The sequence below is a fragment of the Streptomyces sp. NPDC006923 genome (genome assembly GCF_040635655.1).
GTDB lineage: Bacteria > Actinomycetota > Actinomycetes > Streptomycetales > Streptomycetaceae > Streptomyces.
In genome coordinates, this window is record NZ_JBEYIF010000011.1 from 166,347 (window position 1) to 278,663 (window position 112,317).

Annotated in this window: 92 protein-coding genes and 1 riboswitch (1 of these 93 cut by a window edge); of the genes, 40 read left to right on the forward strand and 52 right to left on the reverse strand. The window is 71.9% G+C overall.

Features of this window, described 5'->3' with window-relative positions; translation table 11 throughout:
- Window positions 1–1,145, reverse strand: the 5' portion of a protein-coding gene (locus ABZ707_RS22805) for an acylneuraminate cytidylyltransferase (protein ID WP_360177895.1). 73 nt of this gene lie to the left of the window's left edge; only the first 1,145 of its 1,218 coding nucleotides appear in the window; it begins with the start codon at window positions 1,143–1,145; its stop codon lies off the left edge, out of view.
- 29 nt (window positions 1,146–1,174) lie between these two features.
- Window positions 1,175–2,494, reverse strand: coding sequence for a DUF6716 putative glycosyltransferase (locus ABZ707_RS22810; protein WP_360177898.1), 1,320 nt, complete (start codon window positions 2,492–2,494; stop codon window positions 1,175–1,177).
- Between the two features lie 187 nt (window positions 2,495–2,681).
- On the opposite strand from ABZ707_RS22810, the gene ABZ707_RS22815 reads away from it, so the two are divergent.
- Complete coding sequence (locus ABZ707_RS22815) at window positions 2,682–3,662, forward strand: glycosyltransferase family 2 protein (RefSeq protein ID WP_360178176.1); 981 nt, start codon at window positions 2,682–2,684, stop codon at window positions 3,660–3,662.
- Entirely contained in the window at window positions 3,662–5,020 is a 1,359-nt protein-coding gene (locus ABZ707_RS22820) for a polysialyltransferase family glycosyltransferase (RefSeq protein WP_360177901.1), read from the forward strand. The genes ABZ707_RS22815 and ABZ707_RS22820 overlap by 1 nt, the downstream gene beginning before the upstream one ends.
- 119 nt (window positions 5,021–5,139) lie before the next feature.
- On the opposite strand, the gene ABZ707_RS22825 is transcribed toward ABZ707_RS22820, so the two are convergent.
- The 5 genes from ABZ707_RS22825 to ABZ707_RS22845 form a co-directional block, all read right to left on the reverse strand.
- Window positions 5,140–7,395, reverse strand: a complete 2,256-nt coding sequence (locus ABZ707_RS22825) for a polysaccharide pyruvyl transferase family protein (protein WP_360177904.1) — start codon at window positions 7,393–7,395, stop codon at window positions 5,140–5,142.
- Complete coding sequence (locus tag ABZ707_RS22830; RefSeq protein WP_360177907.1) at window positions 7,392–8,879, reverse strand: hypothetical protein; 1,488 nt, start codon at window positions 8,877–8,879, stop codon at window positions 7,392–7,394. Before ABZ707_RS22830 ends, ABZ707_RS22825 begins: the two co-directional genes overlap by 4 nt.
- Window positions 8,880–9,100: 221 nt before the next feature.
- Window positions 9,101–10,111 carry a pyridoxal-phosphate dependent enzyme gene (locus ABZ707_RS22835; protein WP_360177910.1) on the reverse strand — a complete coding sequence of 337 codons (1,011 nt, stop codon included), beginning with the start codon at window positions 10,109–10,111 and terminating at the stop codon, window positions 9,101–9,103.
- 13 nt (window positions 10,112–10,124) lie between these two features.
- Window positions 10,125–10,781 carry a leucine efflux protein LeuE gene (gene leuE / locus ABZ707_RS22840; protein ID WP_360177913.1) on the reverse strand — a complete coding sequence of 219 codons (657 nt, stop codon included), beginning with the start codon at window positions 10,779–10,781 and terminating at the stop codon, window positions 10,125–10,127.
- Between the two features lie 61 nt (window positions 10,782–10,842).
- A complete protein-coding gene (locus ABZ707_RS22845) occupies window positions 10,843–12,447 on the reverse strand; it encodes a methylmalonyl-CoA mutase family protein (protein WP_360178179.1) in 1,605 nt (534 codons plus the stop codon).
- A 311-nt stretch (window positions 12,448–12,758) separates the two neighbouring features.
- On the opposite strand from ABZ707_RS22845, the gene ABZ707_RS22850 reads away from it, so the two are divergent.
- Both ABZ707_RS22850 and ABZ707_RS22855 read left to right on the forward strand, forming a co-directional pair.
- Complete coding sequence (locus ABZ707_RS22850) at window positions 12,759–13,652, forward strand: class I SAM-dependent methyltransferase (protein WP_360177916.1); 894 nt, start codon at window positions 12,759–12,761, stop codon at window positions 13,650–13,652.
- 223 nt (window positions 13,653–13,875) lie between these two features.
- Window positions 13,876–14,898 (forward strand): L,D-transpeptidase family protein, encoded by a 1,023-nt coding sequence (locus ABZ707_RS22855; RefSeq protein ID WP_360177919.1) that lies wholly within the window; start codon window positions 13,876–13,878, stop codon window positions 14,896–14,898.
- Window positions 14,899–15,113: 215 nt separating this feature from the next.
- Here ABZ707_RS22855 and ABZ707_RS22860 read toward each other — a convergent pair whose 3' ends face one another.
- Window positions 15,114–16,262 carry a hypothetical protein gene (locus ABZ707_RS22860; RefSeq protein ID WP_360177922.1) on the reverse strand — a complete coding sequence of 383 codons (1,149 nt, stop codon included), beginning with the start codon at window positions 16,260–16,262 and terminating at the stop codon, window positions 15,114–15,116.
- The gene (locus tag ABZ707_RS22865) at window positions 16,262–17,071 is read right to left on the reverse strand and encodes an RNA polymerase sigma factor (protein WP_360177925.1); all 810 of its coding nucleotides are present in this window, start codon (window positions 17,069–17,071) and stop codon (window positions 16,262–16,264) included. The genes ABZ707_RS22860 and ABZ707_RS22865 overlap by 1 nt, the downstream gene beginning before the upstream one ends.
- A gap of 308 nt (window positions 17,072–17,379) precedes the next feature.
- Here ABZ707_RS22865 and ABZ707_RS22870 point away from each other — a divergent pair, with 308 nt between their 5' ends.
- Window positions 17,380–17,958 carry an alpha/beta hydrolase gene (locus tag ABZ707_RS22870; RefSeq protein ID WP_360177928.1) on the forward strand — a complete coding sequence of 193 codons (579 nt, stop codon included), beginning with the start codon at window positions 17,380–17,382 and terminating at the stop codon, window positions 17,956–17,958.
- A 508-nt stretch (window positions 17,959–18,466) separates the two neighbouring features.
- On the opposite strand, the gene ABZ707_RS22875 is transcribed toward ABZ707_RS22870, so the two are convergent.
- Window positions 18,467–19,243, reverse strand: a complete 777-nt coding sequence (locus tag ABZ707_RS22875; protein ID WP_360177931.1) for a helix-turn-helix domain-containing protein — start codon at window positions 19,241–19,243, stop codon at window positions 18,467–18,469.
- A 270-nt stretch (window positions 19,244–19,513) separates the two neighbouring features.
- Between ABZ707_RS22875 and ABZ707_RS22880 the strand changes: the two genes are divergently transcribed.
- Entirely contained in the window at window positions 19,514–19,660 is a 147-nt protein-coding gene (locus ABZ707_RS22880; protein ID WP_319681067.1) for a hypothetical protein, read from the forward strand.
- Window positions 19,661–19,664: 4 nt separating this feature from the next.
- On the forward strand, window positions 19,665–20,894 hold the full coding sequence (locus ABZ707_RS22885) for a cupin domain-containing protein (RefSeq protein ID WP_360177935.1): 1,230 nt from the start codon (window positions 19,665–19,667) through the stop codon (window positions 20,892–20,894).
- A 62-nt stretch (window positions 20,895–20,956) separates the two neighbouring features.
- Here the strand turns inward: ABZ707_RS22885 and ABZ707_RS22890 are convergent, their stop codons facing one another.
- A complete protein-coding gene (locus ABZ707_RS22890; RefSeq protein ID WP_360177938.1) occupies window positions 20,957–22,828 on the reverse strand; it encodes a S9 family peptidase in 1,872 nt (623 codons plus the stop codon).
- Between the two features lie 89 nt (window positions 22,829–22,917).
- On the opposite strand from ABZ707_RS22890, the gene ABZ707_RS22895 reads away from it, so the two are divergent.
- On the forward strand, window positions 22,918–25,065 hold the full coding sequence (locus tag ABZ707_RS22895) for an ABC transporter ATP-binding protein (RefSeq protein WP_360177941.1): 2,148 nt from the start codon (window positions 22,918–22,920) through the stop codon (window positions 25,063–25,065).
- A 38-nt stretch (window positions 25,066–25,103) separates the two neighbouring features.
- Here the strand turns inward: ABZ707_RS22895 and ABZ707_RS22900 are convergent, their stop codons facing one another.
- Together ABZ707_RS22900 and ABZ707_RS22905 are read right to left on the reverse strand one after the other, a co-directional pair.
- A complete protein-coding gene (locus ABZ707_RS22900) occupies window positions 25,104–26,258 on the reverse strand; it encodes a HAMP domain-containing sensor histidine kinase (protein ID WP_360177944.1) in 1,155 nt (384 codons plus the stop codon).
- Window positions 26,259–26,334: 76 nt separating this feature from the next.
- Window positions 26,335–26,988 (reverse strand): response regulator transcription factor, encoded by a 654-nt coding sequence (locus tag ABZ707_RS22905; protein ID WP_360177947.1) that lies wholly within the window; start codon window positions 26,986–26,988, stop codon window positions 26,335–26,337.
- Window positions 26,989–27,257: 269 nt separating this feature from the next.
- Between ABZ707_RS22905 and ABZ707_RS22910 the strand changes: the two genes are divergently transcribed.
- The 4 genes from ABZ707_RS22910 to ABZ707_RS22925 all read left to right on the forward strand — a co-directional run bounded on the left by ABZ707_RS22910 (window position 27,258) and on the right by ABZ707_RS22925 (window position 30,987).
- On the forward strand, window positions 27,258–27,743 hold the full coding sequence (locus tag ABZ707_RS22910; protein WP_360177950.1) for a hypothetical protein: 486 nt from the start codon (window positions 27,258–27,260) through the stop codon (window positions 27,741–27,743).
- Window positions 27,744–27,746: 3 nt separating this feature from the next.
- Window positions 27,747–28,928, forward strand: a complete 1,182-nt coding sequence (locus tag ABZ707_RS22915) for a peptidoglycan-binding protein (RefSeq protein ID WP_360177953.1) — start codon at window positions 27,747–27,749, stop codon at window positions 28,926–28,928.
- Window positions 28,929–29,068: 140 nt separating this feature from the next.
- Window positions 29,069–29,788 carry an ABC transporter ATP-binding protein gene (locus ABZ707_RS22920; protein WP_360178182.1) on the forward strand — a complete coding sequence of 240 codons (720 nt, stop codon included), beginning with the start codon at window positions 29,069–29,071 and terminating at the stop codon, window positions 29,786–29,788.
- Between the two features lie 29 nt (window positions 29,789–29,817).
- A complete protein-coding gene (locus ABZ707_RS22925) occupies window positions 29,818–30,987 on the forward strand; it encodes an ABC transporter permease (protein WP_360178185.1) in 1,170 nt (389 codons plus the stop codon).
- Window positions 30,988–31,089: 102 nt separating this feature from the next.
- Here the strand turns inward: ABZ707_RS22925 and ABZ707_RS22930 are convergent, their stop codons facing one another.
- The 3 genes from ABZ707_RS22930 to ABZ707_RS22940 all read right to left on the reverse strand — a co-directional run bounded on the left by ABZ707_RS22930 (window position 31,090) and on the right by ABZ707_RS22940 (window position 34,556).
- On the reverse strand, window positions 31,090–31,722 hold the full coding sequence (locus tag ABZ707_RS22930; protein ID WP_360177956.1) for a hypothetical protein: 633 nt from the start codon (window positions 31,720–31,722) through the stop codon (window positions 31,090–31,092).
- Window positions 31,723–32,005: 283 nt separating this feature from the next.
- On the reverse strand, window positions 32,006–32,863 hold the full coding sequence (locus ABZ707_RS22935; protein ID WP_360177959.1) for a DUF4328 domain-containing protein: 858 nt from the start codon (window positions 32,861–32,863) through the stop codon (window positions 32,006–32,008).
- 109 nt (window positions 32,864–32,972) lie between these two features.
- On the reverse strand, window positions 32,973–34,556 hold the full coding sequence (locus tag ABZ707_RS22940; protein WP_360177962.1) for a glycoside hydrolase family 20 protein: 1,584 nt from the start codon (window positions 34,554–34,556) through the stop codon (window positions 32,973–32,975).
- Window positions 34,557–34,818: 262 nt separating this feature from the next.
- On the opposite strand from ABZ707_RS22940, the gene ABZ707_RS22945 reads away from it, so the two are divergent.
- From ABZ707_RS22945 to ABZ707_RS22980, 8 genes are all read left to right on the forward strand, one after another.
- Window positions 34,819–35,397: a 2-oxo-4-hydroxy-4-carboxy-5-ureidoimidazoline decarboxylase gene (locus ABZ707_RS22945; protein ID WP_360178188.1), complete on the forward strand. Its 579-nt coding sequence runs from the start codon at window positions 34,819–34,821 to the stop codon at window positions 35,395–35,397.
- A gap of 169 nt (window positions 35,398–35,566) precedes the next feature.
- Window positions 35,567–35,947 carry a succinate dehydrogenase, cytochrome b556 subunit gene (gene sdhC, locus ABZ707_RS22950; RefSeq protein WP_360177965.1) on the forward strand — a complete coding sequence of 127 codons (381 nt, stop codon included), beginning with the start codon at window positions 35,567–35,569 and terminating at the stop codon, window positions 35,945–35,947.
- Between the two features lie 10 nt (window positions 35,948–35,957).
- On the forward strand, window positions 35,958–36,449 hold the full coding sequence (locus tag ABZ707_RS22955; RefSeq protein WP_360177969.1) for a succinate dehydrogenase hydrophobic membrane anchor subunit: 492 nt from the start codon (window positions 35,958–35,960) through the stop codon (window positions 36,447–36,449).
- Between the two features lie 20 nt (window positions 36,450–36,469).
- Window positions 36,470–38,224, forward strand: coding sequence for a succinate dehydrogenase flavoprotein subunit (sdhA, locus tag ABZ707_RS22960; protein ID WP_360177972.1), 1,755 nt, complete (start codon window positions 36,470–36,472; stop codon window positions 38,222–38,224).
- On the forward strand, window positions 38,224–38,982 hold the full coding sequence (locus ABZ707_RS22965) for a succinate dehydrogenase iron-sulfur subunit (RefSeq protein ID WP_360177975.1): 759 nt from the start codon (window positions 38,224–38,226) through the stop codon (window positions 38,980–38,982). The genes sdhA and ABZ707_RS22965 overlap by 1 nt, the downstream gene beginning before the upstream one ends.
- A 244-nt stretch (window positions 38,983–39,226) precedes the next feature.
- A complete protein-coding gene (locus tag ABZ707_RS22970; protein ID WP_360177978.1) occupies window positions 39,227–39,658 on the forward strand; it encodes a hypothetical protein in 432 nt (143 codons plus the stop codon).
- Between the two features lie 6 nt (window positions 39,659–39,664).
- Window positions 39,665–40,066 (forward strand): DCC1-like thiol-disulfide oxidoreductase family protein, encoded by a 402-nt coding sequence (locus ABZ707_RS22975; protein WP_360177981.1) that lies wholly within the window; start codon window positions 39,665–39,667, stop codon window positions 40,064–40,066.
- Window positions 40,067–40,125: 59 nt separating this feature from the next.
- Window positions 40,126–40,830: a TetR family transcriptional regulator gene (locus tag ABZ707_RS22980; protein ID WP_360178191.1), complete on the forward strand. Its 705-nt coding sequence runs from the start codon at window positions 40,126–40,128 to the stop codon at window positions 40,828–40,830.
- A 111-nt stretch (window positions 40,831–40,941) separates the two neighbouring features.
- Here ABZ707_RS22980 and ABZ707_RS22985 read toward each other — a convergent pair whose 3' ends face one another.
- A complete protein-coding gene (locus tag ABZ707_RS22985; protein ID WP_360177984.1) occupies window positions 40,942–42,198 on the reverse strand; it encodes a metallophosphoesterase in 1,257 nt (418 codons plus the stop codon).
- 49 nt (window positions 42,199–42,247) lie between these two features.
- Window positions 42,248–42,496 (reverse strand): hypothetical protein, encoded by a 249-nt coding sequence (locus ABZ707_RS22990; RefSeq protein ID WP_360177987.1) that lies wholly within the window; start codon window positions 42,494–42,496, stop codon window positions 42,248–42,250.
- Window positions 42,497–42,659: 163 nt separating this feature from the next.
- Between ABZ707_RS22990 and ABZ707_RS22995 the strand changes: the two genes are divergently transcribed.
- On the forward strand, window positions 42,660–43,901 hold the full coding sequence (locus tag ABZ707_RS22995) for a D-alanyl-D-alanine carboxypeptidase (RefSeq protein WP_360177990.1): 1,242 nt from the start codon (window positions 42,660–42,662) through the stop codon (window positions 43,899–43,901).
- On the opposite strand, the gene ABZ707_RS23000 is transcribed toward ABZ707_RS22995, so the two are convergent.
- Window positions 43,849–44,778, reverse strand: a complete 930-nt coding sequence (locus ABZ707_RS23000) for a YihY/virulence factor BrkB family protein (RefSeq protein WP_360177993.1) — start codon at window positions 44,776–44,778, stop codon at window positions 43,849–43,851. The two genes, ABZ707_RS22995 and ABZ707_RS23000, sit on opposite strands and share 53 nt — an antisense overlap.
- Window positions 44,779–45,091: 313 nt before the next feature.
- Between ABZ707_RS23000 and ABZ707_RS23005 the strand changes: the two genes are divergently transcribed.
- Window positions 45,092–45,847 carry a decaprenylphospho-beta-D-erythro-pentofuranosid-2-ulose 2-reductase gene (locus ABZ707_RS23005; protein ID WP_360177996.1) on the forward strand — a complete coding sequence of 252 codons (756 nt, stop codon included), beginning with the start codon at window positions 45,092–45,094 and terminating at the stop codon, window positions 45,845–45,847.
- Window positions 45,848–45,905: 58 nt separating this feature from the next.
- On the opposite strand, the gene ABZ707_RS23010 is transcribed toward ABZ707_RS23005, so the two are convergent.
- The 3 genes from ABZ707_RS23010 to glyA form a co-directional block, all read right to left on the reverse strand.
- Complete coding sequence (locus tag ABZ707_RS23010; RefSeq protein ID WP_360177999.1) at window positions 45,906–46,496, reverse strand: 2'-5' RNA ligase family protein; 591 nt, start codon at window positions 46,494–46,496, stop codon at window positions 45,906–45,908.
- A gap of 188 nt (window positions 46,497–46,684) precedes the next feature.
- The gene (trpS, locus tag ABZ707_RS23015; RefSeq protein ID WP_360178002.1) at window positions 46,685–47,698 is read right to left on the reverse strand and encodes a tryptophan--tRNA ligase; all 1,014 of its coding nucleotides are present in this window, start codon (window positions 47,696–47,698) and stop codon (window positions 46,685–46,687) included.
- A gap of 178 nt (window positions 47,699–47,876) precedes the next feature.
- The gene (gene glyA, locus ABZ707_RS23020) at window positions 47,877–49,145 is read right to left on the reverse strand and encodes a serine hydroxymethyltransferase (RefSeq protein WP_360178005.1); all 1,269 of its coding nucleotides are present in this window, start codon (window positions 49,143–49,145) and stop codon (window positions 47,877–47,879) included.
- 36 nt (window positions 49,146–49,181) lie between these two features.
- Window positions 49,182–49,272, reverse strand: a riboswitch (ZMP/ZTP riboswitch).
- Window positions 49,273–49,425: 153 nt separating this feature from the next.
- Between glyA and rocD the strand changes: the two genes are divergently transcribed.
- Entirely contained in the window at window positions 49,426–50,634 is a 1,209-nt protein-coding gene (rocD, locus tag ABZ707_RS23025) for an ornithine--oxo-acid transaminase (protein ID WP_360178008.1), read from the forward strand.
- A gap of 76 nt (window positions 50,635–50,710) precedes the next feature.
- Here rocD and ABZ707_RS23030 read toward each other — a convergent pair whose 3' ends face one another.
- The 4 genes from ABZ707_RS23030 to ABZ707_RS23045 all read right to left on the reverse strand — a co-directional run bounded on the left by ABZ707_RS23030 (window position 50,711) and on the right by ABZ707_RS23045 (window position 54,453).
- Window positions 50,711–51,889, reverse strand: coding sequence for a glutathionylspermidine synthase family protein (locus tag ABZ707_RS23030; protein ID WP_360178012.1), 1,179 nt, complete (start codon window positions 51,887–51,889; stop codon window positions 50,711–50,713).
- Window positions 51,890–51,916: 27 nt separating this feature from the next.
- The gene (locus ABZ707_RS23035) at window positions 51,917–52,189 is read right to left on the reverse strand and encodes a hypothetical protein (RefSeq protein WP_360178194.1); all 273 of its coding nucleotides are present in this window, start codon (window positions 52,187–52,189) and stop codon (window positions 51,917–51,919) included.
- A gap of 199 nt (window positions 52,190–52,388) precedes the next feature.
- Complete coding sequence (locus tag ABZ707_RS23040; protein ID WP_360178015.1) at window positions 52,389–52,781, reverse strand: VOC family protein; 393 nt, start codon at window positions 52,779–52,781, stop codon at window positions 52,389–52,391.
- A 196-nt stretch (window positions 52,782–52,977) separates the two neighbouring features.
- Window positions 52,978–54,453, reverse strand: coding sequence for a PLP-dependent aminotransferase family protein (locus ABZ707_RS23045; protein WP_360178018.1), 1,476 nt, complete (start codon window positions 54,451–54,453; stop codon window positions 52,978–52,980).
- Window positions 54,454–54,500: 47 nt separating this feature from the next.
- Here ABZ707_RS23045 and ABZ707_RS23050 point away from each other — a divergent pair, with 47 nt between their 5' ends.
- Together ABZ707_RS23050 and ABZ707_RS23055 are read left to right on the forward strand one after the other, a co-directional pair.
- A complete protein-coding gene (locus ABZ707_RS23050) occupies window positions 54,501–55,052 on the forward strand; it encodes a carboxymuconolactone decarboxylase family protein (protein ID WP_360178021.1) in 552 nt (183 codons plus the stop codon).
- Between the two features lie 30 nt (window positions 55,053–55,082).
- Window positions 55,083–55,796, forward strand: a complete 714-nt coding sequence (locus ABZ707_RS23055) for an isocitrate lyase/phosphoenolpyruvate mutase family protein (RefSeq protein WP_360178024.1) — start codon at window positions 55,083–55,085, stop codon at window positions 55,794–55,796.
- A 212-nt stretch (window positions 55,797–56,008) separates the two neighbouring features.
- Here ABZ707_RS23055 and ABZ707_RS23060 read toward each other — a convergent pair whose 3' ends face one another.
- The 3 genes from ABZ707_RS23060 to ABZ707_RS23070 form a co-directional block, all read right to left on the reverse strand.
- A complete protein-coding gene (locus ABZ707_RS23060; protein WP_360178027.1) occupies window positions 56,009–56,998 on the reverse strand; it encodes a malate dehydrogenase in 990 nt (329 codons plus the stop codon).
- Window positions 56,999–57,233: 235 nt separating this feature from the next.
- A complete protein-coding gene (locus ABZ707_RS23065; RefSeq protein ID WP_360178030.1) occupies window positions 57,234–57,998 on the reverse strand; it encodes a DUF3017 domain-containing protein in 765 nt (254 codons plus the stop codon).
- Between the two features lie 32 nt (window positions 57,999–58,030).
- Window positions 58,031–58,891: a bifunctional methylenetetrahydrofolate dehydrogenase/methenyltetrahydrofolate cyclohydrolase gene (locus ABZ707_RS23070; RefSeq protein WP_360178033.1), complete on the reverse strand. Its 861-nt coding sequence runs from the start codon at window positions 58,889–58,891 to the stop codon at window positions 58,031–58,033.
- A gap of 251 nt (window positions 58,892–59,142) precedes the next feature.
- On the opposite strand from ABZ707_RS23070, the gene ABZ707_RS23075 reads away from it, so the two are divergent.
- Window positions 59,143–59,730: a hypothetical protein gene (locus ABZ707_RS23075; RefSeq protein WP_360178036.1), complete on the forward strand. Its 588-nt coding sequence runs from the start codon at window positions 59,143–59,145 to the stop codon at window positions 59,728–59,730.
- Window positions 59,731–59,883: 153 nt separating this feature from the next.
- Here ABZ707_RS23075 and purH read toward each other — a convergent pair whose 3' ends face one another.
- Together purH and purN are read right to left on the reverse strand one after the other, a co-directional pair.
- Window positions 59,884–61,446 carry a bifunctional phosphoribosylaminoimidazolecarboxamide formyltransferase/IMP cyclohydrolase gene (gene purH, locus ABZ707_RS23080; RefSeq protein WP_360178039.1) on the reverse strand — a complete coding sequence of 521 codons (1,563 nt, stop codon included), beginning with the start codon at window positions 61,444–61,446 and terminating at the stop codon, window positions 59,884–59,886.
- Window positions 61,443–62,102 (reverse strand): phosphoribosylglycinamide formyltransferase, encoded by a 660-nt coding sequence (gene purN / locus ABZ707_RS23085; protein WP_360178042.1) that lies wholly within the window; start codon window positions 62,100–62,102, stop codon window positions 61,443–61,445. Before purN ends, purH begins: the two co-directional genes overlap by 4 nt.
- 316 nt (window positions 62,103–62,418) lie before the next feature.
- Here purN and ABZ707_RS23090 point away from each other — a divergent pair, with 316 nt between their 5' ends.
- Entirely contained in the window at window positions 62,419–63,402 is a 984-nt protein-coding gene (locus ABZ707_RS23090) for a hypothetical protein (protein WP_360178045.1), read from the forward strand.
- Here ABZ707_RS23090 and ABZ707_RS23095 read toward each other — a convergent pair.
- Entirely contained in the window at window positions 63,392–65,158 is a 1,767-nt protein-coding gene (locus ABZ707_RS23095; RefSeq protein ID WP_360178048.1) for a DUF6350 family protein, read from the reverse strand. The genes ABZ707_RS23090 and ABZ707_RS23095 overlap by 11 nt on opposite strands.
- A gap of 117 nt (window positions 65,159–65,275) precedes the next feature.
- Between ABZ707_RS23095 and ABZ707_RS23100 the strand changes: the two genes are divergently transcribed.
- Window positions 65,276–66,706 carry a sigma factor-like helix-turn-helix DNA-binding protein gene (locus ABZ707_RS23100; RefSeq protein ID WP_360178051.1) on the forward strand — a complete coding sequence of 477 codons (1,431 nt, stop codon included), beginning with the start codon at window positions 65,276–65,278 and terminating at the stop codon, window positions 66,704–66,706.
- Between the two features lie 126 nt (window positions 66,707–66,832).
- On the opposite strand, the gene sucD is transcribed toward ABZ707_RS23100, so the two are convergent.
- From sucD to ABZ707_RS23130, 6 genes are all read right to left on the reverse strand, one after another.
- The gene (sucD, locus tag ABZ707_RS23105) at window positions 66,833–67,717 is read right to left on the reverse strand and encodes a succinate--CoA ligase subunit alpha (RefSeq protein ID WP_360178054.1); all 885 of its coding nucleotides are present in this window, start codon (window positions 67,715–67,717) and stop codon (window positions 66,833–66,835) included.
- Window positions 67,718–67,762: 45 nt separating this feature from the next.
- Window positions 67,763–68,938, reverse strand: coding sequence for an ADP-forming succinate--CoA ligase subunit beta (gene sucC / locus ABZ707_RS23110; protein WP_360178057.1), 1,176 nt, complete (start codon window positions 68,936–68,938; stop codon window positions 67,763–67,765).
- A gap of 300 nt (window positions 68,939–69,238) precedes the next feature.
- Window positions 69,239–70,417 carry a VWA domain-containing protein gene (locus ABZ707_RS23115; protein ID WP_360178060.1) on the reverse strand — a complete coding sequence of 393 codons (1,179 nt, stop codon included), beginning with the start codon at window positions 70,415–70,417 and terminating at the stop codon, window positions 69,239–69,241.
- Between the two features lie 4 nt (window positions 70,418–70,421).
- Window positions 70,422–72,758: a DUF5682 family protein gene (locus ABZ707_RS23120; RefSeq protein ID WP_360178197.1), complete on the reverse strand. Its 2,337-nt coding sequence runs from the start codon at window positions 72,756–72,758 to the stop codon at window positions 70,422–70,424.
- Window positions 72,759–72,853: 95 nt separating this feature from the next.
- Window positions 72,854–73,975 (reverse strand): AAA family ATPase, encoded by a 1,122-nt coding sequence (locus ABZ707_RS23125; protein ID WP_360178063.1) that lies wholly within the window; start codon window positions 73,973–73,975, stop codon window positions 72,854–72,856.
- 130 nt (window positions 73,976–74,105) lie between these two features.
- Window positions 74,106–74,561 carry an MmpS family transport accessory protein gene (locus ABZ707_RS23130; protein WP_360178066.1) on the reverse strand — a complete coding sequence of 152 codons (456 nt, stop codon included), beginning with the start codon at window positions 74,559–74,561 and terminating at the stop codon, window positions 74,106–74,108.
- Between the two features lie 128 nt (window positions 74,562–74,689).
- Here ABZ707_RS23130 and ABZ707_RS23135 point away from each other — a divergent pair, with 128 nt between their 5' ends.
- Both ABZ707_RS23135 and ABZ707_RS23140 read left to right on the forward strand, forming a co-directional pair.
- Window positions 74,690–76,030, forward strand: a complete 1,341-nt coding sequence (locus ABZ707_RS23135) for an SWIM zinc finger family protein (RefSeq protein WP_360178069.1) — start codon at window positions 74,690–74,692, stop codon at window positions 76,028–76,030.
- A 26-nt stretch (window positions 76,031–76,056) separates the two neighbouring features.
- Window positions 76,057–77,730, forward strand: a complete 1,674-nt coding sequence (locus tag ABZ707_RS23140) for a DUF5691 domain-containing protein (RefSeq protein ID WP_360178073.1) — start codon at window positions 76,057–76,059, stop codon at window positions 77,728–77,730.
- Between the two features lie 120 nt (window positions 77,731–77,850).
- Here the strand turns inward: ABZ707_RS23140 and ABZ707_RS23145 are convergent, their stop codons facing one another.
- Window positions 77,851–78,264 carry a cobalamin B12-binding domain-containing protein gene (locus tag ABZ707_RS23145; protein WP_360178076.1) on the reverse strand — a complete coding sequence of 138 codons (414 nt, stop codon included), beginning with the start codon at window positions 78,262–78,264 and terminating at the stop codon, window positions 77,851–77,853.
- Window positions 78,265–78,648: 384 nt separating this feature from the next.
- Between ABZ707_RS23145 and ABZ707_RS23150 the strand changes: the two genes are divergently transcribed.
- On the forward strand, window positions 78,649–79,581 hold the full coding sequence (locus ABZ707_RS23150) for an alpha/beta fold hydrolase (RefSeq protein WP_360178079.1): 933 nt from the start codon (window positions 78,649–78,651) through the stop codon (window positions 79,579–79,581).
- 255 nt (window positions 79,582–79,836) lie between these two features.
- Window positions 79,837–81,486: a peptidoglycan DD-metalloendopeptidase family protein gene (locus ABZ707_RS23155; protein ID WP_360178082.1), complete on the forward strand. Its 1,650-nt coding sequence runs from the start codon at window positions 79,837–79,839 to the stop codon at window positions 81,484–81,486.
- 123 nt (window positions 81,487–81,609) lie between these two features.
- On the opposite strand, the gene pcrA is transcribed toward ABZ707_RS23155, so the two are convergent.
- Complete coding sequence (pcrA, locus tag ABZ707_RS23160) at window positions 81,610–84,108, reverse strand: DNA helicase PcrA (RefSeq protein WP_360178085.1); 2,499 nt, start codon at window positions 84,106–84,108, stop codon at window positions 81,610–81,612.
- A 350-nt stretch (window positions 84,109–84,458) separates the two neighbouring features.
- Here pcrA and ABZ707_RS23165 point away from each other — a divergent pair, with 350 nt between their 5' ends.
- On the forward strand, window positions 84,459–85,601 hold the full coding sequence (locus ABZ707_RS23165; RefSeq protein ID WP_360178088.1) for an NlpC/P60 family protein: 1,143 nt from the start codon (window positions 84,459–84,461) through the stop codon (window positions 85,599–85,601).
- 58 nt (window positions 85,602–85,659) lie between these two features.
- Here the strand turns inward: ABZ707_RS23165 and ABZ707_RS23170 are convergent, their stop codons facing one another.
- The gene (locus ABZ707_RS23170; protein WP_360178091.1) at window positions 85,660–86,013 is read right to left on the reverse strand and encodes a hypothetical protein; all 354 of its coding nucleotides are present in this window, start codon (window positions 86,011–86,013) and stop codon (window positions 85,660–85,662) included.
- Between the two features lie 250 nt (window positions 86,014–86,263).
- Here ABZ707_RS23170 and ABZ707_RS23175 point away from each other — a divergent pair, with 250 nt between their 5' ends.
- Together ABZ707_RS23175 and ABZ707_RS23180 are read left to right on the forward strand one after the other, a co-directional pair.
- Entirely contained in the window at window positions 86,264–87,301 is a 1,038-nt protein-coding gene (locus tag ABZ707_RS23175; protein ID WP_360178094.1) for an NlpC/P60 family protein, read from the forward strand.
- A gap of 176 nt (window positions 87,302–87,477) precedes the next feature.
- Window positions 87,478–87,858 (forward strand): hypothetical protein, encoded by a 381-nt coding sequence (locus ABZ707_RS23180; RefSeq protein WP_360178097.1) that lies wholly within the window; start codon window positions 87,478–87,480, stop codon window positions 87,856–87,858.
- A gap of 27 nt (window positions 87,859–87,885) precedes the next feature.
- Here the strand turns inward: ABZ707_RS23180 and ABZ707_RS23185 are convergent, their stop codons facing one another.
- Together ABZ707_RS23185 and ABZ707_RS23190 are read right to left on the reverse strand one after the other, a co-directional pair.
- Window positions 87,886–88,602 (reverse strand): response regulator transcription factor, encoded by a 717-nt coding sequence (locus ABZ707_RS23185; protein WP_360178100.1) that lies wholly within the window; start codon window positions 88,600–88,602, stop codon window positions 87,886–87,888.
- A 111-nt stretch (window positions 88,603–88,713) separates the two neighbouring features.
- Window positions 88,714–90,012: a PspC domain-containing protein gene (locus ABZ707_RS23190; protein WP_360178103.1), complete on the reverse strand. Its 1,299-nt coding sequence runs from the start codon at window positions 90,010–90,012 to the stop codon at window positions 88,714–88,716.
- Window positions 90,013–90,249: 237 nt separating this feature from the next.
- Between ABZ707_RS23190 and ABZ707_RS23195 the strand changes: the two genes are divergently transcribed.
- A complete protein-coding gene (locus ABZ707_RS23195) occupies window positions 90,250–91,578 on the forward strand; it encodes a PspC domain-containing protein (protein WP_360178106.1) in 1,329 nt (442 codons plus the stop codon).
- A gap of 122 nt (window positions 91,579–91,700) precedes the next feature.
- Here the strand turns inward: ABZ707_RS23195 and ABZ707_RS23200 are convergent, their stop codons facing one another.
- Window positions 91,701–92,219 carry a DoxX family protein gene (locus ABZ707_RS23200; RefSeq protein ID WP_360178109.1) on the reverse strand — a complete coding sequence of 173 codons (519 nt, stop codon included), beginning with the start codon at window positions 92,217–92,219 and terminating at the stop codon, window positions 91,701–91,703.
- A gap of 328 nt (window positions 92,220–92,547) precedes the next feature.
- A complete protein-coding gene (locus ABZ707_RS23205; RefSeq protein ID WP_360178112.1) occupies window positions 92,548–93,813 on the reverse strand; it encodes a hypothetical protein in 1,266 nt (421 codons plus the stop codon).
- Between the two features lie 303 nt (window positions 93,814–94,116).
- Between ABZ707_RS23205 and ABZ707_RS23210 the strand changes: the two genes are divergently transcribed.
- Window positions 94,117–94,536, forward strand: a complete 420-nt coding sequence (locus ABZ707_RS23210; protein WP_360178115.1) for a cupin domain-containing protein — start codon at window positions 94,117–94,119, stop codon at window positions 94,534–94,536.
- 124 nt (window positions 94,537–94,660) lie between these two features.
- Here the strand turns inward: ABZ707_RS23210 and guaA are convergent, their stop codons facing one another.
- Complete coding sequence (gene guaA, locus ABZ707_RS23215; RefSeq protein ID WP_360178118.1) at window positions 94,661–96,247, reverse strand: glutamine-hydrolyzing GMP synthase; 1,587 nt, start codon at window positions 96,245–96,247, stop codon at window positions 94,661–94,663.
- Window positions 96,248–96,555: 308 nt separating this feature from the next.
- Between guaA and ABZ707_RS23220 the strand changes: the two genes are divergently transcribed.
- Both ABZ707_RS23220 and ABZ707_RS23225 read left to right on the forward strand, forming a co-directional pair.
- On the forward strand, window positions 96,556–96,873 hold the full coding sequence (locus tag ABZ707_RS23220) for a chorismate mutase (protein WP_360178121.1): 318 nt from the start codon (window positions 96,556–96,558) through the stop codon (window positions 96,871–96,873).
- 509 nt (window positions 96,874–97,382) lie between these two features.
- On the forward strand, window positions 97,383–98,420 hold the full coding sequence (locus tag ABZ707_RS23225) for an LPXTG cell wall anchor domain-containing protein (protein ID WP_360178124.1): 1,038 nt from the start codon (window positions 97,383–97,385) through the stop codon (window positions 98,418–98,420).
- Window positions 98,421–98,510: 90 nt separating this feature from the next.
- Here ABZ707_RS23225 and ABZ707_RS23230 read toward each other — a convergent pair whose 3' ends face one another.
- From ABZ707_RS23230 to ABZ707_RS23255, 6 genes are all read right to left on the reverse strand, one after another.
- Window positions 98,511–100,265 (reverse strand): GMC family oxidoreductase, encoded by a 1,755-nt coding sequence (locus ABZ707_RS23230; protein ID WP_360178200.1) that lies wholly within the window; start codon window positions 100,263–100,265, stop codon window positions 98,511–98,513.
- 167 nt (window positions 100,266–100,432) lie between these two features.
- Entirely contained in the window at window positions 100,433–102,049 is a 1,617-nt protein-coding gene (locus ABZ707_RS23235) for a succinic semialdehyde dehydrogenase (protein ID WP_360178127.1), read from the reverse strand.
- 200 nt (window positions 102,050–102,249) lie between these two features.
- Window positions 102,250–103,902 carry a serine/threonine-protein kinase gene (locus tag ABZ707_RS23240; RefSeq protein WP_360178130.1) on the reverse strand — a complete coding sequence of 551 codons (1,653 nt, stop codon included), beginning with the start codon at window positions 103,900–103,902 and terminating at the stop codon, window positions 102,250–102,252.
- Between the two features lie 16 nt (window positions 103,903–103,918).
- Window positions 103,919–105,664 (reverse strand): protein kinase, encoded by a 1,746-nt coding sequence (locus tag ABZ707_RS23245; protein ID WP_360178133.1) that lies wholly within the window; start codon window positions 105,662–105,664, stop codon window positions 103,919–103,921.
- A gap of 103 nt (window positions 105,665–105,767) precedes the next feature.
- Window positions 105,768–108,713 carry a serine/threonine protein kinase gene (locus ABZ707_RS23250; RefSeq protein WP_360178136.1) on the reverse strand — a complete coding sequence of 982 codons (2,946 nt, stop codon included), beginning with the start codon at window positions 108,711–108,713 and terminating at the stop codon, window positions 105,768–105,770.
- 213 nt (window positions 108,714–108,926) lie between these two features.
- Complete coding sequence (locus tag ABZ707_RS23255; protein WP_360178140.1) at window positions 108,927–110,834, reverse strand: serine/threonine-protein kinase; 1,908 nt, start codon at window positions 110,832–110,834, stop codon at window positions 108,927–108,929.
- Between the two features lie 160 nt (window positions 110,835–110,994).
- On the opposite strand from ABZ707_RS23255, the gene ABZ707_RS23260 reads away from it, so the two are divergent.
- Window positions 110,995–112,200, forward strand: a complete 1,206-nt coding sequence (locus ABZ707_RS23260; RefSeq protein ID WP_360178143.1) for a serine hydrolase domain-containing protein — start codon at window positions 110,995–110,997, stop codon at window positions 112,198–112,200.
- Window positions 112,201–112,317: the final 117 nt, after the last annotated feature.

The window sequence follows — 112,317 nt, forward strand, 5'->3', positions numbered from 1 at the left end:
TCACGGATCGCCCCCTCACCACCGGGGGTCGTGGTGACGGCACGCGCGGCAGCGCGTACGGCGTCATGGGCGCTCGCGACGGCCACCGGCCAGCCGACGAGGCCGAAGCACGGGAGATCGTTGACGTCGTTCCCGACGTAGAGCACCCGCTCGGGCGCGATCCCGTGCTCGTCGCACCATTGCTTCAGTGCGAGGTCCTTGCGGTCGATGCCGTGGAGCACCGGCACCTGGAGTTTGCGGGCGCGGGCGGCGACGACCGGGTTCTGCTCGGTGGAGAGGATGAGCAGCTCCAGGCCGGCGCGGCGCAGCGCGGCGACACCGAGTCCGTCGCCCCGGTGCACGGCGACCATCTCGCGGCCGTCGGAGTCGACGAAGACCTTGTCGTCGGTCTGGGTCCCGTCGAAGTCCAGGACGACCGCGTCGATGTCGTCGTGGACCGGCAGGACGGCCGGGTCGAGCAGCGGCGCGAGCGCGCGGGCGCGGGCCAGGTCGTGCGGGTCGTCTATCTCCAGGACCCGCGCGGGGTCGGTCGGTACGAGCGCGGTCCGGCCGAAGAAGCGGTGGCCGGCCTCGCGGAAGCCCTCGGCGCGCATCGCGTACGCGGCGCCGGTCTCCAGGTACTCCTGGGGCCGGTCCTGGCGGCGGGGCCGGTTCGACTTGTCGTGGTTGACGCCGTAGCCGTCGGGGCCGCCGACGGCCGCGGGGCCGTCCTGGCGCCAGATGAAGCCGTGGGTGGGCGCGACGGTCAGCGCGGTGTCCGCGCCGTCCTCGGCGACCGAGCCGGCGACACCGTCCACGTCCTCGGCGGTGATGAACGGGCTGGTGCACTGCACCAGCAGGACGACGTCCGCGGTCCTGCCGCGCATCGCGCTGTAGGCGTCCATCGCGTGCAGCACGGCGGCCTCGCTGGTCGCGGTGTCGCCCGCGATCGCGGCGGGCCGCAGGACGACCTCGGCGCCGGCCGAGCGGGCGGCGTCCGCGATCGCCGCGTCGTCCGTCGAGACGACGACATCGGTCACCAGGCGGGCGGCCTGGCAGGCGCGCACCGCGCGGACGACCAGCGGGACGCCGCCGACGGCTGCGAGGTTCTTCGCGGGCACGCCCTTGGACCCACCGCGTGCGGGGATCACGGCGAGGACGGTCATGGGTACTCCTTGGTTCGCGGCTCGCCGGTTCACAGCTCGCCCATCCGGCGGATGACGGGGGCCACGCGCTGCACGCCGTGGCGGTAGGCGCCGCGCGCCGCGCCCCGTACGGCCTCGCGCACCACACGGCGGACACCGCCGGTGCCGGTCTCGGGCTGCGGGGTCGACAGCGCGGTGCCGTCGGCCGCCAGGTGGTAGCGGGCCAGGAGCCCCGGCAGGTATCCGGGCGCGGTGGTGGCCGTGTAGTACGGACTGATCGCGGGCAGCTCGGGCTCGTCGAGCAGCCCGGCGACCCGGTCGCGGGCCGTGTCGAAGGCCGAGGCGTACGAGCCGTCGGCGGCGACGCCCTGCTGGTCCGCCCAGACGGCGTCCGGGCGGGGCCGGTAGCCGCTGTCGAGCTGCTCCCAGGAGGCGAGGCAGCCCGAGCCGATGAAGTGGTGGTTGCCGAGCGGCTCGCGCACGCCGAAGTCGGTGAGGATCGCGGTCGGGATGCGCCGGTGCAGGGACTCCAGGGCCGCGGTGGAGGAGACGGTGACCAGCAGATCGGTGCGGTCCAGGACCTCGCCCATGTTTCCGTACACAAGGCTGAAGTTGGGCGGGAGACCGCCGGGCAGCTTCTCGGCGAGCCGCTGGTAGGGGTATTCCTCGATGTGCGTGGTGTGCTCGCCGACCCGGCTGCGCAGCTTCAGCAGGACCTCGCGGCGCGGGTGGAGCCGGGCGTGCTGGACCAGGCGGCGCAGCAGATACGTACGGTCGGCGCGGCTGGCCGGCACGGACGGCTGGGCGGCGAAGACCACGGTGTCGCGGCCCTCCTCGGGGGCGTAGCGCGCACCGCCGAGGAAGGGCAGCGCGGCCTCGGTGACCGAGGACGCGTCGGCGCCCACGCCTTCGTACACGTCGCGGAAGCGCCGCGCGTCGTGGCGGGAGTTGGCCAGGACGACATCCGCGCCGTGCCGCAGCAGCAGACCGTCCGAGAGCTTCTCGTAGACGACGCCGACATAGCCGGTGACGACGACGGGCCGGCGCTCCAGGCCCAGCGCGGCCATCCCGTGCAGCATGGCCTGGACGGCGCCGCCGACGAGGGCCAGCACGACGACGTCGTACGTCTCCTCGCGCAGGGTCCGCAGGAACGCGGTGCCGGTCATCTCCCGCAGGGCGTCCGCCTCCGCACCGACCTCCGCGAGCTGCCGGGCGGTGGGCGTGGCTCGCCCGCGCAGCAGAAATCCGCTGAGCTCTATGGAGCGGTCTTCGGGGACGATGCGGCGCGCGGTGAGCGCACCCCACTTCCACCGGGTGTCGGAGTCGGCGAGCACTGCGACCCGGACCGCTTGGCTGGTACGTGATGGCACGACCAGGACATTAGGAAGCCATTCCGTTTGTCGGCCCAACTCAATGGCAATAAAGGGTTAACAGAACATCTACGAATGGCGACGAAGGCTCGGAAACGGCCGGGTTCATCGTTCCGCCACGCGTCGTTCACCTTCCATGCGCCCAGATGTCAGGGCGGATGACTTGGCATCGCCTACCTTCATGCGGGTGGTCAAGCTCTCCGTCGTCGTGCCGTTCTACAACGTGCAGACATACGCCCTCGAAACCCTCAGAAGCCTCCGAGCGAACAGCCGTGAGGACTTCGAGTTCCTGTTGGTCGACGACTGTTCGACCGATGGAACCCCGGACATCCTCGAACGCGCCGAGCGGGAACTTCCCGGGGCGGTCCTGCTCAGACATGAACGGAATGGTGGACTGGCAACCGCACGTAATACGGGTCTCGACGCGGCGCGCGGCGAATACGTCACCTTCCTTGACGGTGACGACTGGGTGGCGCCGGGTTATTACGAACAGCTCCTCGCGTCCATAGAAGGGCTCGGCTGCGACTTCGTCAGGACCGACCACGTCCAGTTCACCGCCAGGGCCCGCACGATCCACCGCGTGCCGGTCGGCCGGCGCGACGAGGTGCTGCGGCCGCGCGACGCGATCCTGCCCGCGCACCGCTCCACCTCGGTCGACTATCCGTACGCCTGGGCGGGCATCTACCACCGGCGCATCGTCGACCGGGGCCTGGTGCACTTCACGGACGGGCTGCGGACGGCCGAGGACCGGCCGTGGATATGGCGGCTGCACCGGGAGTCGGAGTCCTTCGCCGCGGTGGGTCTGCTCGGCATCTTCTACCGGCGCGGAGTCGCCTCGTCGCTCACCCAGATCGGCGATGTCCGCCAGCTCGACTTCATCAAGGCATTCGACCAGGTCATCGCGGAGACCGCGAAGGACTCCGAAGCGGACCGGTTCCTGCTGAAGGCCGTACGCACCTACTGCGCCATCATCGCCCACCACCTGGGATCGAAGGAACGGTTCGAGCCCGCCGTGGCCCGTCAACTGCGGACCATGAGCGCCGCCGCTCTGAGACGACTGCCCCAGGACGTCCTGAAGGAAGCGCTGGATTCGATGGACCTGGACCGCTCGGCCCGGCTGCGCCGCCTGCGAAGGCGGTCGCTGTCCGCCGGGAAGGCGGCGGCGTGATGGCGCAGTCCGCCCGCGACACGAACGCGAGGACCACGCAGATCTTCTGCGCCTCGACGCTCTACGGCGCCGCCACCCTGGCCGCCGCGACCGACGCCGGCCTCTTCCGCCCGGCCGCCCGGCGTCTGCTGGTCATCAGCAACAACGCCGGATCTCCCGAGCTGGCGCCGTCCGTCGACGAGATGCCCGGCTTCGAGCAGCTCCGCGACAGGTTCGACGACCTGGTGTCGTGGAACGAGACCATCGCGCCGTTCCATCCGGGCGCCTGGGCGCCCCGGCCCGACGACATCCCGCTCTGGGAGCGTCATCTGCGGCTGGCGTGGCGCCTGGGCGACGACCGCGTGGAACTGATCGTCGAGTCCATCCAGGTCACTCCCGCGCTCGCGATCGCGCAGATCTTCACCGGCGCGCCGGTCGACGTCTACGCGGACGGGCTGATGAGCTACGGCCCCACCCGCTCCAAGATCGAGCCGCTGGTCGGTGAACGCGTCCGCAGGCTGCTCCACCTCGATCTCGTCCCGGGCCTCAAGCCGCTCCTGCTCACCGAGTTCGGTGTCGAGCCCGAGCTGGTGCCGACGGAGGCGTTCACCCGGGTCCTGGACGAACTCACCGACGCCGAGCGGAAGATCGAGACACCCGCGACACCTCCGGCGCTGCTGCTCGGCCAGTACCTCTCCGCGCTCGGGATCCTCACCGAGCGGGAGGAGGAGGATCTCCACATCCAGATGGTGCGCGGCGCGGTGGCCCAGGGCCACACGCAGGTGGTGTTCAAGCCGCACCCGAACGCGCCCGCCGTCTGGTCCCGGCTCCTGGAGCAGGAGGCGGAGAAGCTCGGCGCCGACCTGACGATCATGGACACCCCGGTGCTCGCCGAGGTGCTGTACCGGCGGCTGAAGCCGGCGCTGGTGGTCGGCTGCTTCTCCACCGCGCTGTTCACGGCGGCGGCCTTCTACGGCATCCCGGTGGCCCGTACCGGCACGGAACTGCTGCTGGAGCGGCTCGCCCCGTACCAGAACAGCAACCGCGTGCCCGTGACGATCGTGGACGCGCTGCTGCCGCCGCTCGACGACAAGGGCACGCACCAGCCGGATCCGCAGGTGGCGGAGCTGCTCGCGGCCGTCGGCTACGCCATGCAGCCGCAGATCTATCCGGAGCTGCGGGCGGCGGCGGAGAGCTATCTCTCGCGCCATCTCAACACGTACACCTGGCGCTACTTCAAGCGCCGCCGGCTCACGGCGCTCGCGCTGCCGGGCGCGGTCCCGGCGCAGCTCTCCCGGATCCCGCGCAACGCCACGGCGCGGCGGATGGTGCGGCGGGCGCGGAAGCTGCGGCGGACGGTGCTGCGCTCCCAATCGTGACGACGGAGCCGGACGGACGAGGGCGGGCCACTGATCGGTGTGATCAGTGGCCCGCCCTCGTGTGCGTCACGCCCGGCTCTTTCCGTTACGCCCGGCTACGGCCCGGCGGCCGTGCGGCCTCAGCCGGCCGGAGTGCCCAGGACGGCCGCCAGGTCGGCCGCGTTCGCCCGGGTGACCTTCCACAGCTCGCGCTGCCGGCCGTGCACATCGGCGACGGCCGCGTCGTGGTCGTTCAGCACGCCCAGCGCCCGTTCGGTGAGCAGCGCTCCGAGGTTCTTGTCATGGACCGAGACGCCCCACTCCGGGCGCTCGATGTCGGACAGGAAGTACGCCATCTTGGGATGCGAGATCAGGCTGATGACCGGGGTCCCGCAGCCGAACGGGATCATGCCGGCGTGCCCGCGCATCCCGATCACCAGCTTCGTACGGGCATAGGTGTCCCGGATCGCGTCGTTCCCGAAGTCGTACATGGGGATCACCGGCAGCGAGATGCCGTACTCGCGCCGCAGGTCGAAGGCGATCCGTTCGTCGTCGAGCGAGTGCGCCACGCACTGGACCTCGGCGTGGGAGTCCAGCGCGCGTACCGCCTTCGCCATCTCCCCGAGGAAGTGCCCGTAGTCGTGGCCGAAGCGGAGCCCGGCCCGGTCGTAGGCAGCGTTGATCATGACGGTGTTCTCGCGGTGCTCGGGATCGGTCCAGCCGTCGACGAGCTGCCGGGTGACAGTGGTCGGACAGGGCTGGAAGCGCACCTTGTCGTGGAGTGACGCGGGAAGCAGCGCGCGGACCTTCTCGATCGAGCCGTGGTTGCGCAGTCCGAAGAAGGCGGCGCGTTCGACGAGCAGGCGCAGCCCGGCCTCGAAGCGCCGGCGCCGGTAGGACTGGCCGTCGAAGGCGTTGAAGCCGACCGCGTAGACCATGATCGGTACGTCGATGCGGTTCAGCATCGCGTCGGAGACGTTCCACTGCCAGCCGCTGTTGCCGTTGGGCGCGGTGTCCGGGATGAACAGGCCGCCGCCGCCGATGACCAGCCCCCGCCGGGCGTTGACGGCCTCCAGCGCGGCCTCGTCGAAGAGCCGGTGCGCGTGGACGGAGTGCCAGCGGCGCGAGCCGGTGTCCGCGCCGAAGGTCAGCCGTACGGACTCCGGCAGCAGCTTGTCGCCGGCGTTGCCCTGCTGCGGCATGTAGAAGGCGACATGGGCCAGTTGGTCCTCGGCCGGGCCCTGCCGCGACGTGGGCAGGCCCGTGGTGCGGCGGCGCATCTCGCGGGCGGCCTGGTGGGTCGGGTCGGTGCTGAGCCCGGCGAGCGCGTACTCCCGCGCCGCGCCGTCGTCGCCGTGGATCCAGGCGATCTGCGCCAGCCGGCCGAAGGCGGTCGCGGCGCGTTTGGGGGCGGCGGTGGCCATCAGGAGCTGGGCCCGTGCCTCGTCGTAGCGGGACAGGCTCATCAGCGCGTGGCCGAACACCTCGTGCGGCCACGCCTCGTTCACCGGGATGTGGATCCGGCCGAGCAGGTCGGCCGCTTCCTGGTACTCACCGGCGACGATATGGGCGGTGGCGACCTTGCGGGCGCTCTCCAGGTCTTCGGTGCGCAGGACGTGCGGGGTGCCGTAGCGCACGATCAGGTCGTGGTGCGCGGCCGAGGAGAGTGCCATGTACGCGGCGTGGAACTCGGCGTCGGGCAGGTCGAACTTCTCCCGGTCCTGCTCCGTCCCGCTGTACTCGGCCATGCCGTCGAGCGGAACGAAGTCCCCGTCCAGCACGGCGTCGAGCAGGCCGAGGCCGGGACCGGAGCCCGCGCCGTGCCCGTACGCCCCGTCCCGGCCCGCCGCGTCCAGCCGCGCGCAGAACGCGTCGGTCAGATACTCCCGCTGGACGACCAGCGGACCGGGCGCGATCCGGCGCCGGCCGCCGGGTCCGCCGGACGGCAGGCCGCAGGCGGCCAGTCCGTCGCGCAGCCTCAGCAGGGCGCCGAGATCACCGAGCACCACGGTGTCCGGGTCCAGCGTGATGACGGTGTCGTACTCGCGGATACGGAACACGTCGAGGAGGAAGCAGTCCCGGCGGGACGATGCGTCGAGGGCGTACGCGGCGTAGCGCTCGGTGGCGACCGGACGCGGCTCGACGCGCGGGTGCAGCTCGCCGATCCGGGCGAGTGCGCCGGCGGACAGACCGTCGTGCAGCACGACGAAGTCCTCGCACACGTCCGGGTTGGAGAGCGCGAGGCTGCGCAGCAGCGCCAGGAAGCCGGGCACCCGGTCGTCGTCGACGAAGGCGGCGAAGGCGATACGGCGCTTTCCCGTCAGCGCGTTCGCCGGGGCCGGGGAGGCGGCTTCGCGGGCGGCGGCCCGGTCACCGGGGAGAGGGACGGCGGTCATCTCAGGGATATCCTCATATCGGTGACACTCTGTGCGCGTTCCATGACCCAGGCTTTTTCGGCCGCGCGCTCGCGCTCGGAGGTGAGCGGTACGCGCATCGCTCCCGGCAGGCGGTGGACACCGCTCTCGTAGAAGTCGAAGCCGATCAGATCGAGGGTCGGGCTCACGTCCAGGAAGTCCAGCAGCCACAGGGTGTTGAAACCGCTGGTGGGGACGGAGGGCCAGGCGTCCCAGCCGATGCCGCCGATATGCCGCAGCGGCCAGCGCAGCGACTCGTCGGCCACATGGCGCTGGGCGCCGGAGACCAGCCGTTCGCGCATCGAGTAGCGCCACTCCTCGGAGGCGCCCCCGTAGACGATCCGGGTGGTCACCGGCCGGTCCCAGTTGTGGCCGTGCTCATGGCCGGTGGCATGGATGTCGGTACGGGTGCCGGTGGCCGCCGCGTCGATCCGGTAGGAGCTGAAGCGGACGACCAGGTCGTACGTGTCTATCTCGGGGCCCAGCGCGCTCCGGCCGAGGCTCTCCGAGTTGGCGACCAGGCAGACCGACTTGCCCGTGATCAGATTGCGCAGCTCACCGAGGGTGATCCAGTCGAGTCCGCCGAACGTCGGGTCGGCGAGCGGCGGCCGCATCCGGTTTCTGCGCTGCTCGGCGTAGTGGCCGATGAGCTCGCCCAGCGCCGAGGCATCACCGCCGGCGCCCTCCATCCGCAGATCGAGGTACTGGCCGACGGCGTTCTGGAGTTCCAGGACCGGCCGGCCGGTCCTGCCCATGGCCAGCAGCGCGCCGACCAGCCGCGGCTCGGCCTGTTCCCGCTCGCCGCCGGTGTGCAGCCGGACGCCCTCGGCCCACAGGTCGTCGGCGGGCGCGCCGGCGAAGCTCTCCGCCCGGGGGCACTCACGGGCCAGGAGCTGGAGCATCTCGCCCTGGCGGCGCGCGGCGATCCGCAGTCCGGCGAGCCGGGGGGCCACACCGAACCAGTCCTCGGTGGTCAGTGCGAGATAGCGCTCGTACGCCTCGATGGCCGCGGTCTCGTCGCCGAGGGCCTCCAGCGTCCTGCCGCGCAGGCGCCAGGCGGCCCGGGACGCCTTGCGCTGGGTGAGCACGGCGTCGGTGATCAGCCGGGCGAGCCTCAGCTCCTCGGCGGCACCGCACTCCATGGCCTTGGTGCCGACGGCGAGCAGCGCGTCGAGCAGCTCGCCGTCGAGCTGCACCCCGGCGCCGGACGCCTCACGCCCGCCCGCCGGGGCCCCCGCGGCGTCCTGGAGGGTCCGCAGATGCCGCAGTTTCCCGGCGAGCTCGGTGCGCTTGCGGTCGTCCCCCGCGACAAGCCTGTCACCGAACTGCGCGCAGGCCCGGAGACAGTCCGCCGGATCCGTCGGCGTGATCCGGGCTTCGGGCGCCGAGGTGTCCGGTGGTGCGGCGGCACTTTTGGCGGTCTTGCCGCCCCGCCGTCTCGGCCACAGGCTGCGGACCTTCGTCATATTGCTCCCGGCGTCTACTTCCCCACGGACAGATGGTGGGTGGGTGACAGCGTAGGAAACCTCCCCGCCCGGAAGGTGAACTTCCACCGTCGGGCAGGGAAACGAAACGCTTCAGCCGTCATTCCCGGCCACACACGTCACCCGGTTTCACAGCACACGACGGGGCCGGAGAGCCGGCCGGGCGGGTGAGCAACCGGCGGGCGGGGACTGTCCGGCCCGGCTCAGCCGCCGGCCGCGCCGCCACGCGCCCAGCCGACCGTGGGCCCGTGGCCGAAGAAACCCGGCAGCCCGCCGCTGTGCAGGAAGACGGTCCGCCGCCCCGGGCGCACCTCGCCGTCCCCGGCCGCCGCCAGCAGGCCCGCCATCGCCCGGCCCGTGTAGACCGGGTCCAGGATGATCCCCTCGGTGCGCGCCGCCGTCCTCATGGCGGCCTTCACCGGCTCCGTGAGGCTCGCGTATCCGTCACCGACCTGGTCGAGCCGCAGCCGCAGCCGCAGCCCGGCCGGTGCGGCTCCCCCGGCCGACAGCCCCGCGACCAGACCGCCCACCGTGCGCGCCGGATCGGGCACGGCGCCGCAGTGGACACCGAGCACCCGTTCCGCGCCGAGCGTGTGCACCAGCCCCGCCATCGTTCCTCCGGAGCCCACGGCGGTGACCACCAGCGACAGGTCGGGCGCCTGCGCGAGCAGTTCCCTGCCGCACTCCGCGTAGCCACGGGCCCCCGTCACGCTCGAACCGCCGAACGGGATCAGCGCGGGCGCCGCGCCCTCGCTCCGCAGGCGCGCCACGACCTCTTCCAGCGTGGCGGCCAGCGTGGTCTCGTCCACGTCCCCGGCCCAGACGATCTCCGCGCCCAGCAGGCCGTCCAGCGCGACATTGCCCGAAGCGGCGGCGTCCGGCGTCCCGGCGAGGACCAGCACCACATCCAGTCCGAGCCGGGCGCCCGCCGCTGCCGTGAGCCGGGCGTGATTGCTCTGCGCGGCGCCGCTGGTGACCAGCGTCCCTGCGCCCTCGGCCAGCGCGGCGCCGCAGAGCCACTCCAGCTTGCGGACCTTGTTCCCGCCGCCGCCGAGCCCGGTCAGGTCGTCGCGCTTGATCCACAGATCGTCCGGCCCGAGCCCCAGCGCCCGTGCCAGCCGGGGCGCGGGCTCCAGCGGCGTCGGCCGGCTCGCCAGCGACACCGGGGTCACACCGCCGTCATCCGCCGGGGCCGTCACAGGGAACTCACTCATACGCGGAGCTCACTCATACGGAGCTCACCGAGAGCTTCACGGCGAAGCCGAGGAAGAGCGCCCCGGCCGCCGTGGTCGCGCCGGCCGAGAGGCGCTTGCGGCGGCGGAAGGCGGCGGCCAGCCGCGTACCGCCGAAGATCAGGGCCGTCAGATAGAGGGCGCTCGCGAGATTGGCGAGAAATCCCAGCAGGACGAAGGAGAGCGCCGGATGCGCGTAGCCGGGATCGACGAACTGCACGAAGAACGAGATGAAGAACAGGATCGCCTTGGGATTGAACAGGCCGATCACCAGCGCCCTGCGGTAGGGCCGTTCGACGGAGGCCGGCGCGGCGGGCTCGCGGTTTTCCTCCTCCGCGCGCTCGTGCCGGCCGCGCCACAGCGCCCACGCCATGCGCATCATCCCGACGGCCAGCCAGGTCAGATAGCCGGCGCCCGCGTACTTCACCACGCCGAAGAGCAGCGCGTTGGCCTGGAGCAGCGACGCGACGCCCGCGGCGGAGAGCACCATCAGCACGGTGTCCCCGCACCAGACACCGGCGGCTGCCTTGTAGCCGTCCTTTATCCCGAGGCGCGCCGCGACCGAGAGCACATAGAGCGAATTCGGTCCAGGCAGCAGCACAATCAGCACGAGTCCGACCAGATATGTCGGCAGATCAGTCACACCCAGCATGGGGCGGAGTCTGGCACACGCACCGCCCCAAGGAGCCACACGGGCCTGACCGCGCACGAGTTCAGGACGCGTCCACCGGTGTGTAGACGCCCCACACGGCCCGCAGGGCGTCGCAGACCTCACCCACCGTGGCCCGCGCCCTGAGCGCGGCCTTCATCGGCGGCAGCACATTGGCCGTTCCCGCCGCCGCCGCTCCGAGGTCCGCGAGCGCCGACCCGACCGCCCGCCGGTCGCGTTCCGCACGCAGCCTGGCCAGCCCGGCCGCCTGCCGGGCCTCGGTCGCCGGGTCGACCCGCAGCGGCTCGTACGGCTCCTCCTCGTCCAGGACGAACCGGTTGACGCCGACGACCACGCGCTCGCCGCTCTCCGTCTCCCGCGCGACGGCGTACGCGCTGCGCTCGATCTCGCTCTTCTGGAAGCCCCGCTCGATGGCGCCGACCGCGCCGCCGAGGTCCTCGATCCGCTCCATCAGGGCGACCGCGGCGGCCTCCACTCCGTCCGTCATGTTCTCGACGGCGTACGAACCGGCGAAGGGGTCGACGGTCGCGGTGACATCGGTCTCGTACGCCAGCACCTGCTGGGTGCGCAGCGCCAGCCGGGCCGACATGTCCGTGGGCAGCGCGATGGCCTCGTCGTAGGAGTTGGTGTGCAGCGACTGCGTACCGCCGAGGACCGCCGCCAGGCCCTGCACCGCCACCCGCACCAGATTGACCTCCGGCTGCTGGGCGGTGAGCTGCACCCCGGCCGTCTGGGTGTGGAAGCGCAGCATCAGCGACCGGGGGTCCTTCGCGCCGAACCGCTCGCGCATCACCCCGGCCCAGATCCGCCGGGCGGCGCGGAACTTGGCGACCTCTTCGAGGATCGTCGTCCGCGCGACAAAGAAGAAGGAGAGCCGGGGCGCGAAGTCGTCGACGTCCATCCCGGCGGCGACAGCCGTCCTGACGTACTCGATGCCGTCGGCCAGCGTGAAGGCGATCTCCTGCGCGGGCGTGGCTCCGGCCTCCGCCATGTGGTAGCCGGAGATCGAGATGGTGTTCCAGCGCGGCAGCTCGGCCCGGCAGTACGCGAAGATGTCCGCGGTCAGCCGCAGCGAGGGCCTGGGCGGGAAGATATAGGTGCCGCGCGCGATGTACTCCTTGAGCACATCGTTCTGGACCGTCCCGGTCAGCCGCGCCGCCGGGACGCCCTGCTCCTCCGCCACCAGTTGGTAGAGGAGCAGCAGCGGGGCGGCGGGCGCGTTGATCGTCATCGAGGTGGAGACCCGGTCCAGCGGGATCCCGTCGAACAGCACCCGCATGTCGTCGATCGAGTCGATCGCCACACCGACCTTGCCGACCTCACCGCCCGCGAGCGGCGCGTCACTGTCGTATCCCATCTGGGTCGGCAGGTCGAACGCCACGGACAGGCCCGTCGTGCCGTGCTCGATCAGCCGCCGGTAGCGCGCGTTGGACTCGACGGCCGTGCCGAAGCCCGCGTACTGACGCATCGTCCACGGGCGGCCCCGGTACATCGTCGGGTGGACCCCCCGGGTGTACGGGTACGAGCCCGGCTCGCCGAGCTTCGCCGCGGGGTCCCAGCCGTCGAGCGAAGCGGGCCCGTAGACCGCCTCGACGGGCAGTCCGCTCTCGGTGACCCGCTCGCCGCCGCTGCCGCTGCCGCTCGCCATCCGCTCCGCCTCCCGCCGGGCCGACGCCACCGCCGTCCACCGCCGTCCACCGCCTTCCGGTGACGACGGCGGACGAGGGCCTGCGCGACGGACTGTAGCGGCGGGCGGGCGGTGGCCCGCGGGTCACACGCGGAGCGCCGGGCGCGGCGTCCTTCCGGCCGCCGTGTGTGTCACGCGCCCGGCGGCACCGGACCGGGGGCGGCGGAGGACCTCATTCCTCATCCGGTGGCCTCGTTCCGATCGCCAAGAGTTCATCTGGCCAGCATCCGCAGGTGGCCCGTGTACGGAGGGACCGGCGTAGGTTCCGCCGCATGGCTTCTCTCCTGAGCACCCGGCTGGCGAAGCGGCTCCTGCGCCCCGCCGCGACGCTGGTGGACCGGCGTATCAACCGCTCGACGTCCGCGCTGCGCGCCGACATCAAGGCCCTGCGCGCCGAGCACTACGCGTTCAACCTGCTCTTCGACAGAACGGGGCGCAGCGGGTCTCGAATAGTCACGCCCGCGAGCATCGACACCCTGGTCCGGGAGATCGCCTCCGTGACGGGCGCGGACGAGAACGCCGCCCGTCGCAATGTCACCATCGCCTTCCGTAATGTGATCGCGCTGGAGGCGCTCGCCGTGGGCAGGCTCGCCGGGTCCACGTCCAATGTGTGCGGCAAACTCGCCACCGTCCCGCTGCTCGACCCGCCGAATGAGAACGTGCTCGAAATCGGCACCCTGTACGGGCTGTTCTCGGCGACGCTGATGCGGATGCTGCACCGCGCCGGTATCGAGGCGCGGCTGACGATCGTCGACCCGCTGGCGGGCAGCCAGCTCCAGCCCGGCGCGAAGCAGGCTTCCGACCCGACCGGCACGCCGGTGCGGATGGACGTCGTACGCGCCAACCTGGCGCTGGGCGGCCAGGCGGGGGCCGAGGCACGCATCGAGAAGGGCTTCTCAGGTGATCCCGAGGTACGGGCCGCGGTCTCCGACCGGCAGTACGGCGTGATCATCGTGGACGGCGACCACTCCCTGGACGGCGTGCTCGCCGACCTCGAATGGGTCGAGAAGATCGTCGCACCGGGCGGGATCGTCGTCCTCGACGACTACGACGACGGACGCTGGCCGGGCGTGAAGGACGCCCTGGACAAACACCTGGCGAGTGGCTCGTCGCGGCTGGAGCTGCTGGGCAAGGTGTCGACGTCGGCGTTCCTGCGGGCGTCCTGACCCACCGTGTCCGGTCCGAGGCCGAGGGCGATCCCGTAACGGCCTCCCGGCCACGGCGCTGCCTCTCTTTCTTCTCCCGAGCCGCCCGTCAGTGGTGACCTCCCGTCAGGGGAGGAGAACCCGGCGGGCGGCTCGCCCGCGTTTACGCACCCGCGCCGGAAGGGGAACTGTCTGAAGGACAAAACAGACGCCTTGGGACACGGGAAAGACTGGTGGGACGAGGATGCTCACGAAATCCGTCATGGGCACGGGAATCGCCACGGCCGCCGTGCTCGCCATGAGCGTCGGCTGTACGGTGCAGCCCCTCCCCGGGGGCGCGGTGACCGATGCCAAACCGATGGGCCGTCTTCCGGGAGCGAGCCTCACACCCGACGCCGAGCAGCCGTCGTGGAAGGCGTCCTGGACACCGTCGCCCGGGCCCGCCAGCGGTCGGCCGGCGGTCTCCGCACCGGACCCGGCGCCCCTCTCGACGTCGGAGTCAACGTCGGAGTCGCAGTCGCAGTCGCAGTCGCAGTCGCAGTCGACCGTACTCTCAACGCCAACGCCACTGCCGACACCCACACCCACACCCACACCGACACCCACACCGACGCCCACCCCGGCCGCGCCGAAGCCCGTCACTCTGATGGCGATGGGCGCCCGTGGCGAGCTGGTACGGGAACTCCAGGCCAGGCTCCGGCAGATCCGGCATTTCAACCGTGTCCCCAGCGGTTACTACGGCTCCGAGACAGTCGCGGCCGTCTCCTCCTTCCAGGGCCGGCGCGCTCTGCCGCGCACCGGGGTGACGGACACCCTCACCTGGCGGAAACTGGTCTCCATGACCAGGCAGCCGACCCGCGTCGAGCTGCGTCCGCCCGTCGTCAAACCCGTCCCGAAGCCCTCTCGCCGGTGCGCGAAGGGCCGGGTGCTGTGCATCAGCAAGAAGAACCGCAAGCTCTTCTGGATGATCAACGGCAAGGTCAAGTCGACGATGGACGTCCGCTTCGGCTCGCAGTACGCCCCGACCCGCGAGGGCACGTTCAAGGTGTACTGGAAGTCGCGCAACCATGTGTCGACGCTCTATCACAGCGCCATGCCGTACTCGATGTTCTTCAGCGGCGGCCAGGCGGTGCACTACTCCGAGGACTTCGCGCTCTACGGCTATGACGGCTCTTCGCACGGCTGTGTCAATGTCCGGGACAAAAAGAAGATCGCCTCGGTCTACGGGCAGGTCCGCACCGGCGACAAGGTGGTCATCTACAAGTGAGACCTCCGCCGCCGAGGCCGACCGGGCGGGGAAGAGGCGCGGGCGGGACCGGGGGAACGTGCCCCGCCCGCGCCGATGCGCCGAGCCGAAGGTACGGGGGGAACCCCGGCTCTCTGCGCGACCGATGACCAGTCGGCCTACTCCCTACTGCGTCGTGCCCCGAAAAAACGTCACACCTGTCCCGTGCGCACGCGCGCCCGGCTCGGGCCGTCCGGTCAGGTGAGACCGGGCGGGGAGGCGCGGGGGCCGGGCTCCGGGACCTGCTCGCCGGGGGTCTGATCACCCGGGTCCGCGCCCCGCCCCGGGGCCGGCTCCGGGGACGGCTCACCGGACTCGGGCGTCGAAGGCTCACGGGACTCGGGCGGCGACGGCTCGGACACCGGAGGTTCAGCGGGCGCGCCCGGCAGTCCGCCGCCGTCCGGGGCACCGTCGTCCGGGGCACCGGCCTTCACGCCCTTGCCACCCGCGCCGTCGTCGTCGCCGCTGTCGCCGCCGAGCAGCCGGTCACAGAGACGTTCGACCTCAGGGGCGCCGTGCACCGAGGACTCCAGCGCGATCTTGTGCTCCGCGTCGATCTTCCCGCTGCGATAGTCGAGGCAAGCCCTGACGGCCTCTCGGTACCGCTGGCCGGCCCGGCTGTTCGCGAGCGCGGACCAGCCGCCGTGCTCGCCACCGGCTCCGCCGTCCTCCCCTGCCCCGCCCGGCCCGGCGTCGTCGGCCGTGCCGTGCCCGCCGTTCCCGTCGTGCCCGGCCGGGCCACCGTCCGCCCCGGAACCGGTCCGGTACGAGGGACCGGGCGAGGCGTGACCCATCCCGTCCTTGCCCGGAGGCTCCGGGAAACCGGACGGATGACCGGACAGGCCCCAGCCGCCGTCGGCCGTCTCCGACACCGGCGGTCCCGGCGAGGCCGCCGCCGAGACGGGGCTGCCGGGGACGGGACCGCGCCCGCCGTCGAACAGCGCGGGCAGCAGACCGACCACGGCCACTCCGCCCAGCGCGCATCCGGCCACGGCGGCGACGAGTCCCGTCCGCAGAGGGTGGCCGGACCACCTCGGGCGGACGGCCGGGGGCGCGGAGCCGAGGCGCACCGTCGCCGGCAGGTCCTCGGCGCGCGGTCGCTCAGGGCTCACGGGGCCCGGACGCTCACCACCCGCCGCCCGCCGGCTCCGGAAGGCGGCCAGCGCCGCCTGCTCGCCGGGGAGTTCGACACCGTTTGCGTATGTGACGGCGCCGATCTCGCGCAGGGCACCGGCGAGCCGCTCCGCCCGGGGCCGGACATGTTCGTCCACGGCTCCGACCGGCTCACCGCTCAGCAATCGCTCCGCCGTGTCCTTGTCGGGCCACGCGTCACGCTCGTCGGCCATCACATGTCCTTCTGCGTCCGCAGGCGCGAATGCGTCACACCCGCGGACGCCGCGACCCCCGGTCGGACGCTGCGCTGCGGCGGAACTCCGCCGAGTCCCTGGCGATGACCTGCGGCGCTGTGCCGCGCGGCCCCGGCCGGTTCGCCGCTCACTCCGCGCGGGGAGTGGTAAGCGGTTTCTCCGGCGACGCCGGGCGCGATGTCACCGATGGACGCCCGACCTGTTCCACCGTCGGTGTCGTCCGGGTCGTCGGAACCGCCGTCCTTCTCCAGCAGTTCGGCCAGCCGTTTGAGCCCCCGGTGCGCCGCCGTCCGTACCGCGCCGGGCCGCTTGCCCAGCGTCCTGGCCGCGGTCTTGGCATCGAGGCCGACGACGACCCGCAGGACGACGGCCTCCGCCTGGTCCTGCGGCAACCGCGCTATCAGCGCCATGGTCCGGCCGGTGGCAAGGGCTTCCATGGCCTCGTCCGCCGTGTCCGACTCGGCCGGTTTCCCGGTCAGTTCGGTGTCGTCGGCGCCGACCGCGGGGCGCCGACCGCGCATCCGTAGGTGATCAAGGGCGCGATTACGGGCTATCCGGGCGGCCCAGCCCCGGAAGCGGTCGGCGTCACCGCTGAAACGGCCCAGGTCGCGGGAGATCTGCAGCCATGTCTCGGAGGCCACGTCCTCCGCGTCCGGCTCGCCGACGAGCGTCCGTAGATAGCCCAGCAGCCGCGGGTGCACCGAGCGGTACACAGTCCGGAAGCCGTCCTCGTCCCCGTCCTGCGCCGCGAGCACCGCGGCGGTCAGCTCCGCGTCGTCCCCCAGCACTCCCACACCTGTCCTGAAATCGCGGCTGGTCGCTGCCGCGCCCCGCGCGTTTCTGCACGCTACGGCCTCGCCAGGGCCCGCGTCCATGACTTGTACAACCTGCAACAACTTCCTGACGTTATGCGGTGTGACAGAAAACGCACCCCCGGCGCAGATAGGAGTACGGGGCCGTACCGCGGCTCCGGCGGACGGCGACCGGGGCCTCTCCTGTGGGGGGTGGCGGCCCCGGTCGTCCTCTGTTGCGTCCCGTTGGTTACGTCCCGTTGGTCGCGTTCGCCTGTCAGCACCGCTCATCCAGGGAGACGTTCATGGTCGTGGATAAGCAGACACAGTCGCCGCGAGGCGCGGTGGTGGTCCCCGGCGGGATGTACGGCCCCCATACTCCCCTCCTCATGTACGCCGCCGGTGCGGCCGAAGCCAGGGGGGCCCAGGTCGAGCGGATCACCTGGGACCCGCCACGGCAGTCCGGCAGAGGTATCAGCTCCTGGGTCCTGGACCAGGTCACCCCCGTAATCGACCATGTGACCAGGAGTTCACCGCGCACTGCGGAGGTCGTGATCGGGAAGTCCCTCGGCACCCACGCGGCCGTACTCGCCGCCGAGCGGGCACTGCCAGCGATCTGGCTCACCCCGTTGTTGACCACTGCTGAGGTGGCCCAGGCTCTCCGCTCGGCCACCGCCCCTTTCCTTCTGGTCGGCGGCACCGAGGACAGGCACTGGGACGGAGCCCTCGCCGCCGAGCTGTCACCCCACGTGCTGGAGGTCCGTGGGGCCGATCACGACCTGCGTGTTCCTGGGCCCCTTTCCGAATCCGCCAAGGTGCTCGGTCGGGTCGCAACAGCGGTGGAGGACTTCCTCGACAGGATCGTCTGGTCTGAGGCGGCCTGACGCACGAACGGAAACGACGGGCAACCGCTGTGCGAGAGCGACGCCTCGCTGTTGCGGCCACCTCCGCTACGTTGGCCGCCCCGGTCGACCATCGGCAGTCCGGATACGGTGTCAGCCCGACAGCTTCCGGCACAACCGGCGTCAACGAGATCAACCACATCATGTGGGCCGGATGGGAGCGGTCCGTGCTCGTGGGCGCCAACCCCGCCCGAGGCGCACCGTTCTGAGCCCGAAGGGGCGGGCGTGCGACGGGGCGTCCTCACCGCGGGCGCCTGGAAGCTCGTCCCTGCCGCAGCCGGAAGCCCCCATGGCCGAGGCTGTTTCCCCGGTGCTTCCAGGTGTGGCTGTGCCCGGGACTCGGGACCGGGGCTCGGTTTTCTCTCTGCGCGACGGCACCCCGCCGGCGTGCCCGCGCGGGTAGCGCGCCGGGCGCGCCCGGGAACCCCGTGCGCCCCAGTCGCTTCCAAACCGGAGCAACTCCGCCGCGGGGGGCTTTTCGGTCAACCGTTCAGCCGGAGCCGTGAGTTCCACGCGTCTCGGGATGACCGCACCGTGCCGGTACATAGTTGACGAGGGAGACCGGCCCGGGCTGTGCGAAGAGGCTGACCACCGGGGCGCCCAACGCCCGTGCGCCGTCCGGCTGACGCTGCGCGGGCGCCCGGCCGGCCGGTGGTTCCGGCGGGCACAGGCCGCAGGACGCCGGGCACGGGTCGGTGTCCGCCGCGAGGGCGTCCAGGGCCCGGTCCAGCCGGTCCACCAGTTCTCTCGCCGCGCTGAGCAGATCCGTCAGCCATCCGTTGTCCGGTTCGGTCTGCCCGGGGTGCCCGGCGGGCCCGGCCGGTTCGGCCGGTCCGGCCGGTCCGGCCGGCGCCGGGGGACCGGCGGTGTGCTGCGGCGCCCCCCGCACCGGGGCGCCGGCCCGAACCGCCGCGGCCAGCAGATTGTTGCGTACCAGCACCCGGTGGACCGTCGTCCGGGAGGGCGGTGCCCCGACGCCCAGCCGGCCAAGGGCCGCATGCAGGCGCTGCGCGCCCCAGTCCGGGTGCTGTTCACGAAGCGAGCAGATCAGCGCCTCCACGGAGGGGTCGAGCCGCGCCGGGCTCAGATGCGGTCGCCGGGACCGGTCCGCGAGGCCCGCCCCGCCTTCCGCCGTGTATCTTCTGCGCCAGTTGTGGAGTGTCTGCCGCGAGACGCCGTTGCGTCGGGCGACCTCGGCGACCGGGTCGCCCGACAGCACCGACAGCACCGCCCGGTAGCGCTGCTCTGGACTCGCGTGACGACTCACCGATCCGCCTCCTCGCGTGGGGGATGTCCACAAACGGTCTAGACGATCACACGTTTCAACGATGTCTCCGCCCGCCGCGGCAGAGGTGAAACATGTCCCGGCGCGGGGAGTCAAGAATGTCGTGGAACTCTTTACACGGCAGGAGTGACGGCTCCAGGGAAATGAATTGGACAGTCCTCGGTTCAGCGTTGACGCCGGACGTTCGCGTTGACCAATATTCGAGCTCCCCGGACAGCTCGCTCCGGGGCTTCTGGAGACACGGGAGGGAAAATGGAAGAGCACAATTCACTGAGGGCCGACGAAATCGAAGTCTCGCCGTCACCGATCGCGACGCCGGACTTCGTGATCTCGGACAACGACCCCACCGACCCGGTGCTGGTCATTTCTGACAATGACCCCTCCGACCCGGTGATCTGATCCGGTGGCCGTGACTCACGGCGGGTGGAAGGCTGCGCCTCAAACGCAGCCCTCCCTCGGCCTCTCCGCTCTCCTGTCCCCATTCGACACCGCGGACTTCAAGAATGAGGTCTGGGAGAAGAAGCCCCTCGTCATTCACCGCGAAGATCCGGACTACTACGCGGAACCGTTGACGTTCCGCGATGTCGACCACATTCTCTCCACTTCCAGCGTCCGCTCCTCGGAACTCAAGGTCGTCGTCAACGGGCAAGAGATTCCGCTGGTCGAAATGGCCGCCTCGGGCCCGGGTGGCCCGAGCAATGGTCTGGAGGTCCTCTACGACCTCTATCGGAAGGGCTCGACCGTCGTCTTCAAGTTCCTGCACGAACGGTGGGAACCGCTGGGCCGGCTGTGCCGGACCCTGTCGGGCGAGTTCAGCGCCGGATTCCAGGCCAATGCCTATCTGACCCCGGCCGGCGCCCAGGGACTGACCAGTCACTACGACACCCATGACGTCTTCGTCCTGCAGGTCTGGGGCTCGAAGCACTGGCGGCTGTACGAGTCACCGGACGAGCTGCCGCTGCACTCCCAGCACTACCGGCGGCCCGCGGACGGCCCCGGCGCGCCGGTGCGGGAGTTCGACCTGAAGGCCGGCGATCTGATGTACATGCCCCGGGGCACCGTGCACGACGCGACCTCCAACGAGGAGGCGTCGCTGCACATCACGCTCGGCGTGCTGCCGGTTCTCTGGGCGACGGTACTCAAGGACGCCCTGGACCAGGCCATCGAGAGCGATCCCCGCTACCGCGGTTCGCTGCCTCCGGGCTTCGCCCTCGACCCCGAACTGCGTCGGCAGGCCGCGGACACCCTGGCCGGGATGCTCGCCTCGGTCGCCGGAGCGGTGCGGCCGCAGGACCTCGTCGAGCGAGCGGCGAGCCGGGCCCTGGTCGGCCGGCAGCCGGTGCTCGACGGTCATCTGCTGGACCTGGAGGGGCTGCGCACGCTCACCCCGGACACACAGGTGCGGCGCAGGGCGGAACTGCTGTGGTCGCTGACCCGGGAGGGCAACGGGCTCCACCTCGAATTCCACGGCAAGGTCGTCCGGCTCCCGGCACGGATCGAGCCCGAGCTGCGCTATCTGCTCACCGCCGACACCCCGTTCACCGCGCGGGGCATCACCGGCGCGCTGGATGTCGAGGGCCGGCTCGTCCTGGTGCGCAGGCTGGTCCAGGAAGGGCTGCTCACCCTGACCTGAGGCCGGCCCGCCGGCCGGGGCCCGGTGCGGGGGCGGGCGGATCGCCCGCCCCCGCCCCCCGGTCAGGTCTCCTCGTACCGGCCCCCGAGATGCTGTGCCAGGAACCGCTCGACGGCCGCGTAGAACGCCAGTCGATTCCGGGGCCGTACGAATCCGTGCCCTTCGTCGGGAAAGAGCAGGTACTCATGCGGGACCCCGTTCCGCCGCAGTGCGGCCACCAGCCGCTCGGACTCCTCGCTCCGTACGCGGGGATCTCTGGCTCCCTGGCCGATCAGCAGCGGAATCCGGATCCGGTCCGCGGCGGACAGCGGCGAGCGGGACCACAGGAAGTCCCGCTCCGTCTCGGGGGAGCCGACCCGGCGGCGCAGCATGGCCGCCATCGGCCCCCAGGTGGCGGGCACCGATTCGATGAAGGTGATCAGCGAGGACGGCGCGGCGACCGCGACCGCGCAGCGGTAGTCGTCCGGGGTGAACGCCGCCCCGACGAGCGCCGCGTACCCGCCGTACGAACCGCCGTACACCGCGACGCGGCCGGGGTCGGTGTGGCCCAGCGCGACGGTGTGCCGCACCGCGTCCTGGAGGTCGTCCTGCATCCTGCCTCCCCACTCGCGGTCGCCCGCGTTGGTGAACCGCTTGCCGTAGCCGGTGGACCCGCGGAAGTTCACCTGGATACAGAGGTATCCGCGGTTCGCCAGCCACTGGGCCTCGGAGCGGAAGCCCCACAGATCGCGGGTCCACGGCCCGCCGTGGACGCACAGCACGGCGGGCAGCCGCCGGTGGCCGGTGCCGGACGGGGCGGGCGGGACGGATCCGGCGGGTGGGAAGGTGAGGTAGCCGTGCACCCGCAGACCGTCGCGGGCTCGGAACGAGAACGGTTCGACGCGGGCCAGCCCGTGCGCGTCGAGAGCGGGGAGATGGCTGAAGAGGAACACCGTCCGGCCGGTTTCGCGCCGCAGGACGCGGTAGCCCGCCGGGCCGTCGTCGGTGTTGTGCTGCACCAGCCAGTGCCGGTCCGCACGGTCCCTGCCGAGTACCGTGACATCTCCCCGGGCGGCGGCCCGCAGCGCCTCGAAGTCGGCCGCCAGGGACGGGTCCAGCACCTCGATGTCGTTGCGTTCGCGCCGTACGAGGACGAACTGGGCCCGGCCGGTGACCGGATGGGTGCCGACGCCCTCGACGTCGTACCGCGGGTCCTCGTACAGCACTTCGCTGTCCCCGGTGACGGTGTCCACCCGAAGCAGCCGGGCGGTGTCCGATCCGAGCGACGAGAGCAGCAGCAGATGGCGGCCTCCGGTGGTGAATCCGAAGGGGCGCAGCGCCGGGGCGTCCTCGGCGCCGACGCGGTGCAGTTCGCGCCAGGGGGCGTCCTCGTCGGCGCGCACGAGGAGGACGGCGGAGCCGTCGTCGGCCGCGCGTACCGCGCCGCGTACCCGCATCCGGTCGTCGGCCACCCACCGGGTGAACCCCTCGTCGCGGGCGGCGAGATCGAGCTTCCCCGTGGCCGGGTCGAGCCGGTACGCGTCGTGCCGGGCCCGGTCCCGCAGATTGAGGCCGATCAGAACGCGGTCGGGACAGCGCGGGTCGATGGCGACGATGCGGGCCTGGACACCGTCGTACGGAGTGAGGTCGCGCGCGGGTGCGGCGCCCGCCGGATCCGCCGCGTAGAGACGGGTGTTCTCGTCGCCGTCCCGGTCCTGCGCGTACAGCAGCACACGGCCGTCGCCGGACCAGGCGAAGGCACGGACGCCGCGCCCCGCGTCCGCCGTCACGGGCCGGAACTCCCGCCCCTCCCAGGGCCCCGCGTGCACATTGAGGACACCCCGGGCGTCCGGGGCGAGATAGGCGAGGAACCGCCCGCACGGGGAGAGGGCCGGACTCATCCGGTCCGGATTCCCGAAGAGCACGGAGCGCGGGATCAGCGGGTGTGCGGTCATGGGCGGGCCCGTCCTGTCCTGGTCGTGGGTGCGTCGGCGGGTGCGGGGGCCGGTGCTTCGGATCAGGCCCGGCCAGGGGGGATGTCCTGATGCAGCAAGTGGTGTTCACCGCGCGGGGCGCGGCGTCGACGGGGGGCAGCGGTCTCACCGGGCCCGCCGATTTCCCCGAGCCGGAGAGGCCGCGGCAGCCGCGCGGTGTCCGGGCCAGGCTCCGCCGGGCGGCCCGGTCTGCGGCCGACACAGTGACGGGGCTGGGCCGGGTGCTGGCCCTGGTCTGGCGGGCGAGTCCGGCACTGACGCTGGCGCTCGGCGTCTCGACCGTACTGATCGGGCTGGTGCCCGCAGCCGTGGCCATGACCGGCCGGCTGCTGGTGAACACGGTGGTCGAGGGCGCCGCCATCCATTCCGGCGACCGGGCGGACCGGATCAGCCTCGACGTACCGCTGCCCGGCTTCACTCTGCACTTGCCCGTACTCAGCACGGTCGGGGCCCTGGTGGTGCTGGCCGCCGTCCAGTTCGCGGTCTACGCGCTCAGCGCGCTGGGCACGGCCGTACGCAGCATCGCCCAGCAGTTGCTTCAGGAGAAGGCGTCCCAGAGTGTGCAGCTCCAGGTCATGGAGCACGCGGGCCGGCTGCCGCTGTCGTTCTTCGAGGACTCCCGTTCGTACGACCTGCTGCGCCAGGCCCAGCAGGAGGCGTCGACGCGCCCGGTCACCATGATCGGCGGAGCGTTCAATCTGCTGCAGATGGCGGTGACGTTCCTGAGCATGGTCGGACTGCTCTTCGGTCTCGGGCCGGTCGTCGCGGTGGCGGCGCTGCTCGCCCCCGTGCCCGCGTTCGTCTCCGACTCCCGGTACAGCATGCGCAGCTTCATGGTGACGCTCTGGTCCTCGCCGATCCGCCGCCGTATGGAGTATCTGTCCCGGCTGCTGTCCACCGACGCGTACGCCAAGGAGGTCAAGGTCTACGGCCTCGGTCCGTTCCTCACCGAGCGCTTCCGGCTGCTCGGCTCGACCGCTTACCGGGGCCTGCGCGGCGTCGTCATCGCCCGCTATCTCGTGGGCAATGCCTGGTCGACGCTGACCACCCTGGTCGGGTCCCTCACCTATCTGTATGTGGCGGTGCAGGCGGTCAACGGGCGGCTCAGTCTGGGCGACCTGATCCTGTACACCTCCGCCGCGACCTCGGTGCAGGCGTCCATCCAGGGCATCTTCACCGGCGTGAGCAGCATGTACGAGAACAATCTGTATCTGCGCAAGCTGTACGAGCTGCTGGCCGTCCCGGCCCACACCTCCACCGGTGCGGGGGAGGCGGCCCGGCCGGCGGTTCCGCTGCCGTCCCCGCTGCTCGGCCATGTGGTGCTGGAGAACGTGACGTTCCGCTACCCCGGCGCCGACCGGCCGGCGCTGGCCGGTGTCAGCCTGGACATCCCGCCCGGCACCACTCTCGCCGTTGTCGGCCGCAACGGCGCGGGCAAGTCGACGCTGATCAAACTGCTCTGCCGGCTGTACGAGCCCGACTCGGGGCGCATTCTGCTCGACGGGACCGACATCCGGGATCTCGATCCGGAGGAGCTGCGGAGCAATGTCGCCGCCATGTTCCAGGACTTCGTCTCCTACCAGGCGAGTTTCGCCGAGAACATCGGGCTCGGCGACACGACCCGGGTCGAGGACCGGGACCGGGTCGAGGAGGCGGCCCGGCGCGGTGGGGCGGCGTCGCTCGCCGAACGGCTGCCGGACGGCTACGACACCGCGCTCGGCAAGTGGTTCGACACCGGGGTGGAGCTGTCCGGCGGGGAGTGGCAGAAGGTCGCTCTGTCCCGCGCGTTCATGCGCGACGCTCCGCTGCTGGTCCTCGACGAACCGACCTCCGCGCTGGACGCCGAGGCGGAGCACGAACTCTTCGGCCGGCTGCGCGACCTGGCCCGTGGGCGCACCACGGTGTACATCTCGCACCGGTTCTCCACCGTGCGCCACGCCGATCTGATCCTGCTGATCGAGGACGGCCGTCCGGCCGAGCAGGGGACTCATGAGGAGCTGATGCGGCTGGGCGGATCGTATGCCCGGCTGTTCGCCCTGCAGGCCGCCGCGTACACGGAAGGGCCGCTGGGAGGTGGCCCGGTGAACGGTGCGGGGGCCGGTCCCGGCGCCGGTCCCGGCGCCGCCAAGGCCGCCGCCATCGAGGCCGCGCTCGCGGCGAAGGGCAGGGGGAACGGCCGCCGGGCGGCCGGCCCGTGAGCCCCCGCGCCCGCCGGGAGCGTTCCCCTCGTGCCCCGTCACATCGGCACCGGCCGCGCGGCGCCGGTCGTGGCCAGCCGGACGCGGGCCTCCAGGCCGCCGCCGGGCCGCGAATCCAGCTCGATGGTGCCGCCGTGGGCCTGCACGATGGAGTGGACGATGGAGAGGCCGAGCCCGACGCCGTCGCCCGTGCGGGTCAGCCGGCGAAAGGGCTCCAGCAGCCCCTGGACCTCGTGCCGGGGAACGAAGGCACCGGTGTTGCGGACGACAAGACCGCCCTCCGCCGATGTGGCCACCTCCAGCGTCCCGCCCGGCACGTTGTGACGGACGGCGTTCTGGACGAGGTTGGAGACGAGTTGGAACAGCAGCACCGGATCGCCGCTCACCCGCATGGTCCGGAGGTCCAGCTCCGCGCGCAGGCCGGCCTCCTTGATGGCGGGCCGCCACTGGCCGAACGCCTCCGAGGCCACCCGCGCCACATCGATCGGTTCGTGCCGGTCCAGGCCGCGGTCGCTGGCGGCCAGGGTCAGCAGGCCCTCGATCAGGCGCTCACTGCGCCGGTTGGTTTCCAGCAACTCGTCCTGGATGCGCGGCAGATCGTCCAGACCCGCCCGGCCGAGCCGGATCTGGATCGTGGCCCGCTGCACCGCCAGCGGGGTGCGCAGTTCGTGCGAGGCGTTCGCCACGAAGCGGCGCTGTGCCTCGAAGGCCGCGTGCAGACGGTCCGTCAGGGCGTCGAGGGTGTCGGCAAGGTCCTTGAGTTCGTCGTCGGGTCCCTCCAGTGAGATCCGCTCGTGCAGATTGGCGGCGGACAGCCGCTGCGCCGTGGCCGTGATGGTGTGGAGGGGGCGCAGCACCCGGCCGGCGATCCACCACCCCAGGACCACCGAGACCAGCAGCATCACGGCCAGGGCGAGCAGCGACATCAGCAGCAGTTGTTCCTGGGCGTTACCGCGCAGCCGTTCGGCCACCGCGGCGAGCTGGCCCGGGGTGAGCGTGGAGACGCCGCCGGAGGGCAGTTCGCTCTTCGGCACGACCGTCACGGTGGTGGCGCCGATGCGCTGCCGGAACAGCACGTTCGTCAGGCTCAGCAGCAGCAGGCCCGTGATGGAGAACAGCAGGCTGTAGTGGGCGGTCAACCGCAGCCGTATCGAATGTCTGTGCAGGCGCGGGTTCTCGGCCGGTACCGGCATCGCGGACCTCCTCGGACGTGTTTCGAAAGGAGCGCTGTCCGCCCCGCGAGCCAGGCGGGACCTTCGCAACACGCCCCTAGATCCGGTAGCCGCTGCCGGGCACGGTCTCGATCAACGAGGGCTCCCCCAGTTTCGCGCGGAGTTTGCTCATGGTGATCCGTACCGCGCTGGTGAACGGGTCGGCGTTCTCGTCCCAGGCCCGCTCCAGGAGTTCCTCGGCGCTGACGACCGTCCCGTCCGCGACGAGCAGCACTTCGAGCACCGCGAACTCCTTGGGGGAGAGGCGCAGATAGCGGCCGTCCCGGAACGCCTGCCGGCGCGGCATGTCCAGGGTGACCCCGTCGCGTTCCAGTACCGGCGGAACCGCCCGGGTGGCGCGCCGGGCGAGTGCCTGGACGCGGGCCACCAGTTCCGGGTACTCGAACGGCTTGGAGAGATAGTCGTCCGCGCCGAGCGCCAGACCCCCCACCAGATCACTGGTCTGCCCGGCCGCCGTCAGCATCAGGATGCGGGTACGGGACGCCGAGGCGACGACCTGGCGGCACACCTCGTCGCCGTGCGTGCCCGGCAAGTCGCGGTCCAGCACCAGTACGTCGTAGTCGTTGACGAAGAGCCGCTCAAGGGCGGCGTCGCCGTCCAGCGCGACATCGACCGCCATCCCGTACTGCCGCAGGCCCTCCGCGACCAGTTCGGCGAGCATCGCCTCGTCCTCCGCCACCAGTACCCGCATCGACCCGTTCCCCCTGTCCGCCGACGTCCTGATCAACCGTGATACCCGCCCCGGTGTTTCGCCACCGTATGCACGGTCGGAGACGGTGGCGCAACCCCGCCCCCGGTACACCTGTGGCACGCACCGGCGGCCGTCGGTGCGCCGCGGACCGTGCAGGGCGAGGAAGGGACCGGACAGTGGCAGTCATCACGCAGAGGGCGGCATCGGGGCGGGGGGCCGGGCGGCGGCGTCGTGGACGCGGCTGGGCCGGGGGCGCGGCCACGGTCGCGATGCTGGCACTGACCGCATGCGGCGGCAGCTCGGACTCCCCGGGTGTCGCGAGCGCCGGGGACGCGAAGAAGTCCTCGTCGGCCTCCGCGGCCCCCAGTGGCAGCCGTCAGGACCAGCTCGTGGCCTTCGCCCAGTGCATGCGGAAGAACGGTGTGCAGATCCCCGACCCGGCCCCGGGGGACGAGAACATCCAGCTTCCCGCGGGCACCAAGGGCGACAGCACGACCCAGGCCGCGCTCGCCGAGTGCCAGCAGCTCCTCGGCGGCGGGGCGAAGGACACCACCGACAGCACGGCGCAGGACCGTGCCGTCGAACTCGCCGAATGCCTGCGCGGCAAGGGCCTGGACGTCGCGGACCCCGAGCCCGGCAAGCCGCTCCAGCTCAGCGGGGCCGCGAACGACCCCGGGGCGCGCGACGCGATCACCGCCTGCCGTGCCTCCATCGGTGCCGGAGCCGGCACCGCCTCGCCGTCGGCGGGAGGCTGACCGATGAACGACGACGCCGACCGGCTGCCGGACACCGACGTCTTCGTGGCGGGCCCGGCCGGGTCCGCCGGGTCCGACGGATCCGAAGAAGAGCAGCCCCCCCGCCGTCGCCGTCGGCGGGGCCTGCTCCTCACCGTCGCGCTGGTCGTCCTGGCGGCGGCGGGCGGCGGCGGCGCGGTCGTCCTGGCCCGGGACGAGGCCCCGAAGCCGGCCGCCGATACCGCCAGGACCGCGACGGCCACGGTGACCAGGACCGATCTGGTGCAGACCCAGCGCGTCGACGGCACGCTCGGCTACGAGGGCCGGTACACGGTCGCCGGCAACAGCCGGTCCATGGTGACGTGGCTGCCCGATGTGGGCGACACCCTCGGTCGCGGGGACCGGGCGTACTCCGTGGGCGGGGTGGACGTACCGCTGTTCTACGGCCGGACCCCGCTCTTCCGGGAGCTGTCCGTCGGGGTACCCGACGGTCCCGACGTACGGGTGCTCAAACGCAATCTCAAGGAGCTGGGCCACGGCGACGCTCTCGCCGACGACGACCACTACTCGCCGGGCACCGCCGACGCGGTCCGGGACTGGCAGGACGAACTCGGCCGCGAGGAGACCGGCACGGTCTCCCCCGGAGACGCGCTCGTCGAGCCGGGTTCCGTACGGGTGACGGAGACCCTCGGCATCATCGGCGCCCCCGCCGAGGGACCGCTTCTCACGCTCTCGGGCACGGAACGGGTCGTCACGGTCGACATGCCGGTCGCGCAGCAGCAGCTCGCCCGCGAGGGAGCCGCGGTCCGTGTCCAGTTGCCGGGCGGTGCTCCGACCGACGGCAGGGTCACCGATGTCGGCACGGTCGCCCGTGCCCCGGAAGAGGGAAACGGGAGCGGGAGAGCCGCCGGTGACACGGCCACGCGGAATGCCACGGTCACGGTACGGGTCACCCTGACCAGGCCCAAGGACGTCGGGGCGCTGGACGGCGCCCCGGTCTCCGTCGATTTCACGAGCGACCGCCGCGAGAATGTCCTGGCCGTCCCGGTCCCGGCGCTGCTGGCCCTCGCCGAGGGCGGGTACGCGGTCGAGACGCCGGGGGGCGAGCTGGTGCCCGTTCGGCTCGGAGCCTTCGCCCAGGGCAAGGTCGAGGTGTCCGGCAGTGGGCTCACCGAGGGGATGCGGGTGGAGGTGCCGCGCGCATGAAGGAACCGGGGATGGTGCCGTCGCGGGCCGGCGCCCGGGAGCCCGCGGCCCAGGAGCGCGTTCCCACGGCGGGGGAGGAGCGGGGGCCGGCAACCGGCCCCGGGCGTGCGGCCGTCACCGGCCGGGACGGCGCCCCCGTCATGGGCGAGGCCGACGCGCCGGTGATCCGGCTGGAGGACGTCTCCAAGTCCTACGCGGGCGGCGTGCACGCGCTGCGCGGGGCGAGTCTGGATGTCCGGAGCGGTGAACTCCTGGCCGTGGTCGGCCGTTCCGGCTCGGGGAAGTCCACCATGCTCCATCTGATGGGCACGCTGGACCGGCCGTCCACCGGCCGGGTGCTGCTGCACGGCCACGATGTCGCCGAGCTGAGCGACCGGCGGCTGTCCGCCGTACGGGCCCGCTGGATCGGTTTCGTGTTCCAGCAGTTCTTCCTCTCCCCCGGCCGCTCCGCCGTCGACAACGTCGCGGAAGGGCTGCTGTACCACGGCATCACGGCCCGCCGCCGGCGCACACTCGCCATCGCGGCACTGCGCCAGGTCGGACTGGGCCACCGGCTGTGGCACCAGCCGCACGAGATGTCCGGCGGTGAGCGGCAGCGGACCGCCATCGCCCGGGCCATCGCGATCCGTCCCGCCGTGATCCTGGCCGACGAGCCGACCGGAAATCTGGACTCGGCGGCGGGCGCGGGCGTTCTGGCGCTCCTGCGTGATCTGAATGCCCGGGGCACCACCATCGTCGTCATCACGCACGATTCCGCGCTGGCCGGGCAACTGCCGCGCAGGGTGGAGCTGCTGGACGGCCGGATCCGTGAGGATTCCGCCCGTCCCGCGGCGCCCCTGACCGAGGAGGTCTCCCGGTGAAACGGTCCGAACTGCCCACCCCCGCGCGCATGCTGCCCACGGATGTACTCCGCGTCGGGCTGGTGGGCATCCGCAGCCGCCCGACCCGGGCGGTGCTGTCCGCGCTGGGCATCGCCATCGGCATCGCCGCGATGGTCGCGGTGCTCGGCATCAGCAATGCGGGCCAGGCCGACCTCGTGAACCGGATCAGCCGCCTCGGCACCAATCTGCTGACCGTCTCACCGGGCCGCGACCTGTTCGGCCAGGACGCCCAACTGCCCCTCGACGCGGTGGAGATGGTCGAGCGGATCGGGCCCGTCGAGTCCGTCACGGCGACCGGAGCGCTCTCCGGCGTCACCGTGCGCCGGACCGATCGCATCGACCCGCTGGCCGGCGGCGGGATCGGGGTGGCCGCGGCGAGGACCGACCTCCTGTCGACCGTCGGCGGTTCGGTACGGGAGGGCAGCTTCCTCAACGGGGCCACCGGCCGCTATCCGGCTGTCGTCCTCGGCTCGGTGGCAGCCGAACGCCTTGGCATCGACCGAACGGGGCATCAGGTCTACATCGGTGAGCGGTGGTTCACGGTCGTCGGCCTGCTCGAACCGGTCGCCCTCGCCCCGGAGATCGACCGGTCCGCGCTTGTCGGATGGGACGCCGCGCGTGATCTCTTCGCCTTCGACGGCCACCCGACCACCGTCTACGAGCGCTCGGCCGACGAGTCGGTCGAAGCGGTACGCGGTGTCCTCGCCGCCACGGCCAACCCGGAGAATCCGCAGGACGTACGGGTGAGCCGGCCCTCCGACGCCCTGGAGGCCCAGCTCGCCGCCAAGTCCGCGTTCACCTCGCTTTTTCTGGGGCTGGGTGCGGTCGCCCTGCTTGTCGGCGGTGTCGGAGTGGCCAACACGATGGTGATCTCGGTCCTGGAGCGCCGTCCCGAGATCGGCCTGCGGCGCTCGCTGGGAGCCGGGCGCGGCCAGATCCGGATCCAGTTCCTCGCCGAGTCGGTGGCCCTCTCCGGGTCGGGCGGTGCGGTCGGTGTGGTGCTGGGCGCGGTCATCACCGCGGGCTGGTCGGTCATCCAGGGCTGGCCGGTCGTCATGCCGGTGGGTGTCCTGCTGGCCGGCATCGGCTCGGCGGCCCTCATCGGCACGGTCGCCGGTCTCTACCCGGCGACGCGCGCGGCCCGGCTGACACCCACGGAGGCGCTGAGCTCCGTCTGACCGGCGGAGACCGGGCCCGCCCTCGTCACCCCGTACGGGCCGGGCCCGGTCGTCCTCCCGGCGGACGGGCCCTGCCGTTCACCCCGGCGCGCGCCCTTCGCCTCAGCCTGCCGCGCGCGCCCGGCGCGAGACCACCGCGCGCAGCACCCGCTGCCCCTCGGTCGACAGGTCCATGGCCTGACGCAGCCCGGCCGCTCCGGCCGTCTCGGCCAGGATCTCCAGAATCCGGATCTGGCGCCGCAGTTCACCGGCGACCAGCGGCCCGACGCCGTCGACGCCGGCCGCCCCGTCCGCGCCGGCCACCGCGTCCGTCACCGCCCCCGCGTCCTCGCGGCAGCGCCCCAGCCACTCCTCGGCGGCGTCGCCCTCGCTCTCGCCCACGGTGTCGAATGCCCGGTGGATCCGCAGCGCGGCGACGGAGCAGGAGTCCGCCCAGCTCCGCAGCGGCTCCGCCGCCCAGTCGGACGGTGCGGCGCCGAGCACGGCCCGTACGATCCCGGTGGCGTCCCGCGCGGTGGTCACCGTGTCATCGGCGCCGGCGGCGTTTTCGAGGGCCTCCCTGGCCGCCGACAGCCGCGCGGACCAGTCCTGTTCGCCGCTCACCACGCCGGCCCACAGCGGCCGCAGGATGTCGGCTCCGTCGCCGCGCGGCGGCAGACACCGGTCGAGACAGCCGAGTCCGCTCGCGGCCAGGCCGCGCTCATCCGCTTGTGCGATCAGCTTCACCAGGCTCATGGACGTCTCCCGTCACGGACGCGGTACTGATCACTACTGCGCCAAACGGCTGGAATACGTCACTCATCGACGCTCTTGGACAGGCATCGATCCGCATCGATCACCTCTCGTCGATTTATCTGTACCGATATGCCGGGAAGGCCATCGCGCGGCCGGCGCCCCGAGGCGCACCGAGGAGTCGAGGGCGGGGCTCCTGGACGTCCTGGACGACTGAATCCGGCCGTACGGTATGCCGTACGGCCGGGGACGGTTGAGAGAACGTCGGAGAGACACCGGGCGGGGCCTAACGGAGCTGCGGCAGCGGCGCCAGGGGCCCGGCCGGGGCACCGGGGGCGGCCGGCCCCTGTGTGGCCCTCAGGCTCTGCATCCGCGTCAGCCCGAGCACAAACCTGATCGCGAGGACGGCGGCCACCACATCGACCACGTCCGCGGCGAACACCAGGCTCACCGCGTTCCTGACCTCGTCGGCCTCCTCGGCCACCTGGTACAGCCTGGAGCCGACCTGGCCCGCCACGGAGGCGCCGAGCCACGCCGCCCACCAGGCATTGACCGGTCCGTACGACACCCGGCGCGGTGTCCCGTCCGGTTCCGCCGGGGTGCTCGCGGCCCAGGTGTCCGCCGCGACCCGGCGCGGCAGCCAGAAGGACCAGAGCGGCACGAACCACGACCCGACGGCCCAGCCCTGCCCCATCCGGTGCCCGCCCGGATCGAAGACTCCGGCGTTCCGCCGGACCCGGAAGAACCAGACGAGGAAGACGACGGCCGTCAGCAGCATCGCGCTGACCTGGAACATTCCGGACCTGGCATAGAACAGGTCGGCGCGGTCCAGGTCCTCGTCGGTGAAGGCGGCGTAGTCGCCGTTCACCACGTCCGACATCAGCCCGTGGATATTGGCCCCCGCGACCAGGGAAAAGAGATCCGTCGCGATGACGACGCAGAACAGCACGACAAGCGCCCTCGACAGCCCGACCGGTGAGGACAGCCGCGACCCGGCGCGAGCGGACGCCGGGCCGGGCCCCGCTCCCGTGCCCGCCCGCGCCCGCTGCCCCGCGCCCGCCGACGACGACCGCTGCGCGGCGCACGGTCCGCAGAGTCCCTCCCCGGTGACCGCGGCACGGGCACGGCAATGCGTACACAGCATGATGTGGAACCCCCCAAGATTCTCGCGCGCCCTCCCCGGGCGCCCGGCGGAACATATGCGCCGGGCGCACGCGCTGTCCACAAAGTAAAGAGAGGGCACACCGGCGCTCTCAGCCGGCGTCGACCTTGCCCGCGAGCGCCGTGAACCCGTCCCAGCTCAGCGCCGGCCTGGCCGGGTCCCACAGCTTCTGGGAGACCGCCCGCAGCGGCATCCTGATGCCCCGGGCGACCTGGTCCTGGGTCTGCGCGTTGGGGAAGTCGCCCCAGACCGCGAACAGTCCCCCGAGGATCTGCTTCGAGTACCGCTCCGGCACCGGCTTCGTGCCGCGCAGGACGAGCGGGGTCCACTGCTCGTAGATCCGCTGCCCCGTCGGATACCGGAAGGCGTTCGGCTGCCCGAGTACGTAGTAGAGGTACTCGTCGTTGTAGTTGATCACGTCACGGCCGTCCGCCAGATACTCCTCCGGCGGCCGCGCCCCGATCTCCTTGCCCGTCCAGTAGGCGACCTCCAGGCCCGGGTCGGCCTGGACGGCGCCGCCGCGGAAGATGCCGTCGTTCCAGACCCTGAGCCTGCGGTCGAACGGCTCCATCGCCGAGGCCCGGCCGTTCGTCCAGGCCGTCGTCAGGTCCTGGATCCGGCCGCCGCTCCCGTAGTCCTCCACCGCGAGCCGGGCGAGCAGCGGATAGGACGCCTCCGGGTCGCGTACGAGCAGGGCCTGGTACTCGTCACCGCCGAGATGCCAGTACGGCCCGGGGAACAGCCCGGCGAACTCGCGCAGCAGATCGTCGACGAGGCGCGCCGACGCGGCCTGCGAGATGTCTATGGCCCCCCGGGTGGGCACTCCGGCGGCGTTGCGGAGCTGGAGCGCCGGGTAGTGGGCCAGCACGGCGCCCAGATGTCCTGGGGAGTCGATCTCCGGGACCACATTGATGTGCAGCCGCTCGGCGAGGGCCAGGATCCGCCGCACCTCGGCCTGGGAGAGGTGCTCCTTGGAGACGATCTCCGGGTGGGTCGTGGAGGCGATACGGAAGCCCTGGTCGTCCGAGAAGTGCAGCCCGAGCTGGTTGAGCTTGAGATCGGCCATCTCACGCAGCCGGTCCTCGATCCAGGCGGGCGTGTAGTACTTACGGGCGATGTCGAGGTTGAGGCCGCGCTGCGGGCGGTCCGGGCGGTCGCGCACGACGCCCTCCGGCATCACACCGTCCGCGCGCACCGACTGCTTGAGCGTGCGGGTGCCGTAGAAGACACCGGCCTGGTCGGGCCCGGTTATCCGGACCCGGCCGCCGCGCACGGTGAGGGTGTACGACTCGGCGGCGCCGCCCCCGCTCGCGAGGGCCAGTTCGACATCACCGGCGCGCGACGGTACGGCGCCGCGGTAGTCGATCTTCAGTTCCTGGGCGAGCAGCCTGCCCTCGTCCGCGAGGCCGCCGCTGCCGCTCGCGATGACGACCCCGCTCGTGGCGGCGGGCCGCCAGCCGGGCCCGCGGGCCGCCTCGTGCGTCCGCACGGAGGGGATGGAGCGCGGCGCCTCCGAAAGCGGATACGACCGCGAGGGTGAGGGCGAAGCGGTCGCCGGGGCGGGCACCGAGCGCGCGCCCTCCGACGAATCCGTGCCGCCGGAGCCGCATCCCGCTACGGCGGCGACGGTGGCCAGCGCCACTGCCGCGCCGGCCACCTGGGGTGTCCGTATCACTGGATACCTCCCATGTCCGTCGAAAGTGTGGCGAAGTTACGCCGAAGGTCCCATGAAAACGTCCATCGCGCGCGCCGAAACTCTCCCTTCCGGGTGAAAATCGTGCACCCGTCGGACCAATCGCCCCAGGCGCCGATAGCGTTGCGACTCAGGCACCCCTTCACGCTCAACCACCTCGCCTGTCAGTACGTCAAGCAGTACGTCACGCCAGTAATACGTCGCTGTCACCGCCCCCCGTCAAGCCGCGTTCGAGGAGCCCACGCTGTCCAGCGCATCCCACGCCGGCCCCCTCAGCCTCCTGCACCTCTTCAACAGCGCCCCGCAGGTCGCTGCCGAAGCGGCGTTACTCACCTGCTGCGGCAGCCAGCGCTGGGCCCAGCGGCTGGCCGCGCACCGGCCCTATCCCGATCTCGAAACCCTGCTGGCGGCGTCCGACGAGGCCAGTTACGACCTCTCCGCGGCGGACCTCGCCGAAGCGCTCGCCGGTGAGTCCTCCTCGGGCCCGCCCCTGGGCGCGCCGGCCTCTGCCAGGACCGCGCTGCGCGCCGCGCACGCGGCGTACGAGAGCAGCTTCGGCCATGCCTTCGTGATCAGCCTGGACGGCCACCGGCCCGAGGAGTATCTCGACGAGGTACTGGCCGGTATCCGTACCAGGCTTTCGCACGATCCCGATCACGAACGGGTGGTGGCCGCCGACCAGCTTCGCCGGCTCGCCCGGGCAAGAATCACACACATGATCGACCGCCGGATCCAAACCCCCCGTTCCAGAGGCTCGAAATCTTCAGCTCATCCGGATTCCGGGAGTTCAGGCTGTCCGGATAGCCCGTCCGTGGCGGTTTGATTGCCTGTTTGATCACACCTGTGGACCCCTGGGCGAACGAACCGACAACACGTCGCTACGATGGCCGGGGCCGGTGGACCGTACCCGGCCGGGCGCGACCGACACCACTGTGCTTGATTGAGTAGAAGATGGCGGCCGGCCCCGATCCCCGCTCCCGGAGGGTTTTTCCGTGCCGGCTGGAACGCTGTACCGCGGCCGGGAAGGAATGTGGTCCTGGGTGGCTCATCGAGTCACCGGCGTCCTCATCTTCTTCTTCCTGTTCGTCCACGTGCTGGACACCGCTCTCGTCCGTGTCTCCCCCGAGGCCTACGACAATGTCGTAGCGACCTACAAGAACCCGGTCGTCGCGCTGCTCGAGTACGGCCTTGTGGCCGCAATCCTCTTCCACGCGCTCAACGGCCTGCGCGTCATCGCCGTGGACTTCTGGTCCAAGGGCCCGCGCTACCAGAAGCAGATGCTGTGGACCGCTGTGGGCATCTGGGTCGTCCTGATGGCCGGCGCCCTCTACCCCGTGCTCGGCCACGCCGTGCGCGAAGTCTTCGGGAGCTGAGAGGTCCGCCATGTCTTCCCACCACACAGTCGCCGACAGCTCATCCGCGATCGGCCCCGTCGAGGGCGCGAGCCTGTACGACGCCGACTTCCCGGCTCCGCTCATCGAGGCACCGCGCCGGCGCACCGGCAAGACCCCGAAGGCGACCCGCGGCAACTTCGAGATGGCCGCGTGGCTCTTCATGCGGCTCTCCGGCGTCGTCCTGGTCGTCCTGGTCATCGGTCACCTGCTCATCCAGCTCGTGCTGGACGGCGGCGTCTCCAAGATCGGCTTCGCCTTTGTGGCCGGCCGCTGGGCGTCCCCGTTCTGGCAGGTCTGGGATCTGCTGATGCTGTGGCTCGCGATGCTGCACGGCGGCAACGGCCTCCGTACGGTCATCAACGACTACGCGGAGCGCGCGACCACGCGCCTGTGGCTCAAGGGCCTGCTGTACACCGCCACGGTGTTCACCATCCTTCTGGGATCGCTGGTGATCTTCACCTTCGACCCGAACATCCGCTAAAGCCGGGGCTGACGAGACCAATGAAGATCCATAAGTACGACACCGTCATCGTCGGCGCCGGTGGCGCCGGTATGCGCGCGGCCATCGAGTCGACCAAGCGCAGCCGTACCGCCGTGCTGACAAAGCTCTACCCGACCCGCTCCCACACGGGCGCCGCGCAGGGCGGTATGGCCGCCGCGCTCGCCAACGTGGAGGAGGACAACTGGGAGTGGCACACCTTCGACACGATCAAGGGCGGTGACTACCTGGTCGACCAGGACGCCGCCGAGATCCTGGCGAAGGAGGCCATCGACGCCGTCCTCGACCTGGAGAAGATGGGCCTGCCGTTCAACCGGACCCCGGACGGCACGATCGACCAGCGCCGCTTCGGCGGCCACTCCCGCAACCACGGCGAGGCGCCGGTCCGCCGGTCCTGCTACGCCGCGGACCGCACGGGCCACATGATCCTCCAGACGCTGTACCAGAACTGCGTCAAGGAGGGTGTGGAGTTCTTCAACGAGTTCTATGTCCTGGACCAGTTGATCACCGAGGTCAACGGGGTCAGGAAGTCCGCCGGTGTGGTCGCCTACGAGCTGGCCACCGGCGAGATCCATGTCTTCCAGGCGAAGTCGGTCATCTACGCGTCCGGCGGCACCGGCAAGTTCTTCAAGGTGACCTCGAACGCGCACACCCTCACCGGTGACGGCCAGGCCGCCTGCTACCGGCGCGGACTGCCGCTGGAGGACATGGAGTTCTTCCAGTTCCACCCGACGGGCATCTGGCGCATGGGCATCCTGCTCACGGAGGGCGCCCGGGGTGAGGGCGGCATCCTGCGCAACAAGGACGGCGAGCGCTTCATGGAGAAGTACGCGCCCGTCATGAAGGACCTCGCCTCGCGCGATGTCGTCTCGCGCTCCATCTACACGGAGATCCGCGAGGGCCGCGGCTGCGGTCCCGAGGGCGACCACGTCTATCTGGACCTCACGCACCTGCCGCCGGAGCAGCTCGACGCCAAGCTGCCCGACATCACCGAGTTCGCGCGGACCTACCTCGGCATCGAGCCGTACACGGACCCGATCCCGATCCAGCCGACCGCGCACTACGCCATGGGCGGCATCCCCACCAACGTCCAGGGCGAGGTCCTCGCCGACAACACGACGGTCGTGCCCGGCCTGTACGCGGCCGGCGAGGTCGCGTGCGTCTCGGTGCACGGCGCGAACCGGCTGGGCACCAACTCCCTGCTGGACATCAACGTGTTCGGCCGCCGCTCCGGCATCGCCGCCGCCGAGTACGCCGCGAAGAACGACTTCGTCGAGCTGCCCGAGAACCCGGCGGAGCTGGTCGAGACCCAGATCGAGCGGCTGCGCAACTCCACGGGCAAGGAGCGGGTCGCGGCCCTGCGCCTGGAGCTCCAGGAGACCATGGACGCCAATGTCATGGTGTTCCGCACCGAGCAGACGATCAAGACGGCCGTCGAGAAGATCGCCGAGCTGCGTGAGCGCTATCTGAACGTGTCCGTGCAGGACAAGGGCAGGCGCTTCAACACCGATCTGCTGGAGGCCGTCGAGCTGGGCAACCTGCTCGACCTGGCCGAGGTGATGGCCGTCTCGGCCCTCGCCCGCAAGGAGTCCCGCGGCGGTCACTACCGCGAGGACTTCCCCAACCGTGACGACGTGAACTTCATGCGCCACACCATGGCGTACCGCGAGGTCGGCGACGACGGCAACGAGTCCATCCGTCTCGACTACAAGCCGGTCGTCCAGACCCGCTACCAGCCGATGGAGCGTAAGTACTGATGGCTACACCGACCATGGACCGGGTCGAGGCTGCGTCCGCCGCCTCGCACCTCATCACGGTCACGTTCCGGATCCGCCGCTTCAACCCCGAGGTCTCGGACGAGGCCCAGTGGCAGGACTTCCAGATCGACATCGACCCCAAGGAGCGGGTGCTCGACGGTCTCCACAAGATCAAGTGGGATCTCGACGGCTCGCTCACCTTCCGGCGTTCCTGCGCGCACGGCATCTGCGGCTCCGACGCGATGCGTATCAACGGCCGCAACCGGCTGGCGTGCAAGACGCTGATCAAGGACATCAACCCCGCGAAGCCCATCACGGTCGAGCCCATAAAGGGCCTCACGGTCCTGAAGGACCTGATCGTGGACATGGACCCGTTCTTCCAGGCGTACCGCGACGTGATGCCGTTCCTCGTCACCAGCGGCAATGAGCCGACGCGTGAGCGGCTCCAGTCCGCCGAGGAGCGCGAGCGCTTCGACGACACCACCAAGTGCATCCTGTGCGCCGCGTGCACGTCGTCCTGCCCGGTGTTCTGGAACGACGGCCAGTACTTCGGTCCGGCCGCGATCGTGAACGCGCACCGCTTCATCTTCGACTCGCGTGACGAGGCCGGAGAGCAGCGGCTGGAGATCCTCAACGACAAGGACGGCGTGTGGCGTTGCCGCACGACGTTCAACTGCACGGACGCCTGCCCGCGCGGTATCGAGGTCACCAAGGCGATCCAGGAAGTCAAGCGCGCGCTGATCACGCGTCGTTTCTGAGGGCGCCGCCACACCGGCTCCCCAGGGCCCGTCCCGTACGAACTCCGTACGGGACGGGCCCTTTTCCGTGCCTGGAGCACGTCCAGAGCGCCTTGGAGCCGGGCCGGGCCCGGGGCGGGGCATCCGTCCAACACGCCCGGGAGTACGGGCCGTTCCTGTACCGAGTCTCGCTTGAACATGTTCAAAAACAGGTCTACAGTCCATGACAACAGGTTTTGAACACGTTCAAAGGGGAGGGTGGGGGATGGACCTCACTGTTGTCGCGTACGCCGTCTATCTGGTGATCAGCGTGGCGCTCACCGTGTGGGTGGCCCGGACGCTCAGTCAGAACGGGCGGATCTTTCTCGCCGATGTGCTCCAGGGGGACGAGAAGCTCGCGGACGCCGTCAACCATCTGCTGGTCGTCGGCTTCTACCTGGTCAACCTCGGCTTTGTGGCGCTCTATCTGAAGAGCGCGGACACCGTCAAGCAGGCGCGTGGGCTCTTCGAGGCGCTCTCGGTGAAGATCGGTGTCGTCCTGCTCGTACTCGGAGTGATGCACCTCGGCAATGTGTATGTGCTCAACAAGATCCGGCGGCGCGGGATCATGCAGCGCGAGCAGACTCCGCCGGTGCCGCCGCAGGGCTGGACGGCGCCGGCGGGGAAGCCGCGCGCCATGCCGGCCACCGGCGCGTGACCGGCCATGGGCCGTCACGTACGGGCGCTGACCGTGCTGTACGACGCCGAGTGCCCGCTCTGTGTCCATCTGCGGCACTGGCTGCTGCGTCAGCCTCAGCTCGTGCCGCTCGACCTGGTGGCCGCGGGCTCGGTGGAGGCGCGGCGGCGGTACCCGGACCTCGATCACCGGGACACCCTGCGGGAGATCACCGTCATCGGTGACGGCGGCCAGATCTACCGGGGCACCGCCGCCTGGATCGTCTGTCTCTGGGCGCTGGCCGAACACCGGCCGAAGGCCCACTGGCTGGCCACCCCGGCCGGCGCCCCGTTCGCCCGGGTGAGCGTGCTCGCCGCCGCGAAGTACCGGAAGCTGACGGCCACGTCCTGCGCGGGGGCGTGTGACGTGCCCGAGCCGTCGGACCACTAGGGTCGGGGAGCGTGAAGGACGAGAAGAACACGCGGGAAACGAAGGATCTCAAGGACCCGGTGAAGGACACCAGGGCCCCCAAGAGCGAGCAGACCCGCACGCTCATCCTCGAAACCGCGTTGCGGCTCTTCCAGGAACGCGGTTACGACAAGACGACCATGCGGGCCATCTCCCAGGAGGCGGGCGTCTCCGTCGGCAACGCGTACTACTACTTCTCCTCCAAGGAACATCTCGTCCAGGGCTTCTACGACCGGATCGCCGCCGAGCACCGCGCGGCGGTCCGGCCGGTGCTGGACCGGGAGACCGAGCTGGAGGCACGCCTCGCCGGAGTGCTGAAGGCATGGCTCGACATCGCCGCTCCGTACCATGAGTTCGCCGCGCAGTTCTTCAAGAACGCCGCGGATCCGGAGAGCCCGCTGAGCCCGTTCTCCCCCGAATCGGAACACGCCCGGCAGGCCGCCATCACGGTCCACCGCGAAGTACTGGCCGGCTCGAAGGCCAAGGTGGCGGAGGAACTGGTGGGGATACTGCCGGAGTTGATGTGGCTGTCCCAGATGGGGCTCGTCCTCTACTGGGTCTTCGACCGCTCCGAGGGCAGCGAGCGCAGCCGCCGGCTCGCCGAGCGCGGCGCCCTGCTGACCGCCAGGGGCGTCTCGCTCTCCCGCTTCCGGGTGCTGCGGCCCCTCGTACGCGAAGTCCACGAGCTGTTCACGGACTTCCTGCCGGGCATGGCGGAAGCCGTCGCCGCGCGCAAGCGGAGCTGACCGGTCCCCCGCCGACCGGTCCCCCGCCGCGCACTCGGACGGGCCGGCCGGGCAATGGCGGGCCGGCCCCGGGGCAGGTCCTCGCGGACCCGCCCCGGGGCCGGGGACGCGTCAGGCCTGACGCGAGGCCAGTTCCACGACGGTGATGTCCGAGGGGGCCCCGACCCGGACGGGCGGACCCCAGGCGCCCGCGCCCCGCGACACATAGAGCTGGGTGTCGCCGTATCTCTCCAGACCGGCCACGGTGGGATTGGCCAGTTCCGCGAGGAGGTTGCCGGGCCAGAGCTGGCCGCCGTGGGTGTGGCCGGAAAGCTGGAGGTCGACACCGTGCTCCACGGCGTCGTCGATCACCACGGGCTGATGCGCGAGGAGTACGGACGTCCTGCTCCGGTCGCGGTCACCGAGCGCCTTGGCGAAGTCGGGGCCCGCGCCCTCGCTCTCGCCCGCGATGTCGTTGACCCCGGCGAGATCGAAGCCGGGCAGCTCCACGCGGGCGTTCTCCAGCGGGCGCAGGCCCAGTTCGCGGACATGGTCGACCCAGGCGGCTGCGCCCGAGAAGTACTCGTGGTTGCCGGTCACGAAGAACGAGCCGTGCGGTGCCTCAAGGCCAGCGAGGGGCTCCGCCGCCGGACCGAGGTCCTCGACGCTGCCGTCCACCATGTCGCCCACGACGGCGATCAGGTCCGGCCGGGCGGAGTTGAGGGAGTCCACGATGCGCTGGGTGTGCGCACGGCCCAGGATCGGACCGAGGTGGATGTCGCTGACGACGGCTATCCGGAAGCCGTGGGCGCTCCGGGGCAGCTTGGCGAGCGGGACGGTGATCCGCTTGATCCGCGGGCCGCGCAGGACGCCGTACGTGCCGTAACCGACCGTGGCCAGGGCCGCGGTCGCGGCGGCGCCGCCGACCACCCGGGAGACAAAGAGCCGGCGGGACGGTGTCCCGGGCACGGGCGCCGTCGCGGCGCGGTCGGCCGCGGGCGAGTCCGGGGCGGCCGGGGTACGGGCCGCGCCGACCGTGGCCGGCTCGTTCACCTCAATGGCCGATTCCGCGCTGTCGCGCGCGGCCTCCCGGGGCTCCGCCCATCGCCGCAGCAGCGGGCGTACGGCCTCGCCCACGGCCAGCGCGAGGACCAGGTAGAGCAGGACCGCCAGCCAGAGGAATCCGGGCCAGGCCAGCACCTGCTGCACCCGGAAGGGTGTGTGCGCCCGGCTCGACGTCACGGCGCCGACCGCCAGTAACGGCAGTACCACGATGGCCGCCGTTCCGGCCCTGCGGCCGAGACCTCCCGGCTTCGTCGTGTCGCGCACCAGACGCCGCCATACATACCAGTGGGCCGTCACCACGAGCGCCACAGCCACAAGCACCATAAGAATGACCAATATGACCACGAACGGGCCCCTATCCGAATTGTTCGCGTTATCGGCGCTGTTCGCGCCGGAGTGCGCGGACGCCGCGGAACCCGATCGCACCCACCGCTGTCCCCAGAAGGAAGGACGCAATGGCGAGCAACAGGTGCACCCAGAAATACCCCGTCGGATCACCGGCGTCGTCGAAGGCGAGTCCGCTGCCGTCCTGCCACAGGTTCTTGACGAAGGTGATCCAGATGAACCAGCTCCAGACCCCGAACGCGAGCAGGAACCAGGACACCGGGCGGCTGAGCTTCATAGGCCCAGTATCGCCGCAGCTCTCCGGCGGGCGGCAGCCGGGTCCTGAGGGCCGGCGCCCCGGCGGGCCCACCACGGGAGGGATAGGCAGGACCTGGCCCCCGGAGGCCGGGATCACCCCGTCGGTGTCGGAATCGATGTTCACGCCATGTACGTTTCCGATCGTGTCCGCTCTGAAAAAGACCGCATTGACGGTCATCGCCGCCGCGTTGCTGCCAGTTCTGACCGCCTCTCCCTCATCGGCGGACAGCAGGATCGACGGACCGGGGGACGGCCAGCCCAAGCCCCCCGTCTCGATGTCCACGGTCGGCGGATCTCTGCTCGGCAAGGCCGGCACCCAGGTGAACCTCGGCCCCGGCGCCCCGGTCCTGCCCAAGAATCTGAGCGGCCGCTCCTGGATCGTCGCGGACGCCGAGTCCGGTGAGGTACTGGCCTCCCACAACGCCCACTGGCGGCTGCCCCCGGCCTCCACCCTCAAGATGCTCTTCGCCGACACGGTGCTGCCCAAGCTGCCCAAGACGCAGAAGCACAAGGTGACCAACGCCGAGCTGGAGGGCGTGGGCGCGGGCAGCAGTCTGGTCGGGGTGAAGGAGCGGCTCACCTACAGCGTCCACGATCTGTGGCTGGGGGTCTTCCTGCGCTCCGGGAACGACGCCGTGCATGTGCTCTCCGCGATGAACGGCGGGGTCCCGAAGACCGTCAAGGACATGCAGCGCCACGCCAACGAACTCCAGGCGCTCGACACCCATGTCGTCACGCCCGACGGCTACGACGAGAAGGGCCAGGTCTCCAGCGCGTACGACCTCACGCTGATCGCCCGCTCCGGTCTGCAGAAGAAGGACTTCCGCGAGTACTGCTCCACCGCGTCGGCCGTCTTCCCCGGTGATCAGAGGAAGGGGAAGAAGCGCGAGACCTTCGAGATCGCGAACACCAACCGGCTGCTCACGGGGGCCGGCGGGGTCACCGCGTACAAGGGCATCGCGGGCGTCAAGAACGGCAACACCACGCACGCGGGCGCCACCTTCACCGGGGTCGCCGAACGCAACAACAGGGTGCTGCTGGTGACGGTGATGAATCCGTCCTCCGGAGAGAGCCAGGCGGTCTACCAGGAGACGGCACGCCTCTTCGACTGGGGCTTCTCCGCGGCCGGCAAGGTCAAGCCGGTCGGCCTGCTGGTGGCTCCCAAGTCCGCCAAGACAAAGGTCGTTCCGAGCCCGACCACGGTGAACGCGGACAGTTCGTCCGGCCGGGCCAAGCCGCTCGCCGCCGCCAGCGGCGGATCCGGCGGCGTCGGGATTGCCCTGGCCGTCACGGGCGGCGCGCTGATCGTGCTGGCGGGCGCGGGGTATCTGGTCAACCGCCGCTGGCCGCTGCCCGACCTGGTCCGTCGCCTTCCGCGCCGCTAGCCACCGCCGCCCGCCGATCCGTCTCCTCCTTGCTCGGGGTCGCCGTCCACGCGGCGCAGAACAGCAGCAGCCTCGCAGTGAAGTTGATCCACAGCAGCAGCGCCACCGGCACACCGAACGCGCCGTACATGCTCTTCCCCGCCACGTCCCTGATGTAGCCGCCGAGCAGCAGCTTGAGCAGCTCGAAGCCGACGGCGCCGACGAGAGCGGCGACGATCAGCCGGTGGCGCCGCGGCTGCACCCGGGGCAGCAGTGTCAGGACGTACAGCAGGATCAGGAAGTCCGCGAGGACCGCCAGCGCGAGCGCGGCGGTCTCCAGCACCACACCGCCCGCCCCGCCCTCGGGGATCCCCAGCCGCGCGGCGGTCCAGTCGACGGCGATGGACCCGAATCCGGAAGCGGCGAACGAGGCGAGCCCGACCGCGCCCAGACCGAGCAGCACCACCGCGTCCTTGGCCTTGAGCACAAAGACATTGCCCCCTTCGTCCTCGTCCCTCTCCCAGACGGCCCGCAGGCACTCCCGCATCGAACCGACCCAGCCGATGCCGGTCATCAGCAGCAGGGCGCCGGCCACCACACCGACCGTGCCGGCGTTGGCCACCAGTTCGTCGATGTCGAGCCGGCCGGAGATCCCGGGGACCTGCTCGGCGATGCCGTCCTTGAGCTTGTCGAGCTGGGCCGGGCTGAGCAGGGCGGCGCCGACCGCGGCGCCGACGGTGATCAGGGGGAAGAGCGAGAGAAAGCTGATGAAGGTGATGGCCGCGGCCAGCCGTGTCCAGTGCACCCGGTCGAGCGTCTCGTACGAACGCCACGCGTGCGTCCTCATCCCCCGGGCCACGAACGGGCCGATGACGGGAAGTTTTCTCAGCCAGTCCATGAAGGAGCTCTACCCTCGGATCGGAAAACCAGCGCGCGGGTGCCCGGAGTTGCCGCGAGGCGGCACCCAGGGGCGATTTCAGGTCAATGTCGTGGGGACGCCGCGCCGGCCACCCATTCATACGAGTGCGGCGACAAGCACGACAAAGAATGCGTTAGGGGGCGATACGGTCACCATCATGTCAAGCGACACCGGTACCGCTCCGGGCAACGCCGCGGCGCATACGCCGGCGACGGCGCGGCGGCGGTCACGGCTCGGCGGTCCGCCGGCCGCGCGGCACCCGTCCCGACACCCTTCCAAGGAGCACTGAACGATGAAGGACGCCTTCGGCACCCCGCGGTCCCTGCTGATCCTCGGCGGCACGTCGGAGATCGCGCTGGCCACCGCCCGCCGGCTGATCATCCGTCGTACGCGCACGGTCTGGCTGGCCGGCCGGCCCTCCCCCGCGCTGGACACCGCCGCGGAACGGCTGCGGACGCTCGGCGCGGACGTCCGTACCGTCGCCTTCGACGCCCTCGACCCGGGCTCGCACGAAGAGGCGCTCGGGAAGGTCTTCGCCGAGGGGCACATCGACATGGTGCTGCTCGCCTTCGGCGTCCCCGGCGACCAGGCGCACGACGAGGCGGATCCGCTCGCGGCGGTGCGGGTCGCCCAGACCAATTACACCGGCGCGGTCTCGGCGGGACTGGTGTGCGCGGGCGCGATGCAGATGCAGGGCCACGGTTCGCTGGTGGTGCTCTCGTCGGTGGCGGGCGAGCGGGCCCGCCGCGCCAGTTTCATCTACGGGTCGAGCAAGGCGGGGCTGGACGCGTTCGCCCAGGGTCTCGGCGACGCCATGCAGGGCACCGGGGTCCGGGTCATGATCGTCCGGCCCGGCCGGGTGCGGACGAGGCGGACGGCCGGGCAGCCCAGGACTCCGCTGTCCACCACGCCGGAGGCGGTCGCGGCGGCCGTCGAGCTGGGGCTGCGGCGCCGCTCGGAGATGGTGTGGGTGCCCGGCGCGCTGCGGTGGGTGATGACGGCGATGCGGCACCTGCCCCGGCCGCTGTTCCGCAGGCTGCCGGTCTGAGGAGGGTGAACGGGCCGCCGCGGCGGCGGACTTGCGGGCCGGGCCGGGCGCGGGCGGCTCAGGGGCGCAGCGAGGCGGGGTGGCCGAGCGGGGTGTTCTGGCACGGCATGCCCGGCCCGCCGTCGCCGCCGCCGAACGCGTACTCGTGCAGCTTGCGCCAGACGCCGTCGGTGCCCTGCTCGTACAGCGCGAAGGAGGCGCAGCTCCACTCCGCGCGGTACTCCGACAGCTCCTCGTAGGCCGTGTCCATCGCCTCCTCGGCGATGCCGTGCGCCACGGTCACATGCGGGTGGTACGGGAACTGGAGCTCCCGGACGAGCGGCCCCGACGCGTCCCTGACCCGCTTCTGGAGCCAGGCACAGGCCGCCGCGCCCTCGACGACCTGGACGAAGACGACGGGCGAGAGCGGCCGGAAGGTGCCGGTGCCGGAGAGCCGCATCGGGAAGGGCCGGCAGCCGGAGGCGACCCGGGCGAGATGTTCCTCGATCGCGGGCAGCGCCGCCCCGTCGACCTCGGTGGGCGGCAGGAGCGTGACATGCGTGGGGATGCCGTGCGCGGCGGGATCACCGAAGCTCGCACGCCGTTCCTGGATCAGGCTGCCGTACGGCTCCGGGACCGCGATCGAAACGCCGAGCGTTACGGTCCCCACATCGTTCTCCTCAGTCCGTTAATCGGATGGTATGTCAGCGGTGCCCGCCCGCAAGTCTGGCGGCCGGACCGTCCGGCCGTCCGGCGCCCGGGGCGGACCGGCCTCCGGCCCTGTCCGCCCCGGCCGTTCGGCCCTGCCGCCCCGTTCCGCCGTCCGGTGGGGGCGCCGCTCCATGCCGCGCGCTCGCGTCAGTGCTTGGCGGGCAGGAAGCCGACCCTGTCGTACGTCTGGGCCAGCGTCTCCGCCGCGACCGCGCGGGCCTTCTCGGCGCCCTCGGCCAGGATCGCGTCGAGCGTCTCCGGGTCGTCCAGATACTCCTGGGTGCGGGTCCTGAACGGCGTGACGAAGTCGACCATGACCTCCGCCAGGTCCGTCTTCAGCGCGCCATAGCCCTTGCCGGTGTACTTCTCCTCCAGCGCCGCGACGGTGGTGCCCGTGAGGGTGGAGTAAATGGTGAGCAGATTGCTCACACCCGGCTTGGCCCCGGCGTCGAAGCGGATCTCGCTGCCGGTGTCGGTGACCGCGCTCTTGATCTTCTTCGCGGTGGTCTTCGGCTCGTCCAGCAGGTTGATCAGGCCCTTGGGCGTGGACGCCGACTTGCTCATCTTGATCGTCGGGTCCTGGAGGTCGTAGATCTTCGCGACCTCCCGGACGATGTGCGGCTCCGGCACCGTGAAGGTCTGGCCGAACCGGGTGTTGAAGCGCTCGGCGAGATCACGGGTGAGCTCGATGTGCTGCCGCTGGTCCTCGCCGACCGGGACGGCGTTCGCCCGGTAGAGCAGGATGTCCGCGACCTGGAGGATCGGATAGGTGAACAGACCGACCGTGGCGCGGTCGGCGCCCTGCTTGGCGGACTTGTCCTTGAACTGGGTCATCCGGGAGGCCTCGCCGAAGCCGGTGAGGCAGTTCATGACCCAGCCGAGCTGGGCGTGCTCGGGGACATGGCTCTGGATGAAGAGCGTGCAGCGCTGTGGGTCGAGACCGGCGGCGAGAAGCTGGGCGGCCGCCAGGCGGGTGTTGGCGCGCAGCTCGGCGGGATCCTGCGGGACGGTGATCGCGTGCAGGTCCACGACCATGTAGAAGGCGTCGTGGGTGTCTTGCAGCGCCACGTACTGGCGCACCGCACCGAGGTAGTTCCCGAGGTGGAACGAGCCGGCGGTGGGCTGGATACCGGAGAGCGCGCGGGGACGATCAGAGGCCATGCTCACCATTCTCTCAGGTGCGGCTGACCGCTCGGGAACGGATCTCCGAAGGGGGGAACCGATCCCCTGCGACCGGTGGGGCAGAGCCGTGAGCACAGGGGCCTGTCTGACAATTCCCGTCGTCGCCCGCAGGGCGGCCGCGCGGCGTCAGGTGCGTGCTTCGGAGCGGTCGCCGGGGTCAGACCGGCAGGCCGGGGGCCGGGAAGCCGGTCATCAGGTCGGCGACCTCGGCGCGGATCGCCGCCAGCGCGTCCTCGTCTCCCTTGCCCGCCGCGGTGACGCCCCGGTCGATCCAGTCGGCCACGGCCGCCATCTGGGCGGTGCCCAGACCGCGGGAGGTGAGGGAGGGGGTGCCGATCCGCACGCCGGAGGGGTCGAAGGGCTTCCTCGGGTCGTAGGGCACGGTGTTGTGGTTGACCACGATCCCGGCCCGGTCCAGCGCCTTGGCGGCCACCTTGCCGGGCACGTCCCTGGACGTCAGGTCCATCAGGATCAGATGGTTGTCGGTGCCGCCGGAGACAAGGTCGAAGCCGCGCGCGAGCAGTTCCTCGGCCAGGACCCGGGCATTGGCGACGACCGACCGCGCGTAGTCACGGAAGGAGGGACGGGCCGCCTCGTGCAGGGCGACCGCGATGGCGGCGGTGGTCTGGTTGTGCGGGCCGCCCTGAAGGCCGGGGAAGACCGCCTTGTCGATGGCCTTGGCGTGCTGCTTCCCCGACATCAGCATCGCGCCGCGCGGGCCGCGCAGGGTCTTGTGGGTGGTCGTCGAGATCACGTCGGCGTACGGCACCGGGGAGGGGTGCGCGCCGCCCGCGATCAGACCGGCGATATGGGCGACATCGGCGGCCAGCACCGCGCCGGACTCCTGGGCGATCTCGCCGAAGGCCGCGAAGTCGATGGTGCGGGGAAGGGCCGTACCGCCACAGAAGATGATCTTGGGGCGCTCCGCCAGGGCGAGCCGGCGCACCTCGTCGAAGTCGATCAGGCCGGTGTCCCGGCGCACGCCGTACTGGACGCCCCGGAACCACGTGCCGGTGGCCGAGACACCCCAGCCATGGGTGAGATGGCCGCCCATCGGAAGGGACATGCCCATCACGGTGTCGCCGGGCTCGGCGAAGGCGAGATAGACGGCCAGATTGGCCGGGGAACCCGAATAGGGCTGGACATTGGCGTGCTCCACGCCGAAGAGGGCCTTGGCACGCTCGGTGGCGAGCAGCTCGATCTGGTCGATGACCTGCTGGCCCTCGTAGTAGCGACGGCCCGGATAGCCCTCGCTGTACTTGTTCTGGAGGACCGTCCCGGACGCTTCGAGGACCGCCCGCGAGACATAGTTCTCGCTGGGGATCAGGCGCAGGGTCTCGGCCTGGAGCCGTTCCTCGGCGCCGACGAGCGCGGCCAGTTCCGGGTCGTCCGCCGAAAGGGCGGGGTGATGGGCGGGATGCGTCATGGTGTCCTCCGGGACGATCCGTGTTCGGTCGTGGTCCCGGGGTGCCCAGGCGGGCGGCACCTCGTGCGATGAACCGCGCAGGGCTCCCCCGCGGTTTGTTCCGCGTACGCCAGTCGCCGTGCGTACCACCCAGCGTAGGGCCCTGTGCTCCGGCGCGTGCCCTGTTCGGCCGGGGCACGCCGGGAGCAAGGTTTCTTCGCCCATTCCGCGAGCGACGATAGAAAAGTGGGGCGTTGCCCCGCCCACGCCGGACAGCTTGTCCTGACCGATCGGAGAACCCGTGTCGACAACGGAGCGTGCCATCGCCTCGGCGGAGGCCCACAGTGCGCACAATTACCACCCGCTGCCCGTCGTCGTCGCCTCGGCGGACGGTGCGTGGATGACCGATGTCGAGGGCCGTCGCTACCTCGACATGCTCGCCGGATACTCGGCGCTCAACTTCGGCCATGGCAACAGGCGGCTGATCGATGCCGCCAGGGCCCAGCTGGAGCGGGTGACGCTCACCTCCCGGGCGTTCCACCACGACCGGTTCGCCGACTTCTGCGCGGAGCTGGCCGAGCTGTGCGGCATGGAGATGGTCCTGCCGATGAACACCGGGGCCGAGGCGGTGGAGACGGCGGTGAAGACCGCCAGGAAGTGGGGCTACCGGGTCAAGGGCGTGCCGGACGGCATGGCGAAGATCCTGGTCGCGGCCAACAACTTCCACGGCCGGACGACCACGATCATCAGCTTTTCCACGGACACGGAGGCCCGGGCGGACTACGGTCCGTACACGCCCGGCTTCGAGATCGTGCCGTACGGGGACCTCACGGCGCTGGGCGCGGCGATGACCGAGAACACCGTGGCCGTGCTGCTGGAGCCGATCCAGGGTGAGGCCGGGGTGCTGGTGCCGCCGGCCGGTTATCTCGCCGGGGTGCGGGAGCTGACCCGGGCGCGCGGTGTGCTCTTCATCGCGGACGAGATCCAGTCGGGCCTGGGCCGGACGGGCAGGACGTTCGCCTGCCAGCACGAGGACGTGGTGCCCGACATGTATGTCCTCGGCAAGGCGCTGGGCGGCGGCGTGGTGCCGGTGTCGGCCGTGGTCTCCTCGGCCGAGGTGCTCGGTGTGCACCGTCCCGGCGAGCACGGTTCGACGTTCGGCGGCAATCCGCTGGCCTGCGCGGTCGCTCTTGAGGTGATCGCGATGCTCAGGACCGGCGAGTACCAGCAGCGCGCCGCGGAGCTGGGTGACCATCTCCACCACGAGCTGGGACTGCTCGTCGGCGGGGCGGTGGAGACGGTGCGCGGCCGCGGCCTGTGGGCCGGTGTGGACATCGTGCCGTCACACGGGACGGGCCGGGAGATCTCGGAGCGGCTGATGGAGCGGGGAGTGCTGGTGAAGGACACCCATGGATCCACGATCCGGATCGCTCCGCCGCTGGTGATCAGTAAGGAGGACCTGGACTGGGGCCTGGACCAGCTCAGGTCGGTGCTCGCGGACCCGGCCTGAGGCTGAACCGGCCTGAGCGCCCCCCGGCGGAGCCGCCCGCGCCGGCCCGCCGCAGGGCCGCCGTCACACGATGGCGTCAGGCGATGACATGGGGCACGAAGCGGGCGTACTCGTCCGTGATCAGGCCCGAGGACTCCCGGATGCCCAGGCCCGCCGCCTCGTCCTCGACGACCCACGCTCCGAGCACCACATGGTTGCCGTCGAAGTCGGGCAGCGGGGCCAGCTCCTGGTAGCAGCACGCCTCGTCCCGTACCACCGGCGCCGCGCCCGGCCGGTGCACGGTGACCCCGGCGCCCTCGCGGCCGAGCAGGGGCTTGGAGACATAACCGGTGGCGGCGAGTTCCCGGGGGCCGTCGAGATGGGCGGGCAGCAGATGGGGATGGCCCGGGTGGAGTTCCCAGAGGATCGCGAGCAGCGCCTTGTTGGAGAGGAGCATCTTCCAGGCCGGTTCGATCCAGCAGGTGGTGCCGGTGCCGCCGCCGTTGTCGAGGGTGTCCAGGACATGCGGACCGAACCGGTCGGTGACCAGCCACTCCCAGGGATACAGCTTGAAACAGCTCCGCACGAAGCGCAGCCGGTCGTCGACGAAGCGGCCGGAGAGCCGGTCCCAGCCGATCTGTTCGACGGAAAGCGCCTCGGTGGCGAGACCGGCCTGCTCGGCGGTCTCGCGCAGATACGCGACCGTCATCAGGTCCTCGCCCAGTTCGTCACCGTCCGAGTGGGCGAAGTGCACGGGCCCGGGAGGCAGCAGGGCGGACTGCCGCCCCCAGGCGGCGACAAGGCGTTCGTGGAGGGAGTTCCACTGGTCGGCGCCCGGGAAGCGCTCCTCCATCCAGAACCACTGCGCGCTCGCGGCTTCGACCAGCGAGGTGGGCGTGTCCGCGTTGTACTCCAGCATCTTGGCCGGTCCCGTGCCGTCGTAGCGCAGGTCGAACCGGCCGTAAAGAGACGGCAGTTCGGCCCGGCGGCGCCAGGACTCGGCTATCAGCGCGGCCAGCCGGGGGTCGGTGATGCCGAGGTCCTCGAACCGGTCGTGCCGCACGATGTGCGCCGCGGCCTCCAGACACAGCCCGTGCAGCTCCTCGACGACCTCTTCGAGGGCCTCGACCTCGGGCAGGCTGAAGGTGTAATAGGCGCTCTCGTCCCAGTAGGGGCGCAGCGAACCGTCCGGGTGCCGGGTGAGCGGATAGACGACGCCCTGCTCCTCGACGGTCTGCTGCCAGCCGGGCCGGGGGTCGATGGTGTGACGTTTCATCAGCGGCTCACCGGCCCACACGGGTCATCAGCCACCGCCCGAACCCGAGCAGCCGAAGCCGCCCCGGTCGACCGCGGACTTGTCGAAGCTGCCGCCGTCGACCTTGCCCTTGTCGCTGGATCCGCCGTAGTAGTACGAGCCCTGGCCGCCGCTCTTGCACGCGGAGCTGGGCAGTTGCGCCCGGGTCGTCCGGTCGGCGCATCTCTTGTCGGGCTCCGAGCCGCAGGAGGTGATCGCCACCGCGAGCAGTCCCATACCGCCGAGCACCACGGTGCTCGACCTCAGCCTCCGTTGCCGCACTGTCATGTGCCGTCTCCCCCGTTGCACGCGCACTGGCGCATTCGAACCGGCCTGTGACCAGAGCCGTCCGGACACATTAGATGGCCGGACCACGCTGTCGCCATGGCGGTGCGCCTTCCGTACCGCGGACGGCGCACCGGCGAGCCCCCGGCCACGGCAGGGGAGCCGGTGCCGGGGGCTGCCGTGGCCCGCGTGCGTACTACGCGCCCGCGCCGCTGCCGTAAGGACGGGTGATGATTTCCATGCCGTGTCCCGCCGGGTCCGCGAAGTACACGCCCCGGCCGCCGTCATGGTGGTTGATCTCGCCGGGCTGTTTGCGGTGCGGATCGGCGTAGTACGTGATCCCGGCGTCCTGGATCCGCCGGAAGATCCCGTCGAACTCCGCCTCGGTGACCAGGAAGGCGTAGTGCTGCGAGACGATGGACTCCGCCGGGATGACCGCGAAGTCGAGCGTGACGCCGTTGCTCAGCTCGATCGGGATGAAGGGGCCCCACTCGGCCCCGACTTCGACATCCAGGATGTGCGCCAGGAACTCGGCGGATTCCCGGCTGTCCCGGGAATGAACGATGGTGTGATTCAACTCGACTGACACGGTGGAATGCCTCCGTAAGGCAAACTCACGGGCGCCTCCATGCCTCACCCGGACGGTGACCGACACGCGATGCCGTACGGGCGATCCTAGGGGCTGTCCTGCGGGCTGTCCTGAGGGTGCGCCGGTTCCCGGCCGGTTCTCCCGCCCGAATGGCCCCGGGCGGGTGCGCCCGGCGGGTACCGCCGTGACAGCGGTGTCATGGCAGTACCCGGCACAGCGCGTCCAGCGCCCCGGCCCACGCGCTGTCCGTCGGGGCGCCGTAACCGACCACCAGGGCGTCCCCGTCCGGCTGCGCCGAGGGGTGGCGGAAGTCCGCCCTGCCGTTGAGCGCCAGTCCCTGCCAGGCCGCCGCCTCGACGACGGAGCGCTCGGTGCCCGGCGGCAGCTCGACGACGGCGTGGAGTCCGGCCGCGATGCCGGTCACCCCGAAGGCCGGGTCCCGGTCGGCGAGCGCGGCGACAAGCTGGTCGCGGCGCTTGCGGTAGCGCAGCCGCATGGAGCGGACATGACGGTCGTAGGCGCCCGAGGCGATGAACTCCGCGAGCGTGAGCTGGTCCAGCGCGCTGGACACCCAGTCCACCTCGCCCTTGGCCGCCATCACCTCCCCCACCAGCTCCTGCGGCAGCACCATCCACCCGAGCCGCAGGCCGGGCGTCAGGGACTTGCTCGCCGTGCCGAAGTACACCACCCGCTCGGGATCGAGCCCCTGCAGTGCGCCGACGGGCTGGCGGTCGTAGCGGAACTCTCCGTCGTAGTCGTCCTCCAGGATCAGCCCGCCCGTGCCGCGCGCCCAGTCGACGGCCGCCGCGCGCCGGTCGGGATGGAGGGCCGCACCGGTGGGGAACTGGTGCGCCGGTGTCATCAGCACCGCGCCGGCGCCCTTCGCGTCCGCCAGCTCCTCCGTACGGGCGCCGTGTTCGTCCAGCGCGAGCACGGACATCCGCATCCCCGCCCTGGTCAGGATCTTCCAGTGCACATCGAGCCCGTACGACTCGACGGCCGTCGTCCGCACCCGCCGCGCGAGGAGCACGGTCGCCATCAGCATCAGCCCATGGGCGAAGCCGGAGCAGATCACGATCCGCTCCGGATCGGCGTAGACCCCGCGCGCCCGCGCCAGATAGTCGGCGAGGACGGTACGCAGTTCGATCCGGCCGCGCGCGTCGCTGTATCCGAACGCCTCGGAGGGCGCGCTGGTCAGCGCCCGGCGCGCGGCCGTCAGCCACTGCGCGCGTGGAAAGGCGGCCAGGTCGGGAAAGCCCGGCAGCAGATTGTGGACGGGCCGGCGGCCGATCCGCGGTGTCCTGGGCGCCGGGGGCGCGGGCCTGCGGGGCGCGGCCCGCCGGGCCACCCGCGTCCCCGAGCCCTGCCGCGCGGTGAGCCAGCCCTCGGCGACCAGCTCGGCGTACGCGTCGGCCACGGTATTGCGGGCGATGCCCAGATCGGCCGCGAGCGAGCGCGAGGAGGGCAGCCTGGTCCCGGGCGTGAGACGGCCGGTGCGGACGGCTTCCCGCAGGGCGTCCATCAGCCCGGCACGCAGCCCGGAGCCGCGCAGCTCCAGGTGCAGATCGGCGCCGAAGGCCGTCCCGGGGCCCGCCCCGCCGACGGGCTCCGGCTCCGTACCGCGGCCGGGTCCGTCCTCTGGTCCCGCCGGAGTGGCCCAGGAATCCGTCATGGAAGTGGACCATACCTCTGTGCCATCGCACGCGTAGCGTCGATGACATGACAGCGACGACAGCGAACACGGCAAACGCGGCGGACACGACGGGCACGACCAGCACCGGCACAGCCACGGAGTACAACCCGGAGCACACGCCCCGGCTCAATCTGGCCAAGCTCGCCCCCGAGGTCTACAAGGCCATGATCCGGCTGGACGCCGCCACCCGGCAGGGCGTCGACCCGACCCTGCTCGAACTCGTCAAGATCCGCGCCTCCCAGATCAACCACTGCGCGTTCTGCCTCGACATGCACACCAAGGACGCGCTGGCGGCCGGCGAGTCGGTGGAGCGGATCATCCAGCTCGGCGCCTGGGAGGAGTCGCGGCGCTTCTACACCGCGAAGGAGATCGCGGCGATCGAGCTGACCGAGGCGATCACCGTGCTGACCGACGGTTTTGTGCCGGACGAGGTGTACGCGAAGGCCGCGAAGCAGTTCGACGAGACCGAGCTGGCCCATCTCATCGGCGCGATCACGGCGATCAACGCCTGGAACCGGTTCGGTGTGTCCACCCGGTTGGTGCCGGGCCACTACACGCCCGGCCAGATCAGCCACTGACCCGTTCGACGGACACCGGGACACGGGACCATGACAGTTTCGGCCTTCCGCGCGCTGCACCACGGCCGCGCCGACGACGACCCGCTCATCCTGCCCGGGCCCTGGGACGCGGCGAGCGCCCGCGTCTTCGCGGACGCGGGCTTCCCGGCGCTCGCCACGCCGAGCGCCGGAGTGGCGGCCTCGCTCGGCCATAAGGACGGCGCGACCCCGCCCGACGAGATGTTCGGCGCGGTCGCCCGGATCGCGCGCGCCGTCTCCGTACCCGTGTCGGCGGACATCGAGGACGGCTATGGCCTCGCTCCCCGGGAACTGGTGGACCGTCTCCTCGGCACGGGCGCCGTCGGCTGCAATCTGGAGGACTCCTCGGGCGGCACGCTCAAAGATCCCGAGCGCCACGCCGACTGGCTGGCGGAGGTGCGCGCGGCCGCCGGCGACGATCTCTTCGTCAACGCGCGCGTCGACACCTTCGTCCACGGTGGTGGCGACCCGGCCGACGCGGTGGCCCGGGCCCGTCTCTATGTGGCCGCCGGTGCCGACTGCGTCTACCCGATCGCCGCACCGGCCGAGGCGCTTCCGGTGCTCCGGGCCGGTGTCGGGGGGCCGGTCAACGTGGTGGCGATGCCGGGCGGCCCGACCCTTCCGGAACTGGGCCGGCTGGGCGCGACACGCATCACCTTCGGTCCCGGACTGCAACGGCGCGCCATGGCGGCGGTCAAGGTCATGGCGGAACAGTTGCGCGGCTGAGCCGGACGCGGCGCGGCGCTCTTCGGGCCGTCCCGCGCGAAGGCCATGTCCGGGTCCATGTTCAGCGAGGCGTCCAGAGCCCACGCGCAGGGCCCCGGTCCACCGGGACTTCGGTGGACCGGGGCCCGGGAGCCCGCCCGCGGGCCGTTCGCGCGGTCGCGGCCCAGTTCAGCGTTACGGCGTGATGCCGCGTGATGCCGCGTGAATCGGTGTCAGATCAGGCCCAGCTCGCGCACCGCGTCGCGCTCCTCGGCGAGTTCCCGCACCGAGGCGTCGATCCGGGTCCGCGAGAAGTCGTTGATGTCCAGGCCCTGGACGATCTCGTACGCGCCGTTCCTGGTGGTGACCGGGAAGGAGGAGATCAGGCCCTCCGCCACCCCGTAGGAGCCGTCGGACGGAACGCCCATGGAGGTCCAGTCGCCCTCGGCGGTGCCGTTCACCCAGGTGTACACGTGGTCGAGGGCCGCGTTGGCCGCCGAGGCGGCCGAGGAGGCGCCACGGGCCTCGATGATCGCGGCGCCGCGCTTGGCGACGGTCGGGATGAACGTGTCGGCCAGCCACGCCTCGTCGTTCACGGTCTCCGCGGCGTTCTTGCCGGCGATCTCCGCGTGGAAGATGTCCGGGTACTGGGTGGCGGAGTGGTTGCCCCAGATCGTCAGGCGCTTGATGTCGGAGACCGCGGCGCCGGTCTTCCGCGCGAGCTGCGAGATCGCGCGGTTGTGGTCGAGGCGGGTCATCGCGGTGAAGCGCTCGGCGGGCACGTCGGGCGCGGCGGCCTGGGCGATCAGCGCGTTGGTGTTGGCGGGGTTGCCGACGACGAGCACCTTGATGTCGTCGGCGGCGTGGTCGTTGATGGCCTTGCCCTGCGGCTTGAAGATGCCGCCGTTGGCGGCGAGCAGGTCGCCGCGCTCCATGCCCTTCGTCCGGGGACGGGCGCCGACCAGCAGGGCGATGTTCGCGCCGTCGAAGGCGACGTTCGGGTCGTCCGTGATCTCGATGCCGCGGAGCAGCGGGAAGGCGGAGTCGTCGAGCTCCATCGCGGTGCCCTCGGCGGCCTTGAGGCCCTGCGGAATCTCCAGGAGACGCAGGTTGACCGGCACATCCGCGCCGAGCAGATGACCGGACGCGATGCGGAAGAGCAGCGCGTAACCGATCTGGCCGGCCGCGCCGGTGACGGTGACATTCACGGGAGTGCGGGTCATGGCGATCTCCGTAAGAGCTGGCGGTGGGGGTCCCTGCCCCGGGTGCGGGACATCTCCGCACGCTGATCTGAATCTTGACGTGAAGAGATATCCAGCGGTCAGGCTATCCGACCCGGGACACCGGGCCGCGCCGCCCCCTGGGCACGGACGGACGGCGTCCGTCCGCCCCCGGTGGAGCGGACGGACGCCGTCCCGTGTGCGTACCGTGCGGGTGTCCGGCTCGGCCGGTCCGCCGTCATGTCACGGTCGAGTGGACCACGTCCTCCAGGAACGGGATCTCCAGCCACGGCCTGGGCTGGGTCATCAGGGCGAGCAGCACGATCGCGAGGCCCAGCAGGCCGTACGTCACCATGTCGGTGAACCGCGAACGGACGGCCAGCATGCCCACGGAGGGCAGTGCCCGCCGCAGTGCGGCGCCGCCGATCAGGGCGAGACCGATCAGGATCGTGCCGATCCGGAACGCCTCGGCGAAGGGGTGCAGCCCGACGATCAGCAGCCCGAGGCCGATCGTCCCGAGCACACTGAGCAGCGGCCACTGCCGGGCGGGCGCGGGCGCGTCCCTCGGTGCGGCCCGCCCGGCGCCCTCGGGGGGCGCGGTGTCCCGGGTGATGGGCGGGAACCGCCGGGTCTCCCCGGCCGGTTCCGCCTCGTCGTCCGGTCCGCTGTCACCGGCCGGTTCCGCGTGGTCGGTGTCGTCGGCGCGGTCGGCGGCCTCGCGCGGGGCGGGCTCCGGGACCATGGTGCCGGCGGCCTCGCGCGGGGCGGCGTCCGGCGCCGCGCCACGGACCGTGACGTCCGCCCCGGCGGGCTCCGCCACCGGGTCCGCCTCCGCCACGGGGCCCGCCGGGACCGTACCCGCGCGGGCCCTCGGCGCGGCGCCCGTCGCCGGGAGGACCGGCTCGGGCACGTCCCGTATCGGCTCGGCCGGCTCCGCGGTGTCCGTCTTCCGCGCGCCGCGCGGCGAACGGGCCGCGTCGCCCGCGCTCGTACCAGCACCCATGGGTGCCCCTTTCCGGATTACGTTCGGCCGGGTCAGCCCGCGTCGGCGGCGCGTTCGGCCGCCTCGACCACATTGACCAGGAGCTGGGCGCGGGTCATCGGGCCGACACCGCCGGGGTTCGGCGAGATCCAGCCGGCCACCTCGGCGACGCCCGGGTGGACATCGCCGACGATCTTGCCGTGCTCGTCCCGGCTGACGCCGACGTCGAGGACCGCGGCGCCCGGCTTCACGTCCTCCGGCTTGACGATGTGCGGCACCCCGGCGGCCGAGACGATGATGTCCGCCCTCCTGAGGTGCGCCGACAGATCGCGGGTGCCGGTGTGGCACTGCGTCACCGTGGCGTTCTCGGACTTGCGCGTCAGCAGCAGCGGGATCGACCGGCCGACGGTGATACCGCGGCCCACGACCACGATGTCCGCGCCCTTGATCTCGACGCCGTGGTGGCGCAGGAGCCGGATGATGCCGTACGGCGTGCAGGGCAGCGGCCCCGTCTCGTTCAGCACCAGGCGGCCGAGGCTCATCGGGTGCAGTCCGTCGGCGTCCTTGGCCGGGTCCATCAGCTCCAGCACCCGGTTGGCGTCGATGCCCTTGGGCAGCGGAAGCTGCACGAGGTAGCCGGTGCACTCGGGGTTGGCGTTCAGCTCCCCGACCACGGACTCGATCTCCTCCTGGGTGGCCGTGGCGGGCAGCTCGCGCTGGATCGAGGCGATACCGACCTCGGCGCAGTCGCGGTGCTTGCCGTTCACGTACCAGCGGCTGCCCGGGTCGTCGCCGACCAGCAGCGTCCCCAGGCCGGGCGTGATGCCCCGTTCTTTGAGAGCCGCCACACGGACGGTCAGATCGGACTTGATCGCGGCTGCGGTGGCCTTGCCATCGAGAATCTGGGCAGTCATGCCCCCATCCTCGCGGATGACCCCGTCCCGGTTCCAATCCGTGTCCACCAGGCGTTCCCTCCGCCCGTTCGCCCGGTCGCACACGAGGTTGCGCTTGCACAACACCTACGGATAGTCACTGGACAAACTGCGACGGTGATAACACGATTGCCGCGCAGTGCGCGGGCAGCGTCGGGGGGCAGACCGCTCAGGCCGGAGAAGTTCCTCCACGCGGGCCGTGCCGTCCCCGCACCACCGACGGAGGAACCCGCATGAGCTTCGGCGACCCCAACAACCCCTACGGCCGGCCGCAGGGCGAGCAGCCGGGTCAGCAGCCCGGCCAGCAGCCCGGATACGGCTACCCGCAGGGCCAGCAGCCGCCTGGATACGGCTACCCGCAGGCCCCGCCGGTCCAGCAGCCGTACGGCCATCCCGAGGCACCGACGCGGATGCCGGGCGGAGTCAAGGCGGCCCGCGTGATGCTGTGGGTCATCTCGGGCTTCCAGGTCCTCAGCGGCATCCTCGCCTTCGCCGCGATGGGCACCATCGACGAGGCGATCAACGACAGCGGCGCCACGACCGCCGAGAGCGAGGCCTTCGCCGACCTCGGCAAGGGCCTCGTCGCCTTCGTGGCCGTGCTGACCCTGGTCTTCGCCGCGCTCTCGATCACCCTGGCGCTGAAGATGAAGACCGGCCGCAACGCCACCCGTGTCTGCGCGATCGTCTACGGCGCGTTCGCCACGCTCCTCGGTGTGCTCGCGCTGCCGTTCGGCATCGTCACCATGGCGCTCGGCATCCTGATCATCGTGTTCGTGGCGAAGGCGGACGGCGCGGCCTGGTTCCAGCGCCCGCGCCACTGACGCCACCATGGGTCGCCCACACGCGCTCCCGGAGGCACGAAGGCCGTGAACCGTCCTGTCCGGAGGTTCACGGCCTTCGTCGTTCTTCGTCGTTCCTTACCGTTCCTCACCCGCCGCGGTACCGGCGGGGCGTGCCCGGCTCGCTCAGTGGAATCAGTGGAAGAAGTGCCGTGTCCCGGTGAAGTACATCGTCGCGCCGGCCTTCCGCGCCGCCTCGACGGCCTGCTCGTCGCGGACCGAACCGCCCGGCTGGACCACGGCCCTGACGCCCGCGTTCAGCAGGATCTCCAGACCGTCGGGGAACGGGAAGAACGCGTCGGACGCGGCGTAGGAGCCCTGGGCGCGCTCCGCACCGGCCCGCTCCACCGCGAGCTTCGCCGAGTCGACCCGGTTGACCTGGCCCATGCCGACGCCCACCGACGCACCGCCCTTGGCGAGCAGGATCGCGTTGGACTTGACCGCGCGGCTCGCGCGCCAGGCGAAGGCCAGCTCCGCCAGTTCGGCCTCGGACAGCGCCTCACCGGAAGCGAGGGTCCACTTCGCCGGGTCGTCGCCGTCGGCCTGGAAGCGGTCGGTGACCTGGAGCAGCGCACCGCCGTCGATCGGCTTGACCTCGACCCGCGCGGACGGCGGCTCGGCGCAGCGCAGCACCCGGATGTTCTTCTTGCGGGCCAGCACCTCGACGGCGCCGTCCTCGTAACCGGGCGCGACGATGACCTCGGTGAAGATCTCTGCGACCTGCTCTGCCATCTCGACCGACACCGGCCGGTTGACGGCGATCACACCGCCGAACGCGGACAGCGGGTCGCAGGCGTGGGCCTTGCGGTGCGCCTCGGCGACATCGTCACCGATCGCGATGCCGCACGGGTTGGCGTGCTTGATGATCGCGACGCAGGGCTCGGCGTGGTCGTACGCGGCCCGGCGCGCGGCGTCGGTGTCGGTGTAGTTGTTGTACGACATCTCCTTGCCGTGCAGCTGCTCGGCCTCGGCCAGACCACCCTCGGCGCTGGTGTAGAGCGCGGCGGGCTGGTGCGGGTTCTCGCCGTAGCGGAGCACGTTCGCGCGTTCATACGTGGCGCCCAGGAAGTCCGGGAAGCCGGAGTCGTCCGCGGCGGCGTAGTCGTCGGCGAACCAGGAGGCCACGGCCACGTCGTAGGCGGCGGTGTGCCGGAACGCCTCCGCCGCCAGCCGCTTGCGGGTCGTCAGGTCGAAACCGCCGTCCCGGGCCGCGCCGAGGACGTCCGCGTACCGGTCGGGGCTGGTGACCACGGCGACCGACGGGTGGTTCTTGGCGGCGGCCCGGACCATCGAGGGGCCGCCGATGTCGATCTGCTCGACGCACTCGTCCGGGGTGGCGCCGGAGGCGACCGTCTCGCGGAAGGGGTAGAGATTGACGACGACCAGGTCGAACGGCTCGATGTCCAGCTCGGCGAGCTGCTCGCGGTGCGAGTCGAGCCGCAGATCGGCGAGGATCCCGGCGTGGACGCGCGGATGCAGCGTCTTGACGCGGCCGTCCAGGCACTCGGGGAAGCCGGTCAGCTCCTCGACCTTGGTGACCGGCACACCGGCCGCGGCGATCTTCGAGGCGGTGGAGCCCGTCGAGACCAGGGTGACGCCCGCCTCGTGCAGCCCGCGGGCCAGCTCTTCCAGGCCCGTCTTGTCGTAGACGCTGACCAGCGCGCGGCGGATCGGCCGCTTCGTACCTTCGACGGTCACTGGATTGTTACCTTTCGTCCCTCAATGCGGTAGCCGTGCCGGGCCAGACGCCCCACGACCTCGACGAGCAGCCGTCGCTCGACTTCCTTGATGCGCTCATGGAGAGCGTCTTCATCGTCCTCGTCCCGGACCTCGACCACGCCCTGCGCGATGATCGGACCGGTGTCGACGCCGTCGTCGACGAAGTGGACGGTGCAGCCGGTGACCTTCGCTCCGTACGCCAGTGCTTCGCGTACGCCGTGGGCACCGGGAAAACTGGGCAGCAGCGCGGGATGCGTGTTGACGAACCGTCCGCCGAAGCGCGCGAGGAACTCCTTCCCCACGATCTTCATAAAACCGGCCGAGACGACCAGGTCCGGTTCGTACGACGCGGTCGCCCCGGCGAGCGCCGCGTCCCACGCGTCGCGCGTCCCGTAGTCCTTCACCCGGTGGACGAAGATCGGCAGCCCGGCGCGCTCGGCACGCTCCAGACCGGCGATACCGCCGCGGTCCGCGCCGACGGCGACGATCTCCGCCCCGAAGGACTCCGGGTCGTCGCCGATCGCGTCGAGCAGTGCCTGGAGATTCGTCCCGGATCCGGAGACCAGGACCACCAGCCGGGCAGGACGGCCGGACGACGGCGGAACGGTCAGGGAGGAGGAAGGCGGGGAGGCCACAGCGGGCGCCTTTCTGGGAGCGGGCACAGCCTCGCGGGTCGTGCGGCGTGGTGCGGTCGGCGGCTTTGTGCGATGCGCGGCTTGTGTGGTCGTACGGCTTTGTGTGGTCGTACGAACGAATCGCGTTCTCCGATACGGGGAACTCTACGAAGGAGCCGACCGTCAGCAACGATACCGGCACACCGAGCGGCCCCCACGGGACGGGGGCCTGGCCGGGAGGTAGCGTCTGGGGACAGGGTTCCGTCTCCAGGACGGCCATCCGGACACGACCGAGACAAGACCCGCGCACCGGGTCCGAGGGGAAGACGTTCACCAGATGCAGGACCGACGCCGCCGCATGGCACTCCGCCTCCCGCCGACCGCTGGGCCGGTGCTGCTGCCGCGGGAACGCCAGTCCTCCTCCACCGGACCCTCGGGAAGCTCCGGTTCTTCCGGTTCTTCGGGCTCCGCCGGTTCCCCGGACTCCTCGGGGAACGGCAGGGGCCCGGACTCCGGGGGCCCGGGCTCCGGCGGCTCACCGGACGCTCCGGACTCCCGGGGGCCGGGCGGTGCTCCGGGCGCCGGGTCCGGTGGCTCCTCCGACGACAATCCCTTCGCGCCGCCGCCCGAGGGCAGGCCGGACCAGCCGTGGCAGCCGCGCCGTCCCGAGCACGGTGACTCACCGGACGGCTCGTCCGGCCAGGGCGGCTGGGGCAGCCAGTGGAGCAGCCGGCAGCCGGGCCGCTCGTCGGGCGGCTTCGGCAGCCGTCCCGGCGCCCAGGGCGACGAGAACGGCCAGGGCGGCGGTCAGGACGGCCCCGACGGGGGCCGTGGCAGCGGACTGCGCTGGGATCCGACCGACCCGGTGCAGCGGCGCGCCCGCTACGCCCTGCTCTCCGGCATGTGGGCCTTCTTCTTCGCGCTCTTCGACTTCCCGGAGATCGGGCTGCTGCTCGGGGCGCTGGCGCTGTACTGGGGCATCAGCTCCCTGCGCGACAAGCCCGGCAAGCCGGGCGCGCGGCCCGCTCAGGAGGAGGCTCCGGCCGCGGTCGCGGCGGGCACCGGCGGGCCGGGCCCGGGCCAGGGACCTCTCGCCCCGGGCCAGGGACCCGCCTCGAAGAGACAGCAGAAGACGGCGGCGGTGAGCGGGCTGGTGACGGCGTGCCTCGCGCTGGCGATCGTCGCGACGACGTTCTCCGTGCAGCTCGCCTACCGCGACTACTACACCTGTGTGAACGACTCGCTGACCAAGACCGGGCAGCTCTCCTGCAACGATCTGCTGCCGCGTTCGCTGGTGCCGGTCTTCGGCGTCAAGGAGTGACGTCCGGCCGCCGGCCGGAGTCGCGCTCCCCGGTGTGGGGCGGCTCCGCGGGCGCCGGTTCCGGTCGCCGCCTCTCCTCGCGCGCCGGAGTGGGCGGCACGGCCGGCGGGCCGCCCGGGGCGTCCTGGCCCATCGGCCGGCGTGTCTCCCAGGCGCCGCGCTGGTGCCAGGCGCCGGCCGGCAGAAAGTCGTAGGGCTCGGAATCCGGGGCCGCCGCGTCCGCCGGATCGGCCTCCGGCCGGGCGGCGGCGGACGCCGAAGCGCCCGGCGCCCCGGGGCCGGCGGGCTGCTGCGGTGTCCGGGGCACCGCTCCGGCGGACTCCTCCGCCGCCCTCGCGCCGCGCCGCCAGGGCACCTGCCGCCATGAGACCGGCCGGAACGGCATCCGCCGCCAGGGCTCCCGCCACCACGCGGACCACGCGCCGGTCCCCGCCGGTGCCCCGCCCGTGCCACCGCGTTCCCAGAGCCGCCAGGCCCGCAGCAGCAGCGCCGCCGGTACCGCGAGGGGCACCGTCCAGGCGAGCGCCGCCGCTCCGGCCCGCCACCACACCGGCCCGAAGGCCGCCAGCTCGGAGTTGCCCAGCGGGCCGCCGGACATCGCCGCCAGAAACGCCGTCAGCGTCGCGCAGGCCACGCCTCCGAGCGCCGCCACCAGCGCGGTCCTGCCCACGCTCCAGGCTTCCCCCCGGGCCGCGGAGGGCGCCGCGGCGGCCTGCACCGCGAACCACGCCACCGCCAGCCCGGCCAGGACGGGCACGGCGGGCGCGACCCAGTTCTGCGCGGTCCCCGTCCCGTCGGGCACCGCGGCCAGCAGCGGGAAGACCGGCAGCGCCGGGGTGCCCTCGACCCCGAACGGGGTGGCCGTCGAAGCCGTGCCGAGGGCGAATCCCGGGCCGAGGGCGTACACGGCGCCCCAGACGGCGGCGTTCGGGACGAGCGTCAGCCCCAGCAGCAGTACGGCGAGCTGTCCGGACCAGTCCCCCGCGAGCTTCAGAAAGGAGGCGTGCACCAGGTCGCCGTGCCACACCAGCGAGGCCCCCACGAACAGCGCGCCGCCGCCGAGGAGCACCAGGGCGCCCGCGGACCCGGACCGGAGCGCCACCGCGCAGGTGCGGCGGGACTCCGGCACCCAGACGACACGCGCCCAGACGACACGCAGGAGCAGGCCCCGCGCCGCTCCCGGCGCCCAGGGCGGCGGACCGAGCGGCCGCCCGCTCCCGTTCCAGGCGCCCGCGCCCGTCGCGGCCACCGTCACGGCGAACAGCGTGAGCGCCGCGCGCAGCGGATGCGCGGAGAGCGGTCCGCCCGACACATAGATCACGACGACCGCGCCGACCAGCAGATATCCGCCCGTCATGGCGCAGACCACTCCGACCGCGGTGAGCTGTGGATTCCTCTCGTCGGGTGTCAGGGCGTCCCGGGCGGCCCGGTACGCGGGCCACACCGGCAGGACCGAGAGCAGCAGCGGTACGACCCCGAGCGGCGCCGGGTCTCCTGACAGGGTGTCGGGACGTACCAGCTCGACGCCGTGGGCGAGCAGCCAGAGCGCGGCGGCGATCCGCAGCGCCCCGCCGGCGCCGCTGTCCGGGTACGGCGAGCTGATCCACACCGCCACCACCAGCACGGCGAACGCGCCGAGTCCCAGCACGGCGGCGATGACTCCGCGGAGGAAAGACGCGGTCAGCGCGGCGGCACGGCCCCGCTCCGCCGCCGAGGCCGAGGACAACGACGGGCTGCGATCGGTCAATTGGGTCACGCCGCACATGCTGCCAACGACACGCGCCTTATTCGCGTAACGGACGAATAGCCGTTGTGTCGCTCATCATATGTTTATGTGTTTTTCTGACCATAAGAGTGCTGCGGGGAGTAACTCATGACGCAGAGCACCACGTCCGGCGCTTCCGCTTCCCCGCTGCCCTCCCCCGAGGAGCGGCGCGGACTGCGTGAGGCGAAGTCGATGAGCGAGAAGCAGGTCGCGACGGCGGTGGGCGTCGCGCGGTCGACGATCCGCTCCTGGGAGGCCGGCCGTACGGCGCCCCGGGGGCGCAAGGGAGAGGCGTACGCGAAGCTGCTGGCCGGCTTCGCGGCGGAGCTCCACGAGAAGGCCGAGCAGGCCCGGAGGGCGGAGACGGAGGCACGCGGGGCGGCCGGGGAACGGTCCGCCGCGAGAGAACGGGACACGGCTGGAGCGCAGGACCGGGCGGACACGGGGCCGCCGGCCCGGCAGGGCGGCGCGGGACCCGCCGGGAAGCGGGAGGCCGGCCCCAAGCCTCCCGGGACCCAGGACACCGGACCGTCGTCGGGTGCCACCGCCACCGGCGTCGCGGGCCCGGCACTCAGGGCGGGCCCAGCGGCCACGGGCCCGGACACCGGTCGGGCCGCCGCCGGACCGGTGGGTGCGACGGCGGAAAGGACCCCGCTCACGGCGGCCGGGGTCTCCGGAGCGGCGGTGTCCGCCGCCGGGCCGGACGGGGAGGAGACCGGGCCGGTCACCCTCGCCACCGCCGACCAGGCGTTCGACGCGCTGTACACCCACACGGCGCCCGGCCTCGTCGGCCAGGCGTTCCTGCTCACCGGGCGGCGCGAGCTCTCCCAGGCGTCGGTCGAGCGGGCCTTCCGCCTCGCCTGGCAGCGCTGGCCGGAGGTGGCGGTCGACCGGGATCCGGCGGGCTGGGTGCGGGCCGCCGCGTACGAGTACGCCATGTCGCCGTGGCGCCGGCCGCGCCGCGGCAACAAGGGGCCCGACGCGGTCCCGAGTGAGCTGGACGGACCCGGCGGCCGGGCGCTGCGCGAGGCCCTGCTCGATCTTCCGCCGTCGTACCGCCGCGCGCTGCTGCTCTACGACGGCCTGGGGCTCGACCTGCCGGAAACGGCCGCCGAGACGGAGGCGAGCACTCCGGCCACGGCGAACCGGCTGCTGCGCGCCCGCGAGGCCGTCGCCGACCGGCTGCCCGAACTGGCCGACTCGGAGCTGCTGCACGAATGCCTGGGCACGCTCACGCAGTCGGTGACCCCGCCGTCGGTCCCCCCGGCCCGTACCGTCCGGGCCGGCGGTGAGCGGCGGGCCCGGGTGTGGACCCGGGCGGCCATCGCCTTCACCGTGCTGATCGTCGGGGCGACCAGCTTCACCCTGGCCACGGCGCCCACCCACTACGAGGCGCCGCAGGCCCCGGGCGAGCAGATCGACGGTGTCCCGGTGCCCAGCGGCCCCGACCGGCTGACCAGGGAGGATCTGCGACTGCGGGAGAAGCTCCGCCGGGAGCCCATGAAGGGACCGCCCCGGCTGCTGCCGGAACCGCTCTGACCACACACGCGTGGGCCCGCACCCTCGGAAGAGTGCGGGCCCACGCGTGTGGGTGTCCAGCCGGACAGGACCTGGGCCCCGCGCCGTCGGACGGTCGATCGGCCGGGGCCGATCAGCCGGGGTCGATCAGCCGGCGAGGATCGCGCGCGCCAGCTCGGCCGTCTCGGTCGGCGTCTTGCCGACCTTCACGCCCGCGGCCTCCAGGGCCTCCTTCTTCGCCTGGGCCGTGCCGGAGGAACCGGAGACGATGGCGCCGGCGTGGCCCATGGTCTTGCCCTCGGGCGCGGTGAAGCCCGCGACATAACCGACGACCGGCTTGGTGACGTTCTTCGCGATGAAGTCCGCCGCACGCTCCTCGGCGTCGCCGCCGATCTCACCGATCATCACGATCAGGTCGGTGTCGGGGTCGGCCTCGAACGCGGCGAGCGCGTCGATGTGCGTCGTACCGATGACCGGGTCGCCACCGATGCCGACGGCCGAGGAGAAGCCGAGGTCACGGAGCTCGTACATCATCTGGTAGGTCAGCGTGCCGGACTTGGACACGAGACCGATGCGGCCGGGCTTGGTGATGTCACCCGGGATGATGCCGGCGTTGGACTGGCCGGGGGTGATCAGGCCGGGGCAGTTCGGGCCGATGATCCGGGTCTTGTTGCCCTTGCTGCCCGCGTACGCCCAGAAGGCGGCGGAGTCGTGCACCGCGATGCCCTCGGTGATCACGACGGCCAGACCGATCTCGGCGTCGATCGCCTCGACGACCGCGGCCTTGGCGAAGGCCGGCGGCACGAAGACGACGGAGACGTCGGCGCCGGTCTTCTCGATGGCCTCGGCCACGGAGCCGAAGACGGGTACGGAGGTGCCGTCGAAGTCGACGGACGTACCGGCCTTGCGCGGGTTCACGCCGCCGACGATGTTGGTGCCGTCACCGAGCATGAGCTTGGTGTGCTTCATGCCGGTGGCGCCGGTCATCCCCTGGACGATGACCTTGCTGTCCTTGGTGAGGAAGATAGCCATGGTGTGTGCTGACCCTGTCCCTTGTCTGTCGAAGATGCGCGAACGTCAGCGCGCGGCCGCGAGCTCGGCGGCCTTGTCGGCCGCGCCGTCCATGGTGTCCACGCGCTGCACGAGCGGGTGGTTGGCGTCGGACAGGATCTTGCGACCCAGCTCCGCGTTGTTGCCGTCGAGCCGCACGACCAGCGGCTTCGTGACGTCCTCGCCCTTGGACCTGAGCAGCTCCAGGGCCTGGACGATGCCATTGGCGACCTCGTCGCACGCGGTGATGCCGCCGAAGACATTGACGAACACGGACTTGACGTCCGGGTCGCCGAGGATGATCTCCAGGCCGTTCGCCATGACCTCGGCGGAGGCGCCGCCGCCGATGTCGAGGAAGTTGGCGGGCTTCACGCCGCCGTGGGCCTCACCGGCGTACGCGACGACGTCGAGGGTCGACATGACCAGACCCGCGCCGTTGCCGATGATGCCGACCTCGCCGTCGAGCTTGACGTAGTTGAGGTTCTTGGCCTTGGCGGCGGCCTCCAGCGGGTTGGCCGCGGCCTTGTCCTCCAGCGCCTCGTGCTCGGGCTGGCGGAAGTCCGCGTTCTCGTCCAGCGAGACCTTGCCGTCAAGCGCGATGATCTTGCCGTCGCCGGACTTGATCAGCGGGTTGACCTCGACAAGGAGGGCGTCCTCCTTGATGAAGACGGTCCACAGCTTCTGCAGAACGTCCGCGACCTGATCGGCGATGTCGGCCGGGAACTTCGCCGCGGCGACGATCTCGGCGGCCTTCTCCGGGGTGCAGCCCTCGTTGGCGTCGACCGGGATCTTGGCCAGCGCGTCGGGGTTCTCCTCCGCGACGACCTCGATCTCGACGCCGCCCTCGACGGAGGCCATGGCGAGGAAGGTGCGGTTGGTGCGGTCCAGCAGGAAGGAGACGTAGTACTCCTCCGCGATGTCCGCGGTCTGGGCCAGCATCACCCGGTGGACCGTGTGGCCCTTGATGTCCATGCCCAGAATCTGACCGGCCTTCTCGACGGCGTCCGCCGGGTCGGAGGCCAGCTTCACGCCACCGGCCTTGCCGCGGCCGCCGACCTTGACCTGCGCCTTGACGACGGCCTTGCCGCCGAGACGCTCGGTGACCTCTCGGGCCGCCTCAGGCGTTTCGATGACTTCACCGGCCAGCACCGGTACACCGTGCTTGGCGAAGAGGTCCCTCGCCTGGTACTCGAACAGGTCCACGCGCGTCCGTCCCTTTGTCTTCTGAAAACCGCAGCTTGGTGATCGCGGGTTCGTTGTCTGCGTGGGCGTGCCGCTGAGGGCAACGTGACGGCGCTGTCACTGAGGGAGGCGTACACGCTGTCCGGTACGCGGCATGTCCGTCTCGCAGGTTATCTCCGTGGACCGTGGGTCCCTAAATCGCGGCTGACACCTGAGCGGTGATACCTGTCACAGAGCGGTGCCGTCCGTCGCCGTCCGGGTACCGCCGCGCCGCGGCGGGCCCCGGCCCACCCACCGAGTATTGCCCCGGCCCACCCAGTATTACCGGGCGGCCGACGCGTCCGGTATGGGCAGCGGACGCTTCTCGATCGCGGCCGCCATCACCTCCGGAAACAGATCGGGCGTACAGGCGAACGCCGGTGCGCCCAGTGCCGCGAGCGCCGCCGCGTGCTCCCTGTCGTAGGCGGGCGCCCCCTCGTCGGACAGCGCGAGCAGCGCCACGAACTGCACGCCGGATGCCTTCATCGCCGCGACCCGCTTGAGCATGCCGTCGCGTATGCCGCCCTCGTACAGATCGCTGATCAGTACGACCACGGTGTCGGCGGGCCGGGTGATCCGGGACTGGCAGTAGCTGAGCGCGCGGTTGATGTCCGTACCGCCGCCGAGCTGGGTGCCGAAGAGGACATCGACCGGATCGTCGAGCTGGTCGGTGAGGTCGACGACCGCGGTGTCGAAGACCACGAGCCGGGTGGCGACGGAGCGCATGGACGCGAGGACAGCCCCGAAGACGGACGCGTAGACGACCGACGCGGCCATCGACCCGGACTGGTCGACGCAGAGGACGACCTCCTTCTTGACCGACTGTGAGGCCCTGCCGTATCCGATGAGCCGTTCGGGCACCACCGTGCCGTGTTCGGGAAGGTAGTTCTTGAGATTGGCCCGGATCGTGCGGTCCCAGTCGATGTCCCGGTGACGCGGCCGGCTGATCCGCGCGGACCGGTCGAGCGCGCCGGTCAGGGTGGCCCGGGTGCGGGTGGCGAGCCGCTTCTCGATGTCCTCGACGACCTTGCGCACTACGGCACGCGCCGTCTCCCTGGTCGTCTCTGGCATCACCTTGTTGAGCGAGAGCAGCGTGCCGACGAGATGGACGTCGGCCTCGACCGCCTCCAGCATCTCCGGCTCCAGCAGAAGGGCGGAGAGCCCGAGCCGGTCGATCGCGTCGCGCTGCATGACCTGGACGACGGAGCCGGGGAAGTAGGTACGGATGTCTCCGAGCCAGCGCGCGACGGACGGCGCGGACGCGCCGAGCCCGGCGGAGCGGCCCGAGGAGCCCGCGGCCCCGCCGGAGCCGTAGAGGGCGGACAGCGCGCCGTCCATCGCCGCGTCCGTACCGGAGAGCGCGACTCCCGTCCCGTCGGCGCTCTCCCCGCCGAGCACCATCCGCCAGCGGCGCAGCCGCTCGTCCGTGCCGGGGCTCCGGCCCGTCCCGTCCGTACTCATCCCGTCACTCCCACCCGATCGTCATTGCCTGATCGCCGTCGGCGCGGTCGCCGCCCGGGCCCGCCCCGGCCCCGAGCAGCAGCCGGAGCACCGGCAGCACGGCGTCCGCCCGCGTCTCGTCGAGGTCCGGGCCAAAGCCGGGCACGCCGGCCCCGGAATCCGGGGGCCCGCCGGCGGCGGGCCCGCGCCTGACCAGCTCGCCCAGCGTGCGGCGCACGCCCGGCTCGTACGCGGAGAAGGTGCGGCGCAGCAGCGGCAGCACATCCGTGAAGGCGTCGGCGGAGACGCCGTTCAGCCACGCGTCGACAAGGCCGAGCAGGCGCTCGTCGTGGACCAGGAGCATCCCCCCGCCGGCGGCCCCGCCGATGAAGCCCTCGATCCAGGCGGCGGCGTCGGCCGGCGGGGTGCCGGGAGACAGCGCGAGCCCCATGAACCGCGCGGCCTCGTCCTCCGCGAGCCGGCCGGCGTCCAGCAGCAGCCGTGCGGCGCGCCCGCGCAGCACTCCGGGCACGGTGTCCCGCTCGGCCAGCCTGTGCAGCGCGGCTTCCCAGCGTCCTGCCAGCTCCCGGCTGCCGTCCGGCAGGAGGCCGATCGCGGTGTGGACGCTGTCGAGATGGTCCCGCATCCCGGCGGCGCCGTCCGCGTCGAGCCCGGCGCACGCGGGCGGCAGGCCGACGCAGATCCGCTCGGCGAGCCCGGCCGCGACGTCGCCCAGCGCCCCGGTGTCCGTGGACCGTACGTCCCCGTACCGCAGCGAGCGGGCCAGCGCGGGCAGTGCCTGGGCAAGGTGGCCGACGTCGGTGTCGAGCGCGGCCCGGTCGGCGAGGGCCCGCATCACCACCGGCAGGGCGTCGGGCAGACCCGCCAGGAGGCAGCGCTCGGCCAGCGCCGTGACCTCGGCGAGCGCGGTCGCCGACCCGGCCCGCCATTCGGCCTTCGCGGTGGCGGCGGAGAGGACGGTGGTGCCCCACACTCCGGCCTCGGCGATCCGGACGGACAACTCGGGCTCCCAGCGCAGCCGCCAGCTCTCCCGGAAGGTGCCGGTGCTTCCCCGGCCGTGGGCCGGCTCGCCCCAGCCGATGCCGAGCAGCCGCAGCCGGTGCAGGAGCCTGCTGCGCTCGCCGTCGGAGTCCTTTCTGAGATCGAGGTCCAGCTCGCGCTCCAGTGCCTCGGGCTTGAGGCGCAGGGAGCGCTGCGCGCGGGTGAGATCGCGCTGGAGCGGCACGGCGGGCGCCGAGTCCGGCACCTCACCGAGGACATCGCCGACGACCAGCCGGTCCCTGATAAGCCCCAGAGGCACCTCGGATCCCTCGCACATGACGGCCCGCACGGCGTCGGTGGTCTCGCTGAGACCGGCCAGCGGGCGGCCGCGCATCACCGCGAGGGTCTCGGCGAGCCGTACCGCTTCGATGACATGGGCGGAGGAGACGATCCGGTCCTCCTCCCGCAGCAGGCCCGCGACCCTGGTCAGCCAGCGCTCCACCGGCCGGTCGGGCGCCCCGAAGAGATGTCCGTACCAGCCGGGCGACTCGATGCCCGCTCCATAACCGCTGTGCCGGGCGAGCCTGCGGTGCGTCCAGGGCACCCAGGTCATCTCGATCCTGGCCCTGGGCAGTCCTCTCAGCAGCGCGCGGTCGGCGGCGACCGTGGTCTTCCCGGCCAGCGCGGGCACATGCCAGGCACCGCAGACCACGGCGACGCCGTCGTCACCGAACTCCTTGCGGGCGCCGCGAAGCTGGAGCCGCATATGGGCCTCGCGGGCGAGATCCCACCGGTCTCCGCCGTCGCCGTCTCCCCCGGATTCCCCGGATTCCTCGGATTCCCCGGATTCCGCGCCTCCGTCGCGTTCCTCGCGCAGCGCGCCCATGATCTCGGCGACCGCCTCGAACGGCGCGAACGGGTCAGCGGCTGCTCCCCGGTGCTCGACGGCGTCCTCCCACCAGCGCTCGGGGTCGTCGTATCCGGCGGCCCCGGCGAGGACGGCGAGCGGGTCGGTCCGCACACCGTCCGCCTCGGGCCCGCTCTCCTCCTGGCCGGCGGCGGTGAGCGCCGGCGCGTGCGCGGCGGGCAGATCGATGAACCGGGCCGGTACGTCGTGTGCGAGCGCCCAGCGGAGCGCGACCCACTCCGGAGAGAACTCGGCCAGCGGCCAGAACGCCGCCCGCCCCGGGTCGTCGACGGCATGCGCGAGGAGCGCGACGGGCGGCCGCATCGCCTCGTCCGCCGCGAGCGCCAGCAGCGCGTCGGCCTCGGGCGGGCCTTCGATCAGCACGGTCCGTGGCGCGGCGGCGTCGAGCGCGGCCCGCACGGCGCGCGCCGAGCCCGGCCCGTGGTGCCGCACTCCCAGCAGCAGCGGCCCGCGCCGCGCGGCCCCGGAGCCGGATGTGCCGCCCGGGGCGCCGGCGGTACCGAGAGCCTCCGGCGCGCGCGCCGGGGTCACGCGCTCACCTCCCGGCAGGCACGGTAGAAGTCCTTCCAGCCGTCCCGCTCGCGGATGACCGTCTCGACGTACTCCTGCCAGATCACCCGGTCGGCGGCCGGATCGCGGACAACGGCACCGAGGATGCCCGCCGCCATGTCGCCCGGCCGCAGCACGCCGTCGCCGAAGTGCGCCGCGAGCGCGAGGCCATGGGTGACGACGGAGATGGCCTCGGCCGTGGAGAGCGTCCCCGAGGGGGACTTGAGCTTCGTGCGGCCGTCGGCCGTGACACCGGCGCGCAGTTCACGGAAGACCGTGACGACCCGTCGGATCTCGTCGACGCCCTCGGGGCCGGACGGCAGATCGAGCGATCGCCCCATCTGTGCGACGCGCCGGGACACGATGTCGACCTCGGCCTCGGCGGTGGCCGGGAGCGGCAGCACCACCGTGTTGAAACGCCGGCGCAGCGCGCTGGACAGGTCGTTGACCCCCCGGTCGCGGTCGTTGGCCGTGGCGATCAGATTGAATCCCCGGACGGCCTGCACCTCCTGTCCCAGCTCGGGCACCGGCAGCGTCTTCTCGGACAGGATCGTGATGAGCGAGTCCTGTACGTCGGCGGGGATACGGGTGAGCTCCTCGACCCGCGCCGTCATGCCCTCGGACATGGCACGCATCACCGGGCTCGGGACCAGGGCGTCCCGGCTGGGGCCGTGGGCCAGCAGCCGCGCGTAGTTCCACCCGTAGCGGATCGCTTCCTCCGGCGTACCGGCCGTGCCCTGCACCAGCAGGGTCGAGTCACCGCTGACGGCCGCCGCGAGATGCTCGGAGACCCAGGTCTTGGCGGTGCCGGGCACACCGAGCAGCAGCAGCGCCCGGTCGGTGGCGAGCGTGGTGACCGCGACTTCGACGATGCGCCGCGGCCCCACGTACTTGGGCGTGATCACCGTCCCGTCGGGCAGCGTGCCCCCGAGCAGGTAGGTGGCCACGGCCCAGGGCGACAGCCGCCACTTGACGGGGCGGGGCCGGTCGTCGGCCCCGGCCAGGGCCTTGAGCTCGTCGGCGAACGCGTCCTCGGCGTGCGGGCGCAGGACCTCGCCGCCGGCGGCAGCGGCGGCCTCGGTGGTTTCGGGCACGGTCATGGATCCCCCTCCAGATCGATCGACCGGATGTGGGTCCCACCGTGCACCACGCCACTGACAATCGGCCGTCGCCGCAGGTCGGGAGGTGAATCCCGGTGCCGGGGAGGCTGGTTGAGGGGCTCGCCCGGAGTTACTTCACGATCGGGGAGACGGTGATGCAGCCGCCCGCCGCGGCCAGGCCCTCGCCCGACGACTCCTTGATGACATCACCCTTGTAAATGATCTTGCAGGTGACCTGGGCGCCCGCCGGGTCCACGGCGATCGGCGTGACGACCGGCGGCATGATCCCGCGCAGCCTGACCGTGCGCTTCCACGGCAGCGTGGGCTTCTCGACCGTCTCGATCTTGGGGTTCATGGCGTCACCCCCGCCCGCGTGGAAGTCGATCGAGTCGACGTTCTTGCCGGTGACCTCGTAGGTGACCTCGTACGTCTCGTTGATCGCCTTGTCGACCCCTTCGCCGACCGCCTCGTCGATCTCCTCGTTGACGGCCTTGTCGACCCGTTCGGCGGCGGAGCAGGCGCCCAGGCCGAACGCGAGACACGTGACGGAGACGGCGACGGCGGCTGCGCGGACGGTGCGGTTCATCGGTGATCCCCCGGATCCAGGACGGCTGAGGCTCGCAGCCCATCGCAAAGGAGGGGCAAAGTCAAGCTGTCGTCCGCCGAATCCGCAGGTCAGCGAGATTGTCAGTGGCGGCCCCTAACGTCGTCCGCATGAATCGACCGGGGGTGCGCTGGACGACGGAACAGGTGCTGGCTCTGGCGCCTGACGCCGCCTCACGCAAGGCGGGCGGCAGACTGGGCACGGCCGGGCCGTGGTCGGAGACCGGCAGCAGCGGCGCGGGAGCCGTGTGGGGCCTGTGCAAGGGCAGCGGCAGCAGGCCGTATCAGACGGTGGTGGACATCACGGGCCCGGCCTACAAGTGCAGTTGCCCGAGCCGGAAGTTCCCGTGCAAGCACGCGCTGGGGCTGCTGCTGCTCTGGGCTGCGGACGAGAAGGCGGTGGAGCGGGCCGACGTGCCCGACTGGGCCGGTGAATGGCTCGAAGGCCGCAGGAAGCGGGCCGAGGCGGGCCCCGGCGAGAGCGGGTCCGGGAAGCCGGCCGATCCGGAGGCCGCCAGACGCAGGGCGGAGCGCAGGGCCGCGCGGATCACGGCGGGCACCACGGAGCTGGAGCAGCGGCTGGCGGATCTGCTGCGGGGCGGCCTGGCCTCGGCGGAGCGGTCCGGATACGGGCCCTGGGAGGAGACGGCCGCCCGGATGGTCGACGCCCAGGCGCCCGGACTGGCGGGACGGGCCCGGGAGTTGGGCGCCATCCCCGGCTCTGGTCCGGGATGGCCGGTGCGGCTGCTGGAGGAGTCCGCGCTGCTGCATCTGCTCAATGCGGGCTGGCAGCGGCTCGACCGGCTGCCGGAGCCGCTGGCGGCGACGGTCCGCACCCGGGTCGGTCTCCCGTCTCCCGCCGGCGGTCCGCCGGTCCGTGACCACTGGCTGGTCCTCGCGCAGTACGACACGTCGGACGGCAAGCTCATCACCCGCCGTATCCGGCTGTACGGCAGGGAGACGGGGCGCCCGGCGCTGGTGCTGTCCTTCGGGGCGGCCGGGCGGACCCCTCAACTGGGCCTGCCGGTGGGCGCGGTGATCGAGGCCGAGGTCACACCGCACGAGGGGGCGGGGCAGCTACGGGCGGACTGGGGCAAGCAGTTCGGCCCGCCTGCTCCGATCCGTACACCACCGCCGGGCGGCTCCACGGCCGCGGCGGTCGAGGCCTACGGCGCCGCGCTCCGCGACGATCCCTGGCTGGACTCCTGGCCGGTGACGCTGTCCCGGGTCATACCGGTGCCGGAGGCGGACGGCGGCTGGCAACTGGCCGACGCCGACGGCGGATCAGCGCTGCCCCTCGCGCCCGCCGCCCTCTCCCGTCCCGGTCCCTGGAAGCTCGCCGCGCTGTCCGGCGGCAGCCCGGTCACGGTCTTCGGCGAGTGCGGCCACCGCGGCTTCCATCCGCTCGCGGCCTGGTCCGAGGACATCCCGGGGACAGTTCCGCTCACCTGACCGCGTCTGCGTTTACGGAGGCCCAGATGGCCAGCTCCAACAGCACCGCCAGAAGCACCCCCTGGGAGCAGCTCGTCACCTCGGCGCTGCTCGGCACGGACCGCCGCACCCCGGCGGCGGAGGTCATGGCGCCCGGCAGGGACGCGCCCGTCGCCCTGCTGGACGCCGCGGCGCTGCACACCGTACGGCGCAGGGCCGGCCTGCTCCCGGCGCGCGCCGCCGAACGTCCCGAGCCCGCGCCCCACGACGGCCGCGCGGCGCTGCCCGAGCCGGCCACCAGAAGGCTCGCGCTGCTGCTCGCGGACCGGTCGGCGCCGTCCGGCGGCGGGGGCCGGCGCGGTACGGCACCGGACCTCACCGAGCTGCTGCCGCAGTGGCTCACCGCCGCCAACGCGCACGACTACCGCGCGCCCGCGCCCCTCCTGCCCGCCCTGCTCGACGCGGCCCGCGCGCGCACCGATCTGCGGCCGGGTGCCCTGCGGTTCGCCGGGCCGCGCGGGCTCTGGCTCGCCCGGCTCAATCCGGAGTGGAAGTTCGCTCTGCGCGGCGCCCCGGGCGGCTCCGCCGTGCCGGACCCCGGGGACCCCGGGGACCCCGGGGACCCCGGGGACACCGAGGCCGTCCGGCTGCTCTGGGAGGAGGGCCTGTTCGCCGAGCGGGTCGCCCTGCTCTCCGCCGTACGGGCCAGGGACGGGCGGGCCGCGCTGGAGCTGCTGACCTCGACCTGGTCCACCGAGCGGGCCGAGGACCGGCTGATGTTCCTCGACTCGCTGCGCACGGGGCTGTCCCTGGCGGACGAGCCGTTCCTGGAGCGAGCCCTGTCGGACCGCAGCCGCAATGTCCGGTCCACCGCCGCCGAACTCCTCTCCGCGCTGCCGCTGTCGGCTCTCGCGGGACGGATGGCGGCCCGGGCGGCCACCTGTGTGAGCCTGGACCGTACGGACGGTCGGCAGGCCGTCGTGGTCGAGGCGCCGCACGAGTGCGACGCGGACATGCAGCGGGACGGTGTGATCGCGGCCCCGCCCGCCGGGCGCGGCGAACGGTCCTGGTGGCTGGGCCAGTTGGTGGAGGCCGCCCCGCTGTCCGTCTGGCCGGCCAGGCTCGGCGGCCGGACACCGGAGGAGATCGTCGCACTGCCCGTCCTGGACGACTGGGCGGACGAGCTGCATGCCGCGTGGTGCCGGGCGGCCGTCCGGCAGCGCGACGCGCGATGGTCCGCCGCCCTGCTGGGCCCGCCGGGCACTCCCCCGTCCGCCGGTCCCGGCACCTCGTCCCTCGCCGAACGCGCCAAGCTGCTCGCCATGCTGCCCGCCGCCGAACGGGGCGACTGGGTGGCCGCGTTCATAGCCGCCCACGGCCTGTCGGAGGCGTTCCAGCTCCTCGGCGTCTGCGCCGTGCCCTGGGCCGGGCCGCTCGGCCGCGCGGTCGTGGACGCGCTCGACATAGCCCGCGACGCCGGGAGCTATCCCTGGAGCTTCAGCGGGGTCATGGGCCTCGCCGAGCGCTGCCTCGACCCGCTGGAAGCGGGCCGGCTGGAGCTCCTCACGGCGACCCCGGACGAACCGGAGGGCGCCTCACCCGGCGCGGGCGGCTACTGGTCGGAGGCATTCCAGCGACTGGTCTCCACGCTGCGCCTGCGCGCGCAGATGCTGGCGGAGCTGGCGGAGCTGGCGGAGGCGCCGGGACCGGCCGGGCGGTAGAGACGGCCCGGCCTGCGGGCGGGCCCCGGCCGGGGCCCGCCCGCAGGGGCCCGGCAGGTCCCGGCACCACGGTCCCGGGACCTGCCGGGTCAGGCGCTGCCGGGTCAGGCGCCGCCTGGGTCAGGCGCCGGCCGGCTGGCGGACGTTGGCGTTGACCCAGTTCACAATCGATGTCGTCGTCGCGCCCGGTGTGAAGATCTCCGCCACGCCCTTCGCCTTCAGCGGGGCGATGTCCGCCTCCGGGATGATGCCGCCGCCGAAGACCTTGATGTCCTCCGCGTCGCGCTCCTTCAACAGCTCGATCACCTTCGCGAAGAGCGTGTTGTGCGCGCCGGAGAGGATGGACAGACCGATCGCGTCGGCGTCCTCCTGGATCGCGGTGTCCACGATCTGCTCGGGGGTCTGATGGAGCCCGGTGTAGATGACCTCCATCCCCGCGTCGCGCAGTGCGCGCGCGATCACCTTGGCCCCGCGATCGTGGCCGTCGAGACCCGGCTTGGCCACCACCACGCGGATCGGACCGGTCACACCCATCACTGCCTCCACATACCGACTGCGCCGTCATTGGCACGGGTCCCCGCGCCCGCCATGGCCCGGAGAGGTGAACGAACGTTATCTACAGCATCCCGCACCCTCCCGTTTCGGGGAGGGCGGCGAGGGGGAAATCACACATGGGACATGTTCGCTTTGCGCCGTTCCCAAAGTCCGGCATCCCTGCCGGACGGGAGCGGCCGCAAGGGGAGCCGCACAGGGAGCCGCCTCACCGGCACAGTTCCTGCGTGCCTCTCGCGCGACGCGGTGGCACGGCCGGTACACGGGCTCCGGCTCGTCGGCACGGTCCGGCGCGGTCACCGGCGGCGCCCCATGAGGGCACACGGAGGTCAGAGCCGCCCCCCGGGTGCCGTTCGGAGGTCGGCCATGGATGTACTGCCGCTCTTTCCGTCGCTTGTGCGCTGCGTGAGCCGCGTACCCCAGGCCACGCTTCCCGGGTCGCTGCTCCGGGCCGCCTCCCTCCCCGTCGCCCTCGTCAGGGCCACCGCGCTCGATCTGGCCATACTCGCCGCGCATCTCTTCCTCTACCCCGCGGGCATCGTCCAGGAGCGCCGCGATCCCGAGCTGCCACCGGAAGCCCCCCGGCTCCCCACCGAGGGCCGGTCCCGTCCCCCCGTCGTCCTGCTCCACGGCTTCGTGGACAACCGCTCCGTCTTCGTCCTGCTGCGCCGCTCCCTGGCCCGGCACGGCTGGCGCCATCTGATCTCCCTCAACTACTCGCCGCTGACCTGCGACATCCGCACCGCCGCCGCGCTGCTGGACCGGCACATCGAGGAGATCTGCGCCCGCACCGGACACCGCCAGGTGGATGTCGTCGGACACAGCCTCGGCGGCCTGATCGCGCGCTACTACGCCCAGCGACTGGGCGGCGACATCCGGATCCGCACCCTGGTCACGCTCGGCACCCCCCACGAGGGCACGGCCTTCGCCCCGCTCGCCAGCGCCCACCCCGTGGTGCGGCAGATGCGGCCCGGATCGGCCCTGATCAAGGAGCTGCGGCTGCCCGCGCCCGGCTGCCGTACCCGTTTCGTGAGTTTCTGGAGCGATCTGGACCAGCTCATGAGCCCGGTCGCGGCCGCGTGTATCGACCATCCGGATCTCCTCACTCAGAACGTACGGGTGAGCGGAGTCGGCCACCTCGCCCTGACCGTCCACCCGGCGGTCGCGGCCGGCATCCGGCGCATCCTGGAGGACGGCCTGGAGGACGGCCTCGACGGCGGTCCCGAGCGTGCTCTCCGCCGCGGATCCAGGACCGGCGAGGACACCCCTGATTCCGACGGGACCTTCTCCGTCGCCTGACCCCGGCCCGGCCCCCGGACGGCTCCCGCCACCGGCACATGGCTCGAACACGTTTCGAACGTAGAGCCAAAGCTGTGCCCACAGTCCGCCGAAACACGGCCGAATGCCCGTTTCCGCGGACCCTAAAACCTGCCGAAGATTGTCGCCGTCGCATACCGCCGGGTACAGTCGCGGCCACTGCTTTCCCTCTGGGGTCCTCTGACGAAGGACCGGACCTCAGACCCTGGTTCTGCTGCCGAGGCGAGAGAGAAGTTGGTGAACGACCAGCACGCCCACGCCGGGTACGCCGCATATGACGGCTACCAGAACGGCAGCTACGAGACAGATCCTCTCTTCGGCAACCTCCCGGGCGCCCCGGGCGCTTACGAAGACCCGCAGGCTCACAGCGGGCAGTACGACTCCGCACAGTGGGGCACCGGAGCCCACCAGACGGCCGGATACGACGCGTACGCCACGCCGCAGTACGACACCAGCGGCCAGTGGGCCACCGTCACCGCCGACGCCGGTTATCAGCAGCCGGTGGACATACTGGGCCAGGCCGGGCCCGACCCCACCGCCCAGTGGGACGCGAACGCCTGGAACCAGGCGGATCCGCTGAACGGGACCGACCAGACGGCGTTCGACGCCACCGGCTTCGCATACGGCGTGTCGGGCCAGATGACCGCCGCGCAGGCCGCTCAGTTCGAGACCGCGCAGTTCGACGCCGGACAGCTCCAGAGCACGCCGTTCGCCTATGAGCCGACCGCTCAGTGGATGGCGCCCGCGTTCGACAGCGGCGCCTACGACGCCACCGCCTGGAACACGGCCGGTACGGCACAGAACGCCGCGCCGCACGACACGGTCCTCGTGGAAGCCGTCGTGCCGGAGCAGTACCACCCCGAGGCACCGTACGAGGCGGACAACCAGTACGGCGCCGACGGCCAGTACGGCGCGGACGAACAGCACGACCCGGCCGGCCAGTACGGTGCCGACGAGCAGGACGGCCACGGCCCGTACGACAGCGACGCCGGATACGGCGCCCAGGAGCACGAGCCGGAGGACGGACCGGACGCCGGCCCCGGATCCGGCCCCGATCCGGTGCACATGGCCGCGACCATGACCGCCCCGGCCATCAATGTCACGCCGCAGCCCGTGCGCCGGGCCGGTGGCGGCAACGGCGGCCGTGGCCGCCGCCGTACGCCCGCCAAGCGCTCCGCACTGCTGACCGTCGCCGTTCCCTCCGCGTGTGTGATGGGCGTCGCCGGTATCGCCGCCGCCTCCGTCGGGGGACTCGGGGGCGAGGAGTCGCAGGACGACACGACCACCACGGCGTCGGCCGCCGATCCCGGCTCCGTGAAACCCGTCGCCGCCAACAACAAGCTGGACACCCAGCTCGCCGCCCTCAGCGCCGACGCCCGTGACTTCGGTGACCGCGCCAGCCGCACCCAGGAGCGCATCGACCTCAAGGCCCGCCAGGAGGCCGAGAAGAAGAGGCGCGCGGACGAAGCGGCGCGCAAGGAGGCCCTGCGCCCCAAGTTCGCCCTGCCCGTCGCGCAACACGGCCTCAGCGCCTTCTACGGCCAGGCCGGCGTCAACTGGATGTCCGTGCACACCGGGATCGACTTCCCCGTCTCCTACGGCACACCCGTGATGGCCGCGACCGACGGCACCGTACGCACCCAGTGGAACAGCGCCTACGGCAACATGGCCATCGTGACCTCCCCCGACGGCACCGAGACCTGGTACTGCCATCTCAGCAGCACCAAGATCCGTTCCGGCACGGTCAAGGCCGGCGAGGTCATCGCCTACTCGGGCAACTCGGGCAACTCCACCGGTCCGCACCTGCACTTCGAGGTGCGCCCCGGAGGCGGCTCCGCGATAGACCCGCTGCCCTGGCTCCGCAGCCACGGCCTCAACCCGTCGTAGACCCGCGCACGGCCCACCCGAAACGCCTGTACACGGCGGCGGCCCCCTCCTCGCTGAAGCCCGGAGGGGGCCGCCGTCGTCGTACGGTATGGGCCCGGTGCGTGACCGCCACCGGGCCCTCCGCTACAGCTTTTCCACCGGCGCGTACCGCAGCAGCAGCCGCTTGGGCTTGGTGTCCCCGAAGTCGACCGTCGCCTGGGCGTCGGCGCCCGTCCCCGTCACCGCCATCACCGTGCCCAGGCCGAACTGGTCATGTGTCACACGATCCCCCACCACCAGCGAGATCACCGGCTTGTCGGTGGTCCGCCGGGTGGCGAAGCCCGAGGCCCCGCCGGACCTCGACCGCGAGGAGGCCGAGGACAGCGAGGACGTGATCGCGGACGTCGGGCCCGCCGGGATCTGCGCGCCGGTCCGCTTCCACTCCAGATGGTGTCCCGGAATCTCCTCCAGGAAGCGGGACGGCGGGTTGTACGAGGGCTGGCCCCAGGCGCTCCGCATCGACGACCGCGTCAGATAGAGCCGTTCACGGGCGCGTGTGATGCCGACATACGCCAGGCGCCGCTCCTCCTCCAGCTCCTTCGTCTGGCCGAGGGCGCGCATGTGCGGGAAGACACCGTCCTCCATGCCCGTCAGGAACACCACCGGGAACTCAAGGCCCTTCGCGGTGTGCAGCGTCATCAGGGTGATGACTCCGGAGCCTTCCTCGTCCTCGTCGGGGATCTGGTCGGAGTCGGCGACGAGCGCCACCTTCTCCAGGAATTCCGCGAGGGTGCCGGCCGTGGCGGCTGCCGCGCCGCCGTCGCCCGCCGTACCGCCGTCCGCCTGGCCCTGCTCCTGGCCGCGCTCCTGCTCGAACTCCAGCGCCACCGACGCGAGTTCCTGGAGGTTCTCGATCCGCGTCTCGTCCTGCGGGTCCGTCGAGGACTGCAACTCCGCCAGATAGCCGGTCCGTTCGAGCACGGCCTCCAGGACCGTCGCCGGCCCGGCGCCCGACTCGACGACCGTGCGCAACTCCTCCATCAGCGTGTTGAAGCGCTTGACGGCGTTGGCGGAGCGGGCCGCCATGCCGTACGCCTCGTCGACCCGCCGCAGCGCCTGCGGGAAGGTGATCTTCTCCCGCAGCGCCAGGGCGTCGATCATCGCCTCCGCGCGGTCTCCGATCCCGCGCTTGGGGACATTGAGGATCCGGCGCAGCGGGACGTTGTCCTCCGGGTTGGCCAGCACGCGCAGATAGGCCAGCACATCGCGGACCTCCTTGCGCTCGTAGAAGCGGACTCCGCCGACGACCTTGTACGGCAGCCCGACCCGGATGAAGATCTCCTCGAAGACCCGGGACTGCGCGTTCGTACGGTAGAAGACCGCGACATCGCCCGCCCTGGCCTCGCGCGCGTCCGTCAGCCGGTCGATCTCGTCGGCGACGAACTGCGCCTCGTCGTGCTCGGTGTCCGCGACGAATCCGGTGATCTGCGCACCGGCTCCGGCCCTGGTCCACAGATTCTTGGGACGGCGGCTCTCGTTGCGCTCGATGACCGCGTTGGCGGCGCTGAGGATCGTCTGTGTGGAGCGGTAGTTCTGCTCCAGCAGGATGGTCGTCGCGCTCGGGTAGTCCTCCTCGAACTGGAGGATGTTACGGATCGTGGCGCCCCGGAAGGCGTAGATCGACTGGTCGGCGTCGCCCACGACACACAGCTCGGCCGGGTCGTGGTCCTCGCCCGCGGGGCCCACCAGCTCACGTACGAGCGTGTACTGGGCGTGGTTGGTGTCCTGGTACTCGTCCACCAGGACATGGCGGAAGCGCCGCCGGTAGTGCTCGGCCACGTCCGGGAACGCCTGGAGCAGATGGACGGTGGTCATGATGATGTCGTCGAAGTCCAGGGCGTTGGCCTCGCGCAGCCGCGCCTGGTACATCCGGTACGCCTCGGCGAGCGTCTTCTCGAAGCCGTCGGCGGCCTGGCCGGCGAACGCCTCCTCGTCGATCAGCTCGTTCTTCAGATTCGAGACCTTGGCGCTGAAGGACTTGGGCGGATAGCGCTTGGGGTCGAGATCCAGATCGCGGCAGACCAGGGCCATCAGGCGCTTGGAGTCGGCGGCGTCATAGATGGAGAAGGACGACGTGAAGCCCAGCCTCTTGGACTCGCGCCGCAGGATCCGTACGCACGCGCTGTGGAAAGTCATCACCCACATGGCGGCGGCGCGCGGGCCGACGAGCTGCTCGACGCGCTCCTTCATCTCGCCCGCGGCCTTGTTGGTGAAGGTGATCGCGAGTATCTGACCGGGGTGCACACTGCGGGTGCCCAGCAGATGCGCGATCCGGTGCGTCAGCACCCGGGTCTTGCCGGATCCGGCCCCGGCCACGATGAGCAGCGGGGATCCGGAGTGCACGACGGCCGCGCGCTGCTCGTCGTTCAGCCCTTCGAGCAGCGCGGCCGGGTCCACCACGGTGCGCGGAGCGCCGTCGCGGTGGTACGGATCCCGCACCGGAGGCGCGTCGAAGGCCCCCTGGAACAGGTCGTCGGGCACCTGCTCCGGGGCATGGTCGCCGTCGTCATCGGGCGGCGGCGGGTGCTCGTCGCCGGAGGGCTGGAGGTCCGCCAGGAAACTGTCGTCAAAGAGGCTGCTCATCGCTCTCCGAGTCTAAGGGTTGCCCCGTAATCCCCGGTCGGTCTTTGCGGCCCGGAACGCCTGGCACCGGTCCGACAGCCCGCGGCTGCCTCCGGCGGACGGCGCCCTCACGGTCACTCAGTGTGACGCCGAACCTCTCTTTACCCACCTCCGGACGGCCCAAGCACAAAGGTCACGAAAATGTATCGGGCATATCGGCCATCGACCTTCACACCAGCACCACAGTTTGGTTAGCGTGCTCGACCAGGCAGCCCGAACCCCCGACGGCGAACCACGCCAAGCGGGCTGCCCACGCCGAATCCGGGCCTTCCGTACGGGAGTCCGGCGCCGGCGGGGTTCCACGGAAGGAGATGCCCGCCTTGGCGTCGCATCGCAGAACGCGCAGCCGTACCGGAGTACGCACCGGCTCCCCCGCCGTCGGGATCACGACAGCCGCACTCGCCTCGGTCACGCTGCTCTCGGCAGGGAGCGCCAGTGCCGCGCCCGCGGAGCCGAAGCCGTCCGTCGAAGAGGTGCAGAAGAAGGTCGACGACCTGTACCGCCAGGCTGGCGGCGCGACGCAGCAGTACAACAAGGCGAAAGAAGCCACGGAGAAGCAGCGGCGCGCGGTCGACCGGGCCCTGGAGGACGTCGCCGAACGGGCGGACAAGCTGAACGAGGCCCGCCGTACGCTCGGCACCTACGCCGCCGCGCAGTACCGGGAGGGAGCGGTCACGCCGACCGCCGCCCTGATGTTCGCGGACAGCCCGCAGTCGTACTTCGACCAGACGCAGTTGATGGACCGGCTCGGGGACCGTCAGGTCAGAGCCGTCGCCGACTTCCAGACGCAGCAGGCCGCCGCCGGCGAGAAGCGGGCCGAGGCGGCGAAGAGCCTGGAGTCGCTCACCGCCTCCCAGGCCGCGCTGCGGACCAGCAAGCAGAACGTCCAGCGGAAACTCGGCGCCGCGCGCACGCTGCTGTCGCAGCTCACCGCGGAGGAGAAGGCCAGGCTGGCGGCGCTGGAGCGCAGGAAGGAGGACGAGGCGCGCAGGAAGGCGGAGGCCAAGGCCAAGGCCGAGGAGCGGGCCAGGACGGAGACGGAGCAGGAGACCCAGGCCCCGTCGGCGGGCACCGGGAGCGGCTCGGCCGCCTCCGGCAGCTACTCCGCCAAGGCCGCCAAGGTCCTGGCGTTCGCCCGCTCCCAGATCGGCAAGCCGTATGTCTGGGGAGCGACGGGCCCCAGCTCGTACGACTGCTCGGGCCTCACCCAGGCCGCCTGGAAGGAGGCGGGCGTGGAACTGCCGCGCACCACCTGGGACCAGGTGAAGGTGGGCACCCGCGTCGCGACCGGGGACCTGCTCCCCGGTGATCTGGTCTTCTTCTACGACGACATCAGCCATGTCGGCATCTACATAGGCGACGGCATGATGATCCACGCCCCCAAGCCGGGTGCCAACGTCCGCGAGGAGTCCATCTACTACATGCCGGTCTACGGCAGCGTCCGCCCGGCCTGACCGTCCGGCGAACCCCCTCGGGGCCGGCGCCGGGCGCGCGCGGCGGCCCCGGGGACTGTCAGGTCCACAGTGTGGCGATGAGGACATTGGCCACGGTCAGACCGCCGACCGTGCCGAACAGCGGCTTCGGGGCCACCTCGTCGTCCCGCTTCACATACACGACGCCCAGGATCACTATCAGCACCGCCAGCTTGACGCCGATCTTGAGGGTGTTCACCGCGTGCCCTTCGGCCTGATGGAGACCGACCAGGGCCACGCCCGTGACCAGCATCGTCAGCGCTCCGTGCAGCATCGCCGGGCTGAAGCGGGCGGTGCCCGCGCTCATCGCCTTCATCTGGGTCAGGAAGCCGCCGAGCAGCGAGGCGATGCCGATGATGTGCAGAGCGACGAAGACATTGATGAGTACGTCCATGGGCGGGAGCGTAGCCGGGGCCATATCACCTCTCTTCGGCGAGGTGCGGCGTTGTTCCGTATCGGTCGCGTCCGACCGGAGGGCGTGTTTCCGCTTGATCGGCCCGGTCACAAAACGTGCCCGAACCACCACCTCCCTGCCAATACCGGCCATGCCGACCCCGGGCCCCGACCTTGGCCCTTAACGTCCTCCTCCGGGTGGCCGACTCGCCACCGCAGTACGTGTACGTATGAGGAAGAGGACCGCCCCCGTGGCAGCGCACCGAAAACGTAAGCAGCGCCCGTTCGCCGGCCCCGCCGGCCGCACAGCCGTCACCCTGGCACTCGCCGGGGCCGCCAGCGTCGCGGCCTTCGACGGCCCCGCGGACGCCGATCCCCGCCTGACCCCGGCCCAGGTCAGGGCCAAGGTCGACAAGCTCTACGAGCAGGCGGAAGCCGCCACCGAGCGGTACAACGGCGCGAAGGAGAAGGCGAACGACACCCTCGCCTCGCTGACGAGGCTGCGTGACGAGGCCACCCGCAGGACGGAACGCCTCAACACCTCCCGCGACGCACTCGGCGTGATCGCCGCCGAGCACTACCGGAGCGGCGGCCTCGACCCGGCCGTGCAGCTCGCTCTCAGCTCGCGGCCGGAGCGGTATCTGGAGGGCGCGGCCCTCGCCGAACGGGCCGGAGCGCGCCAGGCCGACACGATCAGCAGGATCCGCAAGGAACTCGCGGAGATCAGCCAACTGCGCGCCCGGGCAGACGACAAGCTCGTCGATCTCAGGGCCCGCCAGGCGGAACTGGCCCGGCACAAGTCGGCCGTCCAGCGAAAGCTCGACGACGCCCAGCGGCTGCTGGACCGGCTCACCGCCCGGCAGCGTGCCCAGTACGCCGGGCAGGGAGCGCTGACGGGACCGGGCACGCCCACCACCGGCGGCCCCGTCCAGGCATCGGGTTCCCGTGCCGCGGCAGCCGTCGCCTTCGCCTACGGGGCGATCGGCAAGCCGTACGCGTGGGGCGCGACGGGACCCGGCTCCTTCGACTGCTCGGGGCTGACCCAGGCCGCCTGGCGCTCCGCCGGGGTGTCACTCCCCCGCACCACCTACACCCAGATCAACAGCGGCCGGCGGATCGGACGCTCCGAACTCGCCCCTGGTGACCTGGTGTTCTTCTTCTCCGGGATCAGTCATGTGGGGCTGTATGTCGGCGGCGGACAGATGATCCACGCCCCGAGGCCCGGCGCCGCGGTCCGGATGGCCCCGATCGACCAGATGCCGTTCGCCGGCGCCTCCCGCCCCGTCTGAGAGCTCCGCGGAGCCCCGGGGCGCCGGAAGCCCGCGCCCGTCCGGGACACCGCTCCCCCCGTCCGAAGTGCCAACCGGCGGCCCCCTGTCGCCGGACTGGCTCAGGCCGGGATGCCCCGCCCCCACATCCGCGTGACGATGAGCAACAGGACGCCGTCGCCTGCCGAGGGGGAGCCGTGAGACGTGCCACCGCAGCGCGAGCGATGGGACTCGGCATTGGCGCGCTCTTTGTGGTGGCGCCCGTCGGCGTCACCCCCAGGGGCTGTGGCGATCTCTCCGGCGGCCGGCTCTGTGTGGCGGGCCCGATCGGCGGCGCGGGCGGCTTCACCACCCGTTACGTCCAGCACACGGGCCGGCCGGACCTCACCGTACGCCTCGGTTATCAGCGCAAGGACGACCGGATCACCGCGTTTCCCGGGTGGTTCGGCACCCGGCGGACCCGGCACGGGGTCGCCGAGCTGTCCGGCACGCTGACCACCATGCCGGGCGAGTGCGTCCGGGGCCTGCTGGACGACCGGCAGGGCCGCACCTTCATCACCGAGTGGTACTGCTCGTAGCCCTTCCGGCAGGCTCCCTGGCCCGTGTCACACCAGCCTGCGCGCCGTCGCCCAGCGGGTCAGCTCGTGCCGGTTGGAGAGCTGGAGCTTCCTCAGGACCGCCGAGACATGCGATTCCACGGTCTTCACCGAGATGAAGAGCTGCTTGGCGATCTCCTTGTACGCGTACCCGCGCGCGATCAGCCGCAGCACCTCGCGCTCCCGCTGCGTGAGCCGGTCCAGGTCCTCGTCCACGGGCGGGGCGTCCGTCGACGCGAAGGCGTCCAGGACGAACCCGGCCAGCCGGGGCGAGAAGACGGCGTCGCCCTCCTGCACCCGGAAGATCGAATCGACCAGATCCGCACCGGTGATCGTCTTGGTGACATAGCCGCGGGCGCCGCCCCGGATGACCCCGATGACGTCCTCGGCCGCGTCCGAGACGGACAGCGCGAGAAACCGCACCGGATTCTCGGCCGCTGTCATCAGCGCCGCGCAGTGGCGCAGCACCTCGACCCCGCCGCCGCCCGGCAGATGGACGTCGAGCAGCACGACCTCGGGGCGGGTCGCCGTGATCACGGTGATCGCCTGGGCGACGTCGGCCGCCTCGCCGACGACCTCGACACCGGTCTGCTCGGTGCGGCCGATCTCCGCCTGTACGCCGGTGCGGAACATCCGGTGGTCGTCCACGAGCACCACCCGCACCCGACGGCCGTCCTCGGCGCCGCTCTCGCGGGGAGTGCTTCCGGCCCCTGCGCCCTCGCTCATGATCTCGACCCCTCACCCTTGTCGCCGCGCCGTGCCGCGCGGCACTCGTACCGTACGGTCATCCGCCGTCGGCCGTCGCCCGCCGCGGGCGAAGACGCCCGCCGCCGCTCGTCACTCCGCCCGTTCCATCTCCAGCTCGACCTCCGTGCCCCCGTCCGGCACCGAACGCAGCCGCGCCGTGCCGCCGTTGCGCTGCATCCGGCCGATGATCGACTCCCGCACTCCCATCCGGTCGTCCGGCACCTCGTCCAGATCAAATCCCGGCCCCCGGTCCCGTATGGAGACAAAGACCGTACGGCCCTCCACCTCCGCGTACACCTGCACCGCTCCCCCCTCGCCACCGTACTTGGCGGCGTTGACCATCGCCTCGCGTGCGGCCTGCATCTGCGCGGCCAGCTTCTCGTCGAGCGGGCAGTCGCCGACGACCACGACCTCGATCGGCACCCCGTGATGGTCCTCCACCTCGGCCGCCGCCCGCTTCACGGCCTCACCGAGGGTGGCCGGCTCGTCCTCCTCGTCCTTGCCCGTGCCCTCCGGCTTGTACAGCCAGGCGCGCAGCTCCCGCTCCTGGGCGCGGGCGAGACGGCGCACCTCGCTCCCGTCGTCGGCGCTGCGCTGGATCAGGGTGAGGGTGTGCAGCACCGAGTCATGGACATGGGCGGCGACCTCGGCGCGCTCCTGCGCGCGGATCCGCATCCGCCGCTCCTCGGAGAGATCCTGCGTCATCCGTACCAGCCAGGGACCGGAGAGCAGGGCGATCCCGGCCACCACCGCGATGGCGCCGGTCATGACATTGCCGAGCTGGGCCGCCGCACCCCGCACCACCATGAAGACGGCCAGGCCGAGGCCGACCAGCGCCACCCCGGCGAGAGCGCGCGCGAGCTGGAGCGTCCGGCGGCGGCGGCCGACCTCGGTCCAGCGGGCGCGGCGGGCGTTGTCCACCTGCCGCCAGACCAGCACGACGCCCGCGCCGATCAGCAGCATCGGCCAGATGTAGCGGTCGGCGTGGGCCCGGCCCATATTGACGTTGCTGATGAAGACACCGGCCCCGATCAGCAACGCGATCAGCGCGACGACCTGGCCCTTGTCGGGCTTGCGCAGCCGTCGCCGGCCGTCCGGGCTGATCTCGAAGAAGGAGCGCGGTCCGGTCGCCGTGCCTCCGACACCGAGCGGGACCACGATCCAGAAGACGGCATAGAGCAGCACGCCGAGGCCCTGCGCGAAGAAGAGCCCGAGGAATACCAGGCGTACCCAGACCACCGGAAGCCCGAGATGCCCGGCGAGCCCGCGCGCGACACCGCCGAGAAGCCGCCCGTCCGCACTGCGGTAGAGCTTGCGCGGCGGCTGCTCCTCCGGCGCGGGCGCGCGGGGGGCAGACGTCGCGTCGGCGTGGGACGGGGCGGCTGGCATGGCATTGATGGTCACATGCCGCGCCGGTCGAGGACATCAGGGTTCGCCCCCCGGTCCGACCCTGACAAGACCCTGAGTTCCGGGCTCGGACGCGCCGTAGACCGGCGGCGGCGGAGCGGGAACCGTCCCGTGCCCCCTGGGTGGGCCCGGGACCACTACCCCAATATCCCCAATATCAGGGACAGCCCAGGGTCGGCGGCGCTGGAGGCGCGGGACCGGCGCCGTCACCATGGAGAGATGACCCAGCCGCCGCCCCCACCGCGTTCCGCTCCGCCCACGGCGTCGGCCGCCGCCCCGGACCCCGCGCAGCCTCCCGCCCCGCCCCAGTATCTGCGGCGCAGCCCCCGGCAGAAGGTCTTCGCGGGCGTGTGCGGCGGCCTCGGGCGGTACTGCGACGTCGATCCGGTGATCTTCCGGATCGTCATCGGGGTGCTCACGGTGGCCGGTGGCACAGGGCTGATCTTCTACGGCTTCGCCTGGCTGCTGATCCCGCTCGACGGCGAGGAGGAGAACGAGGTCCGCAGGCTGCTCTCCGGCCGCGTCGAGGGCGCTTCAATGATCGCGGTGCTGCTCGCGCTGATCGGATGCGGTCTGTTTCTGTCGATGCTGGGCGACGACGGCACGCTCGGCTTCGCCGCGATGCTGTCGATCGCGGTCGTGGGCGCGGCCGTCTGGTCGCAGCGCCGCCGGGTCGCCGCGCCGGACGGCGGCGCGTCCGCCCCGGCCGCGGCGCACTCCGTGACGGAGGCGCCGCCGGAGACCAAGGCACCGCCGGCGCCCGGCACCCCCTCGTGGTGGCGGGATCCGATCGTCAAGGACGGCACCACGGGTCCCGGCAACGCGCCGTATCTCTGGGGTCCGGCGGACGCCGCCGGACCCCAGGCACCGCCGCGCGGCCGGGCGGCGGCCCCGGCGGGCGCCGCCAGGCCCCGGGGCCCGCGCGGGATCGGCGGCACCGTCTTCCTGCTCGCCCTGCTCGCGTGCGGCCTGGGCACGGGCCTGTCCTGGGACAGCCGGCCGCTCGGCACCAGCCTGCAGATCGGCCTCGCCGCCGCGCTCGCGGTCTTCGCACTCGGCCTGGTGGCGGGCGCGTTCCGCGGCCGTGTCGGCGCGGGCACGGTCTTTCTGACGGTGGTCACCGCGGGGCTGCTCGCGGCGGCCTCCGCGGTCCCGAAGGACATCACCACGGAATGGGGCCGCCGGCACTGGACACCGGCCTCCGTCACCGCCGTACAGCCGCGCTATGAGCTGGGCTCCGGCGTGGGCACGCTCGACATGAGCGGCCTCGCGGTCCCGGAGGGCCGCACCGTCAGCACATCGGCCGAGGTGGGGGCCGGGCTGCTCCGGGTCGTCATACCGGACGGCGTGACGGTGAAGGTGCGGGCCTCGGCCGGGCTCGGGGACATCCGGCTTCCCGGCGAGCGTCCTGACGACGTGGATGTCTCCCCGGACCAGTCGCGGCAGCGTACGCTGGCGCCCCGCGCGGGGGCCGGCCCGGCCGGGACGCTGGAGCTGCGGCTCGACGTGGGTCTCGGCCAGGTGGAGGTGGTCCGGGCCACACCCTGACCCCTTCCTCCGCGCCGCGATCCACGGGCACCGGACCCCGCTCCCCGCTCCCCGACCAGCCAGATCCGGACGAAAGGCCCTGGGGCGTGTTGCGAAAGTAGCGCCGTCGGCCGGCCCGGACCCTAGCTGATCCGCCGCCGCCGGCCGGCCCAGACGGAGTCCAGGGAGAACAGCGGGGCGCCGGCGAGCACCAGCGGCAGCCAGGCCATCAGATAGGCCAGGTCGTTGCCGTAGTAGTACGGATCGCTCTGCCAGCTCACGGTGAGCCACAGGCTCAGCGAGATCAGGGCGCCGCCGAACGCGGCGAGCCGGGCGAGTACGCCGAAGAGGGTGCCCAGGCCCACGGCGAGCTCGCCCAGGGCTATGGCGTAGCCGAAGCCCGCCGGGCTCTTGAGCGCCAGGTCGACAAGCGCGGGAATCGCCGAGCTGTCCCGCACTCCGCGCATCAGCTCGCCGACCGAACCGGTGCCGGTCGCCGAGAAGAACCCGCTGTCGGTGAGCTTGTCGAGCCCCGCGTAGATGAAGGTGACGCCGAGAAAGATCCGCAGCGGCAGCAGCGCGTAGCGAGCGGCGCTCTCCCGCCGGCCGCCCCGCTCGCCGGCCGGCCCGCCGTGTGCCCTCGTCCGGTGGTCATATGTCATCGCCGGTCCGCCTTCCTGTCCCTGTCGCCGTCCACGCCGCCGCGGAGGTGGCACCCGCGTGCCTCTTCCCTGCAATACGCATGCGACGCGTCCGGCGCTCAGCGGTCAAGACGTTCTGCCTGTCGAATTCGGACAGACCTCTGCCCGGACCCCTCAGGGAATGAACGAAATGCCCTGCCAGAACGGGCGATATCTCAATAGAATCGGACAGAATCGCCGCAGGTCGAGCCCGGCCGCCGGCCCCACCGGTCTCACCCGGGGCCGGTGCCAGTCGGTCCGGTCTCACACGGGCCGGGCTCGCTCGGTCCGGCTCAGTCCATGACCCGGCTCAGTCCATGACCTCGACGGTGACCGTATTGGTTTCCACCCCGGCGGCCGTGACGACCCGCACCTCCACGGTCCCCGGCTCCACATCGACCGGCACCGGCACGATCAGCGTCGTGTCGGCCGGATTCGCGAAGCCGCCGGGCACCGGGACCAGCGGTACATGGACATGGACCGGGCCGACCTTGACGACCATCCGGGCGAGCCGGTCCGGCGTGCCCGCGCCCGGCGGCACAAAGCCGGTGCCGCGGATCTCCATGTCGTCGCCGGTACGGATCGGGGCGTCCAGGTCTCCCGCCTCCCTGGCGCGCACCACCGACAGGATGACGGGCCGCCCGCCCTCCACGTACTTTCCCGCGAAATAGGTGGCGGCGGAGACGGCGACCAGCAGGGCGAGCGCCCAGGGGAGATCGGGCAGTTGCTCGGGCCGCCGGGCCAGCCGTACCGCCGAGAAGATCACGGCGACCGCGTTCACCAGGGCATACTGCACATCGGTGAAGCTGCCGTGTCCCGCGTCGTCGCAGAGCAGGTCGGCCAGTCGCGGGCGTTCGGCCCGTACCTTCTGCAGCCGCTGGGTCCCCACCCGCACCGCCACCACCTGGCGTACCACCACGGCGATGGCACAGACCACGGCCAGCACCGTCACAATGCCCGCGCCCCGGGCGAGATCGAGCCCGGCGATCAAGGCGTCGCGCCCGGTGTGGCCGGAGGCGCCCGCGAGCTGGAGCGCGAGCACGAGTACGGCGAAGACGACGAACAGCACCCATACGGAGGCGACGGTCCGTGAGGTCGACAGCCGGTTGTCCTCACCGATCAGCGGTGCCAGCAGCCCCCCGCGTGCCCGGTGCAGCCGGGCGGCGACGGTCAGCAGCCCCGCGACGGCCAGCGCGGCGAGCAGCCCGGCCGTACGGGCGAGCGACCAGCCGGCCCCGATCGCGGTGGCGGTCTGTGCGAGAGCGAACAGTACGACACCGCCCCACACCACCAGCAGCGTGTGCCGCCAGACGGAGCGCAGCCACGCCTGGCCGGCCTCCCGGCCGCGGTCCGCGACCGTACGGGCGGACTGGGTGAGCTCGTCGGACACCCATTGCCGGGAGGCGCCCGCCGAGTGCGCGACCGCGGCCGGCAGCCCCTGTCCGGCGGCCAGCCCGTCCCGTTTGGCCAGGAACGCGGCCACGGCCCGCCTGTGTCCCTCGCGCGCTCCGTGCGGGCAGTCGCCGCACAGACAGCCTCCGCCGTGCACGCCGAGTCCCGCTTCTTGCACCGCCACGACGAATGCCGCCTTCCCCGCCCCGAACCCAGAACCCCGAACCAGTGAACTTCCTTGCGCAGACTGGGAATTGTGCCGTATACAGCGGGGCAGAAACGCTGTCGGGGCGGCCGGGGAGGGTGACGACCTCGTCACGTTGTTGACTCGGTGGCCCCGGAGGGCCCGTGGGTGCTCCCAGGGCAGGGCCACGCGCCCGGAAAGACCGTTTCGCCCCAGGTGACGCTTGCACCGTCGGCCTCCTCGACACCGCCCGGCGCTCCCCGGACGCCGGGGCCCGGACGCCGGTGTACGAGAATGCCCGCCATGACTGACACCTCGCCGCTGGTCGCCCTTCTCGGTCTGGAACCGCATGTCGAGGGCGGCTGGTTCAAGGAGACCTGGCGCACCGGGAGTTCCGCCACCCCGCCCGGATACCCCGGGCCGCGCGCCTTCGCCACCGGCATCTACTTCCTGCTGCATCCCGGCGAGCGCTCCGCCGGCCACCGGGTACGGTCCGACGAGCTCTGGCTGTGGCACCGGGGCGGACCGCTGCGGCTGCACATCGGCGATGAGACCCACATCCTGGGCCCGGACGTCGAGGCCGGCGAACGGCCCCAGTTGCTCGTCCCCGCCGGGGCCTGGCAGTCGGCGGAACCGGCGGGAGCCGAGCCCACCCTCGTGACCTGCGTCGTCTCGCCGGGCTTTGACTTCGAGGACTTCACACTCGACCCGGCGGGCGCCTGACCCGGCCACCGGATCCGGCCGGAAGTGGCGGACACCCGCCACGGGTGGGCGCAACGGCCGACGCCGCCGCCCGGACGAACGGGCGACGGCGTCGGACGGGACGAGCCGGGAGACGGCGGGAGGGTCACTCCCACTCGATCGTGCCCGGGGGCTTGCTCGTCACATCGAGGACCACGCGGTTCACCTCCGCGACCTCGTTGGTGATCCTGGTGGAGATCTTCGCCAGCACGTCGTACGGCATCCGCGTCCAGTCGGCGGTCATCGCGTCCTCGGACGAGACGGGGCGCAGCACGATCGGGTGACCGTACGTACGGCCGTCGCCCTGGACGCCCACGGAGCGCACATCCGCGAGGAGGACCACCGGGCACTGCCAGATGTCGCGGTCGAGCCCGGCCGCGGTCAGCTCCTCACGGGCGATCGAGTCCGCCTCGCGCAGCAGGTCCAGGCGCTCCTTCGTGACCTCGCCGACGATACGGATACCGAGGCCCGGGCCGGGGAACGGCTGGCGCTGGACGATCTCGTCCGGCAGGCCCAGCTCCTGGCCGACCATCCGGACCTCGTCCTTGAACAGCTTGCGCAGCGGCTCGATGAGCTGGAACTCGATGTCGTCGGGGAGCCCGCCGACATTGTGGTGGGACTTGATGTTGGCCGTGCCGGAGCCGCCGCCCGACTCGACGACATCCGGATAGAGCGTGCCCTGGACCAGGAACGCGACGTCCTCGCCCTCCGCGCCCGCCTCGGCGACGATCTCGGCCTGGGCCTGCTCGAAGACGCGGATGAACTCGCGGCCGATGATCTTCCGCTTCTGCTCAGGGTCGGAGACCCCGGCGAGCGCGGCGAGGAAGCGCTCCTCGGCGTCGACCACCTTGAGCTGGACGCCGGTGGCGGCCACGAAGTCCTTCTCGACCTGCTCGGTCTCGCCCTTGCGCATCAGACCGTGGTCGACGTACACGCAGGTGAGCTGGGAGCCGATGGCCTTCTGCACCAGGGCCGCGGCCACGGCGGAGTCCACGCCGCCGGACAGACCGCAGATGGCGCGCTTGGTGCCGACCTGCTCTCGGATCAGCTCGACCTGCTCCTCCACCACATTGGTGGTGGTCCAGTTCGGCTCGATACCGGCGCCCCGGTAGAGGAAGTGCTCCAGGACCTGCTGGCCGTAGGTGGAGTGCATCACCTCGGGGTGGTGCTGGACGCCGTACAGCTTCTTCTCGTCGTTCTCGAAGGCCGCGACGGGCACGACGTCCGTGGACGCGGTGACGGTGAAGCCCTCCGGGGCGGCGGAGCAGGCGTCGCCGTGGGACATCCAGACGGCCTGCTCGGCCGGCGTGCCCTCGAAGAGGGTGGAGCCGGTGCCCGAGACATGGAGCGGTGTACGGCCGTACTCCCGCGCGCCGGTGTTGTCGACGGTCCCGCCGAGCGCGGTCGCCATGAGCTGGAAGCCGTAGCACATCCCGAAGACGGGGACGCCGGCCTCGAAGAGCGCGCGGTCGACGCTCGGGGCGTGCTCCGCGTAGACGGACGACGGGCCGCCGGAGAGGATGACCGCCCGGGGGTTCCTGGCCAGCATCTCGGCCACCGGCATGGTGGACGGGACGATCTCGCTGTAGACCCGGGCCTCGCGGACACGGCGGGCGATGAGCTGGGCGTACTGCGCGCCGAAGTCGACGACGAGGACGACATCGGAGACGGCGGCGGGGGGCGCTGCTGGCACGGGGCGGCCTTCCGGCGGTGAAAAGTGGGTCTTGTTGGGTCGATTCTAACGGCGGTCCCGGAACGGCCCGCCGTCTCAGCATCCGAACCAACGTTGCCGGGCGCCGCGGCCTCTGCTCCATACTGACCGTATGCGCGAGCAGCAGACCTTCGTCTTTACCTATGGCACCGGCCCGTCCGGCTGCCATGGTCGTGCTGCTTGAACTGACAAGCGACTTCCCAGGCGCCCCGGGCCGGCAAGGCCCGGGGCGTCTGTCGCGTTCGGGGCCGTGCCGCTCCCGGGGACACCCACCCCGACAGGAGCCCGACATGACCGTCACCGAGAACACCGGCCCCACGAAGAACACCGGCGCCACGGAGCACACCGGCGCCCGGACCGCGGAGGCCGCCTCCCTCATCGGCGACGCCCGCGAGCGCGTCGACTCGCTGGACGAGCGGATCATCGCGCTCGTCCAGGAACGGATGGCGGTGTCCGCCGCCATCCAGGACGCCCGGATCTCCTCCGGGGGCCGCAGGGTCAATCTCTCCCGCGAGATGGAGATCCTCGGCCACTACCGGGACGCCCTCGGCAAGCCGGGCACATCGCTGGCGATGACCCTGCTCGAACTGTGCCGGGGCCGCGTCTGAGGCCCCGGCCCGCCGGTGCCCGTATCTGAGTTCGGGCACCGCTCTCACCCGTACGGCGCGTGACCGGGTGCGAAGCGCCTTCGTTGGCCGTACGGGCTCGCAGGGAAACAGAACGAACCGCGTGGCTCCGCCGGGGCGTGCGACGTACCACGGGTGCGCCGCAGGACCTCACCCCGGCGCCCGTGACCGGACGGCAGGGGACAGCCGCCCGGTCGCCCAGGCCGGCCGGTTCCGGGGACGCCCGGGACCGGCCGGCCTTCCGATGTGGCGGTCACACCTCCGGCCCTCGGCACTCCGTCCGCTCCCGGCCTCCCGGCCCCCAGCGGATGTGACACAGGCCACATAAAGATTCTGTGAAGTGGACAACAACCATTGCCGGGGGTCGTGGGTCTTGCATGCAAAACCAGTGGCCACACCCGTGACCCCCACACCCGGAGGGCCCCAATATCCCGCACCCCCGCAGATGGTGCGCCGACTTCGCCGAGGTCCTTATGAAGCTCCGCCGCGCCATGGCTGTCGCAGCCGCGACCGCCGTCATAGCCCCTGCCGCCTTCTTCGCGGCCCCTGCCGCGTTCGCGACAGACGGTGACACGACCGCTCCCCCGACCACGACCGAGTCTGCCGCTCCCGACGCCTCGGAGTCCCCGGCCGGCGAAATCCCCGAGACCGGCGGCGAGAGCACGCCGCCCGCCCCCGAGGACTCGGCGCCCGCCGGAGAGGAATCCTCGCCGGGCACCGAGCCCGCCAAGCCCGGCCCCAGCGCCTCGGAGTCGGCACCCGCGCCGTCCGAGCCCGCCCCCGGGACCTCCGAGTCGGCCGGCCCCGGCGACGAGCCGACCGAGCCGACCGACGAGTGCCCCACCGATGACGACGGCGTCGACCTGGACTCCGCGCTGGAGCTCGGCATCAAGGGCCTACCCGGCAAGATCGTCGCCGGCAGCGGCTGGCACACCTTCTCGATGCGTGCCACCAACACCTCCGACACGGCGCTCGGCACCGTGGAGTGGGCGCTCTTCGTCGACAACTTCTCGGAGAGCGACCAGGAGAAGGACTGGCTCAGCACCTACGCCGAGATCCAGTTCCAGGACGAGAACGGCACCTGGGTCTCGGTCAGCGACGAGTTCGGCGCCGGCTCCTACTTCGGCGAGACCGAGCTGGGCGCCAAGACGTACGTCGACCTCCAGCTGCGGGTGAACATCGGCGCCAAGGCCCCGGCCGGCGACGGCTATACACTGGGCCTCGCCGGTTACGCCGACGACGACAAGGACTGCTACCACACCGCCTACGCGGACTGGTACTTCGAGGTCCTGGCCACGGGCTCCGGCAACGACAACCCGGGCGAGGCCAAGCCGGGCAAGGGCGACAAGCCCTCCACGGACACAAAGCCGCAGGGCGGCGCCAAGGAACTCCCCGTCACCGGCAGCCTCGCCGAGACCGGGTCGTCCTCGATGCTTCCCGTGCTCGGTACGGCCGGCGGCATCGCCGTCCTCGCCGGTGCCGGTGTGGTCTTCGCGATGAAGCGCCGCCGGGACGACGCCGTCGCGTAACACGCCCGGACGACGGGACAGCCGGACGACCGGACAGAGAGAGGCGCTGCACTCGGAGGGGGGTGCAGCGCCTCTCTCTGTCCTTCCGCGTCATTTCCTCGGCGGGACCGCCGGCATGCCCAGGAACGGCAGCCTCAGCGCGCCGAACGCCTCCGGCGGCACGGCCGGGGAGACCGGCTCGACCGGCGCCGTACGGACATACGCCGCGCCCTGCTCCGGACGCGGGTCAGGTTCACCCTTGTTGGGCCAGAGGGACATCGCGCGCTCGGCCTGTGCCGTGATCGTCAGGGCCGGGTTCACGCCCAGGTTCGCCGAGACCGCCGAGCCGTCGACCACCGAGATGCCCGGGTGTCCGTACAGCCGGTGATACGGATCGATCACGCCGTCCTCCGCCGACGCGCCGATGGCGCACCCGCCCAGGAAGTGCGCGGTCAGCGGAGTGCCCATCAGTTCACCCACATTGCTGCCCGCGAAGCCGTTGATCTCCTCCGCGATCAGGGTCGCGGCGCGCGTCGCCTCGGGGATCTGCTTCGGGTTGGGAGCGCCGTGGCCCTGGCGCGCGGTGAGCAGTCCCTTGCCCACACCGGCCGGTTTGCGGTAGGTCGTCAGGGAGTTGTCCAGCGACTGCATCACCAGACCGATGATCGTCCGCTCCGACCAGCGGCGGTTGGAGAGCGAACGCAGCAGCAGCGCCGGGTGCCTGACGGCGTTCCCGAGCCAGGCCCGTATCCGCCGGTCGCTGAGCGGCACTTGGAGGATGGACAGCGAGCCCATCGCGTTGGAGCCCTTGCCGTAGCGCACGGGCTCGACATGGGTGGTGTCGTTCGGATGGATCGAGGACGTGATGGCGACACCCCTGGTGAAGTCGGCCCTGTCCGTGCCGTGCCGCGCCCGGTAGCTGCGGTCGTCGGTCTGCGCGCCCACCAGCGCCTCGGAGTTGGTACGGGTCAGTTCACCCAGCCTCGGCGACATACGCGGCAGCAGGCCCCGGTCCTTCATCGTGTGCAGCAGCGTGCCCGTACCGTAGGTGCCCGCCGCGATCACCACCCGCCGGGCGCGCAGGACCTTCGCACGGCGCTTCCCGAGGAAGCGGCGCGTGTCGGTCGGGATCGTCGTGACCCGGAAACCGCCCGCCCCGTCCTCCGTCACAGCGACCACCGAGGTCATCGGGTGGATGACGGCGCCCGCCCGCTCGGCCAGGTAGAGGTAGTTCTCGTTCAGGGTGTTCTTCGCGCCGTGCCGGCAGCCCGTCATGCACTCACCGCACTCGGTGCAGGCCCTGCGCGCGGGTCCGGCCCCGCCGAAGTAGGGGTCGGCGGCTTCCTCGCCCGGCTCGGTCCTCGGCGTACCACCGGCGTCCTCGCCGTCACCGAAGAAAACCCCGACCGGCGCCGGGTGGAAGCTGTCACCGACGCCCATGGCCTCCGCCGCCGCCTTCAGATGCACGTCCGAGGGGGTCACGGTCGGGTTGAGCCGCACGCCGAGCATGCGCCGCGCCTGGTCGTAGTACGGCGCGAGCTCCTGCTCCCAGTCGGTGATCGACGCCCACTGCGGGTCGTTGAAGAACGCGGCGGGCGGTATGTAAAGGGTGTTGGCGTAGTTGAGCGAGCCGCCGCCGACCCCGGCGCCCGCCAGCACCATCACATGGCCGAGCAGATGCACGCGCTGGATGCCGTAGAGCCCCAGGGCCGGCGCCCAGAGGTAGTTCCTGATGTCCCACGAACTCGTGGGCAGGGTCTCGCGCGTGAAGCGGCGGCCCGCCTCCAGCACACCGACGCGGTATCCCTTCTCGGTCAGCCGCAGCGCGGCGACCGAGCCTCCGAAGCCGGAGCCGACCACGATCACGTCGTAGTCGTAGTCGTACGTGTGATCCCCGTCGGCAGTGTTGGTGGTGTTGGTGGTGTTGCTGGCGTTACTGGCGTTACTGGCGTTACTGGCGTGGTTGGCGTCCGAAGCGACCCGGTTCCGGGCATGGCTGTCCTGTGACACTGGCTCGCACTCCTTGTCCTGGACTACCGCAGGCGCAGGGCCTTCATGGCCCGCAGACCGCGGCTCATGAAGGCCGCGTACTTCTCGTCGTCCATCCCGAAGGACGGGGCCATGGGCAGGATCCGCTGCTGCGCGACGGTCTGCGCCTCGGTGTACTTGAGGATCCCCTCGGAGCCGTGCCGTCTGCCGAGGCCGGACTCCTTCATGCCGCCCATCGGCGCGGCCACGCTGCCGTACGCCGACGCGTACCCCTCGTTGATGTTGACCGTCCCGCACCGCAGCCGGGCCGCGACCGCGCGGCCGCGCGCGGCGTCCTTCGTCCACACGCTGGCGTTGAGGCCGTACGGCGTGCTGTTGGCGAGGCCGATCGCCTCCTCCTCGCCGCTGAAACGGTAGAGGGAGACGACCGGGCCGAATGTCTCCTCCGTGCAGACCGCCATCGGCGCCTCGACGCCGTCGAGAATGGTCGGCTCGTGGAAGAACGGCCCGATGTCGGGGCGAGCGACCCCGCCGGCGACGATCGTGGCGCCCTTGGCGACGGCCTCCTCGACATGCCGGACCACCGTCCCGAACTGGCGCTCCCCCGCGAGCGATCCCATGTCCGCGCCGTACGCGAGCGACCTGCCGAGGCGCAGGGCCTTCGTACGGGCGGCGAACCGCTCGACGAACGCGTCGGCGACCGAGTCGTGGACGTACAGCCGCTCGATGGAGATGCAGAGCTGGCCGGCGGAGGAGAAACAGGCGCGCACCGCGCCCGCCGCGGCCTTCTCCACATCCGCGTCGCGCAGGACCAGCATGGGGTTCTTGCCGCCCAGTTCGAGGGACGCGCCGACGAGGCGGTCCGCCGCGCCCCTGGCGACCTCGCGGCCGGTCCGGGTCGAGCCGGTGAAGGAGACATAGTCGGCGTGCCTGACCACCTCGGGGCCGACGACCGGTCCCTCGCCCAGGACCACCTGGAAGACCTCGGCCGGCAGCCCCGCCTCGATCAGCAGGTCACGGCCCCAGAGCACGGTGAGCGCGCTCTCGGTGTCCGGCTTCATCACCAGCGCGTTGCCCGCGACCAGCGCGGGCAGGGCATCCCCGAGGGCCAGCTCGAAGGGGTAGTTCCAGGGCACGATCTGGCCCACCACACCGCGCGGGTGGCGCAGCTCGGTGGCTTTGGTCAGGACCGGTACCGCGCCGGGGTGCCGCCTCGGCCTCAGATACGACACCGCCGCGCGCCCGTAGTGCCGGGCGGCCACGACCACCGCCTGGACCTCTTCGTGCGCGTGCAGCCTGGCCTTGCCGGTTTCGAGCTGCATCAGGTCGAGCACCTCGGCCTGGCGCTCCAGGACGAGATCGTGGAAGCGGAGCAGCACGGCCGCACGCCGCCGCACCGGCACGGCGGCCCAGCCGCGCCCCGCCGCGCGGGCCCGTTCGAAGGCGGTCTCGACGTCCTCGGGGGTGGATTCGGGCAGGTCCGCCAGCTTCTCCCCGGTGAAGGGGGTGTGGCTCGTGGTGCGGCCGGAGCCTATGACGCCGTGTGTGAGCTGGGCGATGAGTTCGGGAGTGACCACATCGGCCGCCGTGCGCGCGCCGGCCGGAGCGGCGGCCACGGGGTTGGTACGGAGGGCGGTGGCGGGTGCCTGCGAGTCCGTCATGCGGCCGAGGGTATGCCGCATCCCAAGCTTTTGGTACCCGTCGGTAACAGCTTTTCACCAGCCGCTCACCGGTCACTCACCGCCTCGGTCACCGCCCTGCTCACCAGCCACTGACGCCCCGTCCGTGGGGGTCCGCGCCGCCACGCTCCGTATGTGTGTTCGCGCGCCGGTGCCGGGACCGGGCCGGTGCGCACATGCCGTTACTCGGCGCCCGGCGCGTGTACGGGCGCCCGCACCGGCGGGACGAAGGAGTCGAGGGCGGTGTCGAAGAGCCGGCGCGCCTCGTCCAGCCCGCCCACCGGGGCCGAGACCCAGATGTCGTACATCCGCCCGCCCTGGTCCCAGCAGAGATCGAAGGTGTGGCGCGGTCCCTCGGCGCGGGAGAACCCGCTCCAGGTGAACTCCCAGAGCGCGGCCGGGTATCCGTTGTGCGTGGTCGGTGTGACTCTGCCGTCGTGGTAACCGGGGTTGGTGTCGGGGCCGATGGCGTCCGCGAACCGTATGGCCGCCGCCGGCCCGCCGGGTCTGCTGTCCTGGATGCGGATGCCGATCCTGAACGCCCCGTCCGGCGACCTGTAGTAGATCCGCGCCTCGTCATGGAAGCGGGCGAAGCCGTGGGGGACGGCGATGCTGAACCCCCTCCGGTCATGGACGGTGTGATAGCCCTCGGGAGCGGGCGGCGCGGGGTTGAGCGTTCCTCCGGGGAACGACGAACGGCCGGTGTGGACCGGCGGCATGGCGCCCGGGTCCGTCCCGCCCGGCAGTTCGTCGGTCAGCGCGCTGGTGCCGCTGCCGAGTTGGCCGGAGAAACCGCGGACGTCCCGGAACAGGGTGGTGGACAGGGCTCCCGCGCCCGCCAGCGCCGCGACCACCACGCCCGCGACGAGCGCGGTACGGCGGCGGGCCGGGGCGCCGCTCCCCGGAAGGCCGGCGACGGGCCCCCGGGGCGGTCCGGTGTGCGGCACATACCAGTGGGCGGTCGCGCGCGGGTCCGCGGCCGACCGCGGCGGGGTGACGCCGGTGATGACGTATTCGCGCAGCAGCCGTTCCGCGTCCGCCGCGTCGAGCCTGCGCGCCGGGTCCCGCTCCAGCAGCCCGCGTACGACGGGCAGCAGCGGTTCCGCGGCGGGCGGCGTCACGATCTCGGCCTCCACCACCGCGTGCAGCACCCCCGGCAGTGAATCCCGGTGGAAGGGCGACTCGCCGCTGAGCATCGCGCACAGCAGCGCCCCGAGCGACCAGAGATCCGAGGCGGGACCGGCCTCGTTCCCGTCCAGCATCCGCTCGGGCGCGGTGTATTCGGGCGAGCCGACGAACGAGCCGGGATCGGTGATCGTCGTGGTGCCGACGAGCCGGGCGATCCCGAAGTCGGTCAGCACGACCCGCCCCGTGACCTCCTCCAGCAGGACATTGGCCGGCTTGAGATCACGGTGCAGCACGCCGAGACCGTGCGCGGCGCGCAGCGCGCCCAGCAGCGCGAGCCCGATCCGCGCCGCCTCGGCGGTGTCGACGGGGCCGCGGGCCGCGAGCCGCTCGGCCAGCGAATCGCCCTCGATCAGCTCCATCACGATGTACGGGCGGCCGTCCTCCTCCACCACGTCATGGACGACGACGACATGCGGGTGCTTGACCCGGGCCACCGCGCGGGCCTCGCGCAGCGTGGCCGGGTCCTGGACGTCGTTGGCCGCGTGCAGTTCCTTGACGGCCACGGGACGGCCGAGGAGTTCGTCCTCGGCCCGCCACACGATTCCCATGCCGCCGCGCCCCAGCCTGGTGCCCAGCCGGTAGCGTCCGGCGATCAGCCGGCTTTCAAGGGGTCCCCGGATGTCCGCGGGCTGCCGGTCGTCGGGCAATACCGTTCCCTCCCGTTCACTGGCCGGCGTCACCCGGCGGCGGCTGCCAGCTGCGCAGCACGGCGTCGAACTGTCTGCGGGTCGTCGCCCAGTCCTTCTCCGGGCCGGACATGTAGATCGCGTACTCGGTATTGTTGTCGTCCGAGTAGTAGATCTGGTCGATCGCGTGCCGCTGGCCGGGGTGAGTTTTCTCCTCCGTCCAGGTGAACTCCCACAGCGCGGAATGAGTCTGGTCGCGGAACGTGTTCGGAGCCAGCCTGACCCGCTGGTACCGCGGAAGCCGCTGAAGAGCTTTCTCCATGTTCAGCATGTGCATGTACGGATTCTCGAAGTCGGGCGAGCCGACGCTGATCCGTATCAGGTGGAGGCCGTTGTCCGGGGTGTAGTCGATCTGGTCGCCGTCCATCTGACGCTCCCAGCCCTGGGGGACATGGAGACTGAAGCCCTCGTCTGCCCGGACGTGGGTCCAGCCTTCCGGTATAGAACCGGATTGTACGGTTCCACCTTTGGTGTTCCCCTCCTTCGCCACTTGACCCGCCGTGGCGCCCGCGCTCGGCGAGCCGTTCTCCCCGTCGTTGCCGTACTCCAGCGCGGCGAAGCCGGCACCGCCGCCGAGGACCGCGGCGACCAGGACGGCCACCAGAGTCGTACGCCGGCGCACACGGCGGACGGGCGCCGGTGGTGCGGACATCGGCGCGGACGAGGGCCGGGTCCCGTGCGCCTGCGCGCTGTTGGGCCAGTCCTGCCAGTCCTGCCCGTCCCGGGGGCCCGGCCCGGCGTCGCGTCCGGCCCCCTCGCCGTGTTCCGGCGCCGGTTCCGCCGGGAGCGGCCGGGGCGCGGGCGCCTGTTGCCCGGCGTCCCGCATGATCCGCGTCGGCGCGTAGGTGTCCGCCCGGCCGGCCGCCGGTCCGTCCAGCACCTCGCGCAGCATCCGCTCGGTCTCGGCCGCGCCGGGCCGGGCCGCCGGTTCCTTGGTCAGCAGCGCCGCGATCACCGGGGCGAGCGGACCGGCCAGCTCGGGATGGGGCGGCTCCTCCATCACCACCGCCTGCATGGTGGACAGCGGTGAGGTCCGGCGGAACGGCGAGATCCCCTGCACCGCCGTGTAGAGCGTCACCCCCAGCGACCAGAGGTCGGAGGCGGGACCGGGATCGGCGCCCCGTACCCGCTCGGGCGCCAGATAGTCGATGGAGCCCACGAGTTCACCGGTTCTGGTGATGGTGGAGTCGCCCTCGATCGCCGCGATGCCGAAGTCGGTCAGCAGCACCCCGCCGTCACGCGCCAGCAGCACATTGCCGGGCTTGACGTCCCGGTGCAGCACGCCGGCGGCGTGTGCGGCGCGCAGCGCGTCGAGGACCTGGAGGCCGATCCTGGCCGCCTCGCGCACGCTCGTCCTGCCGGACTCCTTCACGGCGTCGGCGAGCGAAGGACCGTCGACGTACTGCATCACGATCCACGGCCGGCCGTCGTGGTCGAGGACGTCGTGGACGGTGACGACCCCGGGATGGGTGATCCGCGCCGCCGCGCGGGCCTCCTTCTGGGTCCGCTGGTGCAGCACGGCCCGGTCGGCCTCGGAGACATACCGTCCCGCGGTCAACTCCTTGACGGCCACGGTACGGTGCAGCACCTCGTCGTGCGCCCGCCACACCTTGCCCATGCCACCGCTGCCGATGGCCTTGCTCAGCCGGTAACGCCCGGCGAGCACCAGCCCCGTATCCGGTCCGGCGTCCGCTCCCGCGCCCGTTCCCATTGAATATTCCATGTCCCCAGCCCCGTTCCTTGGGTTGCCAGGTTACGGAGGGGACGAACGGACACGGAACCTCGGGTGGCTCACGGACATCGCGCTGTGCCGCTCCGGCCAGTGTTCAGCCGGTGAAACGGTAGGCGTCGGAGGCTTGTTGGTAGATCTCGCTGACCTTGTCCCGCTGGCTGTCCGGGCCTATGACCTGGATGATGTGGTAGCGGCCGTCGATGATCATGGCGAGGTTCCGCACATAGACCTCACGTCCGCTGCTGTCCTGCCAGGTGAACTGGCCCTCGGCCATGGCCTGTCGGCCCACATCGATCCGCCGCAGCCCGGAGGCGGTGGACCAGGAGGAGTCCCGGAAGGGCTGGAGCTCCCGCTCCCTGCCCCGCTGGTACTCCATCGGATCGGCGCCGTTGTCCGCCACGGTGTCCCGGCCGGGGACGACGATCAGTGTGAAGTCCCCTCCGACATAGCGGACTTGGCCGCTGTCATTGATGGGACGCCGCTGCCAGTCCTTGTCGACGGCGATCCGGAAACCCTCGGTGTCCTGGCGCAGGGCATAGCCCTCGCCGAGGTCGACCGGAGGGGCCGAGGCGGCGGGAGCGGAGGTCCGGGGCGCCGAGGTGCCGGAATCCCCCGGAGCGTCGGAGGCGGCGGGCGACTCCGGCGCGGCGGACGCGCCCGGGCTCGCCTCGCCGGTGCCCGCGCCCTGCTGGGTACCCGTCTTCGGCATGAACATCACCGCGTACACGATGGCCCCCACAAGCAGGAGCAGTATCAGCACCAGCAGGTTGCGGCCCAGGGAACGGGGCCGGCGCTCCCGCTCCTGCCCGGACCTGGCCGGCCGCTCGTACGGCTCCGGCTCGGGCCGGCGCTCGTACCGCGGCTGCTCGTACTCGTACTGCTGGGACCGGCGCTCCTCGTCGAAGCCGCCCTTCTCCCGGCGGGGGGCCCTGCCCTTCTTGTGACGGTGGCGCCCGCCCATGTCCTTGCCGCGGCCGCGGCGCCTGCGGACCAGCTCACCGCGGCGCCGCACTATCGGCAGCCGCGTCTCGTCGACGGACGGCAGCGGTACGACGTCCAGACCGGCCTCGGGCTCGGGCGCGGAGCGTACGAGCGAACGCAGCCAGCCGCGCAGCTCCTCGAAGTCCGGCCGCTCGGTGGGGTCCTGACGCAGCAGCGACTCGACGACGGGGCGCAGCGGGCCGCACTCCTCGGCGAAGGCGGGCGGTTCCGCGACGACGAGCTGCACCAGCTCGGCGGCGTTCTCCTCCGGATACGGGGCGTGGCCCTGCACCGCGCGGTACAGCAGCGCGCCGAGCGCCCACAGGTCGGTGGAGGGGCCGATGGGCGGTGCGAGCTGCCAGTTCTCGTGCACGGGGCCGGCCTGTTCCGGTGCCCATCGCTCGGTGACGGCTCCCACGACCGCGATCCGCGCCTGGCGGGCGCGCTCAGCGGCGAGCGGGGTGGCGGGGCCCCGGTACGCGGGCAGGGACCCGCTCGCCACGACCTCGTCCCAGCGGCCGGCTCCGGCGCCCTGGCCGGGCACCGCGGGCAGCCGCGTCGTCTGCCGCCGCGCGTCGGCGCGCAGCGCGTCCGCCCCGCTCGTCCCCCAGCCGCCACTGCCGGGGGCGGGATACGGGGAGTCGCCGGCGCGGGCCACGGCGGCACCGGTGCCGGGCGGAAGCTCGGGCGCCCCGCCGCGGCCGGGCTCGTCGCCGGGCGCCGGGACACCGGGGGCGCCCCCGCCGGTCGGGCCGGATCCGCCGCCGGGGGGACCGGCCGGTCCCGGGCCGTAGGGGCTCCCGCCGCCGGCGGGCACCGGGGCCGAGCCGTCGCTCCAGGGCGCGGGGCCGTCCCGCCAGGTGCCGGCGAGCCGGGCGCGGTACGGAACGGGCGGGTCGTCGTCCTCGTCGGGATCGTCGCGCTCGTCGGGGTCCGGCTCCTCGAAGGAGTGCGGCGGTCGCGCCCACCACTCCGGGTCCGGTCCCGCGCCGGGCGGCGGTCCCGCCGGCTCCGGGGCCTCCTCCGCACGCGGCGCGGGCAGTTCGCCCGTGTCGCCGGAGCGCTCGTCCTCGGACGCGCGGGCGGCGGCGCGCGCACCGGCGCGATAGGCCGCGATCGCGCCCGCGCGCGCCGCGCGGATGTCTCCCGAGGCGCTCGCGCCGGGCAGGGCGTTCCGGCCGCCGTAGGGCGCGGGGATCCCGGGCGTGCCCTGGTTGAGCCGGGGCATCGCGCCGGACGTCCCGGACGAGGCGCCGTCGGCGTAGGGGCTGGTGCCCAGCGCGGCGCGGCCCGGGACTCCCGCCGTCGGTCCGGGGTCGTACGGCAGGCCCGGGGGCTCAGGTGCCGGGTGCTCCTCCGGCGGGGCGAGCCGCTCCCGTGGTCCGTCCTGCTCCCGGTCGCCGAGCCGCGGCGCTCCGGGCGGGTCCTGCGGGCCGAGCCCCGGCGGCGGTGGCCCCGGCCGGTCCGGCGGCTCGGGCACCGGCGCGTATCCGCACAGCGCCTCCTCGGCGGCGCCGGCCGCCAGGCCGGTCAGTACCACCCGTCCGTCGTCGCAGACGAGCACCGTGCGGACGGTGATGTTCCGGTGGGTCCAGCCGTGCGCGTGCACCACTCGTACCGCGGTGAGCACGTCGGAGGCGATCTCCGCCGCCCGGTAGGGGTTCAGCGGCTTCTCGGCGAGCAGCGCCGCCAGCGGTCTCGCCGCGATCAGTTCGCTCACTATCCACAGCGACCCGCCCTCGGCGAACACGTCGAAGACCTGGTCGAGCCGTGGATGGTCGGGGATCTGCGCGGCGCTCTGGGCGGCCTCGATGGCCCGGCGCACCGCCGGGTCCGTGGCCCTGCGCGGTGCGCGGCCCGGGGCGCGGCGGGGCGCCGGGACCCCCTCCGCGTCGATGACCTCCGCGTCCACGACCTCCGGCAACGGCACCTGCCGGACGAGGACTTCCTGGCCGCTGTATGTGTCGAACGCCCTGGTCTCGACGAGTTCGTACTCGTCGGAGGGCGGCAGGGGGAGGCGATAGCGGTCGGCCAGCACCCGTCCCGCGTAGTCGTCCACGCCGCCTCCCCACACGCCGTCTCCCGGTTTCGGAGACCCGCGAAACCGCCAATTCCGGTCGTTTACCGGCTCATTGTGGATGCGTACGGTTCGCGAGCTCTCACGATACGTGGCCGAAGGCAAACGTGCCGCAGGGTCGGGGCAACCCGCCGCGGAACGTTCGGCTCCGTCGCCGCGAACCTTCCCCGCAACGGCCGGACCCAATCAGTCCGTTCATCCGGCGGGCTTGAATGTGGCGAACGCCGTCTCACGCAGCGTCTTGCACTCCGTCCCGTTCCACTCGTCAGCCCGGCAACTGATCATGATCGAGTAGCCGCGATTGGCGTCGATCTTGAAGCCCCGGTCGAGCACCCGGATCCGCTGACCGCTCTGGTCACGCTCGAACTCCCAGTCGGCGACGGTCGGATAGCCGTTGTACTCGACCTTTTTGATACCAATGAGGCGGTAGTTCGTGCTGCTGTTCCTGACGGCCGGCTGGAGCCCCTGCCACGCGGCGACGGCGTCGTCGGTCGGGCTGCTGTTGAAGTCGATCTGCACGCGCGGGAATCCGCCGTCGGCGCTGAAAATGCCGCCGGAGTTACGGCCGGCTATCCCCGTCTTGTGGAATCCCTTGGGCATCGCCATCGAGAAACGGAACTGCGCGTCGCTGACGCTGGAGTAACCGGCCGGGAGGCTGCCCTTGCCCGGATCACCGGAGTCGTCCGGCTGCCGGGAACCGGAGTCGCCGGACGGCTCCCCGCCCGTGGTGGCGCCGTCTCCCGTGCCGCCCTCGGTCCTGGCGGGGTCCGGGCTCTGCCCCTGGTCCTGTCCCTTTCCGCTGTCCTTGCCGCCGGTCTCGGCGTCGTCGCCGGTGGTGGCGCCCGTGGAGGCCGCCGTACTGTCCTTGCCCTGCTGCCCCTTGCCCTCGTCCCCGCCGCTCAACGCGACGACCAGGACCGTCGAGAGGACGGCCAGCGCGGCGACGACCGCGATGATCACCAGCGTGCGGCGCGGCACCACATCGGTGAGCGACGCGCGCTGCGCGGCCGGCCTGGACGGAGCCACGGGCTCCGGCTTCGGCCCGGCCTCGGACCTGGCGGCGGCCGCGTTCCGTACGGAGCGCAGCGCGCCGCGCACCCGGTCGGCGCTCGCGTCAGCGGCCGGCCTGGCCGGCCTGGCCGGCTTCTCCACGTCCGCCACCGGCGGCAGCGGCACGACCCGGGTGGCGTCCGGGGCCGGCTCGGGCTCCGGTTCGGGAGCCTGGACGATGTCCTGGAGCAGCGCACGCGCGCCCGCGTCGTCGAGGCGCTGGGCGGGGTCCTTCTCGAGCAGCCCGTAGATGACCTCTTCCAGCGCACCCGCGTTCTTGGGCGGGTCGACCGGTTCGGTCATCACCGCCGTCAGCGTGGCGATGGCCGAACCCTTGTCGTACGGAGGGGAACCCTCCACCGCCGCGTAGAGCAGCCCGCCGAGCGACCAGAGGTCGGCGGCGGGGCCCGGCTTGTGCCCACGGGCCCGCTCCGGCGAGATGTAGGAGGGGGCGCCGACGAGCATGCCGGTGGAGGTGACCGACGGGTCGCCCTCGACCTGGGCGATACCGAAGTCCGTGAGCACCACCCGGCCGTCCTCGGCGATCAGCACATTGGACGGCTTCACGTCGCGGTGCAGGATGCCCTCGCGGTGCGCGGAGCGCAGCACGTCGAGGATCACGAGCCCCACCTCGGCGGCCCGTCTCGGTGTGAGGGTGCCGTCCTCCCGGATCGCCTCGGCGAGCGACTTGCCCTCGACCAGCTCCATCACGATCCAGGGCCGGTCGTCCTCGTCGACCACGTCGAAGACCGTGACCGCTCCGCTGTTGCGGATCCGGGCGATCGCCTTGGCCTCGCGCAGCGTGCGCGTGATGAGACGGCGTTTCTCGTCGTCGTCGATGCTGGACGGGAAACGGAGTTCCTTCACGGCCACCGTGCGGCCGAGCGTCTCGTCGAGGGCCCGCCAGACCGTGCCCATGCCGCCGCGCCCGAGCACTCCGCCGAGCCGGTACCTGCCCGCGAGCAGGCGCCCGTCGGGGCTGCCGTCGTCGCTCTTCTTCGTGTCCTGCTGGGGCTCCTGCGCCGTGTCCCGCGACTGCTCCGACTCCGACATGCGTCCCCTCTGCGATCCCTGATCCTGGCCCGCGGCTGCCGACCGCCCGCGCGGTGCCGTAACGCGCCCTGGCAGAGCCTTCATTGTCCCTCACTCCGGGACCGCCGCTGTTCCCGGGTCCGGAGTCCGACAGGATGGAGCCGGAGGAAGGACCCCTACCATGCCACTACCCCGGGCCAGGCTGAGCACCACGGTGGTCATGGTCCTGTTCGGACTTGGCGCGAGTGTGCTGGGAACAGGCGTGCTGGGCGCGGGTGTTTTCAGGGAGAATGTCCCGCCCGCCCGGCCCTCGTCCACCTCCGCCGTCCTGGCGCGGCTGGTCAGCCCCGGCGGCGCCCCGGCCGCCGCCCTGCTCTCCCGCACCGCCGCCTCCTCCCGCTTCGAGACGGCCGGCTCCGGGATCCGCCGCGCCGACCGCTTCCGGGCCGGCAGCATCACCAAGACCGTGGTGGCGACGGTCGTTCTCCAGCTCGCCGCCGAGGGCGAGTTGGCCCTGTCCGACACGGTCGAAAGCCATCTTCCCGGACTGGTCCGGGGCCACGGCAACGACGGCCGCCTGCTGACCCTGCGCGATCTGCTCCGGCACACCAGCGGTCTGTACGACTACACCAGGGCCGGCTCCACACCTTCCACACCTTCCACACCTTCCGCACCTTCCGCACCTTCCGGGCTCTCTCCGGCCGCCACCGGCAGCGCCTCCGGCCCCGCTCCGCCGGTGGTCCTGACGGCCCCGGCAACCGCCCTGGCCGCCGTTCGTACCGCGATCGCCCGGCCACCGGGCCCGCTCGGCTCGTACGCGTACTCCAACACCGACTATGTCCTGCTCGGCCTGATCATCGAGCGGGTGACCGGACGGCCCTACGCCGTCGAGGCCCAGCTCCGCGTCATCGCTCCCCTCGGACTCACCGGCACCTCCTTCCCCGGTGGCCGCACCGCTCTGCCCGCCCCGCACGGCCGCGCCTACAGCCGCGCCCCGGAGGGGGGCGGGAAGCTGCGCGATGTCACCGAACTCGACCCGCGCCCGGCGGGCGCGGCCGGCGAGCTGATCTCCACCCTCGACGATCTCGACCGCTTCTCCACCGCCCTGCTGAACGGCGACCTCCTCCCCCCGTCCGAGCTGCGCGAACTGCTGGACACCGACGCCACCCAGGGCCGCTACGGCTTGGGCGTCTATCCGCGGCGGCTCTCCTGCGGCATCACCGTCTGGGGACACAACGGCCGGATCGCGGGCAGCTACGTCCGTACCGCCGCCACCCCCGACGGCCGCCACGCCTTCTCCTTCCGGATCAACACGGACACGCTCGCCGACGGCTCCCTCGACACCCTTGAAGGGGCCCTTCTGGAGGCCGAGTTCTGCCGGACCTGACCCGCCCCGCGTGGACCGGCCGGGCGAAGAAGACCACCCCGCGCAAGGCGACGACGGTGAAGAAGTCCACGCCGCCGTCGGCCAAGTAGTGGCCGCGTAGCGAATACGTATCAAAGG

Excerpts from the sequence above, each read along its gene's own strand:
- ABZ707_RS22820 (WP_360177901.1), top strand. The coding sequence starts at position 3,662 with ATGGCGCAGTCCGCCCGCGACACGAACGCGAGGACCACGCAGATCTTC.
- ABZ707_RS22825 (WP_360177904.1), bottom strand. The coding sequence starts at position 7,395 with ATGACCGCCGTCCCTCTCCCCGGTGACCGGGCCGCCGCCCGCGAAGCC.
- ABZ707_RS22830 (WP_360177907.1), bottom strand. The coding sequence starts at position 8,879 with ATGACGAAGGTCCGCAGCCTGTGGCCGAGACGGCGGGGCGGCAAGACC.
- ABZ707_RS22835 (WP_360177910.1), bottom strand. The coding sequence starts at position 10,111 with ATGAGTGAGTTCCCTGTGACGGCCCCGGCGGATGACGGCGGTGTGACC.
- leuE (WP_360177913.1), bottom strand. The coding sequence starts at position 10,781 with ATGCTGGGTGTGACTGATCTGCCGACATATCTGGTCGGACTCGTGCTG.
- ABZ707_RS22845 (WP_360178179.1), bottom strand. The coding sequence starts at position 12,447 with ATGGCGAGCGGCAGCGGCAGCGGCGGCGAGCGGGTCACCGAGAGCGGA.
- ABZ707_RS22850 (WP_360177916.1), top strand. The coding sequence starts at position 12,759 with ATGGCTTCTCTCCTGAGCACCCGGCTGGCGAAGCGGCTCCTGCGCCCC.
- ABZ707_RS22855 (WP_360177919.1), top strand. The coding sequence starts at position 13,876 with ATGCTCACGAAATCCGTCATGGGCACGGGAATCGCCACGGCCGCCGTG.
- ABZ707_RS22860 (WP_360177922.1), bottom strand. The coding sequence starts at position 16,262 with ATGGCCGACGAGCGTGACGCGTGGCCCGACAAGGACACGGCGGAGCGA.
- ABZ707_RS22870 (WP_360177928.1), top strand. The coding sequence starts at position 17,380 with ATGGTCGTGGATAAGCAGACACAGTCGCCGCGAGGCGCGGTGGTGGTC.
- ABZ707_RS22880 (WP_319681067.1), top strand. The coding sequence starts at position 19,514 with ATGGAAGAGCACAATTCACTGAGGGCCGACGAAATCGAAGTCTCGCCG.
- ABZ707_RS22890 (WP_360177938.1), bottom strand. The coding sequence starts at position 22,828 with ATGACCGCACACCCGCTGATCCCGCGCTCCGTGCTCTTCGGGAATCCG.
- ABZ707_RS22895 (WP_360177941.1), top strand. The coding sequence starts at position 22,918 with ATGCAGCAAGTGGTGTTCACCGCGCGGGGCGCGGCGTCGACGGGGGGC.
- ABZ707_RS22900 (WP_360177944.1), bottom strand. The coding sequence starts at position 26,258 with ATGCCGGTACCGGCCGAGAACCCGCGCCTGCACAGACATTCGATACGG.
- ABZ707_RS22905 (WP_360177947.1), bottom strand. The coding sequence starts at position 26,988 with ATGCGGGTACTGGTGGCGGAGGACGAGGCGATGCTCGCCGAACTGGTC.
- ABZ707_RS22910 (WP_360177950.1), top strand. The coding sequence starts at position 27,258 with ATGCTGGCACTGACCGCATGCGGCGGCAGCTCGGACTCCCCGGGTGTC.
- ABZ707_RS22915 (WP_360177953.1), top strand. The coding sequence starts at position 27,747 with ATGAACGACGACGCCGACCGGCTGCCGGACACCGACGTCTTCGTGGCG.
- ABZ707_RS22920 (WP_360178182.1), top strand. The coding sequence starts at position 29,069 with ATGGGCGAGGCCGACGCGCCGGTGATCCGGCTGGAGGACGTCTCCAAG.
- ABZ707_RS22925 (WP_360178185.1), top strand. The coding sequence starts at position 29,818 with ATGCTGCCCACGGATGTACTCCGCGTCGGGCTGGTGGGCATCCGCAGC.
- ABZ707_RS22930 (WP_360177956.1), bottom strand. The coding sequence starts at position 31,722 with ATGAGCCTGGTGAAGCTGATCGCACAAGCGGATGAGCGCGGCCTGGCC.
- ABZ707_RS22935 (WP_360177959.1), bottom strand. The coding sequence starts at position 32,863 with ATGCTGTGTACGCATTGCCGTGCCCGTGCCGCGGTCACCGGGGAGGGA.
- ABZ707_RS22955 (WP_360177969.1), top strand. The coding sequence starts at position 35,958 with ATGTCTTCCCACCACACAGTCGCCGACAGCTCATCCGCGATCGGCCCC.
- sdhA (WP_360177972.1), top strand. The coding sequence starts at position 36,470 with ATGAAGATCCATAAGTACGACACCGTCATCGTCGGCGCCGGTGGCGCC.
- ABZ707_RS22965 (WP_360177975.1), top strand. The coding sequence starts at position 38,224 with ATGGCTACACCGACCATGGACCGGGTCGAGGCTGCGTCCGCCGCCTCG.
- ABZ707_RS22970 (WP_360177978.1), top strand. The coding sequence starts at position 39,227 with ATGGACCTCACTGTTGTCGCGTACGCCGTCTATCTGGTGATCAGCGTG.
- ABZ707_RS22975 (WP_360177981.1), top strand. The coding sequence starts at position 39,665 with ATGGGCCGTCACGTACGGGCGCTGACCGTGCTGTACGACGCCGAGTGC.
- ABZ707_RS22985 (WP_360177984.1), bottom strand. The coding sequence starts at position 42,198 with ATGGTGCTTGTGGCTGTGGCGCTCGTGGTGACGGCCCACTGGTATGTA.
- ABZ707_RS22990 (WP_360177987.1), bottom strand. The coding sequence starts at position 42,496 with ATGAAGCTCAGCCGCCCGGTGTCCTGGTTCCTGCTCGCGTTCGGGGTC.
- ABZ707_RS23000 (WP_360177993.1), bottom strand. The coding sequence starts at position 44,778 with ATGGACTGGCTGAGAAAACTTCCCGTCATCGGCCCGTTCGTGGCCCGG.
- ABZ707_RS23005 (WP_360177996.1), top strand. The coding sequence starts at position 45,092 with ATGAAGGACGCCTTCGGCACCCCGCGGTCCCTGCTGATCCTCGGCGGC.
- trpS (WP_360178002.1), bottom strand. The coding sequence starts at position 47,698 with ATGGCCTCTGATCGTCCCCGCGCGCTCTCCGGTATCCAGCCCACCGCC.
- glyA (WP_360178005.1), bottom strand. The coding sequence starts at position 49,145 with ATGACGCATCCCGCCCATCACCCCGCCCTTTCGGCGGACGACCCGGAA.
- ABZ707_RS23030 (WP_360178012.1), bottom strand. The coding sequence starts at position 51,889 with ATGAAACGTCACACCATCGACCCCCGGCCCGGCTGGCAGCAGACCGTC.
- ABZ707_RS23045 (WP_360178018.1), bottom strand. The coding sequence starts at position 54,453 with ATGACGGATTCCTGGGCCACTCCGGCGGGACCAGAGGACGGACCCGGC.
- ABZ707_RS23050 (WP_360178021.1), top strand. The coding sequence starts at position 54,501 with ATGACAGCGACGACAGCGAACACGGCAAACGCGGCGGACACGACGGGC.
- ABZ707_RS23055 (WP_360178024.1), top strand. The coding sequence starts at position 55,083 with ATGACAGTTTCGGCCTTCCGCGCGCTGCACCACGGCCGCGCCGACGAC.
- ABZ707_RS23060 (WP_360178027.1), bottom strand. The coding sequence starts at position 56,998 with ATGACCCGCACTCCCGTGAATGTCACCGTCACCGGCGCGGCCGGCCAG.
- ABZ707_RS23065 (WP_360178030.1), bottom strand. The coding sequence starts at position 57,998 with ATGGGTGCTGGTACGAGCGCGGGCGACGCGGCCCGTTCGCCGCGCGGC.
- ABZ707_RS23070 (WP_360178033.1), bottom strand. The coding sequence starts at position 58,891 with ATGACTGCCCAGATTCTCGATGGCAAGGCCACCGCAGCCGCGATCAAG.
- ABZ707_RS23075 (WP_360178036.1), top strand. The coding sequence starts at position 59,143 with ATGAGCTTCGGCGACCCCAACAACCCCTACGGCCGGCCGCAGGGCGAG.
- ABZ707_RS23090 (WP_360178045.1), top strand. The coding sequence starts at position 62,419 with ATGCAGGACCGACGCCGCCGCATGGCACTCCGCCTCCCGCCGACCGCT.
- ABZ707_RS23100 (WP_360178051.1), top strand. The coding sequence starts at position 65,276 with ATGACGCAGAGCACCACGTCCGGCGCTTCCGCTTCCCCGCTGCCCTCC.
- sucD (WP_360178054.1), bottom strand. The coding sequence starts at position 67,717 with ATGGCTATCTTCCTCACCAAGGACAGCAAGGTCATCGTCCAGGGGATG.
- ABZ707_RS23115 (WP_360178060.1), bottom strand. The coding sequence starts at position 70,417 with ATGAGTACGGACGGGACGGGCCGGAGCCCCGGCACGGACGAGCGGCTG.
- ABZ707_RS23125 (WP_360178063.1), bottom strand. The coding sequence starts at position 73,975 with ATGACCGTGCCCGAAACCACCGAGGCCGCCGCTGCCGCCGGCGGCGAG.
- ABZ707_RS23130 (WP_360178066.1), bottom strand. The coding sequence starts at position 74,561 with ATGAACCGCACCGTCCGCGCAGCCGCCGTCGCCGTCTCCGTCACGTGT.
- ABZ707_RS23135 (WP_360178069.1), top strand. The coding sequence starts at position 74,690 with ATGAATCGACCGGGGGTGCGCTGGACGACGGAACAGGTGCTGGCTCTG.
- ABZ707_RS23140 (WP_360178073.1), top strand. The coding sequence starts at position 76,057 with ATGGCCAGCTCCAACAGCACCGCCAGAAGCACCCCCTGGGAGCAGCTC.
- ABZ707_RS23145 (WP_360178076.1), bottom strand. The coding sequence starts at position 78,264 with ATGGGTGTGACCGGTCCGATCCGCGTGGTGGTGGCCAAGCCGGGTCTC.
- ABZ707_RS23150 (WP_360178079.1), top strand. The coding sequence starts at position 78,649 with ATGGATGTACTGCCGCTCTTTCCGTCGCTTGTGCGCTGCGTGAGCCGC.
- pcrA (WP_360178085.1), bottom strand. The coding sequence starts at position 84,108 with ATGAGCAGCCTCTTTGACGACAGTTTCCTGGCGGACCTCCAGCCCTCC.
- ABZ707_RS23165 (WP_360178088.1), top strand. The coding sequence starts at position 84,459 with ATGCCCGCCTTGGCGTCGCATCGCAGAACGCGCAGCCGTACCGGAGTA.
- ABZ707_RS23170 (WP_360178091.1), bottom strand. The coding sequence starts at position 86,013 with ATGGACGTACTCATCAATGTCTTCGTCGCTCTGCACATCATCGGCATC.
- ABZ707_RS23185 (WP_360178100.1), bottom strand. The coding sequence starts at position 88,602 with ATGAGCGAGGGCGCAGGGGCCGGAAGCACTCCCCGCGAGAGCGGCGCC.
- ABZ707_RS23190 (WP_360178103.1), bottom strand. The coding sequence starts at position 90,012 with ATGCCAGCCGCCCCGTCCCACGCCGACGCGACGTCTGCCCCCCGCGCG.
- ABZ707_RS23195 (WP_360178106.1), top strand. The coding sequence starts at position 90,250 with ATGACCCAGCCGCCGCCCCCACCGCGTTCCGCTCCGCCCACGGCGTCG.
- ABZ707_RS23200 (WP_360178109.1), bottom strand. The coding sequence starts at position 92,219 with ATGACATATGACCACCGGACGAGGGCACACGGCGGGCCGGCCGGCGAG.
- ABZ707_RS23210 (WP_360178115.1), top strand. The coding sequence starts at position 94,117 with ATGACTGACACCTCGCCGCTGGTCGCCCTTCTCGGTCTGGAACCGCAT.
- ABZ707_RS23220 (WP_360178121.1), top strand. The coding sequence starts at position 96,556 with ATGACCGTCACCGAGAACACCGGCCCCACGAAGAACACCGGCGCCACG.
- ABZ707_RS23225 (WP_360178124.1), top strand. The coding sequence starts at position 97,383 with ATGGCTGTCGCAGCCGCGACCGCCGTCATAGCCCCTGCCGCCTTCTTC.
- ABZ707_RS23235 (WP_360178127.1), bottom strand. The coding sequence starts at position 102,049 with ATGACGGACTCGCAGGCACCCGCCACCGCCCTCCGTACCAACCCCGTG.
- ABZ707_RS23245 (WP_360178133.1), bottom strand. The coding sequence starts at position 105,664 with ATGGAATATTCAATGGGAACGGGCGCGGGAGCGGACGCCGGACCGGAT.
- ABZ707_RS23255 (WP_360178140.1), bottom strand. The coding sequence starts at position 110,834 with ATGTCGGAGTCGGAGCAGTCGCGGGACACGGCGCAGGAGCCCCAGCAG.
- ABZ707_RS23260 (WP_360178143.1), top strand. The coding sequence starts at position 110,995 with ATGCCACTACCCCGGGCCAGGCTGAGCACCACGGTGGTCATGGTCCTG.